Here is an 85,768-nt window from a genome sequence, read left to right as displayed (position 1 = left end):
GCGCCGGCGGCGGCGCACGGTGCGCCGGGCCGCCGCGGCGCCCGGCACCCGGATCTCGTGAGCGGCGGACTCGCGCAGGTCCGCGAGCAGTTCCTCCAGCTTGTCGGTCACAGCGAGCCTCCCAACTCCGCGGCCAGGGCGGTACGCCCACGCGACAACCAGGACCGGACCGTGCCCTCGGCGACCCGTTCCCGTTCGGCGATCTGGGCCACCGGCAGGTCGGCCAGGTAATGCAGCACGATGGCGCGGCGCTGCGCGGCCGGCAGCGTGCCGAGCGCCTTGAGCAGTGCCACCCGCTCCGGGCCGGGCCCGTCGGTGTGCGGCTCGGCCGGCCGCTGCCGGCGCAGGAAGTTCAGCGCGGTACGGGCCCGGCGCCACCGGCTGACGGCCAGGTTCCAGGCGACCCGGCGGATCCAGGCGAGCGGGTCGTCGTAACCGGCGATGCTGTTCCACCGGGCCAGCGCCCGGCAGAACGCCTCCTGCGCGACGTCCTGCGCCTCCTGCCGGTCCCCGAAGTACGCGTAGAGCTGCACGGCCAGGTCCGTGTAGTGGGCGGCGTACACCTCGTCGAAGGAGGGCGGCGGATCGTCACGGGCGATGATGGGTTTCTCCGGATCGGCGATGGCGGTCACGGGGACTACACGTCCGTGCCCGGCGGAACGTTGCGTACGAGCAACGGACCCTAGGATGACCACCATGACGCCCGAAGAGGTCGGTGACCGGCTGGTCGCCCTGCTGGCGACGGAAGACCCCGACACGGGCGCCGTCACCGCTGAGGTCTCCGGTGGCGGCCCGGGCCACGCCCGGGCCGTGGTCGACGTGCCGGTGGGCCGCTGGTGGTTCGCGGCCGAGGCGGCCCGCGACGCCGGTGCGCTGGGCTGCGACTTCTTCGACTGGCTCTCCGCCGTGGACGAACTCGACGGCGGGTTCGCGGTGGTCGCACACCTCTGGTCCACCCGCCGGCGGCACGGTCTGCTGCTGCGCACCCGGGTGCCGCGCACGGACCCGCTCGTGGAGTCCCTGGTGGACCTCTATCCGGGTGCCGCCTGGCACGAGCGGGAGACGCACGAGATGTTCGGCATCACCTTCTCGCGCCACCCCGACCTGCGCCCGCTGCTGCTGCCGCCGGAGTTCGAGGGCCATCCACTGCGCAAGGAGTTCGTGCTCGCCTCCCGGGTGGCCAAGCCGTGGCCCGGCGCGAAGGAGCCCGGCGAGTCGGAGGCCGGCACCGCCAAGCGCGCCCCGATGCGCCCGCCCGGCGTGCCCGACCCGAACGAGTGGGGTCCGCTCAAGGGCAAGGTGCCCCCGCCGGAGACCCCCGCCCGCCGGGAACGCCCGGCGCGCCCGGCTGGCGAGCGGCCGGCCCGCCCCGCGCGTGCCACTCCCGGCACGCCGGGCGACCCCAAAGCCGAGCCGCCCAAGACCGACGGGGAGACCGCCTGATGCCGCTCTGGCTGGATCTGCTGATCCGGGTCGCCGCCGTCATGGTCGGTTTCCTGGTGCTCCCGCTGGTCATCGGCCAGGCCGAGCACAAGGTGATGGCGCACATGCAGGGCCGGGTCGGCCCGATGTACGCGGGCGCCTTCCACGGCTGGGCGCAGCTGATCGCCGACGGGGTGAAGTTCGTCCAGAAGGAGGACATCACCCCGCGCGAAGCCGACCGGACGGTGTTCCGGCTGGCCCCGATCGTGGCGCTCTTCCCGTACCTCGTGGTGATCTTGACGATCCCGCTCGGGCCGAACCTGGTCGCTCAGCCCTTGGACATCGGGTTGTTCCTGGTCCTGGCCGTGCTGGGGATCGGCGTGGTGGCCGTGCTGATGTCCGCCTGGGCCTCGGCCAACAAGTACAGCCTGCTCGGCGGCGTCCGCGGCGCCGCCCAGCTGCTCGGTTACGAGCTGCCGCTGGTGCTGGCCGCGGCCAGCGTCGCGATGGCCGCCGGCACACTCAGCCTGCCCGGCATCGTCGAGGCCTGGCAGCCCTGGTGGCTGATCTGGCAGGCGCCGGCCGCGATCGTCTTCTTCATCGCCGGCCTCGCCGAGATCCGCCGCCCGCCGTTCGACATGCCGATCGCCGACTCCGAGCTGGTCTTCGGCTACATGACGGAGTACACGGGCCTGCGTTTCGCCTTCTTCCTGCTCGCCGAGTATGTCGGCATCGTGGTGATCGCCGCCCTGACCACGGTGCTGTTCCTCGGCGGCTGGCACGGCCCGTTCGAGGAGCAGCTGGGCTGGCTCTGGACCCTGCTGAAGATCTTCGCCCTGTCCTTCGTGATCATCTGGTTCCGGGTGAGCTACCCGCGGCTGCGCGAGGACCAGCTCCAGCGCCTCTGCTGGCTGATCCTGGTCCCGGTGGCCCTCGCCCAGCTGGTCCTCACCACCGCCGTGAAGGCCGCGCTCTAGAGCAGGCGGCGGGGCGAGGTCGCGCAGCGCGGCCCGACCGGGCAGGATATGCGCTTGTGAGTGAGAACGGCGACCGCATCGCGCCCGGCAAGGGCCTGCTCGACGGGCTCGCGGTCACCTTCAAGACGATGACCCGGCGCTCCACCACCCAGCAGTACCCGGATGTCGAGCCCGACCTCCCACCGCGCTCCCGCGGCGTGATCGCGCTGCTCGAGGAGAACTGCACGGTCTGCATGCTGTGCGCCCGTGAGTGCCCCGACTGGTGCATCTACATCGACTCGCACAAGGAGGAGGTCGTCGTCCCGGGCGCCGCGCGCCCCCGGCAGCGCAACGTGCTGGACCGGTTCGACATCGACTTCTCCCTCTGCATGTACTGCGGGATCTGCATCGAGGTCTGTCCCTTCGACGCGCTGCACTGGACGCCCGAGTTCGAATACGCGGAGACCGACGTCCTCTCGCTGCTGCACGACAAGGACCGGCTGGGCGACTGGATGCGCACGGTGCCTCCGCCGCCGGCGCACGACGTGCTCGGCGAGCCCGCCAAGGAGGAGGCCACGGCGGCACGCAAGGCCGCCGGCCCGGGCGCGGCCACAGCCGCGAAAACCGCAAGACCCGCAGCCGTACGACCGAAGCCCGCCCCCACGGAGCCGGAGAAGCCCGCCCCCACCGAGCCGGAGAAGCCCGCCCCCACGGAGCCGGAGCAGTGACCGTCGCGGACGTGCTGCTGCTCGCCCTCGGCGCGGTGGCGGTCGGCTCCGGGGCACTGGTCGTCACCAGCACGCACCTGGTCCGCTCCGGCCTCTACCTGGTGGTCAGCCTGGGCGCGATCGCCGGCCTCTACCTGGTGCTCGGCGCCGAGCTGGTGGCGTGGGTGCAGGTGCTGGTCTATGTCGGCGCGGTGGTGGTGCTGCTGCTCTTCGCGGTGATGCTGACCCGCGCCCCGATCGGCCCCTCCGCCGATCTGGACCGCCCGGCCCTCCCGGCGGCCGTGATCGGCGCCGGCGTCGGGGTCGGCCTGACCGCCCTCTTCGTCGACGCCTTCCGCTGGGTGCGCTACCCGAGCCCCGAGCCGGGCACCGCCGAACGGCTCGGCGAGCAGATCTTCGGCGCCTGGGTGCTGCCCTTCGAGGTGCTCTCCATCCTGCTGCTCTCCGCGCTGGTGGGTGCGATCGTCCTGTCCCGCCCCGACATCGGCGCACGGAAGGCGGAGGGCGCCTGATGCACGTCGTCATTCCGTACGTGGTGGGCGCGCTGCTGTTCGCCCTGGGCGTCTACGGCGTGCTGCGCCGGCGCAACGCGATCCTGGTGCTGATGGCGGTCGAGCTGATGCTCAACGCGGTCAACCTGATCCTGGTCACCGCCGACGTCTCGGTCCGGGCGCTGCTGCCCGGCACCGGTGGTGTCTTCACGCTGTTCGTGATCGTGCTGGCCGCCGCCGAGGTGGGCGTCGGGCTGGCGATCATCCTGCAGTACTACCGGATGCGCCGGGCCGTCGTGGTCGACGAGGTGCGGCTGGACGTCGACGAGGAGCGGGTGGCCGGGTGAGCGTCGACGTTCTCGGGCCGCTGCTTCCGCTCGTACCTCTGCTGGCGGGTCTGCTCGGTCTCCTGCTGCCGCCCGGTGACGGAAACGGCGCCCGCCGGCGGCTTGCCGCCGGCATCGGCGTCGGCGGTGCCGCACTGGCGCTGCTGTTCTCGCTGCGCCTGCTCTTCGCCGGCACCGAGCCGTTCCAGACCGGTGTCGACCTGGTCACCTTCGGCGACCTCACGGTGAGCTTCGGCGTCGCGATCGGCCCGGCCGTGGTCTATGTGGCGCTCGCGGTGAGCGTCGTCGCGCTGCTGGTGCAGATCTACTCGATCACCTACCTGCACGACGACCCGCGCTACGCGTCCTACGCCGCCCAGGTCAGCCTCTTCACCGGCGCGATGCTGCTGGTGGTGACCGCGAACGATCTGATCGTGATGCTGGTCGGCTGGGAGGTGATGGGCGCCTGCTCGTACCTGTTGATCGGCCACGACCGGCGGCTGCCGGAGGCGCCCGCCGCCGCGGTGAAGGCCTTCCTGGTCACCCGGGTGGGTGACGTCGGCTTCCTGCTCGGCATCGCGCTGCTGATCGTCGAGGCCGGTTCGCCCAGCCTCGAGACCGTGCTGCTGCACGACTACCCGGCCGGCACGCTGACCGCCGCGCTGCTGCTGCTCCTGGCCGGGGTGGCCGGCAAGAGCGCGCAGTTCCCGCTGCACACCTGGCTGCCGGACGCGATGGCCGGTCCCACCCCGATCTCGGCGCTGATCCACGCGGCGACCATGGTCGCGGCCGGCGTCTACGTGGTGTTCCGCACCTACCCGCTCTTCGAGCAGTCCCCGGTCGCGCTCGCCGTGCTCGGGGTGATGGCCGCGGTCACCATCCTGCTCGGCGCCCTGTCCGCGACCGCCCAGGACGACCTGAAACGGGTGCTGGCCTGGTCGACGGTCTCCCAGATCGGCTACATGACCGGCGCGCTGGCCGTGGGCTCGCCGGCCGCGGCGCTGTTCCACCTGCTCACCCATGCCGCGTTCAAGGCGCTGCTGTTCCTCGCCGCGGGCGCGGTGATCCACGCGGTGGGCACCAACCACCTGTCCCGGATGGGTGGCCTGCGCGTGCACATGCCGGTCACCTTCTGGTCGTTCGTGATCGGCCTGGGCGCGCTCGCCGGGCTGCCGCCGCTGGCCGGGTTCTGGTCCAAGGAGACCGTGCTGACCGCGGCCGCGCACGCCACCGAGGGCGGCGAGCCGGTTCCGGTCTGGGCCGGCTGGGTGGTCTGGCTGGCCGCCCTGTTCGCCGTCGGCATCACCGCGTGGTACGCGATGCGCCTGCTCCTGCGGACGTTCTTCGGGGTCTCCCGCGCGCACGGCCCGGACGGACCGGACTGGGAGATCGGCTTCGACGACGCCCGCTTCCAGCGCCCGCCCGCGCCGCACGACCCGCCGGCCGCGATGCTCGTGCCGCTGCTGGTGCTCTGCATCCCGTCGGCGCTGCTCGGGCTGGCCGCCTACGCGCCCGGCTTCCGGACCGCGCTGGAGCTCGAGGACCCGCACCTGGGCGTGGCTGTCGCGCTGCCGATGGTGCTGCTCGTCCTCGGCGCCGGCAGCGCGTGGTGGATCTGGTGGGCGGTTCCGGGCATCGATCCGGCGATGGCACTCGGCCGGGCCCGGCCGCTGCTGGCCGCCGGGTTCCGCCTCGACGACGTGCAGCACCGGCTCGTGGTGGTCCCGGTCCGCGCGCTGGCCCGGCTGGTCACCGCCGCGGACGTCCGGGTCGTCGACGGCGCCGTGATGGGCGCCGGGACGACCACCAGCCATCTCGGGCGGCTGCTCGCCGCCGGGCACCGGGTCGCGTTGCCGGTCGCCGCGGTCGCCGTCTGTGCCGGGGCGCTCCTGCTCGGCCTCGTCGCGTGGTGGGGAGCCGCAGCGTGACCTACACCTATACCTCCGTCGACGGCTGGTCGCTGCTGCTGGTCGCCCTGCTCCTGGTGCCGGCCGTGGGCGCGGGCGTGGTCGCTCTCCTGCCGGCCGGCCGCGACCGCGCGGGCCGGGTCGTCGCGACCGTCGCCGCCGCCGTGACCTTCCTGCTGACGCTGGTCATCCCGTTCACCCGCCCGACGGAGTACGGCTGGTTCGACTACGGCCCCGAGGCGCCCGCCGTCGTACCCTGGCTCGACCTGCACGTCGACTGGGTGCCGTCCCTCGGGCTCGCCTTCCACCTGGGTGTGGACGGGATCTCGTACCCGCTGGTGGTCCTGACCGGGCTGCTCACCCTGCTCTGCTGCGCGTACACGATCAAGAAGGTGCCGGACGGCGGTTCCGGCCGCGCCCTGGCCGCGCTGCTGCTGGTCCTGGAGGTCGGGGTGCTCGGCACCTTCCTCGCGCTGGACCTGATCCTCTTCTTCGTCTTCTTCGAGATCGTCCTACTGCCGATGTACGCGGTGATCGCCGGCTGGGGCGGCCCCGACCGGCGCGCCGCGGCCCGCAAGTTCGTCCTCTACACGCTGGCCGGCTCGGTGCTGCTGCTGCTCGGCGTGGTCACCGTCGTCGCCGAGGCGGGCACCGGCGACCTGGTCGAGCTCACCGCCGGCAACCTGCTCGGCCGGACCGTGCAGGCGATCGCGTTCACCCTGCTGCTGCTGGCGTTCGCGGTGAAGGCCCCGCTCTGGCCACTGCACACCTGGCTGCCCGACGCGCACACCGAGGCGCCGACGGTCGGGTCGGTGATCCTGGCCGGCGTGCTGCTGAAGATGGGCACCTACGGCCTGATCCGGGTCGGGATCGGGGTGGCGCCCGACGCGGCGGAGGCGGCCGGCCCGGTGCTCGGGCTCTTCGCCGTCCTGGCGATCCTCTTCGGCTCGCTGATCTGCCTGCGCCAGGTCGAGCTGAAACGCCTGATCGCCTACTCCAGCGTCGGCCACATGGGTTTCGTGCTGCTCGGCATCGCCACCTTCACCGAGATGGGCATCCAGGCGGCGCTGATCGGCAACATCGCGCACGGCCTGATCACCGGCCTGCTGTTCTTCCTGGTCGGCACGATCAAGGACCGGGCCGGCACCGGCTCGCTCAACCAGCTGAGCGGCCTGCGGGAGAGCGCGCCGCGGCTGGCCGGCCTGCTCGGGTTCGCCGCCATCGCCTCGCTCGGGCTGCCCGGTCTGGCCGGCTTCTGGGGTGAGGCGTTCGCCGTGGTCGCCGCGGTCCGGGCCGGCGGGGCGTACTGGCTGACCCTGGCGGCCGCCGCGGCCGTCGGCGGGGCGCTCACCGCGGCCTACTTCCTGCGCCTGCTCCGGCGGGTCACGCACGGCCCGGCCACCCCCGAGGTACGCGCGCTGCGCCCGGGCATCACCGGCGCCGAGTGGTTCGCCTGGGCGCCGCTGGTCCTGCTGACCCTCGCCGTCGGGGTGATGCCGCTGCTGGTGCTGGCGGACACCGCGGAACCCATCACCGGACTCCTGGTAGGCGCACCGTGAGCAGCCAGCTGATCGACCACTTCGCGCTGCTCCCGCTCTATCTGGCGGCCGGCACCGCGGTCCTCGCCCTGCTGACCGACCTGTTCGTCGCCCGGCGGGCCGCCGTGCTCGCGGTAACCGTGCTGGGCACGTTCGCCACCGCGGCCGGCGCGCTCAGCGTCGGCGCGGAGACCGGGACGTTCTGCACCCCGCACAACGTCTGCTCCTGGGTGCCGACCTGGCCGGCGGCGGTGGCGGCGGTCCTCTTCGCCGGCCTCACCGCCGGGGTGCTCGCGTTCTCGGCGCCCGCGCTGCGCCGCGGCATCGCCCCGGCCGGCGAGTTCTGTTTCCTGCTGGCCTGCTCGATGACCGGTGGCGTGGTGGTCGGCTACTCCGGCGACCTGATCACCCTGATCGTCGGCCTGGAGACGCTCACCCTCCCGCTGTACGTGCTGGTCGGCCTGCGCCGGTTCGCGCCCGGTGAGCCGGTCCGCACCGAGTCGGCCTCCGCCGCGGTCACGTTCTTCCTGATCAGCGTCGTCTCCACGGCGATCGCGCTGCTCGGCGCGGCGCTCACCTACGCGGCGACCGGCGCGGTGCACCTGGACCTGCTCGGTGCCCCGGCGCCTGCTGCCTTCGAGCCGCTCGCCGGTGTGGGCGCGGCCCTGCTGGTGATCGGGCTGGCGTTCAAGGTCGCCGCGGTGCCCCTGCACGCCTGGGCCCCGGCCACGTACGACGGCGCACCCGTACCGGTGGCCGCGTACCTCTCGACCGCCTCGAAGCTCGGTGGCGTCCTCGCGCTGGCCGCCGTGGTGTCCCGTCTGGACACCGCGGCCGTGGTGGCCGTCCTCGCCGTGCTGACCATGACCGTCGGCAACCTGGTGGCGCTGCGCCAGTCCCGCATGGTGCGCCTGCTCGCCTGGTCCTCGGTGGCCCAGGCCGGTTACATCCTGGCCGCGCTCGCTCTGGGCGCCGACGGTGTCGTGGCCGCTCTCGCCTACGCCGCCTTCTTCGTCGTCCTGGAACTCATCGCGTTCGGCGTGGTGGTCGCCCTGCGCCCGACCGGCGCGGACGGTGGCGAGATCGCCGACTACCGCGGTGCCGGCCGGCGCCATCCCTGGCTCGGTGCCGCGCTGGTGCTCGCCCTGGCCGGCCTGGCCGGTCTCCCGCCCGGCCTGGCCGGGCTCTTCGCCAAGCTGTCCGTGGTGGAGGCCCTGGTGCGGGAGAACTGGACCTGGCTGGCCGGGGTGGTCCTGCTCAACGCGGTGATCGCCCTCGCCTACTACGTCCGGGTCGGCGCCGCGTTCTACGTCGTGCCGGTGCCGGCCGGTCCGGCGCCGCGGTCGGTGGCGAGGCCGGTGGCGCTCGCGCTGATCGGTGCCGTGGCGGTGGCTGTGCTGCTCGGTTTCGCCCCTCAGCTGCTGTTCAGCGGCCTCAGCTAGATCGACCGGGTTCAGCGAACTCACAGCGCGTTCCCGGATGAACACGCAGGTGATCGACGTTCCTTGGGATGCGGGCCACGAGCCCGTAAGCCGAAGGAGTGAATGTGCACAGCCATCACAACGGCATCAAGACCGCCGCTCTGCTGGGTCTGCTCACCGGCCTCATCCTGGCCGTGGGTTACTGGCTGGGTGGCAGCGGCGGCCTGGTCCTCGCCGTGGTCATCTCGCTGGCGACGAACGCCGTCAGTTACTTCTTCTCCGACAAGCTCGCGCTGCGGTCGATGGGCGCCCGGCCGGTCAGCGAGGCGGAGTTCCCCGAGCTCTACCAGATCGTCCGTGAGCTGGCGACCGACGCCGGGCAGCCGATGCCGCGGCTCTACGTCTCCCCGTCGATGCAGCCCAACGCCTTCGCCACCGGGCGCAACCCGCGGCACGCCGCGGTCGCGGTGACCGTCGGCATCACCCGCATCCTCAACCTGCGTGAGCTGCGCGGCGTGATCGGCCACGAGCTGTCCCACGTCTACAACCGCGACATCCTGATCTCCAGCGTCGCCGCCGGGCTGGCCGGGATCGTCACGCTCTTCGCCCAGCTGGCGATCTTTCTGCCGTTCGGCGGGTCGGACGACGAGGACAGCCCGAACCCGGCCGCCGCCCTGCTGATGCTGATCCTCGGCCCGCTGGCCGCCTCGATCATCCAGCTGGCGATCAGCCGGAACCGGGAGTTCCAGGCGGACGCCTCCGGCGCCACTCTCACCCGGGACCCGCTGGCGCTGGCCAGCGCCCTCGAAAAGATCCATTACGGTACGCAGCGCGCACCGTTGCCGGCCGACGGGCAGTTGACCAGCACCGCCCACCTAATGATCGCCAACCCGTTCCGCGGCGGCGGGCTCTCCGCGCTCTTCTCGACGCACCCGCCGATGGGCGAGCGGATCCGCCGCCTGCACCAGCAGGCCTCGCTGACCGCCCCGCGCCTGGGCTGACCCTTTCTCGCCGGTGTCATGTGGTGAGCCGCATGACACCGGCTCCTATTTCCGTCGTGTTAACCGACCGCCGGCGTTAGTGTCGAAACTCGTTTCACTCGTTACCGCTCGCCCCGGAGGTTGGTCCCGTGACCGCATTGCGTCAGTACCTTGGCGTGTGGCAGATGCCGGGCGGCCGGGTCCTCCTCGTGGTCGGGATCCTGGCCCGCCTCGGCATCGGCATGACCCCGCTCGCCCTGCTCCTGCTCGTCGAGCAGACCACCGGCCGATACGCGGCCGCCGGCCTCGCCGGTGGTGTCTACGCGCTCGCCGGCGCGGCGGTGAGCCCGATCGCCGGCCGTCTCGCCGACCGGATCGGTGCGGCGCCCATCCTGCTCGCCACGGCCGTGCTGCACCCGCTGGCGCTCGGCGCCCTGCTGCTGGCCAGCCGGGGCGGAGTGGACGCACTGGAGTGGATCTTCGTGGCCACGGCGGTGGCCGGCGCGACGTACCCTCCGCTCACCGCCGCGATCCGCCGTGCCTGGACCGACATGACCTCGGTCAGCAGCGGGCGGCACGACCTGCGCCCGGCCGCGCTGGCCGCCGAGACCTCCCTGTTCGAGCTGGTCTTCGTGCTCGGCCCGATGCTCGTCTCGGCGTTCCTGGTGATCACCGGCAACCCCGGTTCGGCGCTGATCAGCGCGGCGGTCGCCACCCTGGCCGGCACCGCCTGGATCGCCCGCCTCCCGGTGATGCGCCGCCACGGTGGGCACTCGGCCGAGCACGCGGCCAAGGGGCTCGGCCCGCTGCGGGTGAGCGGCTTCCCGGCCCTGCTGGTGTGCGTCGCCGCCCTCGGCGTCGCGTTCGGCGCGGCCGGCGTGATCGTCCCGGCGTATGCGTCGCAGCACGGCGAAGGCGAGGCGCTCGGCGGCATCCTGCTCGGTGTCTGGGGTGTGGGCAGCGCGATCGGCGGTATCTGGTTCGGCACGCGGCGGCCCACGATGGCCCTGACCCGGCAGTTCGCCTGGCTGCTCGCCGCGGTCTCGGTGAGCTTCCTGGTGCCCGCGTTCATGGCCAGCCCGCTGCACCTCGGCCTGGCGCTGGTTCTCGGCGGGGCCACCATCGCACCCGCGTTGACCGTGGAGAACAGCCTCGTCGGCCGGATCGCCCCGGCGGGCATGCTGAACGAGGCGTACACCTGGATGGTCACCGTCTCGGTCTCCGGCAGCGCCGCCGGCGGCGCGGTGGCCGGCCTGATCGTGGACCAGCCCGGCGGCGTGCCGTGGGCGTTCGCCTTCGCCTCCGCGGTGCTCCTGGTCGCGGCCGCGGTCGCCGCCATCCCGAACGGATCGATGGCTCGGGCCGACCGGCACGCCGCCGAGCGCCTCGACCTCGCCCTCGCCGCCGACCCGGTGTGACAGCTGCCACACCGGTCAGGCGGCATCGGTAGCGGCGACCCGGACTTGTACCGAATGCAGCCTCCAGAACGGATTCTCCGCATGACCGCTCCGAACCGCGTCCCGCTCTCCGTCCTCGACCTGGCCACCGTCCGCGAGGGCCACGGCAGCGCCGACGCGCTGCGCGGCACGATCGAGATCGCGAGAACCGCCGACGAACTGGGGTACTCGCGGTTCTGGGTCGCCGAGCACCACAACATGCCGGCTGTCGCGTCGACGTCGCCGCCCGTCCTGATCGGCGCCGTCGCCGCGAACACCCGCCGGATCCGGGTCGGTTCCGGCGGCGTGATGCTCCCGAACCACATGCCGTTCGTGGTCGCCGAGCAGTTCGCCCTGCTGGAAGCCCTCTACCCGGAGCGGATCGACCTCGGCATCGGCCGGGCGCCCGGCACCGACCAGGCGACCGCGGCGGCGTTGCGGGGCGTCTCGCCGTACCTGACGGTCGAGCAGTTCCCGGACCACCTGCAGACCGTGATGGGCCTGCTCGGCGACGACCGGATGCCGGACCAGCCCCGCCTGCGGGCGACCCCGGTGCAGGAGACCCACCCGGAGATCTGGATCCTCGGCTCGTCCACCTACGGGGCCCAGCTCGCGGCCGCCCTGGGCCTGCCGTTCTGCTACGCGTACCACTTCGCGATGAGCTCCGACGTCGACGGCGCGCTGCGGCTCTACCGGGACGGCTTCCAGCCCTCGCCGCGCTACCCCCGGCCCTGGGCCATGGTCTCCGCCTCGGTGATCGCCGCGGAGACCACCGAGGAGGCGCAGTACCTGGCCGGCCCCAGCCGGATCATGGCGCTGAGCCTGCGGACCGGCCGGCTCGGCCCGATGGTCTCGCCGGAGACCGCCGCCCGCAGCGAACTCTCCGACCTGGACCGCGCGATGCTCGAAAGCCTGCCCGGCACCCAGTACGCGGGAACTGCCGAGGAGGTCGTCGCCGGCCTCGACGCCCTGGTCGAACGCACCCGCGCCGACGAGCTGATCCTGGCCGGCGCGGTCTACGACCCGCAGACCCGCCAGGACAGCCTGGCCCGGATCGCCAAGGCCTGGGGCCTTTAATCGAATGCGGCCATTGCCGCCGGCCGCGAGGATGAGGCGATGGCCTGGCAATTGACCACCGAGGTGGAGCGGTTCACCGACGTCGCGGGCGACTTCCTGCGATCGGAACCGGTCCGGCACACCACGTTTCTCACGGTCCTCGATGGGTTGCGGCGGCATGGCCCGCATGCGTACGGGGTGCAGGACCCGACCCTCGGATGGTGGAGCACCTCGGCCGGCGAGGTCGGGGGAGTGCTGTTGTGCACCCCGCCGTATCCGGTGATGCTGAGCGCGGTGCCGCCCGCCGCTGTCCCCGCCGCGGTCGAAGCGCTCGCCGGCCACCCGCTGACCGGGGCGAATCTGCTGGCCGCCGACGTCGACACCTTCGTGGCCGGCTGGCAGTCGCAGACCGGCGCCACGGCGGTCCCCGGCATGCGCACCCGACTTTTCGAGCTGGACCGGCTGATCCCGCCCGCCCCCATGCCGCCCGGTTCCCCGCGGGTCGCCTCAACCGCCGACCGCCCGCTGCTGATCGACTGGTTCCGTGCCTTCCACGCCGACATCGGTGAGGATCTGCCGGCTGCTGAGCAGCACGTCGACGACCGCCTGTCCTTCGGCGGAGTCACCCTCTGGGAGGAAAACGGCTCGCCCGTCGCGATGGCGGTCCGCACCCGCACACAGGCCGCGATGGCCCGGATCCAATCCGTCTACACGCCCGCCACCCACCGCAGGCGTGGCTTCGGCGGCGCCGCGACCACCGTCGCCACCCAGGCGGCCCTCGACGACGGCGCCGCCCACGTCGTGCTCTTCACCGACTTGGCGAACCCGACCAGCAACGCCCTCTACCAGCGGCTGGGTTACCGGCCGATCGAAGACCGAGCGGTGGTGAAATTTCCGTAATGATCAGCGGAATCGTCCTGTCCCTCAACGTTGGCGCAGCCGAGCACAACCCGGCCAAGCCGGTCGGTAAGACCGGCATCGGCAAGCAGCCGGTCGACCATCCCGTCACCGTGCGCCCGCCCGGCCCGAAAACCACCGGCCTGCACTCCGGCGTGGTCGGCGACTACATCGGCGACGTCAAGCACCACGGCGGCGACGACCAGGCGGTGTACGCGTACGCCACCGAGGACTACGCCTGGTGGGCCGCCGAGCTGGGCCGCGACCTGCCACCCGGCCTGTTCGGCGAAAACCTGACCACCGAGGGCCTGGACCTGCTCAACGCCGTGATCGGCGAACGCTGGCAGGTCGGCGAAACCGTCATCCTGCAGCCCACCTTCGGCCGCATCCCGTGCTCCACCTTCCAGCACCGGATGGGCGAGCCCCGCTGGATCAAACGCTTCACCCAGGCCAACCGCACCGGCGTCTACCTGCGCATCCTGACCCCCGGCGACATCCACCCCGGCGCCCGCATCCGGGTGACCGACCGCCCGTCCCACGGCTTGACGGTCGCCGAGGCCTTCGACATCTACATGCACAACCCCGGCCGCCTGGCCCGCCTCCTGGACGCCGACGAACTCCCCGCCGGCATGCACGCCGAAATCGAGAAGCGCCTGGCCCCGGCGCGCTGACCCGCGCCGTTCACCTGCCCTCTGGTGCCGGCGCGCCGCCGAGTCCTACCGGCGGCGCGTCGCCAGGAAGATCACGGCGAGGCCCAGGAGGCCGAACGCCAGGGCCACGACAGCGGTTCGCAGCAGGTCGGACTCGTCAAGCCCCTGCACGAGACTGGCGAGGCCGGTAACGATGCCGAGGGCGACGGCAATCTGGTTGCGCATATCGGTGCGTTCCGGCGCTGGCCCCGCTTCCGGCGCTGGCCCTGCTTCCGGCGCTGGTGCCGCTTCCGGCGCTGGTGCCGCTTCCGGCACTAGCGCGGCTTTGGGCGCTGGCGCGGCTTTGGGCGCTGGTGCCGCTTCGGGCGCTGGTGCCGCTTCGGGCGCGTCCGTAGCCGGCCTTTCGTCGCCGTGCTGCTTTTCGGATGGCCGCAAATTTCCCAGGACACGATGGCAAATGGCCACGCCGACAGTGATCACCGAGGACAAGAGCAGGTAGATCCCGACGACCGCAACAGCATTGTCCGCCAAGGTCGATTGCTCGGTGTTTGCCGGGCTGGCAAAATTCGCCAGGACAACCAGCGCCATGATGAGTCCGGCGGCAAGATGAGCCCAGTAAACGGCGCGACGCGAGCGACACCGCAACAGGTATCCCTCCGCGAGAGCACCAGGCAGGCGCAGCATCACCGCAACCAATAAGCCGCCGAGGACGCCGTAGGCGAAGGACCGGTTCTCCTGCTCCGCGTAACTGGGCGCAATGATCAACGAAGTGGCGATCACCAGGATGGCGTTCAGCCGGAACGAGTAGCCCCACTCGAGAAGCGACCGCACGGTGAACGGCCTGGTCTCTGCCCTTCCATTCCCTTTCCGGCGAAGCCCGCGCCACAGCACTGCCGGAGCTGCCAGCCCGAGGCATATGAGGGACGCCAAGAAGTAGGTGCCGACCGCCACCGAAATGCCGCCCTCCAGAACCGCTGAATCGGAGCCGGAGCTATTCGTGGTCGACGACTCCGCCGTCCAGGCAACGGAGACCGCAAAATAGAGCGAAACGAGATGGGTGATCAGCATGGCGCGGACCGCTCCCCGGCTGACCATGTACCACTCCAGGAAAGCCGCCGGAGTCCGCAGAAGCACCGCGGCGCAGCCTATGCCCATCGCGTAGTTGACGGCCGGGCGGATGCCGTCGGCAAGAGCGGAAATCCCGGAAATCGCAGCCGCCGAGATGATGATGGCAAGGTTCAAGAGGATCGCAGCTTCGACCCTGCGGCGCCGCTGCGGGACAGAGTCGCCGGCCGAGCTCTGCCAGGAACGCCCCACTCCTGTACTCATAGTGAAATTCTGGCCTATATGCCGGTTATATGCTGCCGTTGATTCTTTGGTGTCACGTACCCCGTAGGAGTACGCCGGCATAAGGAGAAATGCCTCGGCGGCAAACAACTCAGCGCGGCTCAGCATCCCTGCCCTCCACCTGCTCGCGGATGCGGGCGGCGTCCGTTGTCCGCCCACCCTGGCTGTCGCTGAGTGCTCGTTCGGCCGCCCGAAGGCGACACTCAGGGCCAGCCCGCTGAAGCGGCTGTCCTCCAGCGCTCGTTCTAGCGGACGCAGACAGCACTGGTGCTCAGCCGAACATGATCAAGCAGGCCGGCGGCGGCCCCGTCGGCCCGGGCGACACGTTGAACACCGTGGATAGCTTGTTCTCGTGACAGAAGAGGATCGAGCCCGTCTGCGCGCCACCCCGGCGTACCGTCGCGCGGTCTGGGCCCTGCGAATGATCTCACTGTCCGTGCTACTTGGGCTCCTCCTCTTCCTACTGGCCCTTCTGGGCTTCCCCGAAGCAGTAGCGGCGCCGATGTTCGCGGTGGCCTTTCTCGCCATGACCGCAGGCGTAGCGCTCTTGTGGACTTCCGCACTGCCATTGGAGAAGGCCAAGCGCGCAATCCTGCCGAAGCCTCAGCCGGACCCCCTCGGCGCAGCGGCATCCATCAACGGGATGCTGATGCGAGACGTCGTCCAGCGGCGCAGCCACCCCACCGACAGGTAGCGGACAAGCCGTGCCCACAGCACCCGTGCCTTGTCTCTATGGAGTGACGTGCCGCCCCACGGCAAGGCGCAGAAACCAAGAACGACCCCGGTCAGCGTTTCCGCTGGCACCGGGGCCGTTCTGTTTGCCTGTGGCGGGTAGAGGATTCGAACCTCTGTAGCTTTCGCGACGGATTTACAGTCCGCCGAACGCCTGGCCTCGACCAGGGAGAACACTTCCTGCGCACGTCTCGCCGACAGGGATGCGACAGGCCCCCTGGGTATGGCGGCACAGGACGGCAGGCGAGGAAGCGCCGCTTCTGAGGTGGCCGCCCGTGGCTTGCGTGAGCGTGCCGTCTCGCCGAAGGTCGAAGTTGGATACCTTGTGTGGTCAGCTAGTACCGGATCGCAGTGGCTTCGATAACACACGGTATCCGAACTTGCCCGTTTCGGGACCTAAAGTGAACTTCTGCGCCTCTGCGGTCCACAATCCGTAGTTTTGTCATACCCCCCTCGTAGCCTGTCGTTATGCCTTCGGAGGCCGCAGTGGCGAAGCAACCAGCCCCCACACCGTTCCGTGCCGTGACCACGCTCAAATTCGTCCTCACCGCTGCCATCGTGATCGGTCTCGGGATCTTCTGCCTGTATCTGGGTGGGGAGGAGACCCGGTTTTGGCGCGAACACTCGGCGTTGAGAACGCTGATGGAGCAGCTCGGGGGGCTGTTGATCGTTTCGGGGCTGCTGTCCGTGTTGTGGGAGCTGGTTGGCAAGCGGGCATTTGCGCGAGAAGTACTCGACGACACGCGCTTGGCCACCGAGCTTGAGGCTTCGGGGATCAAGCGCGTCGGAGTGCAGTTTTTCGAAGAGGCGGTTTGGGAAGAGTGCTTCAAAGGTGTTGAAAAACTTGACATCTTCGTTGCCTATGCGCAGACCTGGCGGAATATCAACTTGACGAGGCTTAGAGTTGTTGCGCAGAAGCCGAGTGGACGCATCAGGATTTACCTACCGGATCCTGACGACGCGCAGACCATACAGACGCTTTCGGCAAGGTTCGGCTTCAAGCCAGAGGAACTTCGCCAGCGAATCGAGGCCACTAAGCAGGACTTCGAAGCGTTGAAGGTTCCTAACGGTGCTTCGGTCGAGGTCTTTTATTGGCGAGGTGACCGACTATTCACTTTCTACCGCTTTGACAACAAAGTGATACTCAGCATGTATAGGCACACGGGGCGGAGTCCGGTCCTTCCGACCTTCGTCTGCGAGTCCGGTGGTTCACTGTTCCAATTCGTGTACGACGAGCTTCGCGTCATTCGTGAGGCGAGTAGATCGGCGACGGCGGCTGGGGTCACCGGCACTGTTACTCCCATAACGAAAGGCACGGGTTGATGAACGTGATCGCGAACATTGTCAGGGGCGACATCGACGATGCGCTATTCAATGCTTTCTGCTCATCAGGCGACGTGGCGTGCGACATCGAGACGTCAGGGCTGGATCCACGTCGTGACTCCATTGGCACCGTGCAACTATATTCTCCCACTGTTGGCGATGTCATTGTTCAGATAGGCGATCGTCGTCCAGAAAGGCTGTGTCGTCTGATTGAGCATGCGGGTGTACGCAAGATTTTCCATCACGCAATGTTCGATTTGCGATTCATGGCGTTCCACTGGCGGGTGGTGCCGGTGAATATCGCGTGCACGAAGATCGCGTCTAAACTAGCAATACGGCAGGTTGATAATAGGCGGCATTCGCTGCAGGCGCTTTTGATGGACCGGTTAGGAATCGCTATCAGCAAGGATCAGCGCCTTAGTGATTGGACAGCGGCAGAGTTGACTCCCGAGCAAGTGAGATACGCCGCTGCCGACGTTGAGCACCTAATACCGTTGCTGGCTAATCTAGAAGAAGACCTGCTGGCTGCCGGACTGATAGACCTGTTCCAGGCATGCCTTCGCTTCATTCCATCACGGGTGAAGTTGGACCTTGGAGACTGGCCGGACGTCTTCGCGTACTAACACGGCTTCAGGCCTGGAAGGGCGCGGCCCGGGCGGCACGCCCTTCCAGGGAATTCATTGGAGTCGCGACGGGCATTTTCCGCGCGAGCCCGGCGCCAACCAGGCCGGGTGGCGTCGGCCCCGTTCATGACCCGTACTCGCGTGCTACGGCGTCTCACACGCAGGATCGTGTCAGGTCCCTGCCCAATGGAGACGGTCGTTCTGCGTACGCGCGTCGACGAAACTCGCGTGTGATACCGGTCGCTCGGTTGGGAGCCCTTCACATGTCGCGTACCGTCGACTACGGCGGCCGGGTTTGCGGCCGGTCGCCTGCCCTGACCGCAAGCAGGGAGCGACGATGCCGCGCCGAGCTATTCCGATCGACCCGTCAATCGGCGAGCGCATCCAGGCCCGCCGTGAGTTGCGCGGCTGGAGTATTCGCCACGCTGCCAGCCGGGCCGGGGTCGCTCACACCACCTGGTCCCGGATCGAGCGCGGAGAGCTGCGCAGCGATCGCTACATGGTCGCGGATATCGCCGCCGCGCTGGGGTGCTCGATCACCGACCTCACCGGGCAGCCATACACACCGGCTGACCGACAGCTTGAGGCCGCGCACATCGCCGCCGAACGGCTCTGGCAGACGATGATGGCGTTGCCGCTTGACGAGCCGCCTTCCGCCGGTCGACCGGCCGCCGGTGACCTGGTGCGGGAGTCCGAGCTAGTCCGCGATCTCTACGCCCGCACCGACTATGCGGGCGCGCTGGCACGACTCGTCGACCTGATCCCGATGCTGCACACCAGTGCCTACGGCCCTGACGCGGCTGAGGCGCTGACCGCCGCTGTGCAGGTGTACGGCGTCGGCATGGGTGCGCTGCTCAACCTCGGCCATCCCGCATATGCGCTGCTGGCCGCTCAGCGGTGTACAGAGGCCGCCCAGCGCTTGAACGACCCCGCCGCGCTCGCCGTGGCTGCCGTGAACCGGGGCCGGGTGTCGGCGCACACTGGTGCGTACGGGCCTGCCCGATCCGCAGTGCAGCGGGCCGCCGACGAGTTGGAACGGCACCCGGATGCCCCGGCTGCGCTGGACGTGCTCGGCTTCACTCACCTGGCTCGCGCCCATCACGCGACGGGCCTGCGTGACGAGGCCGGCGCGGCCGAGCATCTGGCCGAGGCCGCCCGGCTGGCCGACCGGACGGGCGAGACGGAGGCGTGGGATCTGCAATGGGGTCCGCGCAACGTAGCGCTCTGGACCATTGCCCACCAGATCGACACTGGCCGTTCCGGCGAGGCTGTCGAGACTGCCGCCGGTTTCGACGCGGCCATGCTGCCAGCCGTACGCACGGTGTATCTCTACACCGACCTTGCTCGCGCCCTGGCCGACGTGCACCGCGACGACGAGGCTGTTCGGATGCTGCTGACTGCCGAGCGAGTGGCGCCGCAGCACACCCGGTCGTCGGCTGCTGCGCGAGAAACGGCACGCGCGCTGCTGCACAAGGCCCGCCGCGCCTCGCCGATGCAGGGCCTATGCGAACGTATGGGCGTGGCTGACTGACCACCCCCCTTGGTGCGTAACCGCACCACGCATGACGCCGCCGTTCGTAGCGTCTGTGACTGGCGGCGGCGAGCAGGTCCAGCGTCATGAACTGACTGGCTAGCCGCCGTCCCACGTGGCGGCCCGCGCACCCCGTTGGGCATCTGTTCAGGTCGCCACCCCGCAGGGGGAGGGCCGGAGTTGTTCATTGACGTCTTGCGCTGCCTGCTCTACCGCCGCCGTGTCGACGTAGCCCGTGCCTGGCGGGACGCCGAACGTCGCCAGGCCGCCGAGCGGGACGAGGCCGTCCGACGCATCATCGCCCAGGAAGTGCCCGATCCCTCGGGAAAGCGGTCAGGCCAGTGAACACCCAGCGTCTCAGCCAGTCGGGGACACCCGTCGCCTACAGTGTCCCCGGGGTTTTAGCAGGTCATTCTGCCTCAGGGGACATGGGGGACACGGGGGACGCCAGGGGCAGTCAGATGCCGGTAGCGGTCAACGTCCACTGAGCAATCGTGGCGTCGTCATGACGCTTTGTCCGGGGATAGCGATCACCATCCGGGTCTTCCGACTCGATGGACCGCACGTGCGCGATCAAGCCATCAGGGGACAGCTTGTCGAGGAGGTCGAGGTACTCCGGCCATCCGTAGAGGCCCATCTGGTCGGCTGGCCGCGTCGCGCCGTCTGAGAAGACGCTGGCGCGCCGTAGGGCATCCCGGGGGTACGTAGCTGTCTGCGCGTGCTCTGCTGCGGCAGGGTCGGCCGCAGCCACCCACCATCCATCAACCTGGTTTCGCGTCTGGGTTTGGCGGGCGACGAGTGCGGCAAGTGCTGCCATGTGCTCGGGCGTACCAAACCTCATTCCGACCACCGCATCTGGTTCTGTGCCGCTGATCTCTTCGATGGAGAGGTCGCAGGTAACCGACGGTTCAGGCGCACCGAGATCGACCACGACACTCACATCGGAGAGCGCCAGTGTGTCGACAGTCGTAGCGCCGATCCTGAGGATTCCGACGGCCGCGCAGGGCGTTCCAGGATTGCTCAGGTCGCAGGTGTCACGATGCGATGCCGCCACGGCAGCGATGCCGGCCGCGAGGCCCTCGGTCAACGGCAGGCCCGGACTGGCGACAAGGGACGCGATCGTTTGGGTTCCGAGCTGCTGCGCGTACCAGGCCACGCCGTGATGACACCCGCCGTACGGAACGCCAGCACCGTCCACCACGACGGCGATATCCGTCGTTGCGATCACGAAGTCTTCGTTGGGGCGACCCGGTGCGGCGTCAGTGGTGAGGGCGAACAACGGACTGAACCTCCGTCACGCGAGGGAAGCGAGTTGCGCACTGAAGTGGGCAACCGCCGGATGAGTGGGCCAGCGGCGTAGCAGGTCCCGGTGGAGGGTCTGTAGCTCGCCGATCGTACGAGATGATCCGGTCGCTACCGCAATGGGCAATGCCTCGGAAGCTTGGCTGCATGCCTCGTCCGGGGATTCGGCCAGTACGTAAGCCTGCGCCAGCCTTGCGAGGTACTGTCCACGATCGCGGTGATAGCTCCGAGGGAGAGTTTCCAGGACCGTCTGAAATGAACTGACAGCCTCTGTCGCCCGGCGTAGCTCTAGATGGCATTTTGCCCTGGTGATATCGAGATAGAGCCGCATGTCGCAATAGCGTCCATCGGACGGATCGCCATCGAGCGGTACCCCACCACTCTCGGCCAGAATGCGTTCGGCTTGGTCGAGGGCCTGATCGCAGTCGCCAGCCAGCCCGTGAACGGCATAACCGAGAGCCTCAGTCTGCGCGGCGAGGGTGCGTACGCGCGCCGTCTCGGGAGCGAAATTTCGTTGTGCTGCCCGGGCAAGCTTTGCTGCCTGTGCGCCGCTCCGGGTGGAAATCGCTTGAACGGCCCTGCGGGTAAGAACAAATGCTGCCATCCGTTCGTCACCTCCCGCCTCCGACCATTCGAGCGCTTGTAGATACCACTCTCTTGCCTTACTCGCGTCGCCTGAATCCTGGAACAGCCAACCAGCGAATTCCGCGTATCCCGCCCCTACCTTGAGTAGTTCGTCCAAGACGGTTCCGCTGGCCTGCCTGGCGAGTCGCTCAATGGCATTGGCGTGAGCGGTGATGGTGGGCAAAAGGGCGCGCGGGCCGAGCAGGTTGTCGGACGTGTAGTGGTGATGGAGTCCGGCTTGTAGCGAGGCGAGTATTTCGGGGGTCGGAGCCGGAAGGTCGAGGCCCCGATCGGCCGGCACGACTACGGATGTTGTTGTCGGTTCGGCATCCGCCGCCTCGGTTGTCTCCAGGTCCGTGACCATCTGCACGTACCGGGCTCGCACCTCGTCGTCGACCTCCCTCAGGACATGGTCGAGCAACTGGTGAGACTGGAGCGAGAGAGCGGCGTCGGGCTTCGCTGCCCACTTCGCCACGCCACGCGGAGAGACGCCGAGGCGATTGGCGAAATCGTCGCAGCTCAATCGGAGGGCGAGCCGAAGCGCTTCGGCATTTCGCCCCTTCCAGGTCGTGACGACGATCATCGCGTGTCCTCCCCGTGTGGTCGGGAACGCTTCGAATCCTAACGACGGACGACGATCTGATGGTGCCCCTGACTGCTTCCCCAGTGCAGGTTCGGTTCAGTGTCGGTTCATGGTCGATCACGGCTGCCTGGAGTTGACTTGTGAGTACGGAAAGACGCAGGTCGGGAGGTGGTGAGGGGCGTATGCGGCGGTCAGGATTTCTTCGGTCCCGGCGCTGCTGGGGGGATGCCGTTCTCCCTTGCGACTCTGCGGATGTAGGCCCCGGTGAACGGCGACAGCCGCTCGACTTCCACGGGCGTTACTCCGGCGCGCAGTGCTGCGAGAACGGCCTGGAGTACCTCATCACGTGCCGTCTCGTGATCGGCGGCCGTCTTTCGATATTGCCTGGTAGCGGCCTCTAGATCCGCCCGCGCATCAGTCACACGAAGAGGGTAGCGCAACTCTGTTGCGCTCCGTTGATTCGTTGCGATACCTTGTTGCGCAACACAGTTTCGCTTCACGGAGGTGTTCAAGTGATCCCCGTATCGATCGACTTCGGCGAGCCGACGGCGGCCGACCTGTCCGCGATCGAGGCCGAGTGGCCGCTGATCGAGGCAGAACTCTCCCTGCTCGACGCCGAGATTGCCTGGATGAACGCCGCCGACCACGGCCGCCCGTCGTCGCTGGACTGGCGTCGCCTGCGCCGGGCCGAGGCTCGCGTGACCCGTGTCGCCGCTGAGCTGGCCGGACGTCCCGCCAGCCGGAAGGCGGTCGCGTGATGGGCCAGGACCTCAAACGCCTCAAGCGCATCGGGTGGGGTGTTCGGGCCGTGTTCGCCCTTGGCATTGCCGCCTCGCTGGCGGGCAACGTGCTGCACGCTGCCGACAACGTGATCAGCCAGGCGATTTCCGCGTGGTCGCCGGTGGCACTGCTGCTCGCGGTCGAGCTGATCTCCCGGATTCCGTCTCGGCGCGGTGCCCTGTCGGCCGTCCGGCTGGGTGCCACCGCCGTCATCGCGGGTATCGCCGCATGGGTTTCGTATTGGCACATGGTCGGCGTCGCCACCCGCTACGGCGAGGCCGACTCATCGGCCTACCTGCTGCCGTTCAGCGTTGACGGCCTCATCGTGGTCGCCTCGATCAGCCTGGTCGAGATCGGCGGTCGGATTCGCACCCGAACCGATGCCGCCGAGCCTGCGCCGGTCGTCGAATCCGCCCCGGCCGCCGCCGAGGTGACCGCTTCCGAGGCACCCGCCGCGCCGGTTGCGGTTGCCGATTCCACCCCTGTACCGGCGGTCAAGAAGATGCCCGCGAAGCGCGTCACGCCGCGTCCTGCGTCGGCCGAGAAGGTTGCCAAGGCCGCCGCCAAGCTGCCCGGCGCGACGGTCGCCGAGATCGCCGCCAAGGCCGGTGTGTCCGTCTCCACTGCGCGGCGTCACTTGCCCGCTCGGCGCGTCACTGATGCGTCACCGTCTGCCCCGGTTCCTGCGGAAACGCCCGCTCTGATCGCCGCCTGATCGACCACTCGAAGGAGTACGTCATGACCACCGACCGGATCTACCCGATGCCCGCCCCGGACGACGATGCCCGGTTCACCTACGGCCTGTTGTTCGACGTCGTGAAGGTGCTGGAGCGGCACGGCTACGACCGCCCGGAGACCGGCGGCGACCTGGTCGCGCTACAGCAGTCGCTGTTCGGCTTCCTCTACGCCCTGCCCGGCGACACCGTCCCGCAGTGATTCCGCCCGGCGGCGCGGCCCTCCGGCTACCAACCTCGCGCCGCGCCGCCGGTCTTCTACCCATCAGTCCCGAAGGACCTCCGAGGGAGATCTTCATGCTCTCGCACTCCATGCCTCGCGTCATCCTCGCCGCCCGTTGGGTCCTGCTCTCGTGCGGCTGCCAGGTCACCTTGCACGGCAACGCCCCGGTCCCGGCCTGGTGCCCGGACTGCAAGACGCCCAACACTCGCGCCGCCTGAGACCGGAGGACACGTCGTGAACACGCCCAACCCGAACCCCGAGAACTTCGACTGGACCGCCGCCGAGGCCGACGTCGCCAACGTGGTCGACCTGGACGCCGAGCGCACCCGCCGGGCCGAGGCGGGCACGCACTTCGAGGTCAACCTTGACGAGGCTCCGCAGCGCGGCGGGATGCCGGTCGAAGCGCCGCCGGTCGACGCCTCGGGCAAGCGGCCCATCGTGCCGGCCAACTGGTCGACGTGGCCGAACATCCGGCACAGCCTCGCGCAGGCCGCCGCCCTGACCGCCTACCGCGCCGGGTTCCACGCCCTGCGTACCCCCTGGTACACGCTGCTGGCTTCGTTTTGGGCCGTGATCGGTGTGTTCCGGCTGATCGGCCGTCAGCTCAAGTGGTGGTGGGTGTCGGAGCAGTACGGCCTGCGGCAGAAGGCTGCCGACGACAACGACCCCGGCATGTGGCTCAAGCTGCACCGCGAGGTCAAGGCCACCCGCATGTGGCGCGGTCTGGTCCTCGGCGGCGAGCTGCTCGCCCTCGGCATCGGCGGCCCGATCGCTTACGCCACCGCCCCAACATGGGCGCTGGTGCTCGCCGTCGCCCTGGTCGTGGCGTTCCTGGCGCACATCGGCCGCCCCGAGGACCGGCGCATCATCACCCCGGCCACCGTCTCGGGCCGCTTCCGCCGGGTGAACCCGGACATCATCTTGCGCGCCTACTACGCCGCCGGTCTCGGCCACCCGGACAAGCCGCACCAGCAGATCAGCTTCGGCTCGACGATGGCCCGCGACGCGTCCGGTACCGGCTCTCAGGTGTCGATCGATCTGCCGTACGGCAAGACGTTCGACGACGCGGTCAAGGCACGCGGCGCGATCGCCTCGGGCCTGGACGTGGCGATGTCGCAGGTGTTCATCACCCGCGACCCCAGCAGCCACCGGCGGCATGTCCTGTGGGTCGCCGACCGGGATCCGCTCGCGCAGGGTGCCGGACGTACGCCGCTGCTGCGGTGCAAGCCCACCGACATTTGGAAGCCCGCTCCGTTCGGGTTGGACGAGCGCGGCAACAAGGTCGCCGTCGATCTGATGTGGAACAGCATCCTGATCGGCGCGCAGCCCCGGCAGGGCAAGACGTTCGCGGCCCGGCTGCTCGGCCTGTACGCCGCGCTGGATCCGTACGTGAAGCTGACCGTGTTCGACGGCGGCGGCAAGCCGGACTGGCGCAGGTTCGCCCTGGTCGCCGACCGGTGCGCGTTCGGCCTGGCGATGACCCGCGACGGCGACCCCGCCGAGATCGTGGTCGAGGCCCTGCGCGAGATCAAGGCCGATGTGCAGGACCGCTACGAGCGGCTGTCCAAGCTGCCGGTCGACGTCTGCCCCGAGGGCAAGCTGACCCGTGAGATCGCCCGGGACCCGAAGTACCGGATGCCGGTGCGGATTGTGCTGATGGACGAGTTCCAGGAGTACTTCGACCTCGGCGACGTGTCCAAGGAGATCGCGTCCCTGCTGGTCTACCTGGTCAAGGTTGCCCCGGCCGCCGGGGTCATCTTCGTCGACGCCACCCAGCGACCCAGCGGGGTCGGCGGCGGGCAGGTGGCCTCGCAGTTCATCAGCTTCCGCGACAACCACCAGGTCCGGTTCTCCCTGCGTACCGGCTCGTGGAACGTCTCCGACCTGGTCCTCGGCGCGGGCGCGAACTCCGAGGGCTACGACTCGTCGACACTGCTGCCCAGCTACAAGGGCGTCGGCATCCTGCGCGGCGCATCGGACGCCACTCCGACCGTGCGCACGTACTTCGCCGATATCGACGACGCCGAGAAGATCCTGATCGAGGCCCGCAAGCTGCGCGAAGCGGCCGGCACGCTGTCCGGCATGGCCGCAGGCGAGGACATCGCCCGCGAGATCCGCGACGTGCTCGCCGACGTCCGCTCCGTGATCGAGCGCGGCGAGACCGGCGCGCAGTGGGAAGAGATCGCCGCCCGCCTCGCCGACCGTCTCCCCGAGGCGTACGCGGACATCACCGCCGAATCGATCTCAGCTCAGGTCCGGTCGTTCGGTGTACGCAGCGTAGACGTCAAGCGGTCCGGCAAGGCCCTCAAGGGAGCCAAGGCCGACGACATCGACGCCGCGATCGCCCGCCGCAAGGCCGCCTAGCCGGTCGCGGCTCGCCCGCGACCGGTCGCGTCACCGCGACTCAACCCGCGACCGGCCTGGTCAGCGCAGACATTGACCGGTCGCGGGTTGCGCCGCCAACCCTTCACACCCAAAAACCGCCCCTGGAGGCTTGCTGTGCCTGCCCTCGCCGCGACCGCAACCCCCGAGACCACGATGATCGGCGTCCTGATCCTCGCCGCCTTGATCGCCACCCTCTGTTACGGCCTCGGCTGCTGGCTCTGGCCGTTCGGAGCCTGCCGCAAGTGCTCCGGCACCGGCAAGCGCCGCTCCCCGTTCGGCCGCGCGTTCGGCCTTTGCCGTCGCTGCCACGGCGACGGCCGCCGTCTGCGCATCGGCCGCCGCATCATCAACACCCTGCGCGAGCTGCACGACAAGGGCACCCGGTGAAGGCCCGCACGATGGCCCGCCTCCAACGGGCCGAGACGCCGCACACGACGTGGTGCACCCGCGATCACCGATGCGGGATCGAGGAGCACCGCAGCCCGGACATCACCGCCGACGAGATCGGCGGCCGGGCCTGGATCACCCGCGTGCGCGCAGGCAACCGCGAGTACGCCGAAATCCGCGCCCGGATCCCGCTACACCCCAACGACCAGGTGGCCCGCGCGCAGCTCGTCCTCTGCCTGGAAATCATGCGCGAACTGCTGATCGAGGTCGCCGCCCGGCTGATCAGGCTGCCCGGCCGCAATCGGCAGCGCGCGATCGGCCGGAAGGCCGCCTGACATGAGCGGCGAGCACTGGATCGGCGCGAGCAAGGCCCTCGGTCACCTCGTGCCGACCAGCGGCACCTACCCGCACATCTGCGACCGCACCGTCGCCGCCGAGGACACCTTGTCCGGCCAGCCGTTGCACGTCGCCCGGTGGGAGAAGCCCCGGTACTGCGCCGCCTGCGCCCACGACAAGCACCGCAAGGCCCACCCGTCCACACCCGACAACAGGAGGCCGAACACCATGCCCGACATCGCAACCCTGCGCGAGACGGCCCTCGCCGCCGCCGCGCGCGGCTGGCACGTCTTCCCCCTGCGCCCCGACGATAAGCGGCCCGCCTTCCCCGACCACCCCGCCGACGCCTGCACCGGCACCGATCCGCGCTGCCACAACGGGCACACCGGCTGGGAAGCCCGCGCCACCACCGACCCCGACCGGATCTGCCGAGGCTGGGCCAGCACGCCATACGGCGTCGGCATCGCCTGCGGCCCGTCCCGGCTGGTCGTCGTCGACCTGGACGCCCTCAAGCCCTGGCAGGACATCCCGGCAGCATGGCTCGGCAAGGGCGTCGACCACGGCGGCCAGGTCCTCGACGACCTATGCCGCACGGTAGGACAGCCGTTCCCGTTCGAGACCTACACCGTGCGCACCGGCCGGGGCGGACTTCACCTCTACTTCCGGCACCCGGCGATCGGCCCGGGCTTGCGCAACACCTCCGGCGACCGGGGCAACGGCCTCGGCTGGCTGATCGACACCCGCGCCCACGGCGGCTACGTCGTCGCCGCCGGATCCACTGTCGTTGGACTCGCCTATACCACCGCCTGTGACCTGCCGGTCGCCGACCTGCCCGGCTGGCTCGCCGACCGGCTTACCCCCGCCCCTCTGCCGCCGCAACGCCCGGTCGTCGTCGACCTGCCCGGCGGCCGGGCCGGTGCCTACCTGGACGCCGCGATCAACCGCCAGCTCGACCACCTCCGGCACGCTGCTGAGGGCGAGCGCAACCACACGCTCTACGTCTCCGCGGTTGCCCTCGGCCAGCTCGCCGCCGGGGGAGCGCTGCCCGCCGGCCAGGCCGAGACGCTGCTGACCGAGGTCGCACTGTCCATCGGCCTCACGCGCTTCGAGACGGCCCGCACCATCCGGTCCGGCCTCGCCGCCGGTGCCCGCCGCCCTCGGACGGTGGCCGCGTGAGCCGCGTGCCGGCCGACCAGCCCGACCGGCCGAACCTGCACATCGCCGGGCCGGACGACGCCGCCGAGGTCCTGTCGGGAGAGCAGGAGCGGCCTACCCGGATCCGGACCTCGTGGACTGCCGCCGACATCATGGCGATGGAGTTCGCCCCGCCCAAGTGGGCCGTGCCCGGTGTGCTGTCTGAGGGTGTCAACCTCCTGTGCGGTCCCCCCAAGGTCGGCAAGTCGTGGATGTCGCTCGGCCTCGGCGTCGACGTCTCGCTCGGCGGCAAGGCGTTCGGCTCGATCCCGGTCGAGCGCGGCCCGGTGCTGTATCTCGCCCTGGAGGACACCGCCCGGCGGTTGCAGTCGCGGCTGTCCAAGGTCCTCGGCACCCGCAAGGCCCCGGCCGGGCTCACCCTGGCGACCGAGTGCCCGCCGCTGCCGCAGGGCGGCGATCAGGCCATCGCTGCGTGGCTCGACCGCCACGCTGACGCCCGCATGGTCATCATCGACGTGTTCGCCAAGCTGCGCGGCAACTCCGCTCCCGGCGCATCGGCCTACGACGCGGACTACGCCGCCGTCGGCCGGGCGAAGAAGGTCGCCGACGACTACGGCGTCGCGTTCGTCCTGGTCCACCACGTCCGCAAGGCCGGATCCGACGACTTCCTTACCGAGGTCTCCGGAACCAACGGGCTCGCCGGTGCCGCCGACGCCACCCTCGTGCTCAAGCGGGCACGCAACCAGGGTGACGGCGTGCTGCATGTGACCGGCCGCGACGTCGATGAAAACGAGTACGCGCTGAGCTTCGATCCGGCCGCCGGTGCCTGGCAGATGCTCGACGGCCCGGCCGAGGACCACCAGGTCGGCGAGACTCGCGCGACGATCCTGCGCTTCCTGCGGACCATGCCGGGCAGCACGCCGAAGGTCATCGCCGCCGGGGTCGGCCTCGCCTACGACAACGTCAAGCGCACTTGTCAGCGGATGCTCGCCGACGGGCAACTCGCCGCCGACACCGGCGGCCGGTACCGCGTCCCTGGTGTCCCCGCTGTCCCCGGTGTCCCGCAAAGCGCGCTGAGTAGGGCAAACGAGGGGGACAGCGCGAGGACACCCGGACTGTGGCCATGATGCGGCCGAACATGCTGAAACAGGGAGCTATACGCCTGTTTCAGCCCAGACGCATACGAAGGTACCGGGACACGGCAGATCTTGGATCAGCGTGGCTCTCAGCGGGCCGCCCTACGGCTTTCTCCCGACGCGGGCCGCCGCACCTGAGTCGAAACGCATCCGCACCCGAATGCCCCTCTCCGCATGACTCAGCGCCCCGCCCCGCACCTCGCCAAGGGAGGCCGGACCCCGATGGCTCGCAACTTCCTGACCCTTGCTGACTTCCTCGCCGAACTGGACGTGCCCAAGTCGACCTTCTTCCGCTGGAAAGCCCTCGGCGAGGCACCTCGCACCTACAAGCTGCCGAACGGGCAGCTCCGCATCCGTCGCACTGACTTCGACGCTTGGCTGTCGAGCCGTGAGGAGCCGCAAGCCGCATGAGCACCTTCGATGTCCGCGTCCACAGCGTGCTGGTCAACAAGCTCGCCAAGGGCGCTTCCTACACCGTCCGGTGGGTCGTTGCTGGGAAGCCGTTCCGGGACACGTTCGCCACTCGGGCGCTGGCCGACAGCTTCCGGTCGAAGCTGGTCGTCGCCCAGCGGGAAGGCGTCGCGTTCGACGAGGCGTGCGGCCTGCCCGAGCCGATGGCTCGCGCCCGCAACGCCCGTTCGTGGTACGACCACGCGATCGCCTACGTCGACGTCAAGTGGCCGCGCGCCTCGGCCAAGCACCGCAAGGGCATCGCCGAGGCACTGGCCACTGTCACGCCCGCGCTCCTGTCGACCAACAGGGGAGTGCCGAGCGACAAGGCCATTCGCGCCGCCCTCTACGGCTGGTCGTTCAACAAGGCCCGCCGTGATGCCGGGGATCCGCCGGCCGAATTGGCGACCACCGTCCGGTGGCTGGAGTCCAACACCGTCGACCTGTCTGCCCTCACCGACGCCGCCCTCATCAGGAAGGCTCTCGACACCATCGCGCTCCGCATGAAGGACGGCGGCGCGGCATCCCCGAGCACCATCGCCCGCAAGCGCGCGGTCTTCTCCGGCGCGCTCAAATACGCGGTCGAGCTGCGGCTACTGGAGGTCCACCCGCTGTCGCTCGTGAGCTGGATCGCCCCGAAGCATGACGACGAGGTCGACCGCAAGGCGGTGGTCAACCCGGCGCAAGCTCGCGCGCTGCTCGCCGCCGTCCGCGAACGCGCGCCCGAACTGGTCGCCTTCTTCGGGTGCATGTACTACGCCGCATTGCGCCCCGAGGAGGTACTGAACCTCCGGGCGGACGAGTACGAACGACCCAAGGTCGAGGGCGGGTGGGGTGTTCTCCACCTCACCGGCTCTACCGTCGCGGTCGGGCACGGATGGGGCGACGAAGACGGCACGATCGAGCGACGCGGACTCAAACACCGCGCGAAGAGCGCGACACGGCCGGTGCCTGCGCCGCCGCCGCTCTGCGTCCTGCTCGACCACCACATCGCCGAGTACAAGCCTGCGTCCGATGGCAGGCTGTTCGTCACCCGGCGCGGCCCCGGCGGTCGCTACGTGCCGACGCTCGGCCAGCCCATCCCGAGCAACTCCTACGGCAAGGCGTGGCGCGACGCGCGGGAGGCCGCACTCACGCCCGCGCAACTCCGGTCCCCGCTGGCGAAGCGTCCCTACGACCTGCGGCACGCTGCCGTATCGCTCTGGCTAAACGCAGGCGTTCCCGCGACGCAGGTCGCAGAGTGGGCAGGTCACAGCGTGCATGTACTCATGCGGGTGTACGCGAAGTGCATCTATGGTCAAGATGAGGCTTCGCGTGCGCGAGTAGAGGCAGCCTTGGGATCGTGAGTTGCGAAGCTGGTCCGCGACGCCGTTGCCGCCGGTTGCCATCTCTTGCCGCCTGTTGCCATTTGTCGCCACCCTTCGCGCGTGTTCGCGTGCAGTCGATAGGCCCTAACGGCTATCGTCTGCGTCATGGCTGACGCAGACGCGGTACTAAGTCGGGGTAACTCGGTGATGTACTGCGGAGCCGAGGCTGGCTAAGTAGCAGTGAGGGGCCGTGGCAGCCACCACGACCCCTCCGACGACCAGCCGCTAGCGTTTGGGACGCAACACCTGAATCACTAGAGCGAGGGCCTGCGCTGAGTGCGCTGCGCCCTCGTTCCCCTTATGGGAGAAGTAGAGGGCGCCGAGTTCGGCTACGCCAAGAGCGATCTGCCAAAGTTCATCCGGCAGGCGCTGCTTGGTCGCCTCGTTCTGGTCTTCCTGATGGCGCGGTTGGTCGTCCTGCGCATCACTGCCCACGCTGCACTCCTTTGGAGTTTCCGGACGGGCCGGATCCCCGGAACACACGGATCGGTGAACCGCGCGGAGTACACCGAGACCCTGCGGAGGGCGCGGCATATACAGCGATGCAGGAGGCACGTTAACCCGCAGTGCAATCTGCGGTCGCGAGGCGCGCCGAGGTTGAGCAGGCAATTCGGACGATCATGATGCGACGTGCCCCGATGGCTGGCGGGTCGCCGACACGTATACGACACGACCAGCGAGATCGAGCGGTCCCGGGTGAGACCCAGTGGGACCAACGAGAGAAGCCCCTCCCCGCTGTTTCAGCAGGTGAGGGGCTTCTTTGTGCCTGTGGTGGCGGGTAGAGGATTCGAACCTCTGTAGCTTTCGCGACGGATTTACAGTCCGCTCCCATTGGCCGCTCGGGCAACCCGCCTGGGCAACCACCGCAGTCTCCCGCGGCAGCGGACATCAGAATAGCCGTACCGCGAACCGCCTCCGCAACCGGGTACGGTCGGCATGTCGCGGGGCTTGACCGTCCCGCAGTAAACATCGATTCGAGCCCAGCCGCAGGAGTCTGATCATGGCAGCCAACCCGTCGTTCGACATCGTGAGCAAGGTCGACCGGCAGGAGGTCGACAACGCTTTCCACCAGGCGGAGAAGGAGCTGAGCACCCGGTTCGACTTCCGGGGCACGGGCACCGCTCTCGCCAAGTCGGGGGAGGCGTTCACCATCACTTCGGAGACCGAGGAGCGCGCCACCGCCGCGCTCGACGTCTTCAAGGAGAAGCTGGTCAAGCGCAACATCTCGCTGAAGTCCCTGGACGCGGGGGAGCCGCGCCAGTCCGGCAAGACCTACAAGATCGACCTGAAGGTCGTCGAGGGCATCGAGACCGACAAGGCGAAGGCGATCAGCAAGAAGATCCGCGACGAGGGCCCGAAGGGCGTGCAGGCGCAGATCCAGGGTGACCAGCTGCGGGTCACCGGCAAGAAGCGTGACGATCTGCAGGCGGTCATCGCCCTGCTCAAGCAGGAGGACTTCGGCGTCGCCCTGCAGTTCACGAACTACCGCTGATCGCCGATTGCCGCTCGCCCCGGTCGTGCGCACCGCAGACTGGGGCGATGGGTACCGCGGTGCTGGGCGGCTTGCTGGGGCTGGCGCTGGTGGCGTTCGGTGCGCGGATCCTGCTCCGGCGCCGCGCACCCGCTCTGATCGAGCGCTCGTTCCGTTCGGCCCGGGAGGCCGGCTGCTATCACCTGCTGTTCGGGCTGGCTGTGCTGCTTTTCGTGGCGGGCGCCCGGCTGCCCGGCGCGCGTTCCGGGCAGGCCACCGCCGTTCTTGCTGTCGCGCTGGTCGGGGTCGCCGTGGTGCGGTTCCGGCCGCGCGGCCGCCGGCGCGACGACGAGTGATCCGGCGTACCGTCGGGGCGGAACCTGCGCGAGGGAGCTTCGATGATCGATCCGGTGGTGGACGAGCAGTGGGTGCGCGCTCACGGTGACGCGGTCCTGGCCGACGTCCGGTGGTACCTCGACGATCGTTCGGGCCGCGCCGCGTACCAGGAGGGTCATCTGCCCGGCGCCGTCTTCATCGACCTGGACACCGCGCTGGCCCGCCCGGCGTCGCCGGCCGAGGGCCGGCATCCGCTGCCGGCTCCGGAGGTTTTCGCGGCCGCGATGGCCGCGGCCGGCATCGACGATCAAACCCCGGTGATTGCGTACGACGACGCGGGCGGAGTGGTCGCCGCGAGGCTGGTGTGGATGCTCCGGGCGATCGGACACGACGCCGCCCTGCTGGACGGTGGCCTGACCGCTTTCGCCGGGGAGTTGACCACCGAGGTGCCGGTGCGCCCACCGGTCTCGTTCACCGCCCGCGACTGGCCCGCCGACCGGCTGGCCTCGCTGGAGGAGGCGGCGAACGGCCCCGCGGTGGTGCTGGACGCCCGTGATCCTGCCCGGTTCCGGGGTGATGCCGAGCCGGTCGACCCGCGTCCCGGTCACATTCCGGGTGCCCGCAATCTGCCCTGCCGGGAGAACGTGGACGCCGACGGCCGTTTCCTGCCGGTCGAGCAGTTGCGCGAGCGGTTCGCCGCGGTCGGCGCCGACGGTACGACGGAGGTCATCTCCTACTGCGGTTCCGGGGTGACCGCCTGCCACAACCTGATCGCCCTGGAGCACGCCGGTCTGGGTGCCGGCCGGCTCTACGCCGGTTCCTGGTCGCAGTACAGCCACACCGACCGCCCGGCCGCCACCGGCGACTGATTCTCAGCCGTTCTCGCGCGCCTGGTCGTCGATCCAGCGCTGGTGTGCCTCCCAGGCTGCCTGTTTGCTGCTGCCGAGGGCTGCCCCGATCTGCGTCCAGGAGGCGCCGGCGAGCCGTGCCGAGCGCACCATGGCCTGCCGGCCGTAACCGACCTTGCGGATCATCACCTCGCCGAGCGCCAGCATCTCCAGGATCTCCGCGAGGTTCAGCTGGGGCGTGCCGGTGTCGGGGCTGACGTTCGTGACGGCATCCCGCATGCGCAGTTCGTTGTATCGGGCGGTGGCGGTGGCGAGGGTGTGCCGTCGCTCCAGTTCCTCCGGGATCGTCATGCAGGCACTGTGTCGTCAGGTTGGCTTGACGTCAAGCTCGCATGACAGCTTGAGCGTGAATTGCCCTCACTTCTCCGGCTAAATCAGGCAGAAAGCTCTCAATTCTTGGGCGTGGAGATGGCCCCGGGACTCAGCCGTTCGGCCATTGTTTGACGAAGCCGCGGTTCGACCCGCCGTCGGACATCCCCAGTCGCACAACAGGTGTGGCAACATCAGGGGACCGATCCGGACATCCACTCGCACACTGGAGCGCATCATGTCTGCAGGAAAGCTGGGCCGCTTCGTCGGTTTGGTTTTTGTGGTCGCCGCTGTGTTCAGTGGGTTCGGTGCGGTCGGGCATGCCGACGCCTCGCGCCCGTCCGCGGCTGTCTACGCCACCCTCGACTTCACCTGGAACTGATTGCCAGACGGCAGGAGGCCGTTCCTACGCCGGCGGACAAGGAGCGCTATGGCCGGCCGTCCACCCGCGCGGCGGCGTTCCGCTGACTATGCCTGGCTGATCACCGGCCCGCTGGCTCTTCTGGCCGTGGTCTGCACGGTCGCCCTGTGGCGCGTCGAGCCGGACTGGTATGAGTCCTGGCCGCTCGGCATCCTCATCCTCGCGCTCTACGTCGTCGCGCAGCTGGCGACGTTCAACATCGTCATCCGGCGCAGCGCGTTCGAGGTCAGCGTCACCGAGGTGCCACTGGTCCTGGCGATCTTCTATCTGCCGCCGGTGATGACCATGCTGGTGGTCACCGGCGCGCTGCTGGCCCGGCAGCTCTCCTCGTCGATCCCGCCGGTCAAGCTCTGGTTCAACGTCGCCGAGGTGGCCGCCTCGATCGGCGTCTCGCTGCTGGTCGTCGAGGCGCTTCCGGACATCCACGGCACCGGCCCGGGCACGTGGGGCGTCATCTTCGTGGCCGTCGCGGTCAACGTGCTGATGCAGGTGGCCTGCCTGGCCAGCGTGATCGGCGTGGTCAACGGCCGGCGCGCCGGGGCCGACGTGCTGCGGGCGAGCGTGTCGAACCAGGTCATCGCCGGGATCAACGTGGCGGTCGGCCTGCTGTTCGTGATCGCGCTCGAGGAGACCAAGTGGTCCGCGGCGCTGCTGGCGGTCCTGGTCGTCTCGTTGATACTGGTTCTGCGCTCCTTCGCCGGCTTCTTCCGGCAGCACCGCACGCTCGCCGACGTCTACGAGCTGACCCAGGCGGTCCGCGACGTCGGGTCGAACAACGCGCTGCCCGACGTCCTGCTCGATCGGGTCCGCTCCCTCATGCGCTCGGAGTACGCGACGCTCTGGCTGGCCCCGCAGGGGCGGTACCCGGAGGTGCTGCTCACCGCCCAGGTGGACAACAAGGGCCTGCTCGACGTCTCGCCGGTGCCCGGCCCGATCCGGGAGTTCACGGTCAAGCAGCAGTCCCCGGTCGCGGTCGGCGCCCACTTCTCCGACACCGAGCACCTGCGCGAGCATCTGCGGACCGCGCGGGTCAAAGACGTGCTGCTGGTCCCGCTGCGCTCCGGGCAGACGACGATCGGCACCCTCGAAGTGATCAACCGGGTGGGGGAGAACCGCACCTTCCGCGACAGTGACGTGCAGGTCCTGGAGACGATCGCGGCCCACGTCGCGGTGGCGGTGGAGAACTCCCGCCTGGTCGACCGGCTGCGCCACGACGCGTACCACGACCGCCTCACCGGCATGCCGAACCGGCGGCGGATCATCGACGCGCTCGCCGAGTCGATGACCGTCCGGGCCGAGGGCGAGGTCGTCGCGGTGATGCTGTTCGACGTCGACGGCCAGCGGAACGTGAACGAGTCGATGGGGCACGCGGCGGGCGACAAGCTGCTCGCCGAGGTGTCCGCCCGGCTGCGCGCGATCGCCGGTTCGGGCGCCCTGGTCGGCCGGATCGGTGGCGACGAGTTCGTGGTCACCCTGCGCGCCGCGAGCATCGAGACGACGATCGAGATCGCCACCCGGATGCGCGAGCGCCTGCGCGGCCCGATGGCGGTGGGCTCACTCACCCTCGACGTGGACACCGCGGTCGGCGTCTCGGTCTATCCCGACCACGGCAGCGACCCGGAAACCCTGCTGCAGCGGGCCGAGCTGGCCGCCAACGCGGCCAAGGTCCTGCCGTACGGTGTGCAGCCCTTCCACCCCGCCCTGGAGTCCCGGGCGGTGCGCCGTCTCGGCATCGCCGCGGACCTGCGACGGGCCCTCGACAACGGGCAGCTGGAGGTCTACTTCCAGCCCAAGGTCACACTGGCCGACCGGCACGTGCTGGGCGTCGAGTGCCTGGCCCGCTGGGTGCACCCGGCGCACGGCGAGGTGGCGCCGGAGGACTTCGTGGCGGTCGCCGAGCACACCGGCCAGCTCGCCCGGCTCACCGAGGTGGTGCTCACCGCCGGCCTGCGCCGGTGCCGGGAGTGGGCGGCCGCCGACCGGCCGCTCTCGGTCGCGGTCAACCTGTCCGCGCGGACCCTGCTCGACTCCCGCTTCCCGGACCTGGTCGAGGAGTTGCTGACCGAGCATCAGGTCGGCCCCGGCCAGCTCACCTTCGAGATCTCCGAGCCGGGCATGCTCAGCGACATCGAGCGCGTGCTGCCCACCCTCTACCGGCTGCGGGACCTGGGCGTGCGGCTCAGCGTCGACGATTTCGGTACGGGCGCGTCCTCCCTGGCCTATCTGCGGCAGTGGCCGGTGCACGAGGTGAAGATCGACGACAGCTTCGTGCAGGGCATGGCGACCGACTCGGGTGATCTCGCCATCGTCCGGGCGGTGATTGGCCTGTCCCGTGAGTTCGGCCTCACCGTGGTCGCCGAGGGTGTGGAGAGCGAGCTCACTCTCGACCTGCTCGAGGAGATGGGCTGCGAGATCGGCCAGGGCTACCTCTTCAGCCGCCCCCTGCCGTACGAGCGGTTGGAGGCCTGGCTGAGCGCTCAAACCGAGCCGGAGTCCACTCCCACCGGCGAGGTCCGCAGGCTCCGGGCGGTCATCTGACCTGCGCTTTCACGGGAAAGGGGGTACTGATTTCACGCCCGCGAACCGGCCGTGTAGTCTTACTTCTGCACGAGCGAGAGATCGCAAGCGCAAGCCCCCTTAGCTCAGTCGGCAGAGCGTCTCCATGGTAAGGAGAAGGTCTACGGTTCGATTCCGTAAGGGGGCTCTACCGGGTTCGTTCCCGCCCTGCCTGGCGTCGGACTTGAGCCTGGCTCGGCGGTGTAGCTCAGATGGCAGAGCAAGCGGCTCATAATCGCTGTGTCGCCGGTTCAAGTCCGGCCACCGCTACTTTCCGTGGACCCCACCCGGGGTGCCACTTTGCAGAACGACCCACCAAGCGTCTACGCTGGTTCGTCGTCAGTTAGAACCCCGTTAGCAGGAAGGCACCCCGCCGTGGCCAAGGCGACCGACGTCCGTCCGAAGATCACCCTGGCGTGCACGGAGTGCAAGGACCGGAACTACATCACCAAGAAGAACCGGCGTAACGACCCGGACCGGATTGAGCTGAAGAAGTTCTGCCCCCGCGACGGGAAGCACACCCTGCACCGCGAGACGCGCTGAGCGTTCGCAACAAAAGATCTTCCCTGCGCCGTCCGGATGGATTCCGGGCGGCGCAGAGTAGTTTGTGGGCATGCCTCTGGACCAATCGTTTGTGGGCCGCAGCTGGCCGCCCACCGAGCCCTATCTCGTCGGCCGCGAGAAGATCCGTGAGTTCGCCCGGGCGATCGGCGCCACCGACGCGGAGTACCACGATCCGGAGGCGGCCCGGGCCCTCGGTTACGCCGATGTGGTGGCCCCGCCCACCTTCCCGGTGGCGATCACCATGGCGGCCAGCCGGCAGATCGTGAACGATCCCGCGCTCGGCCTGGACTACAGCCGGGTCGTGCACGGCGACCAGAGGTTCGCCTACGCCCGGCCGGTCGTCGCCGGTGACGCCCTGGTCTGTGTGAACACGGTGGACGAGATCACCAGCCGGGGCGGGCACGACTTCCTCACCACCCGGACGGACGTGACGACCGAGGCCGGCGAGCCGGTCGTCACTGTGTGGTCGAAGCTGGTCCAGCGCGGCGAGGAGGCGTAAATGGGCGACGTTCTGGAGCCGCAGACCTTCCGGGTGACCCGGGCCGATCTGGTCCGCTACGCGGGCGCCTCGGGTGACTTCAACCCGATCCACTGGAGCGACCGGATCGCCACCAGCGTCGGTCTGCCCGGTGTCATCGCGCACGGCATGTTCACGATGGCTCTGGTCGGCCGTGCGGTGACGACGTGGGCCGGCGCCGCGGACGCGGTTGTCGAGTTCAGCGTGCGGTTCAGCCGCCCGGTTCCGGTGCCGGACACGGACGAGGGCACCGAGGTCGTCGTCACCGCGACGGTGAAGGAAGTCACCGAGGACGGACACACTCGGCTGAGCCTCACTGCGACGTGCAACGGCGACAAGGTACTGTCCATGGCACAGGCGCTTGTCAGGAAGCGGTAGCCCGGGTTGGGAGAACGCCGGGCGTACCCGTACACTGGTGCGCCGTGGGGCTCTGAGTCGTCATAGGCGCAGGTCCCGCAAAGGGGTGTAGCTCAATTGGCAGAGCAGCGGTCTCCAAAACCGCAGGCTGCAGGTTCAAGTCCTGTCACCCCTGCGCAATCCTCCTCGACGTGCCCGCCCGGTGCGCGGTTCGCACAACTTCCGCGTCCGGTCGAGCCCTGACGGGACCATCAACACCACCGACGACGGAAGTAGGGCGAAGTGGCCGAGAAGGACCGGCCCGGTGACGACGTCCCGGGCGACGACGAGGTGCTCGCCGACGCCGCCGCCGGCGGTGACGTGCCTGATGACGAGACCGACGACGCGCTGGTGAGCCGTGGCGGCGGGACCGCCGTCGCCGAGCGCACCACGGACGAGAGCCCGAAGGCCAGGAAGTCGGGCCGTCGTGGCGGTCCCTTCGGCCGGATCGGCGGCTTCTTCCGCGAGGTCGTCAGCGAGCTCCGCAAGGTCATCTGGCCGACGCGCCGTGAGCTGCTGACCTACACCAGCGTCGTGATCGTGTTCGTCGTGGTGGTGACGACTCTCGTGGTGTCGCTGGACTACGGGTTCGGCAAGGCCATCCTCTGGGCGCTCGGCGACTAGTCCGGCCCCGGGCCACCTGAAGAGACTTATCTGGAAGTGAGCGAGCGTGCCTGAGTACGACGACGAGACCGCGCAGTCTGCTGACGAGCAGTCGTCGCCGGACATCGACGAGTCGGTGGAGACGGTCGACGTCCCGGCCGTGGCCCAGGCGCCCGAGGCTGACGAGGACTACGACCCGGTCAAGGAGCTCCGCCAGAAGCTGCGCTACGCGCCCGGCGACTGGTACGTGGTGCACTCCTACGCCGGTTACGAGAACAAGGTCAAGACCAACCTCGAGACCCGGATCACCAGCCTCGACATGGAGGACTTCATCTTCCAGGTCGAGGTGCCGACCCGCGAAGAGGTCGAGGTCAAGAACGGCAAGCGCAACCAGGTGCAGGCCAAGGTCTTCCCCGGCTACATCCTGGTCCGCATGGACCTGACCCCGGAGTCCTACTCCTGCGTGCGCAACACGCCCGGTGTGACCGGCTTCGTGGGCGCCACCGACCGGGTCGACCGGCCGGCCCCGCTCTCGCTCGACGAGGTGCTGAAGTGGCTGGCCCCGGCCGTCCAGGCCGAGGAGAAGAAGCCGAAGGCCGAGGTCAAGGTTCTGGACTTCGAGGTGGGCGACTCGGTCACGGTCACCGACGGCGCGTTCGCCTCGCTGCCGGCCTCGATCAGCGAGATCAACGCCGACCAGCAGAAGCTCAAGGTCCTGGTTTCGATCTTCGGTCGGGAGACCCCGGTCGAGCTGAACTTCAACCAGGTCACCAAGATCTGATCGCCGGATCGCCGGCGATTCACGTGGGAGGGGCCGCGCTCGGCGGCCCCGCCAACTACCACAGGAGTAATTGAGAAATGGCACAGCGCAGCAAGGGCTACCGCAAGGCGGCCGAGCAGATCGACGCGTCGAAGCTCTACGAGCCGGCCGAGGCGATCAAGCTCGTCAAGGAGACCAACCCGGTCAAGTTCGACGCCACCGTCGAGGTCGCGATGCGTCTCGGTGTCGACCCGCGTAAGGCCGACCAGATGGTCCGCGGCACCGTCAACCTGCCGCACGGCACCGGTAAGACCGCCCGCGTGATCGTCTTCGCCCAGGGCGCGAAGGCTGAGGAGGCCGTCGCGGCCGGCGCCGACGAGGTCGGCACCGACGAGCTCGTCGCCCGCATCCAGGGTGGCTGGCTGGACTTCGACGCCGCGATCGCGACGCCGGACCAGATGGCCAAGATCGGCCGGATCGCCCGGATCCTCGGCCCGCGTGGCCTCATGCCGAACCCGAAGACCGGCACCGTCACCATGGACGTGACCAAGGCCGTCAACGAGATCAAGGGCGGCAAGATCACCTTCCGGGTGGACAAGCACTCCAACCTGCACCTGATCATCGGCAAGGCGTCCTTCTCGCCGGAGCAGCTGGTCGACAACTACGCCGCGGTGCTCGACGAGGTCCTGCGGGCCAAGCCGTCCGCCGCCAAGGGCAAGTACCTGAAGAAGGTCACCGTCGCCACCACGATGGGCCCCGGCGTTCCGGTCGACCCGAACGTCCAGAAGAACCTGCACGGCACCGAGGCCTGACGGTCCGGTAAGTAACGTCGAAGGCCCCCGGGGACAACCCCGGGGGCCTTCTCTGTGGGAGGCTTCCGGCCGTGCGTCTCGATGCGATCTGGTTCCGGTACGCCCGCCGCGCCGGCTGGACCCTGCGCGACGTCGACGCCCGTGTCGATCCCGGGCAGACCGTCGTGGTGCTGGGCCCCAACGGCGCCGGCAAGTCGACACTGCTCCAGCTGGCCGCCGGTGTGCTGCGGCCGAGCCGCGGCGCGGTCCGCGACCGGCCGCCCGTCGTCGGCTGGGTGCCCGAGCGTTTCCCGGCCGCGCAGCCCTTCACCACCGCCGGCTACCTGCGGGACATGGCCGCTCTGCGGGACCTGCCGGCGACCACCGCGGACCACTGGATCGAGCGCCTCGGCCTGGCCGCCCACGCCGGCACCCCGCTGGCCGACCTCTCCAAGGGCACCGCGCAGAAGGTCGGCCTCGCCCAGGCGCTGCTCGCTCCGCCCGGCCTGCTCGTTCTGGACGAGCCCTGGGAGGGCCTGGACGCCGCCTCCCGCGGACTGATCCCGGAGATCGTCTCCGAGGTCACCGCAGCCGGGGGAGCGGTCCTGGTGAGCGACCACCGCGGCGAGATCGCCAACCTGCCCGGCGCGGTGCACTGGACGGTCACCGGCGGCACGCTGCAGCTCACCCCGGTTCCCGTCCCGGTCGCCGCGCACGCCGCTGCCGCGCCGCAGCCGCACGCCGCCGAGACCCCCGTACCCCGGCGCGCCCTCGACCCAACCGCCGACGAGGTCATCGTCGAGGTCGTCGTGCGGCGGCACGAGGCCGCCGACGCGGTGGTCCGGCTGCGTGCCTCCGGTCACCGTGTCTGCGGGGTACGCGAGAAGGACCCCACCCCAGAGGTACGGGCCGAGCGCACCGAATCGGAGGAGCGATGACCGCCCTGGTCCGGATGCGCGTGGCCGGCTTCGTGCGCAGTGGCCGCGTGCTGGCGCCCCTGATCACCGTCCTGGCGATCCTGTCGGTCCTCTACGGCGGCGGCCCCTCCTCCGCCGCGGCCGCCTACGGCTACTCCGCCGTCATGCTCTTCCCGGTTCTGGCCTGGCTCACCAAGCTGGTGCTGGACGCCGAGCCCGACGTCCAGCGCCAGCTCGCCCGGCTGACGGTGGGCCCGGTCCGGGAGGCCACGGCCGGGCTGCTGGCCGCCGGAATCCTCGGCGCCGGCGTCTGCCTGCTCGCGATGCTGGCCCCGGTGCCGTTCGGCGCCATCACGGGCCCGCGCATCGGGATCGGCGTGCTGCTGGGTGTTCTCGCTCACGTGCTGGCCCTGCTCGCCGCGCTGGCGCTGGGCGCGCTCGCCGGCCGCCCGGTGACCCGGCGGGTGCTCCCCGGGGTGGCCGTCCTGGTCACCGGTTCGGTGCTGGTGATCGTGCTCGGCCTGCGCGGTTCGATCGCTCCGTGGCTGGTCCCGCCGGTGATGGCGACCGCCCGGGCGCTGAGCGACGGCACCGCGCCGCCGCCCGGCACCCTGGCCGGGCTGGTCACCTGGACCCTCGCCTGGTGTGCCGCCACGCTCGCCGGTTACGCCGTTCTGCGCCGGGCTCGCGCGTAGCGGACAACCGCACCCGGGGGACAGGACGACCCCGATTTGGTTTTCGCCCGCTGCCCCGCGTACTCTGGCTTCTCGAAGTTCCACCCATAGACCGCTGGTCGCCGCAGCGACCGTCGTCAGACGGACGTCGCGGCCGAAGGTCCCGCAGAGAGCGGGCGACCTGCGCAGGGAGAACGGTTCGTGATTTCGGCCCGCCTTCGCGCGTGCCTGAGTTCGCCCCGTGCCCTGCGCCGGGGCGTTTTGCTTTGTGCGGACCCTCATCGCCAGTGGCTGAGCACTGAGAGAGGAGGGACATGGCGGACAAGCCGGTCCGGGCCGACAAGGCTTCGGCTGTTGACGAGCTCACGGAGCACTTCCGTGGCTCTGCGGCCACCGTGTTGACCGAATACCGCGGCCTCACCGTGAAGGAGCTCACTGAGCTCCGGCGCTCGCTGGGTAGCGAGGCCAAGTACACGGTCGCCAAGAACACGCTCGCGAAGCGTGCGGCGACCGACGCGGGTATCGAGGGCCTCGACACGCTGTTCACCGGTCCTACCGCGCTCGCCTTCGTGAAGGGTGATGTGGTCGAGGCGGCCAAGGGCCTTCGTGCCTTCGCCAAGGCCCACCCCGTTCTCGTCATCAAGGGCGGTGTCTTCGAGGGCAAGGCTCTCACGGCGGACGAGGTCAACAAGCTTGCTGACCTCGAGTCCCGTGAGGTGCTGCTGGCCAAGCTGGCCGGCGCCATGAAGGGCAACCTGACCAAGGCGGCCGGCCTGTTCCAGGCCCCGCTCGCTCAGGTGGCTCGCCTCGGGGCGGCCCTGCAGGAGAAGCGCGAAAAGGAAGGTTCCGCCGAGGCCTGATCGGCCGCGGAACCATCACGCACGTTCTAGTTCAAAAGCTACGAAAGGTTGCCAGACATGGCGAAGCTCAGCACCGAAGAGCTGCTCGGCGCGTTCAAGGAGATGACGCTGATCGAGCTCTCCGAGTTCGTGAAGCAGTTCGAGGAGACCTTCGAGGTCACCGCCGCTGCCCCGGTTGCGATCGCGGCCGGCCCGGCTGCCGGTGGCGCTGCCGCCGAGGCCGCGGTTGAGCAGGACTCGTTCGACGTCGTTCTGGAGAGCGACGGCGGCAAGAAGATCCAGGTCATCAAGGTCGTGCGTGAGCTGACCGGCCTGGGCCTCAAGGAGGCCAAGGACGCCGTTGAGGGTGCCCCGAAGGCCATCCTCGAGGGTGTCAACAAGGAGAAGGCCGAGGCTGCCAAGGCCAAGCTCGAGGGCGAGGGCGCCAAGGTCACCCTCAAGTGATCTAACGCTCTACAGCGTTTCTCGTCGATGGCGGGGATCCGGAACGGATCCCCGCCATCGGTGTTCCCGCAGGTCATGCGCCCACAACTCTAAGGGTGGCAAAGCCTGCCAAAGCTCATGATTCATGCGTTAAGGTCCCTTTGGTGCGCCGGCCGGATGACCGCGGCAGTCCGACCCGCGGCACAGCCCTTGACTGAGTGTCCGCTGACAGGCACGCTGACATCAGCAAGTTTCCGCGCTTGCGACAGCCGCGCTGTGGGTAATCGGTGTTGAGCCGATCCTGCGGACCGGCACCCGAGAGAGAGTTGCCGCGTTTCTGAGCGGCCCCGCCACCGGCGTTGACCATGAATGCGCAGGTCAACAACGGCGGGGACACGTTCCGCGAGCCATCTCAGGGTGTGGGCTGGACAGCGGTTAGCCGAGCGGCTACACTGCTAGTTTGCGCTGCCTTCTGTCTTGATGCCTGTCGGGATATCCATGTGGATAACTTCCCGGGGGCTCATTGGAGTGCACGCAGACCAGTTGCATCAGCAACTCAGCCGCATAGCAGCACCGGTCCTCGGAAGGACGCATCTTGGCAGCTTCCCGCCCTGCGAAGACCAGCCGTACGTCGAGCGCTTACGCACCCCGCCGGGTCTCTTTCGGCAGGATCACCGAGCAGCTAGAGGTCCCCAACCTTCTCGCCCTCCAGACGGAGTCCTTCGACTGGCTGGTCGGCAATGAGGCTTGGCAGGCCCGGACGACGGACGACCCGCACGCCCACTCGGGCCTCGCAGAGATCCTCGAAGAGATCAGTCCCATTGAGGACTTCTCCGGCACTATGTCGCTGTCCTTCTCGTCTCCGCGATTCGACGAGGTCAAGGCCTCGATCGAGGAGTGCAAGGAGAAGGACCTGACTTACTGCGCTCCGCTGTTCGTGACCGCGGAATTCACCAACAACACGACTGGCGAGATCAAGAGCCAGACCGTGTTCATGGGTGACTTCCCGATGATGACCCCCAAGGGGACGTTCGTCATCAACGGCACCGAGCGCGTCGTGGTGAGCCAGCTCGTCCGGTCGCCGGGCGTGTACTTCACCAAGGAGCCGGACAAGACCTCCGACCGCGACCTCACCAGCGTCAAGGTCATCCCGAGCCGGGGTGCCTGGCTGGAGTTCGACATCGACAAGCGCGACACGGTCGGTGTCCGCATCGACCGCAAGCGCCGGCAGGCCGTCACCGTCCTGCTCAAGGCGATCGGCTGGTCGGCGGACCAGATCCGTGAGCGGTTCGGCTGGTCCGAGCTGCTCATGACGACGCTGGAGAAGGACCACATCGCCGGGCAGGACGAAGCCCTGCTCGACATCTACCGCAAGCTGCGCCCGGGCGAGCCCCCCACCCGGGAGAACGCGCAGACCCTGCTCGACAACCTCTTCTTCAACCCGAAGCGGTATGACGTCGCCAAGGTCGGCCGGTACAAGTTCAACAAGAAGCTCGAGATCGACGTCCCGATCGTTCGGGGCACGCTGACCGAGGAAGACGTCGTCAAGACCGTGGAGTACCTCTGCCGGCTGCACGCCGGTGAGGAGGGCTACGAGGCCGACGACATCGACCACTTCGGCAACCGCCGTCTGCGGACGGTCGGCGAGCTCATCCAGAACCAGGTCCGCGTTGGCCTGTCCCGGATGGAGCGCGTCGTCCGTGAGCGCATGACGACGCAGGACGTCGAGGCGATCACGCCGCAGACCCTGATCAACATCCGCCCGGTGGTGGCGGCGATCAAGGAGTTCTTCGGTACGTCGCAGCTGTCGCAGTTCATGGACCAGACCAACCCGCTGGCGGGCCTGACCCACCGGCGGCGGCTGAGCGCGCTCGGCCCCGGTGGTCTGAGCCGTGAGCGGGCCGGCTTCGAGGTCCGTGACGTGCACCCGTCCCACTACGGCCGGATGTGCCCGATCGAGACCCCCGAGGGTCCGAACATCGGTCTGATCGGTGCTCTCTCGACGTTCGCGCGGGTCAACCCGTTCGGCTTCATCGAGACGCCGTACCGGAAGGTCGAGAACGGTGTCGTCACCGACGAGGTGCACTACCTCACGGCCGACGAGGAAGACCGCTTCATCAAGGCCCAGGCGAACGCCGTGCTCTCCAGCGACGGCACCTTCGCCGAGGACCGCGTCCTGGTCCGCCGGAAGGGCGGTGAGGTCGACTACGTGCCCGGTGGCGAGGTCGACTACATGGACGTGTCGCCGCGGCAGATGACCTCGGTCGCGACCGCGATGATCCCCTTCCTCGAGCACGACGACGCCAACCGTGCCCTCATGGGCGCGAACATGCAGCGTCAGGCCGTGCCGCTGGTCAAGGCGGAGGCCCCGCTGGTCGGTACCGGCATGGAGTACCGCGCTGCCGTCGACGCCGGTGACGTGGTCGTCGCCGAGGTCGCGGGTGTGGTCGAGGACCTGTGCGCCGACTACGTGACGGTGCACCAGGACGACGGCCACCGCCGGACCTACCTGCTGCACAAGTTCCGCCGCAGCAACGCCGGCTCCTGCGTCAACCAGAAGCCCGTCGTCTTCGAGGGCGACCGGGTCGAGGCCGGCCAGGTCATCGCCGACGGTCCCTGCACCGACGAGGGCGAGATGGCTCTCGGGCGCAACCTGCTGGTGGCGTTCATGTGCTGGGAGGGTCACAACTACGAGGACGCGATCATCCTGTCGCAGCGCCTCGTCCAGCAGGACGTCCTCACCTCGATCCACATCGAGGAGCACGAGGTCGACGCCCGTGACACCAAGCTCGGCCCGGAAGAGATCACCCGCGACATCCCCAACGTCAGCGAGGAAATGCTCGCCGACCTGGACGAGCGCGGCATCATCCGGATCGGCGCCGAGGTCGTCCCCGGCGACATCCTGGTCGGCAAGGTCACCCCGAAGGGCGAGACCGAGCTGACCCCGGAGGAGCGCCTGCTGCGCGCCATCTTCGGTGAGAAGGCCCGGGAGGTCCGGGACACCTCGCTGAAGGTTCCGCACGGCGAGACCGGCACCGTCATCGGCGTCCGGACGTTCTCCCGCGAGGACGGCGACGAGCTGCCCCCGGGTGTGAACGAGCTGGTCCGGGTCTACGTGGCCCAGAAGCGGAAGATCCAGGACGGCGACAAGCTCGCCGGCCGGCACGGCAACAAGGGCGTCATCTCCAAGATCCTGCCGGTCGAGGACATGCCGTTCCTCGAGGACGGCACCCCGGTCGACATCGTGCTCAACCCGCTCGGTGTGCCGTCGCGTATGAACATCGGCCAGGTTCTGGAGACCCACCTCGGGTGGATCGCCAAGACCGGCTGGTCGGTGGACGGCGACGACGAGGACTGGAAGCGTCAGCTGCGGGCGATCGAGGCTCACGAGTCTCCCGCCGACAGCAACGTCGCGACCCCGGTCTTCGACGGCGCTCAGGAAGAAGAGATCAAGGGCCTGCTCGAGTCGACGCTGGTCAACCGCGACGGTAAGCGGCTGGTCAACGGCGACGGCAAGGCGCAGCTCTTCGACGGTCGCTCCGGTGAGCCTCTGCCGGACCCGATCTCGGTCGGCTACGTCTACATCCTCAAGCTGAACCACCTGGTCGACGACAAGATCCACGCTCGGTCGACCGGCCCGTACTCGATGATCACCCAGCAGCCGCTCGGTGGTAAGGCGCAGTTCGGTGGCCAGCGGTTCGGCGAGATGGAGTGCTGGGCCATGCAGGCCTACGGGGCGGCGTACGCCCTGCAGGAGCTGCTCACCATCAAGTCCGATGACGTCTTGGGCCGAGTGAAGGTCTACGAGGCCATCGTCAAGGGCGAGAACATCCCGGAGCCGGGAATCCCGGAGTCCTTCAAGGTGCTCCTCAAGGAGCTGCAGTCGCTGTGCCTGAACGTCGAGGTGCTCTCCAGCGACGGTGTGGCCCTGGAGATGCGCGAGACGGACGACGAGGTCTTCCGGGCCGCGGAGGAACTCGGCATCGACCTGTCCCGGCGCCCGAACGAGGGCGTCAGCAGCGTCGAAGAGATCTGACGGAAAGCGTCCCCGGTCCGTGTTCAGGCGACTGAGCACGGCCGGGGACGCTCCCGCCGGCCTTGAATTCACCCGAGCAACGAAACACGAGGGATAGACCAAGTGCTCGACGTCAACTTCTTCGACGAGTTGCGTATCGGCCTTGCTACCGCTGACGACATCCGGCAGTGGTCGCACGGCGAGGTCAAGAAGCCCGAGACGATCAACTACCGCACCCTCAAGCCCGAGAAGGACGGACTCTTCTGCGAGAAGATCTTCGGTCCGCAGCGGGACTGGGAGTGCTACTGCGGCAAGTACAAGCGGGTCCGGTTCAAGGGCATCATCTGTGAGCGCTGCGGCGTCGAGGTGACCCGGTCCAAGGTCCGCCGTGAGCGGATGGGTCACATCGAGCTGGCCGCGTCGGTCACGCACATCTGGTACTTCAAGGGTGTGCCGAGCCGCCTCGGTTACCTGCTCGACCTTGCCCCCAAGGACCTCGAGAAGATCATCTACTTCGCCTCGTACGTGGTGACGAGCGTGGACGCCGAGGCGCGTCACCGCGACATGTCCACCATCGAGAACGAGATCTTCGCCGAGAAGCGCCAGGCCGAGAACGGCCGGGACTCCGAGATCGAGAAGCGCGCCGCCAAGCTGGAGCAGGACCTGGCCGAGCTTGAGGCCGAGGGTGCCAAGGCCGACGTGCGCCGCAAGGTCAAGGAAGCCGGCGAGCGCGAGATGCGCCAGATCCGGGACAAGGCCCAGCGCGAGATCGACCGCCTCGACGAGGTGCTCGACACCTTCCGCAAGCTCGACAGCAAGCAGCTGGTCACCGACGAGCTGCTCTACCGCGAGCTGCGCGACCGCTTCGGTGAGTACTTCACCGGCGGCATGGGTGCCGAGGCCATCAAGGCGCTGCTCGAGAACATGGACCTGGACGCCGAGGCGGAGAACCTTCGGGAGATCATCCGCACCGGTAAGGGCCAGCGGAAGATCCGGGCGCTCAAGCGGCTCAAGGTCGTCGCGGCGTTCCTGAACACCCGCAACTCGCCGCTCGGCATGGTCCTGGACTGCGTCCCGGTCATCCCGCCGGACCTGCGCCCGATGGTGCAGCTCGACGGTGGCCGCTTCGCCACCTCCGACCTGAACGACCTGTACCGCCGGGTCATCAACCGGAACAACCGGTTGAAGCGACTGATCGACCTGGGCGCGCCCGAGATCATCGTGAACAACGAGAAGCGGATGCTGCAGGAGGCCGTCGACGCGCTGTTCGACAACGGCCGCCGCGGCCGGCCGGTCACCGGCCCGGGTAACCGCCCGCTGAAGTCGCTGTCCGACATGCTCAAGGGCAAGCAGGGCCGGTTCCGTCAGAACCTGCTCGGCAAGCGGGTCGACTACTCCGGTCGTTCCGTCATCGTCGTCGGCCCCCGGCTCAAGCTGCACCAGTGCGGCCTGCCGAAGCAGATGGCGCTGGAGCTGTTCAAGCCGTTCGTGATGAAGCGCCTGGTCGACCTGAACCACGCGCAGAACATCAAGTCCGCCAAGCGGATGGTCGAGCGGCAGCGTCCGGTCGTGTGGGACGTCCTCGAAGAGGTCATCTCCGAGCACCCGGTTCTGCTGAACCGTGCTCCGACCCTGCACCGTCTGGGTATCCAGGCCTTCGAGCCGCAGCTGGTCGAGGGCAAGGCGATCCAGATCCACCCGCTCGTCTGCACCGCGTTCAACGCGGACTTCGACGGTGACCAGATGGCGGTCCACGTGCCGCTGTCGGCCGAGGCGCAGGCCGAGGCCCGGATCCTGATGCTGTCGTCGAACAACATCCTCAAGCCGGCCGACGGCAAGCCGGTCACCATGCCCACCCAGGACATGGTCATCGGTCTGTACCACCTGACCCACCTCACGCCCGGTGCCAAGGGCGAGGGCCGGGTGTTCAGCTCGGACGCCGAGGCGCGGATGGCGTACGACAACGGTGAGCTGCACCTGCAGGCTCCGATCAAGGTCCGGCTCCGCGAGGTCGTCGGGGTGGACAACGGCGCCAAGGGCGAGCCGTGGATCGCGCCGGAGGACTGGACCGAGGGCGACCCGGTCTCGGTCGAGACCACCCTGGGCCGCGTCATCTTCAACGAGACGCTGCCCCCGGGCTACCGGTACGTGAACTACGAGATCCGCAAGGGTCAGCTGTCGGCGATCGTCAACGACCTCGCCGAGCGCTTCCCGAAGGTCGCCCTGGCCGCGACCCTGGACGCGCTCAAGGAGGCCGGCTTCCACTGGGCCACCTGGTCCGGTGTGACGATCGGCATGGGCGACGTCATCGGCCCGCCGCGCAAGCCCGAGATCCTGGCTCGCTACCAGGTCGAGGCGGACCGCATCGACAAGCAGTACCAGCGTGGTCTGATGACCGCCGAGGAGCGTCGCGGCGAGCTCATCGAGATCTGGACCAAGGCGACCAACGAGATCTCCAAGGAGATGGAGACCGCGCTGCCGCAGGAGAACCCGCTCTGGGTGATGATCAACTCCGGCGCTCGCGGTAACCTCCTCCAGCTCCGGCAGATCGCCGCGATCCGTGGTCTGGTGGCCAACCCCAAGGGTGAGATCATCCCGCGGCCGATCACCTCGTCGTACCGCGAGGGTCTGACCGTGCTGGAGTACTTCATCTCCACGCACGGTGCTCGTAAGGGTCTGGCCGACACCGCGCTGCGTACCGCCGACTCGGGTTACCTGACCCGGCGTCTGGTGGACGTCTCGCAGGACGTCATCATCCGCGAGGAGGACTGCGGCACCGAGCGCGCGATCCCGATGGCGGTCGGCGAGCGCGAGCCGGACGGCACCCTGGTCGTGCACACGCACGCCGAGACCGGTGTGCACGCCCGTACGCTGGCCGACGACATCACCGACAGCGCCGGCAACCTGGTCGTCGCCCGCGGTTCGGACCTCAACTCGATCCTGGTCGACAAGCTCGTCGCCGCCGGTGTCGAGAACGTCCGGGTGCGCAGCGTCCTGACCTGTGAGTCGAAGCTGGGTGTCTGCGCGGCCTGCTACGGCCGTTCGCTGCCGACCGGCAAGTCGGTCGACATCGGCGAGGCCGTCGGCATCATCGCGGCCCAGTCCATCGGTGAGCCCGGTACGCAGCTGACGATGCGTACCTTCCACACCGGTGGTGTCGCGGGTGAGGACATCACCCAGGGTCTCCCGCGTGTTCAGGAGATCTTCGAGGCCCGGGTGCCGAAGGGTAAGGCGCCCATCGCCGACACCCCCGGCCGCATCCGGATCGAGGACGGCGAGCGTTCGCGCAAGATCGTCGTCATCCCGGACGACGGCAGCGACGAGATCGTGTACGACAAGATCTCGAAGCGGGTCAAGCTCCGCGCCCACGACGGCGACCACGTCAACGTCGGCGAGAAGCTCACCGAGGGCACCATCGACCCGCACGAGCTGCTGCGCATCATGGGCCCGCGCGCGGTCCAGGTCCACCTGACCAGTGAGGTCCAGGAGGTCTACCGCTCGCAGGGTGTGCTCATCCACGACAAGCACATCGAGATCATCATCCGCCAGATGCTCAAGCGGGTGACGGTCATCGACTCCGGCGCGACCGAGTTCCTGCCGGGTGTGCTGGTCGACCGGGCGCTCTTCGAGTCGGAGAACCGCCGGCTCGTGGGCGAGGGTGGCGAGCCCGCCGCCGGTCGTCCGGTGCTGATGGGTATCACCAAGGCCTCGCTGGCGACGGACTCCTGGCTCTCGGCGGCCTCCTTCCAGGAGACCACCCGGGTGCTCACCGACGCTGCGATCAACTCGCGCAGCGACTCGCTGGTGGGCCTCAAGGAGAACGTCATCATCGGTAAGCTCATCCCGGCCGGTACCGGTATCTCCAAGTACCGCAACATCCGGGTCGAGCCGACCGAGGAGGCCAAGGCGAAGGTGTACTCGATGACCGGGTACCCGGAGACCGACTACGGCTTCGGGCCGGCCAGCGGGCAGGCTGTGCCGCTGGACGACTTCGACTTCGGGTCGTACCGCTAAGGGTTTGTTTCTGATGGGGCGGTCGCGCATGGCGCGGCCGCCCCGTCGGCGTCTCCAGGCGCGCCGGGCCGCGCTCCTAGAATGGTCGGGTGACGCTACCTGCGGTGCCCACCCGCCATCCGATGGATCCGGAGCCGGTGCCGGCCACGAAGGCCCGTGCGGTCTTCGCGCTCGGCCTCGTGGGGTTGCTCACGGGTGTCTTCCTGGGCGGCGTGATTCCCGCCACGCTGGCGCTCGTGCTGGCCCGGCAGAGCCACCGCGAGGCCTACGCCGCGGGCGGCTATCTGACCGGATCCGTCTGGCTGCGCCGCGGCCGCCGGCTCGCCTGGACCGGGCTGGTGGTGGCGCTGACTTCGCTGGTGGTGGCGGTGATCGCCGGTCTGCTGCACCTGGCGACCGTTCCCGGCGGTCAGGACTTCGCACCCGGCACGGACTGATCGGGCCCGGTCCAGGCCGCCACAGCCGGGCTGCGCGCCGGCTCGTACGGGTGACATGCTTTCCGTATGACCCAGTACCCGGGGACCGCCTACCCGCCGCCTCCGCACCAGCCGGGCGGTCATCCCGGTCAGGTGCCCCCGCCGCCCCCGCACTTCGGCCCCCCGTCGCCGTACGCGGCTCCTCAGCACTTCGTGCCCCCACCCACCACCAGCTGGGAGCTGGAGCGGGTGGACGCGGTCGGCGGCACCGAGTTCGGCCTGGCGCAGCTGCGCGTGCCGCCGATCACGTCCGGGCTGGCGATCGGCTCGCTGGTGGCCGGCATCGGCACCATCCTGGTGTCCTTCCTGGCCGGTTGTTTCGGCACGATCGGCGCCGGTGAGGACTGGGGCGCCGTGGTCACCGGGGCCTTCACCCTGCTGTGCGTGCTCGCCGGCGGGGGCGCGATCACGGCCGGTGTGATCGCGTTGCGGCAGATCCGCCGCTCCGGCCAGACCGGCCGGGTGCGTTTCACCGGCCGGGGTCTGGGCATCGCTGGAATCGTGTGTGGCGGCATCGGTGCGGGAATCGGTGTGCTGGCGTTGTTGTTGGGATTGTTGTTGCAGCCGTCCTGATCGGCCTCGGTCGCGGGCGCCTCGGCAGTGGGATCCGGCACCGCGGCGATGCCGCGCCGGACCACCCGGTACACTGGTATACGGAGATGTCCATCGTGGGAGCCTGGGCTCATTTTGACCTGGGTGCTTAGGGTGGGTACTCTTTCCCCTCGTGCCCGGGCTCGCCCGGGCAACTCGTGCGTGCACCCGAATCGGACGGTACGACGGGTATCGCGGCACGACGGGTTCAGGGTCAGGCCCTGACACAGATACAAGACCCGAAGCGCGTGATCATCACGCGCGGCGGGACCGTGAGCCGGACGACACGCCCGACCGCGGGTGCGGGAGCCTCCCTCCGGGGAGGGGACAGCACACAGAGGCAGAAATACTCGGTGCGGCCGTAAAACTAGGAAGCGGCCGAAGGGAGCGGAGAAACCCGGTGCCCACGATCCAGCAGCTGGTCCGTAAGGGCCGCCAGGCGAAGACGAGCAAGACGAAGACGCCGGCGCTGAAGGGAAGCCCTCAGCGGCGCGGCGTGTGCACGCGCGTGTACACCACTACCCCCAAGAAGCCGAACTCTGCGCTGCGCAAGGTCGCTCGTGTGAAGCTGAGCAGCCAGATCGAGGTCACGGCGTACATCCCCGGCGTTGGTCACAACCTCCAGGAGCACTCGATCGTGCTCGTGCGTGGCGGTCGTGTGAAGGACCTCCCGGGCGTTCGCTACAAGATCGTCCGCGGCTCGCTGGACACCCAGGGTGTCCGGAACCGCAAGCAGGCCCGCAGCCGTTACGGCGCGAAGAAGGAGAAGAGCTGACATGCCGCGTAAGGGACCCGCTCCGCGCCACCCTGTGGTCGCAGACCCGGTGTACAACTCCCCGCTGGTAACGCAGCTGGTCAACAAGATCCTCATCGGCGGAAAGCGTCAGCTCGCCGAGCGCATCGTGTACGGCGCCCTCGAGGGCTGCCGCGAGAAGAGCGGCACCGACCCGGTGGTCATCCTCAAGCGCGCGATGGACAACGTGAAGCCGACCCTCGAGGTCCGCAGCCGCCGTGTCGGTGGCGCGACCTACCAGGTGCCGGTCGAGGTCCGTACCCCGCGGCAGACCACTCTCGGCCTCCGCTGGCTGGTCCAGTACTCCAAGGCCCGCCGCGAGAAGACCATGATCGAGCGCCTCCAGAACGAGCTGCTCGACGCCAGCAACGGCCTCGGTGCCGCCGTCAAGCGGCGCGAGGACACCCACAAGATGGCGGAGTCCAACAAGGCCTTCGCGCACTACCGCTGGTAAGACCCTGCTGAGGCCCGGCATCTGCCGGGCCTGTGGCAGTCGTACCGGTCCACGAGACGACGACGAAGAAAAGTAGGGATGGAAGTGGCCGCCGCAGACGCGCTCGCCAAGGTACGCAACATCGGCATCATGGCGCACATCGACGCTGGTAAGACCACGACGACCGAGCGAATCCTGTTCTACACCGGCATCACGTACAAGATCGGTGAGGTCCACGAGGGCGGCGCCGTCATGGACTGGATGGAGCAGGAGCAGGAACGCGGTATCACCATCACTTCCGCCGCCACCAAGTGCGAGTGGAAGGGTCACACGATCCAGATCATCGACACGCCCGGCCACGTCGACTTCACGGTCGAGGTCGAGCGGTCGCTGCGGGTGCTCGACGGCGCGGTGGCGGTCTACGACGGCGTTGCCGGCGTGGAGCCGCAGACCGAGAACGTCTGGCGGCAGGCGGACAAGTACAACGTCCCCCGGATGTGCTTCGTCAACAAGCTGGACCGGACCGGCGCGGACTTCTTCCGCTGCGTGCAGATGATGATCGACCGGCTGAACGCGACCCCGCTCGTCCTGCAGATCCCGATCGGGCTCGAGGGCGACCACATCGGTGTCGTCGACCTGATCGAGATGCGTGCCCTCACCTGGCGTGGTGAGACCCAGAAGGGTGAGGACTACGCCATCGAGGAGATTCCGGCCGACCTGGCCGACTCCGCCGCCGAGTGGCGCGAGAAGCTGATCGAAACCCTCGCTGACGTCGACGACGCGGTGATGGAGAAGTACCTCGAGGGCGAGGAGCTTTCGGTCGAGGAGATCAAGGCCGCCATCCGGCGCGCCACGATCGCCAGCAAGGCCAACCCGGTCCTCTGTGGCTCGGCCTTCAAGAACAAGGGTGTTCAGCCGATGCTGGACGCCGTCGTCGAGTTCCTGCCGTCGCCGCTGGACATCCCGGCGATCGAGGGCACCGCGACCGACGGCGAGACCCCGATGCTGCGGAAGCCGTCGAACGACGAGCCCTTCTCGGCGCTGGCCTTCAAGATCCAGACCGACAAGCACCTCGGCAAGCTCACCTACGTCCGGATCTACTCCGGCACGCTCGAGTCCGGTTCTCAGGTGGTCAACTCCACCAAGGACCGCAAGGAGCGGATCGGCAAGATCTACCAGATGCACGCGAACAAGCGTGAGGAGCGCACCACCGCGCAGGCCGGCGACATCATCGCCGTCCAGGGTCTGAAGCAGACCACCACCGGTGACACGCTCTGCGACCCGGCCAACCCGGTCATCCTGGAGTCGATGACCTTCCCGGAGCCGGTCATCCAGGTCGCCATCGAGCCGAAGACCAAGTCGGACCAGGAGAAGCTGGGCACCGCGATCCAGCGTCTGGCCGAGGAGGACCCGACCTTCCGCGTCTTCAACGACGAGGAGACCGGGCAGACCATCATCGCCGGCATGGGCGAGCTCCACCTCGACATCCTCGTCGACCGCATGCGGCGCGAGTTCAACGTCGAGGCGAACATCGGTAAGCCGCAGGTCGCGTACCGCGAGACCATCCGCGGCACGGTGGACAAGATCGACTACGTCCACAAGAAGCAGACCGGTGGCTCGGGCCAGTACGCGAAGGTCATCGTCAAGGTCGAGCCGCTGTCGCTCGACGCCGACGGCCCGACCTACGAGTTCGTGAACGCCGTCACCGGTGGCCGTATCCCCAAGGAGTTCATCCCCTCGGTGGACGCGGGTGCGCAGGACTCGCTCCAGTACGGTGTGCTCGCCGGCTACCCGCTGGTGGGCGTCAAGTTCACCCTGCTGGACGGCCAGTACCACGAGGTCGACTCGTCTGAGATGGCGTTCAAGATCGCCGGCTCGATGGCGATGAAGGAGGCGGCCCGCAGGGCTGACCCCGCTCTCCTCGAGCCGATGATGGCCGTTGAGGTCACCACCCCTGAGGACAACATGGGTGACGTCATCGGCGACCTCAACTCCCGGCGTGGCATGATCCAGTCGATGGAGGAGCGCCACGGCGCTCGCGTCGTCAAGGCTCTCGTTCCGCTGTCGGAGATGTTCGGCTACGTCGGCGACCTTCGGTCGAAGACTGCGGGCCGGGCGAGCTACAGCATGCAGTTCGACTCCTACGCCGAGGTTCCCGCGAACGTGGCGAAGGAGATCATCGCTAAGGCCACTGGCGCCTGATGCGTTGAGGCACGTGCGGCCCGTCGAGGGCCGCACGTGCACGAGCAGTCGACAGAGTCCTGAGCGCCTTATCGGCGTGCCGGGCGAAAAGTAATGACACAGTCCACAGGAGGACACCAGTGGCGAAGGCGAAGTTCGAGCGGACTAAGCCGCACGTCAACATCGGCACCATTGGTCACATCGACCACGGTAAGACGACGCTGACTGCGGCCATCACGAAGGTCCTGCACGACGAGTTCCCCGAGCTGAACCCGTACACCCCGTTCGACGAGATCGACAAGGCGCCGGAGGAGAAGGCCCGCGGCATCACGATCTCGATCGCGCACGTCGAGTACCAGACCGCGGCGCGCCACTACGCGCACGTGGACTGCCCCGGCCACGCCGACTACATCAAGAACATGATCACCGGTGCCGCCCAGATGGACGGCGCGATCCTGGTCGTGGCCGCCACCGACGGCCCGATGCCGCAGACCAAGGAGCACGTCCTCCTGGCTCGCCAGGTCGGCGTTCCGTACATCGTCGTCGCCCTGAACAAGAGCGACATGGTCGAGGACGAGGAGCTCCTGGAGCTCGTCGAGCTCGAGGTCCGCGAGCTGCTCAGCACCTACGAGTTCCCGGGCGACGACCTGCCGGTCGTGCGCGTGTCGGCGCTCAAGGCGCTCGAGGGCGACCCGGAGTGGACCGGCAAGCTCATGGAGCTGATGAACGCGGTCGACACCGCGATCCCGCAGCCCGAGCGTGAGACCGAGAAGCCGTTCCTCATGCCGATCGAGGACGTCTTCACGATCACCGGTCGTGGCACCGTGGTGACCGGTCGCGCCGAGCGCGGCATCCTCAAGCCGAACGAGGAGGTCGAGATCGTCGGTATCCGCGAGAAGTCGACCAAGACCGTTTGCACCGGCATCGAGATGTTCCGCAAGCTGCTCGACGAGGCCCGCGCGGGTGAGAACGTCGGTCTGCTGCTCCGCGGCATCAAGCGCGAGGACGTCGAGCGCGGCATGGTCGTCGTGAAGCCGGGCACCACGACTCCGCACACGGAGTTCGAGGGCCAGGTCTACATCCTCTCGAAGGAGGAGGGTGGCCGGCACACCCCGTTCTTCCAGAACTACCGGCCGCAGTTCTACTTCCGCACCACGGACGTCACCGGCGTCGTCACGCTGCCCGAGGGCACCGAGATGGTCATGCCCGGCGACTCCACCTCCATGTCCGTGAAGCTGATCCAGCCGATCGCCATGGAGCAGGGCCTGAAGTTCGCGATCCGTGAGGGTGGCCGCACCGTCGGCGCCGGAACGGTCACGAAGATCAACAAGTAAATCGAGGCTTGTTCACGGTGGCCTCGGTCACCGTGACGCCTAACTGGTGACCCCGATTAGCGTTGCCGGATTCAATCCGGCATACTAGTCAGGTTGCGTCCGCGCGGGGTGGGCAGCTGCTCGAGGAAACACTGCTCGTTCAGTTGCCCACCCTCGCCGGGTGTCCGGGTGTGTTCCTTTGCCGCCCGACACCCTCAGATCCCCGCGATCGATTCGCTTCAGGTGACTGAAGTGAGATCAGAGTGCCCAGCATTCTGAGACAAGGCGCGACACGCCCGACCGCGGGGGTCGGACAACGCAGGATCAACGGTCCTGCGGGCATGCGGAGGCCACCCGCTTTCGCACGTAGCGGCATCGAGAGAAGGAAACAGAAGCCACCATGGCGGGACAGAAGATCCGCATCCGGCTCAAGGCCTATGACCACGAGGTCGTCGACTCCTCGGCGCGGAAGATCGTCGAGACGGTGACGCGTACCGGGGCGCAGGTCGCGGGCCCGGTGCCGCTGCCCACGGAGATCAACCGTTTCTGCGTGATCCGTTCGCCGCACAAGTACAAGGACTCGCGCGAGCACTTCGAGATGCGCACGCACAAGCGTCTGATCGACATCATCGACCCGACTCCGAAGACGGTCGACTCGCTCATGCGCCTCGACCTGCCGGCTGGCGTCGACATCGAGATCAAGCTGTAGGGATCCGGACAAATGGACAGGCAAGTAAAGGGGATCCTGGGCGCCAAGCTCGGCATGACCCAGGTCTGGGACAACAACAAGGTCGTCCCGGTAACCGTGGTGCAGGCCGGCCCGTGCGTCGTGACCCAGGTCCGCACCGATGAGAAGGACGGCTACTCCGCGGTCCAGCTGGCGTACGGCGCGATCGACCCGCGGAAGGTCAACAAGCCGGAGAGCGGCCACTTCGCGAAGGCGAACGTCTCGCCCCGGCGCCACGTCGTCGAGCTGCGCACCACCGACGCCGGTGAGTACGAGCTCGGCCAGGAGGTCACCGTCGAGGCGTTCGAGGCGGGTACGCCGATCGACGTCACCGGTAAGACCAAGGGCAAGGGCTACGCCGGTGTCATGAAGCGGCACGGCTTCCACGGTCTGCGCGCCAGCCACGGTGTCGAGCGCAAGCACCGCTCGCCCGGCTCGATCGGCGCCTGCGCCACCCCGGGTCGCGTCTTCAAGGGCGTCCGGATGGCCGGCCGGATGGGTGGCAAGCGCTTCACGGTGCAGAACCTGGTCATCCAGGCGGTTGACACCGAGCGCAACCTGATCCTGGTCAAGGGTGCGGTGCCCGGTCCCAAGGGCGCGCTGATCCTGGTCCGCACCGCGGCGAAGAAGGGTGGTGCCAAGTGAGCTCGGTTGACGTGATCAACGCCGAGGGCAACAAGGCCGGCTCGGTCGAGCTGCCCGCCAAGGTCTTCGACGTGCAGGCGAACATCCCGCTGATGCACCAGGTCGTCGTGGCCCAGCTGGCCGCGGCCCGGCAGGGTACGCACAAGGCGAAGAGCCGCGGTGAGGTCGCCGGCGGCGGCAAGAAGCCGTACAAGCAGAAGGGCACCGGTCGCGCCCGTCAGGGCTCGATCCGCGCGCCGCAGTTCACCGGTGGTGGCGTCGTGCACGGCCCCGTGCCGCGCGACTACAGCCAGCGGACCCCCAAGAAGATGAAGGCCGCCGCTCTGCGTGGCGCCCTCTCCGACCGGGCCCGGGACGGCCGCGTGTTCGTCGTCGAGTCCTTCGTCAGCGGCGAGAAGCCGTCGACCAAGGCCGCCGTCACCACGCTGCGCAAGGTCGCCCAGACCAACAAGGTCCTCGTGGTGCTGGACAGCCAGGACGAACTGAACTGGGTGTCGCTGCGCAACGAGCCGACCGTGCACCTCATCGAGGCCGGCCAGCTGAACACGTACGACGTGCTGGTCGCCGACGAGGTCGTCTTCACGAAGGTCGCGCTCGACGAGTTCCTGGGCGGGTCCGAGAAGTCCGAGGAGGGCGACAAGTGAGCACGATCGCCGACCCGCGCGACATCATCGTCGCCCCGGTGGTCTCCGAGAAGAGCTACAGCGTTCTCGACCAGAACTGGTACACGTTCGAGGTCCGCCCGGACGCGAACAAGACCCAGATCAAGATCGCGATCCAGCAGATCTTCAACGTCCGCGTGCTGACCGTGAACACGGCGAACCGTGAGGGCAAGCGCAAGCGCACCCGCTCCGGCTGGGGGCAGCGCAAGGCCACCAAGCGCGCGATGGTGAAGCTGGCTGACGGTGACCGTATCGAGGCCTTCGGCGGCCCGGTCAGCTAAGGGGTTTGTGAATCATGGCAATCCGTAAGTACAAGCCGACCACGCCGGGCCGCCGCGGCTCGAGCGTCTCGGACTTCGCCGAGATCACCCGGTCGACGCCGGAGAAGTCGCTGCTGGTCCCGCTGCCCAAGAAGGGTGGTCGCAACGTCCACGGCCGCATCACCACGCGGCACCAGGGCGGTGGCCACAAGCGGCAGTACCGGCTGATCGACTTCAAGCGGAACGACAAGGACGGCGTGCCGGCCAAGGTCGCTCACATCGAGTACGACCCCAACCGCACCTCCCGCATCGCGCTGCTGCACTACGCCGACGGCGAGAAGCGCTACATCCTCGCGCCGAAGGACCTGAAGCAGGGCGACCGCGTCGAGTCGGGCGTGGGCGCGGACATCAAGCCGGGGAACAACCTTCCCCTGCGCAACATCCCGGTCGGTACGACGGTCCACGGTGTGGAGCTTCGTCCCGGCGGTGGCGCCAAGCTGGCCCGTTCGGCCGGCGTCGGTATCCAGCTGCTCGGCCGTGAGGGCGCCTACGCCACGCTGCGTATGCCTTCCGGTGAGATCCGTCGTGTCGACATCCGCTGCCGCGCGACGGTCGGCGAGATCGGCAACGCCGAGCAGTCGAACATCAACTGGGGTAAGGCCGGCCGTATGCGGTGGAAGGGCAAGCGCCCCACCGTCCGTGGTGTCGCCATGAACCCGATCGACCACCCGCACGGTGGTGGTGAGGGTAAGACCTCCGGTGGCCGCCACCCGGTCAACCCGGCCGGTAAGCCGGAGGGCCGTACCCGCCGCAAGGGCCAGGAGAGCGACAAGCTGATCGTTCGCCGCCGCTACGCCACCCGCAAGCGCGGGTAACGGGAGTTAAAGATGCCTCGCAGCCTCAAGAAGGGCCCGTTCGTCGACGACCACCTGCTCAAGAAGGTGGAAGTCCAGAACGAGAAGAACTCGAAGAACGTCATCAAGACCTGGTCGCGGCGCTCGACGATCATCCCCGACATGCTCGGGCACACGATCGCCGTGCACGACGGGCGCAAGCACGTCCCGGTGTTCGTCACCGAGGCCATGGTCGGGCACAAGCTCGGCGAGTTCGCTCTGACCCGTACGTTCAAGGGTCACGAGAAGGACGACCGCAAGAGCCGTCGGCGCTAAGCAGATACACGGATTAGAGGAATTAGGAGCTACAGCGATGCCAGTTAAGGGCGACGCTCCGGTGCTTCCGGGCGCGCGGGCGGTTGCGCGGCACGTGCGCATCTCGCCGAACAAGGCGCGCCGGGTGGTCAACCTCGTCCGCGGTCTGCCCGCGAAGGAGGCGCTCACCGTCCTGCAGTTCGCGCCGCAGGCCGCCAGCGAGCAGGTCTACAAGGTCCTCGCCAGCGCCATCGCGAACGCGGAGAACAACGAGCGGCTCGACCCCGACGCTCTCCTCGTCAGCGAGGCGTTCGTCGACGAGGGGCCGACGCTGAAGCGGTTCCGTCCGCGGGCCCAGGGCCGTGCGTACCGGATCCGCAAGCGCACCTGTCACATCACCATCGCGGTCGAGGCGGTCCAGACGGCCCGCCCGGCGAAGAAGGCCGCGGCGAAGAAGGCCGACAAGCCGGCTGAGCCGCAGGCTGCCGAGTCCCAGAGCACGGAGGGTGCCGAGTAATGGGTCAGAAGGTTCACCCCACCGGGTTCCGCCTCGGCATCTCCACCGACTGGAAGAGCCGCTGGTTCGCGGACAAGCTCTACAAGGACTACATCGGCGAGGACGTCAAGATCCGCCGCATGATGTCCAAGGGCCTGGAGCGCGCCGGCATCTCCAAGGTGGACATCGAGCGGACCCGCGACCGGGTCCGGGTCGACATCCACACCGCCCGGCCGGGCATCGTCATCGGCCGTAAGGGTGCGGAGGCCGACCGGATCCGCGGCGAGCTCGAGAAGCTCACCGGCAAGCAGGTCCAGCTGAACATCCTCGAGGTGAAGAGCCCCGAGTCGGACGCGCAGCTCGTGGCGCAGGGCGTCGCCGAGCAGCTGTCCAGCCGGGTCAGCTTCCGCCGGGCGATGCGTAAGGCCATGCAGTCGGCCATGAAGAACCCGATCTGCAAGGGCATCCGGGTGCAGGTCTCCGGCCGTCTCGGCGGCGCGGAGATGAGCCGCACGGAGTTCTACCGTGAGGGTCGCGTTCCGCTGCACACGCTGCGGGCCAACATCGAGTACGGCTTCTTCGAGGCCCGTACCACGTTCGGCCGCATCGGCGTGAAGGTCTGGATCTACAAGGGCGACGCCGTTCCGGGCCGCGAGGTCGTCACCGAGGCCCCGTCGCGTCCGCGGCGTGACCGTGGTGACCGTCCCGAGCGTCCGCGTCGTGGCCGTTCCGGTTCGTCCGGCACGACCGCGGGCGGCACCGAGGCCGGCCGGGCTGCGGCCCAGTCCCGGTCCACCGGTGACGGCGACAACGTGAACGACGCCGCGGTCGCCGCGGCTCCGGCTCCGGCCGAGACGCAGCAGGAGGGCTGACACATGCTGATGCCGCGTAAGCCCCCAAAGGGCTTCCGTAAGCCGCACCACCCGGACCGCAGTGGCGCGTCCAAGGGTGGTAACCGGGTCGTCTTCGGCGAGTTCGGTATCCAGGCTCTGGAGCCGGCGTACGTGACGAACCGGCAGATCGAGTCGGCGCGTATCGCGATGACCCGTCACATCAAGCGTGGCGGCAAGGTCTGGATCTCGATCTTCCCGGACCAGGCTCTGACCAAGAAGCCGGCCGAGACCCGGATGGGTTCCGGTAAGGGTTCTCCCGAGTGGTGGGTGGCGAACGTCAAGCCGGGACGCATCCTCTTCGAGATGTCGTTCCCGAACGAGACGGTCGCGCGTGAGGCGATGCGCCGCGCGATCCACAAGCTCCCGATGAAGTGCCGCATCGTGACACGCGAAGTGGGTGAAAGCTGATGGCAGCGGGCGTTAAGGCAGCCGAGCTGCGCGAACTCTCCGAGGAGGAGCTGGTTTCGCGGCTGCGGGAGGCCAAGGCGGAGCTGTTCAACCTTCGTGTGCAGCGCGCGACCGGCCAGCTCGACAACCACCGTCGGCTGCAGGTCGTCCGCAAGGACATCGCGAAGATCTACACGATCATGCGTGAGCGCGAGCTGGGGCTCTCGGTTGCGCCGGATGAGGTGACAGCATGAGTGAGAACGCGACTGCACCCCGCGCCCAGCGCAAGGTGCGTGAAGGTCTCGTGGTCAGCGACAAGATGGACAAGACCGTCGTGGTCGAGGTCGAGGACCGGGTCAAGCACGCGCTGTACGGCAAGGTCATCCGTCGTACCCGCAAGCTGAAGGTGCACGACGAGCAGAACTCCGCCGGCATCGGCGACCGGGTTCTGCTGATGGAGACCCGCCCGCTGTCCGCCACCAAGCGGTGGCGGCTCGTGGAGATCCTCGAAAAGGCCAAGTGAGTGCGCTGGGGTCGGCCGAGGCCGGCCCCAGCGGACCATCGTTCCGCCAAGCTTCGGACCGCTTGTCCGGAGAACTGGCAGACATAGGAGACAGACGTGATCCAGCAGGAGTCGCGACTGCGCGTCGCCGACAACACGGGTGCCCGGGAGATCCTGTGCATCCGCGTACTCGGCGGCTCCGGTCGCCGTTACGCGAGCATCGGCGACGTCATCGTGGCCACGGTCAAGGACGCCATCCCCGGTGCCGGTGTGAAGAAGGGTGACGTCGTCAAGGCGGTCATCGTCCGCACCGCGAAGGAGAAGCGGCGCCCGGACGGCTCGTACATCCGTTTCGACGAGAACGCCGCCGTCATCATCAAGGACGGCGGGGACCCCCGCGGCACCCGCATCTTCGGCCCGGTCGGGCGCGAGCTGCGCGACAAGCGGTTCATGAAGATCATCAGCCTGGCGCCGGAGGTGCTCTGACCGTGAAGATCAAGAAGGGCGACACGGTCGTCGTCATCGCCGGCAAGGACAAGGGTGCCAAGGGCAAGGTCATCGCGGCCTTCCCGCGGCAGGACAAGGTCCTGGTCGAGGGCGTCAACCGCGTCAAGAAGCACGAACGCATCCGCACCACCCAGCGTGGTTCGAAGACCGGCGGCATCGTCACTCAGGAAGCCCCGATCCACATCTCGAACGTGCAGGTGCTGGACGGCGACGGCAAGCCGACTCGTATCGGCTACAAGATTGACGAGAACGGCAACAAGGTCCGGATCGCGCGTACGACCGGTAAGGAACTCTGATGACTGCCGCTACCGAGACCAAGACGCTGCCGCGCCTCAAGACCAAGTACCGCTCCGAGGTCGTGCCGGCCATCCAGGAGCAGTTCAACTACGCCAACCCGATGCAGATCCCCGGCCTGGTCAAGGTCGTGGTCAACATGGGTGTCGGCGAGGCTGCCCGGGACGCCAAGCTGATCGACGGCGCGGTCCGCGACCTGACCACCATCACCGGTCAGAAGCCGCTGGTTCGCCGGGCGACCAAGTCGATCGCGCAGTTCAAGCTGCGTGAGGGCATGCCGATCGGCGCGAAGGTCACCCTCCGCGGCGACCGGATGTGGGAGTTCCTGGACCGGCTGCTGTCGATCGCGCTGCCGCGTATCCGTGACTTCCGCGGCCTGGACGGCAAGAAGCTGGACGGCCACGGCAACTACACCTTCGGCCTGACCGAGCAGTCGGTGTTCCACGAGATCGATCAGGACAAGATCGATCGGCCGCGGGGCATGGACATCACCGTGGTCACGACCGCCACGACTGACGACGAGGGCCGGGCGCTGCTGAAGCTCCTGGGCTTCCCGTTCAAGGAGAACTGAGCATGGCGAAGAAGGCGCTGATCCTGAAGGCTGCCGCGAAGCCGAAGTTCGCTGTGCGCGCCTACACCCGCTGCCAGAAGTGCGGTCGCCCGCACTCGGTGTACCGCAAGTTCGGCCTCTGCCGCGTTTGCGTGCGGGACATGGCTCACCGTGGCGAGCTGCCCGGCGTGTCCAAGGCCTCCTGGTAACCATCCAACCGCCCCACCCGCCGCCCAAAAGCGGACTGAAGGCTGGTTTCAGAGAAATACCGCTTCGCCGTAGGCCTGGGGGTCAGAGCCCGGGAACCCCGGCGAGAAAGGTTGACGAATACCCATGACGATGACGGACCCGATCGCAGACATGCTCACGCGTCTGCGTAACGCCAACCAGGCGTACCACGACAAGGTGACGATGCCCTACTCGAAGATCAAGGCGAACATCGCCGAGGTCCTCAAGGCTGAGGGTTACATCGCCTCGTGGACGTCTGAGGAGCCCGAGGAGGGCGCGGTCGGCAAGCGTCTGGTCGTTGAGCTCAAGTACGGCCAGAACCGTGAGCGCAGCCTCGCCGGCATCAAGCGCGTCTCGAAGCCCGGCCTGCGGGTTTACGCCAAGTCCGACGAGCTGCCTCGCGTGCTCGGTGGTCTCGGTGTCGCGATCATTTCGACGTCCCAGGGACTGCTGACCGACAAGCAGGCCCGCAAGCGGAGCGTTGGCGGGGAAGTCCTCGCCTTCGTCTGGTAACTGGAGACTTTGACATGTCGCGAATCGGACGTAAGTCGATCCCGGTGCCGGCCGGTGTCGACGTCACCATCACGGGGCAGACCGTCAAGGTCAAGGGCCCCAAGGGCGAGCTCTCGCACACCGTCGCCGAGCCGATCACGGTCTCGCAGGAGGGTGGCGAGCTGGTCGTCAACCGCCCCAACGACGAGCGCAAGGCCAAGGAACTGCACGGCCTCTCGCGCACCCTGGTCGCCAACATGATCATCGGCGTCACCGAGGGCTACAAGAAGGTGCTCGAGATCAACGGCACCGGTTACCGGGTCACCGCCAAGGGCAAGGACCTGGAGTTCGCTCTCGGTTTCTCGCACCCGGTGCTGGTGCCCGCGCCGAACGGCATCACCTTCTCGGTCGAGAAGCCGACCCAGTTCACGGTCACCGGCATCGACAAGCAGCTGGTGGGCGAGGTCTCGGCGAACATCCGCAAGATCCGTCCGCCGGAGCCCTACAAGGGCAAGGGTGTGAAGTACCAGGGCGAGGTCATCCGCCGCAAGGCTGGAAAGGCAGGTAAGAAGTGACCGCCACGCTGCTCAAGCGCCGCAACGGCGGCGGCGTCGCCGCCAAGCGTGCCGTCGGCAAGGCGCGTCGGCACTTCCGGGTCCGCAAGAACGTTCGTGGTACGGCCGAGCGCCCGCGCCTGGTCGTCACCCGGTCCACGCGGCACATCACCGCGCAGATCATCGACGACCTCAAGGGTCACACGCTGGCTTCGGCCTCCACGCTCGACGCCTCGATCCGGGGTGCCGAGGGCGACAAGAGCGCTCTGGCCGGCAAGGTCGGTGCGCTGGTCGCCGAGCGGGCCAAGGCCGCGGGCATTTCCAAGGTCGTCTTCGACCGCGGTGGCAACAAGTACGCGGGCCGGATTGCCGCGCTTGCGGACGCCGCCCGCGAAGCCGGACTCGAGTTCTAGGAGGGATTGACCAATGCCTGGTCAGCAGCGCCGAGGCGGCGGGTCCGGCGGTAACACCGAGGGTGGCAACCGCCGGGACAACCGCCGCGAGGGCGGCCGCGGCAACGCGCCCGTCGAGAAGACCCCGCACCTGGAGCGGGTCGTCGCGATCAACCGTGTCGCGAAGGTCGTCAAGGGTGGTCGTCGCTTCAGCTTCACCGCCCTGGTGATCGTCGGCGACGGTGACGGCACCGTCGGCATCGGCTACGGAAAGGCCAAGGAGGTGCCCGCGGCGATCGCCAAGGGCGTCGAGGAGGCCAAGAAGCACTTCTTCAAGGTTCCGCGGATCGGCGCGACCATCCCGCACCCGATCACGGGTGAGGCGGCGGCCGGCGTCGTGCTGCTCAAGCCGGCGTCCGCCGGTACCGGTGTTATCGCCGGTGGCCCGGTGCGTGCCGTGCTCGAGTGCGCGGGTATCCACGACATCCTGTCGAAGAGCCTCGGCTCGTCGAACCCGATCAACATCGTGCACGCGACCGTGGCCGCTCTGAAGGGCCTCGAGTCGCCGGAGATGGTCGCGAAGCGTCGTGGCCTCCCGGTCGAGGACGTGGCGCCGGCGGCCATGCTGGCAGCGCGTGCGGAAGCGGCGGTGCACTGATGGCGCGCTTGAAGGTCACCCAGATCCGGTCCGGTATCGGCCGTAAGCAGAACCAGCGGGACTCCCTGCGGTCGCTCGGCCTGAAGCGGATCAACGATGTGGTGGTCAAGGAGGACCGTCCCGAGATCCGGGGCATGATCTTCGCCGTGAACCACCTCGTCACTGTCGAGGAGGTCGAGTAAATGGCGATCAAGGTCCACCACCTGCGTCCGGCGCCCGGCGCCAAGACCGCGAAGACCCGGGTGGGTCGCGGTGAGGGCTCCAAGGGCAAGACCGCCGGTCGCGGTACCAAGGGCACCGGCGCCCGTAAGAACGTCTCGGCGGCGTTCGAGGGTGGGCAGATGCCCATCCACATGCGCCTGCCGAAGATGAAGGGCCTGCGCAACAAGCCCCGCAACAAGGTCGTCTTCCAGGTGGTCAACCTGGACCGGCTCGCCGAGCTGTTCCCGAACGGCGGCGAGGTCGGCCCGGCGGAGCTGGTCGAGGCCGGCGCTGTCCGCAAGGGCCAGCCGGTCAAGGTGCTCGGCTCCGGCGAGCTGGGCGGCGTTTCGCTGACCATCTCGGCGCACGCGTTCAGCGAGTCCGCCAAGGAGAAGATCGCCGCTGCCGGTGGCTCCGCCACCCAGCTGTAAGGCGTAAGCGGTCGAGGGCCGCGGCACCGGGGAGACCCGGCGCCGCGGCCTTCGTCGTTGCGGGGTATTCGGGGCGGTGGTACGCAAACGGCCCTGTGTGGCGCGTGAGGCGGCGATTTGGCCCCGAGGGTCCACCACCACGCACCTCGCGGGTCGACCGGGCTCAGGGGCGCTCAGGCGGCCGACGTACGCCCGCTCGTCGATCGAATGACTTCGAGTGACCGGGTCCTGTCCGCGCGTACCGTATTGTGGGACCCGGCTCGGGCACGGGGTGACCGGGCTCAGTGGAACGCGGCTTGCCGATCGTGGCGTAAGCAGACGGTTCAACCACGAAGCCGGACAGTTGTGTTGTACTGGGGCATCGGCCCATGCGATGCCGGTGGTTGCGCTCTCGGCCTTGCTGATACAGTGCTCCGCTGGCGGCCTCTACGGCTGCTCAATGATGTGTGCCCGAAGTTCCGGGATACCGCAACCCAGAGTGTGGCGACCACGCAGGAGGATCAGTTGTTGTCCGCCTTCTCGAGCGCGCTTCGGACGCCTGACCTGCGGAAGAAGCTACTCTTCACGGTAGCGATTATTGCCATCTACCGGCTCGGCGCCACATTGCCCAGTCCCGGTGTGTCCTACTCCAACGTGCAGAACTGCCTGGAGCTCACCGAGTCCGCGGGCAACAGCGTGCTGAACCTGTTGAACCTGTTCTCCGGTGGCGCGCTCCTGCAGCTCTCCGTCTTCGCGCTGGGCATCATGCCGTACATCACGGCGTCGATCATCCTGCAGCTGCTGACGGTCGTGATCCCCCGGCTGGAGCAGCTCCGCAAGGAGGGCCAGTCCGGCCAGGCGAAGATCACCCAGTACACCCGGTACCTGACGCTCGGCCTCGCCGTGCTGCAGGCCTCCGCGTTCGTCGCGCTCGCCCGTACCGGGCAGCTCTTCGGCAACATGTGCGACCAGGACAACCCGGCCTACCAGATCATCCCGGAGAACACCGGGCTGCCGATGTGGCTGACCCTGACCGTCCTGGTGATGACGATGACCGCCGGCACCGGTGTGGTCATGTGGCTGGGCGAGCTGATCACCGACCGTGGCGTCGGCAACGGCATGTCCGTCCTGATCTTCACCTCGATCGCGGCCCGCCTTCCCGGTGAGGGCTGGAGCATCAAGGAGTCGAGCGGCACCGGCAAGTTCCTGCTGGTCATCGGCCTGGTCCTGATCATCATCGCGCTGGTCGTCTTCATCGAGCAGGCGCAGCGCCGGATCCCGGTGCAGTACGCGAAGCGGATGATCGGCCGGCGGATGTACGGCGGCACCTCCACCTACATCCCGCTGAAGGTGAACCAGGCGGGTGTCGTCCCGGTCATCTTCGGTTCCTCGCTGCTCTACCTGCCGCAGCTGTACCTGCAGTTCTTCGACCAGAACAACCTCAAGGGCTACCAGATCTGGATCCAGAACAACCTGGCGGATCCGACCAGCCCGATCTACATCGGCCTGTACTTCCTGCTGATCATCTTCTTCACGTACTTCTACGTGTCGATCACGTTCAACCCGACTGAGGTCGCGGAGAACATGAAGAAGTACGGTGGGTTCGTTCCGGGCATCCGCCCGGGCAAGCCGACCGCCGACTACCTGGACTTCATCCTCAGCCGGATCACCCTGCCGGGTGCGCTGTACCTGGCGCTGATCTCGGTTCTGCCGAACTTCTTCTTCATCTGGCTCGACCAGGACCAGTACATGAACTTCCCGTTCGGTGGTACCGCTGTACTGATCATGGTTGGCGTGGGTCTGGAGACGGTGAAGCAGATCGAGAGCCAGCTCATGCAGCGGAACTACGAAGGGTTCCTCCGCTAGTGGGTACGCGGGGCCGGTTGGCTCTGCCGTCGACGGTGGGCGTGGGTTCTCGTGACCGAAGCGAGGAGATGTAGGTGCGGCTGGTACTGGTGGGCCCTCCGGGGGCCGGCAAGGGGACCCAGGCTGAGTTCATCGCCGCCCATCTCGCCGTACCGAAGATCTCGACCGGTGACATCTTCCGGGCCAACGTCTCGCAGGGCACCCCGCTCGGTGTCGAGGCCAAGCGCTACATGGACGCCGGTCAGCTGGTTCCGGACGAGGTGACCATCAACATGGTCCGGGACCGGCTCGCCGAACCGGACGCCAGCGACGGCTTCCTGCTCGACGGTTTCCCGCGTACCGTGCCGCAGGCCTCGGCCCTGGACAAGCTCCTGGCCGACCTGGGCACCGCGCTGGACATCGTGATGGAGCTCGTGGTCGACGACGACGAGGTCATCCGGCGGCTCTCGGGCCGCCGGACCTGCCGTGGTTGCGGCAAGATCTGGCACGTCGAGTTCGACCCGACGAGCAAGGAGAACATCTGCGACCGCTGCGGCAGCGAGCTGTTCCAGCGGGACGACGACAAGGCCGAGACCATCGCCAACCGGCTGGTGGAGTACGCGGACAAGACCGCGCCGCTGGTCGACTTCTACGGTGCTCAGGGCAAGCTGGTGGGCATCGACGCGACCGGTCCGGTGGAGGACGTCACGGTGCGCGCGATCGACGCCCTGCGGTCGTACGGCGGCTGAGATGGCTCGTCAGCAAGACATCCAGATCAAGACGCCGGAACAGATCGGGAAGATGCGGGCCGCCGGCCTGGTGGTGGCGGCCGCCCTCGACGCGATGCGGGACGCGGTGGCGCCCGGGGTGTCGACTGCCGACCTCGACTCGGTCGCCGAGAAGGTGATCCGCGACGCAGGCGCCGTGCCGTCGTTCAAGGGCTACCACGGCTTCCCGGCCTCGATCTGCGCCTCGGTCAACGAGCAGGTCGTGCACGGCATCCCGAGCACGGAGCTGATCCTGCGCGAGGGCGACCTGATCTCGCTGGACTGCGGCGCGATCCTGGACGGCTGGCACGGCGACGCGGCGATCACCGTCGGCGTCGGCGAGACCGACCCGGCCCTGCTGCGCATGGCCGAGGTCGCCGAGGACGCCATGTGGGCGGGCATCGCCGCCGCGGCCCGCGGCGCGGCCAACGGCCGCGGGCGGCTCACCGACATCTCGTTCAACATCGAGAAGGTGATCCGCAAGGCGGGCCGTTACGGCATCGTCGACGGGTACGGCGGCCACGGCATCGGCACCGAGATGCACCAGGACCCGCACGTGCTGAACCACGGCAAGCCGGGGCGCGGCGTGCGGGTGGTTCCCGGCATGGCGCTCGCGATCGAGCCGATGATCACCATGGGCTCTCCGCGCACGGTCGAGCTCGACGACGGCTGGACCGTGGTGACCCGGGACAGGTCCCGGGCCGCGCACGTGGAGCACACCATGGCGCTGCTGGACGACGGCGTGTGGGTGACCACCGCGCCGGACGGTGGCCGGGCCCGGCTCGGTGACCTGGTGACGGCCCGCCAGCGGTAGCCCACGGTGGTGCGTGCCTGCCATGCTGTGACTCATGGGGCACGAGGCGATGCGGGCCGGCGACAGTGACCGGCAGAAGGTCGCGGATCAGCTGAAGAGCGCGCTCGACGAGGGCCGCCTGGACCTGAACGAGTACGACGAGCGGGTGCAGAAGGCGTACGCGGCGCGGACCTACGGTGATCTCGACGGCCTGCTCGACGACCTGCCCGGCGCGATTCCGGTGCAGCGGGCGAGGGTCGAGCCGTACAGCCCGCCGGCACCGGCGCCCTACCCGGTGGAGCCGGCTCACGGGACGCACAGCGGGAAGCCGCGAGTGGCCCCCGCGGTCGGCGCTTTCCTGATCTGCGTGGTGATCTGGACGATCACCAGTGTGTCGTCCGGCGAGCTTCTCTACTTCTGGCCGGCCTGGGTGCTGATCCCGGTGGTGGTCGCGCTCGCCGCCCACTTCAGCGACCGGAACAAACGACGCGACTGAGACGATATCGTCGGGTATGTCCGACGCAGACACGCCCGACCACGGGTTGCGGAACCCTCGGTTTGGCGTCGCTGTTGCGGGCGCGTAGACTGGCTTGCTGGCGCGCAGCGTCCACTCCTCCATGTCCTCACGCGCTTCGAGGAAGCGGGGGAGCCGCGGCTGGTCCGGGCTGTTTTCAGCTCGGGTAAGACGTTGCGCAAGCCTGCCCCACGAACCCGATGTCAGGTAGCGGAGGACATGCCTAAGAAAGACGGAGCCATCGAGATCGAAGGCCGAGTGATCGAGCCCCTGCCGAACGCCATGTTCCGCGTCGAGCTCGCCAATGGTCACAAGGTCCTGGCACACATCTCCGGGAAGATGCGCCAGCACTACATCCGCATCCTTCCCGAGGACAGGGTCGTCGTCGAACTCTCGCCGTACGACCTGACCCGTGGGCGAATCGTCTACCGCTACAAGTAAGCGGGTCGCGGGGTTTTCTATCCCGTCTGACTGAGAGTTAAGGCAAACCGTGAAGGTCAAGCCGAGCGTCAAGCGGATCTGCAACAACTGCCGGGTCATCCGGCGGCACGGCCGGGTCATGGTCATCTGCAGCACCGACCCGCGCCACAAGCAGCGCCAGGGCTGACAAGCCTCAGCGCAGGATCCGTACCACAGCACAAGCTCGTTCCAGCCGCGGTGCTCACCTGAGGGTGGCACGCGGCCGCACCCCCGGTCGGAGGCCGGGGCCCGCCCGGGCAGGCGGGGTGGAAGGGGCACAGACCTCCGTGAGACACCTGAGGAGTACGCCCACTTATGGCTCGACTCGTCGGCGTGGATCTTCCCCGCGAGAAGCGGATGGAGATCGCGCTCACCTACATCTTCGGCATCGGTCGCACCCGTGCCGTCGAGGCACTGACTGCTACCGCGATTGACCTGAACAAGCGCGCCAAGGACCTCACTGAGGACGAGCTGGTTCAGCTCCGTAACTACATCGAGGCCAACTTCAAGGTTGAGGGCGACCTGCGCCGCGAGGTCGCTGCGGACATCCGCCGCAAGGTTGAGATCGGTTGCTACGCCGGTATCCGCCACCGCAAGGGCCTGCCCGTGCGTGGACAGCGGACCCGGACCAACGCTCGTACCCGCAAGGGTCCGAAGCGCACGGTCGCCGGTAAGAAGAAGCCCGGTCGGAAGTAATAGGAGCGCACTGACTTATGCCACCGAAGGCACGCGCTGGGGCCGCCGTCAAGAAGGTCCGGCGCAAGGAACGCAAGAACGTCGCCCACGGGCAGGCGCACATCAAGAGCACCTTCAACAACACCATCGTGTCGATCACCGACCCGACCGGTGCTGTCATCTCCTGGGCCTCGTCCGGCCAGGTGGGCTTCAAGGGCTCCCGCAAGTCGACCCCGTTCGCCGCGCAGCTCGCTGCCGAGGCGGCCGCCCGTCGTGCCATGGAGCACGGCATGCGCAAGGTCGACGTGTTCGTGAAGGGTCCGGGCTCCGGCCGGGAGACCGCCATCCGTTCGCTGCAGGCCGCCGGCCTCGAGGTCGGGCAGATCTCCGACGTCACGCCGCAGCCGCACAACGGTTGCCGTCCGCCGAAGCGGCGCCGGGTCTGAGGGGGATTCAGAAATGGCTCGTTACACCGGTGCGGACTGCAAGCGCTGCCGCCGCGAGAAGATGAAGCTGTTCCTCAAGGGCAGCAAGTGCGATGGGCCGAAGTGCCCGTTCGAGTCGCGTCCCTTCCCGCCCGGCCAGCACGGCCGCGGTCGGACCAAGGAGACCGAGTACCTGCTCCAGCACCGCGAGAAGCAGAAGGCCCGCCGCGCGTACGGCGTGCTCGAGAAGCAGTTCCGCGGTTACTACGAGGAGGCTGTCACCAAGCCCGGCAAGACCGGTGAGGTGCTGCTGCAGATCCTCGAGACCCGTCTCGACAACGTCGTCTACCGGGCCGGCTACGCCGCTTCCCGGGACATGGCCCGGCAGCTGGTCAAGCACGGCCACTTCCTGGTCAACGGCGTGAAGGTCGACATCCCGTCGTACCGGGTCAAGGAGCACGACATCGTCACGGTCCGCGAGAAGTCGAAGGAGATGACTCCCTTCGTCGTCGCGCAGGCCCAGGCCGGCTCGCGGCCGGTTCCGGCTTGGCTGGAGCCGATCCCGAGCGAGATGAAGATCCTGATCCACTCGCTCCCGGCCCGCGCTGTCATCGACACGCAGGTCCAGGAGCAGCTGATCGTCGAGCTCTACTCCAAGTAGTGCTCTGACCGGGCGCCTCCGGACGGGGGCGCCCGGCGCATCACCTGAGGACGGCCATCAAATAGCGGGTGGCCTGACAGAAAGAAGAACAGCGTGCTCATCAGCCAGCGGCCGACCCTCTCGGAGGAGTCGCTCAGCGAGACCCGCTCCCGGTTCACCATCGAGCCCCTGGAGCCGGGTTTCGGCTACACCCTCGGTAACTCGCTGCGCCGGACCCTGCTCTCGTCCATCCCGGGCGCGGCGGTCACCAGCATCAAGATCGACGGCGTGCTGCACGAGTTCACCACGATCCCCGGTGTCAAGGAGGACGTGGTCGAGCTGGTCATGAACGTCAAGGAACTGACCGTCAGCTCCGAGCACGACGAGCCGGTCAGCATGTACCTGCGCAAGCAGGGCCCGGGCGACGTGACCGCCGGGGACATCCAGCCGCCGGCCGGTGTCTCCGTGCACAACCCCGATCTGAAGCTGGCGACGCTGAACAGCAAGGGCCGGCTCGACATGGAGCTGACCGTCGAGCGGGGCCGTGGCTACGTCACGGCGGCGCAGAACAAGAACGCGGGCGCGGAGATCGGCCGGATCCCGGTCGACTCGATCTACTCGCCGGTTCTCAAGGTCACCTACCGGGTCGAGGCGACCCGTGTCGAGCAGCGCACCGACTTCGACCGTCTGATCATCGACGTCGAGTCGAAGGCGTCCATCTCGCCGCGGACCGCGCTCGCGTCGGCCGGATCCACCCTGGTCGAGCTCTTCGGGCTCTGCCGGGAGCTGGACGAGACCGCCGAGGGCATCGACATCGGCCCGTCGCCGCAGGACGCGCAGCTCGCTGCCGACCTGGCGCTCCCGATCGAGGAGCTGGACCTCACCGTCCGGTCGTACAACTGCCTCAAGCGCGAGGGCATCAATAGCGTGGGCGAGTTGATAGGGCGTACGGAGGCCGACCTTCTGGACATCCGGAACTTCGGCCAGAAGTCCATCGACGAGGTCAAGATGAAGCTCGCCGGAATGGGCCTCGGTCTGAAGGACAGCGCGCCGTCCTTCGACCCGGCGCACGTGGTCGACTCGTTCGGCGACGTGGACTACGACACCGACGACTACCGCGAGACCGAGCAGCTGTAAAGCTCGGCTGCCGCGCCATAACTGCGCTGCCTGAGGCGGCTCCGCCGCACTGCGCGGAAACAAACTTACGAGGAGCATCGGAAATGCCCACGCCCACCAAGGGTGCCCGCCTCGGCGGCAGCCCGGCGCACGAGAAGCTCATCCTGGCCAACCTGGCCACCGAGCTGTTCCGGCACGGGAAGATCAAGACCACCGAGTCGAAGGCGAAGCGGCTGCGCCCGCTCGCTGAGCAGCTCGTCACGAAGGCCAAGCGCGGCGACCTGCACGCCCGCCGTCGCGTCCTGACCATCGTGAAGGACAAGGACGTCGTGTACGCCCTGTTCGAGCAGATCGCTCCGCGGTACACCAACCGCCCCGGCGGCTACACCCGGATCACCAAGATCGGCCCGCGCAAGGGTGACGCCGCTCCGATGGCCGTCATCGAGCTGGTCGAGGAGCTCGAGGTCGCGGCCTCCACCGGCCCGTCGAAGGAGGCCCGCAAGGCCGCCGCGCAGCAGGCCAAGGTTGAGGCGCTGGCGCCCGAGGACGAGGCGCCGAAGAGCGCCCCGGCCGCGGACACCGACGCGGACCAGGACGCCGAGGCGCCCGTGAACGCCTCCGGCGACAAGGGTGCCGAGGGCCCCGGCGACCAGGCCGAGGGTGACGACACCAAGGCCTGAGCCTGACATCGAAAGGCCCGGTACCCCCAGGGGTGCCGGGCCTTTCGCTTGGCGAAGCGAAGGAGCTCGCTGCAGTGACCGAATCGATCCGGCTGCGACTGGACGTGTCGTACGACGGCGCCGACTTCTCGGGATGGGCCGCCCAGCCCACCCGGCGCACGGTTGCCGGTGTCCTGACCGAGGCTCTCGGGCGGCTCGTCGGCGCGGAGACGCCGCTGGGCCTGACCGTGGCCGGGCGCACCGACGCCGGGGTCCACGCGACCGGCCAGGTGTGCCACATCGACCTGCCCGCCGAGCGGTACGCCGAGCTGGCCGGCTCGCTGCTGCGCCGGCTCGCCGCGCTGATGCCGCCGGACGCCCGGGTCCGGTCGGTGACCCCGGTGCCGCCCACCTTCGACGCGCGTTTCTCCGCCACCTTCCGCCGGTACGAGTACCGCGTCTCGGACGACCCGTGGGGTCCCGAACCGCTGCGCCGCCACGACACCCTCGGCTGGCTGCGCCCGCTCGACCTGGACCGGCTCAACGAGGCGGCGGCCGGGCTGGTGGGGGAGCACGACTTCGCCGCGTTCTGCAAGCGCAAGGAGCACGCCACCACGATCCGGGCGATCACCCGGCTGGACTGGCGGCGCGACCCGGACCGGATCTGCGTGGCGACCGTGCAGGCGGACGCCTTCTGCCAGGCCATGGTCCGCAGCCTGGTCGGCGCGATGCTGACGGTCGGTGACGGGCGCCGGCAGCCGGACTGGCCGGCGAAGCTGCTGACCCTGCGGGAACGGTCCAGCGAGGTGACGGTGGCCCCGGCGCACGGTCTGACGCTGGTCGCGGTCGGATATCCGGAGGAGACCGAGTACGCCGCGCGCGCTGACGCCACCCGCCGCCTGCGGGAGCTGCCGGCCGGCTGAGGGAGCTGGTCAGCGGCGTCCCGGGAGCACGGTGCTGCTGAAGTGGGTGTCCAGCAGGTCGGTGGCGATGCGCTGGACGCGCGGGTCGTCGCCGGGCACCAGCTCGCCGTTCGGGCCGGTGATGATGCAGTAGGTCAGGTAGTGGCCGTGGGTGCGCCAGACGACCGGGGTGCCCAGGCCGGTCTCCTCGCCGGCCATCCCGGCGAAGCCGCCGTCGCCCGACTCGACCAGGGAGCGGAGCAGGTCGGCGACGGTTGCGGCGGCGGTGGTGTCGGCGAGACTCAGGACGCCCGCGGTGATGCGCAGGTCGGCGTACGGCACGGTGAGAGCCGCCCGGACCGCCTGCGCGCACCCGTACCGTTGCAGGGTCGAGCGCAGGGTGCCGGTGACCGCGACCGTGCAGTCGGCCGAGAGGTCGGTGCGACCCACCTGGAACGCCGCGGAGCCGGCGGGAAAGACCTCGGCCGCGGTGAGTGGGGTGCCGCCGGCCGCGGCGGCCGGGGAGCGCCGCTCGTCGGCGACGATGAGGACGCCGAGCATCACGCAGATGCCGAGCACGATGAGGCCGGCCAGGCCGCGGGTGAGCAGATGGGCAGTCTCTCGGGGGTCTCGCCGGGCGTGCCGTTGCGGACGGGTTCGGACCCCTGGGTGGTAGCGGTGCTGACCGATGGGACCCGGATGCCTCACCAGCAGGGCGAGGCCGCCGGCCGGGGTGGCGCGGTGGGCGGAGCGCGTCGGGGTGGCGTACCGCATGCGCCCCAAGCTAGGCGCGCACGCTGATCTATTAACGCACAGCGTGTCCGCCACCCCGCCGGGTGACGCGTGATCCGGCGGCGGGAGACTTGCCGGGTGAGCGCCGACCATTACTTCACCGCCGAGCCGGACGCGCCGCTGCGACGGGGCGAGATCGAGTTCAGCGTCGCCGGCCGGGACTACCGGCTGGCCGTGGCGTCCGGGGTGTTCTCGGCCGGGCGCCTGGACCCGGGAACCGCCGTGCTGCTGCGCAAAGCCGGCCTGCCCGGCGCCGGCACCGAGGGCACCCTGCTCGACCTCGGCTGCGGTTACGGGCCGATCGCCTGCGTGCTGGCCAGTGAGGCGCCGCGGGCGACCGTCTACGCCATCGACGTCAACTCGCGGGCCCGGGACCTGACCGCCGAGAACGCCGGCACGCTCGGCCTGGCCGACCGGATCCGGGTCGCCGCGCCCGACGACGTGCCGGACGACGTGACCTTCGCCGCGATCTGGAGCAACCCGCCCACCCACGTCGGCAAGGCCGAGCTGCACGCGCTGATGGAGCGCTGGCTGCCCCGGCTGGCGCCGGCCGGCACCGCCTGGCTGGTCATCAACCGGAACCTGGGCGGGGACTCGCTGCACGCGTGGCTCGTCGCGGGCGGCTGGGCGGTGGAACGGGTGGCCAGCCAGAAAGGCTTCCGGGTGCTGCGGGTGACCCGAAAATCGGCTGACTGAAGCGGCGGCGGCGGGGAGGATGCCGGCATGGGTTACGTGGATGTCGCCGGTGCCGGCTTCGTGCTCCCGGACGGGCGGGAGCTCTTCGCCGACGTGTCGTTCCGGGTCGGCGAGGGCGCGAAGGTGGCGCTCGTCGGGCCGAACGGGGCCGGCAAGACCACGCTGATGCGGATGGTGGCCGGGGACATCGCCACCCAGACCGGCACCATCGCCCGCTCCGGCGGGCTCGGGGTGATGCGCCAGTTCATCGGCATGATCGGCGACGACCGTACCTTGGAAGATCTTGCGCTTTCCCTGGTCGCGCCCGCGCTGGGCGCGGCAGGCGAGCGACTGCGCGCCGCGGCCGCGGCTCTGGACGAGACCGAGAAGAGCCAGATCGCGTACGCGAACGCGCTCGCGCACTGGGGCGAGGCCGGTGGTTACGAGGCCGAGGTGCTCTTCGACACGGTCGCGGTGTCCATTCTGGGCAAGCCGTGGGACGAGACGAGAAGCCGGATCGTGCGGACGCTCTCCGGTGGCGAGCAGAAACGCTTCGCGCTCGACCTGCTGCTGCGCGGCAGCGACGAGGTGCTGCTGCTCGACGAGCCGGACAACTTCCTCGACGTGCCCGCCAAACGCTGGCTGGAGCAGCGGCTGCGCGAGTCGTCGAAATCGGTCCTCTACGTCTCGCACGACCGGGAGCTGCTGGCCCAGACCGCGGACCGGGTGGTCGCCGTCGAGGGCGGCAGCGCGTGGACGCATCCCGGCGGGTTCGCGTCCTGGCACGAGGCCCGGCTGCACCGGCACGACCGGATGGAGGAGAACCGGCGGCGGTGGGACGAGGAGCACGAGAAGCTCAAGGAGCTGGTCTTCACCCTGAAGAACAAGGCCGCCTACAACGACGGCCTGGCCTCGCGCTATCAGGCGGCGCAGACCCGGTTGCGCAAGTTCGAGGAGGCCGGGCCGCCGCCGCTGCCACCGAAGGAGCAGTCGCTGCGGATGAACCTGCGCGGCGGGCGGACCGGCAAGCGCGCGGTGATCTGCGAGGGCCTGGAGCTGGAGGATCTGACCTTCCCGTTCGACCTGGAGATCTGGTATGGCGACCGGGTCGCGGTGCTCGGGGCCAACGGCACCGGCAAGTCGCATTTCCTGCGCCTGCTGGCGGCCGGCGGCACCGAGCCGGATTTGGAGCACAAACCGGTCGACGGCGCCCCGCTGGCCCATGTGGCGCACGACGGCCGGGCACGGCTCGGGGCGCGGGTGCGGCCGGGGCACTTCTCGCAGACCCACGACCGGCCGGAGCTGCTGGAGAAGACGCTGGTCGAGATCCTCTGGCGGGGTGACGAGCACCGGTCCGGGATGGACCGCGCGGGTGCCATGAAGGCGCTCAACCGCTATGAGCTGGCGGCGCAGGGGGATCAGCGGTTCGGGACGCTCTCCGGTGGACAGCAGGCCCGGTTCCTGGTGCTGCTGCTGGAGCTGTCGGGGGCCACCGTGCTGCTGCTCGACGAGCCGACCGACAACCTGGATCTGGCGTCGGCGGAGGCGCTGGAGGAGGGGTTGAAGGCGTTCGACGGCACGGTGATTGCGGTCACCCACGACCGGTGGTTCACCAGGTCGTTCGATCGTTTCGTGCTGTTCAGGAGCGACGGCGAGGTGGTCGAGGTGCCCGAGCCGGTTTGGGACGTGCGCTAGTTTTCTTTTCACGGACCGGTTATGGTCCGGTTACAAGACAACCCCACGGGAGCCCGGGCAACGGGCTGAGAGGGGGGCTGATGCCGCCCCCGACCGTCGAACCTGATCCGGGTAATGCCGGCGCAGGGAGGAGTGCTTCATGCACAGGTTCTTTCCTCGCATCCACGTCATAACCGACTCCATCGACGTGGTTCGTGCGGTCGCCGGCTTGGCCGACGTCGCCGTGCAGATCCGGGTCAAGAGCACCGATGCCGAGGCGTACGCGCTGGCCGTCGAGGCCGTCGAGACATGCCGCCCGGCGGGCACGATGGTGCTGGTCAACGATCGGGTCGGGGTGGCGCTGGCGGCCGGGGCGGACGGGGTGCACGTGGGCGCCGACGATCTGCCGGTGCCGGCGGCCCGCCGGGTCCTGGGACCACACGCCGTCGTCGGCGCCACCTGCCGCAACCCGCAGGCGGCCCGCGCGGCCGTCGCCGACGGGGCGAGCTATCTCGGGGTCGGGCCGGCGTTCACCACATCCACGAAGGACGGGCTGCCACCACCGCTCGGGCCGGCCGCGATCGCGGCCGTCGCCGAGGCGGTTCCGGGTACGCCGGTCCTGGCGATCGGTGGCATCACCGCGGATCGGGTGCCGCTGCTCGCGGTGCACGGTGTCGCGGCGGTGGCCGCCTTCGCGGAGGACCCGAAGGGAGCGGCTGCGGCATTCCTGGCGGCTCTGCGATGAGCGGCCGGATGCGCGTCGCGGTCGTCGGTGGCGGGATCATCGGGCTGGCCGTCGCCGCCGAACTGGTGCGGCGCGGCGGCGACGTCACCGTTTACGACCCGGAACCGGACGGGGACGGCGGCGCCTGGCACGTGGCGGCCGGGATGCTCGCGCCCGGCGGCGAGTCGGCCTTCGAATATCCGCACCTCACCAGGCTGCTGGAGGCGTCCAACGAGCTGTGGCCGGAGTACGCGGCGAGTCTCGGCGACGTCGGCTACGACGACGCCGGAACGCTCGGAGTGGCCCTGACCGCCGACGACGTCGCGGACGCGGCCCGGGAGTGGAAGCACCAGAAACTCGCGCCGTTGACCGGATCGCAGCTGCGGGACCGGGAACCGGCGCTGTCGCCGCGGGTGCGGGCCGGCGTGTTCGCGCCGGCCGAGCGGCAGGTCGACCCGCGCAGGGTCGTCGCCGCGCTGCGGGCCGGGCTGGCCGGGCACATCGTGCCGAAACGGATCAGCGCGCTCTCCGATGTGGACGCCGACGTCACCGTGGTGGCCGCCGGATGCGGCACCGCCGAACTCACCGGCCTGCCGGTTCGCCCGGTGAAGGGCCAGGTGCTGCGGCTGCGCGGCGAGCCCGGACTGATCCGGCACGTGATCCACGGATCGGCCGACGGTCGGCCGGTCTACCTGGTGCCGCGCGCGGACGGCGAGGTGGTGGTCGGCGCCACCCAGGAGGAGCGGACCGACCGGGCGATCACCGTCGGTGGCGTGCACGACCTGCTGCGGGCCGCCCTCGACCTGGTGCCCGGCCTCGCCGAGCACGAGATCACCGAGGTCACCGTGGGACACCGGCCGGGGACCCCGGACAACGCGCCGATCCTCGGATACCTCGACGACTCCCGCCGCACCGTGGTGGCCGCCGGTCATCACCGCAACGGCGTCCTGCTCGCGCCGATCACCGCGCGACTCATCGCCGACCTGGTGCTCACCGGATCGGCCGACAGCCTGATCAACGACTTCGCCCCCGGGAGGTTCGGATGCGCCTGACGATCAACGGCCGGACGGAGAGCCGGTCCGACACATGCTCGGTGGCGACCCTGGTCGCCGAGCTCATCGCCGCCCAGCGCGGCGTGGCGGTCGCGGTCAACGGGACCGTGGTACCCCGCTCGACGTGGGCCGAGGTCGACCTGGCCGACGGCGACAAGGTCGAGGTTCTCACCGCCGCGCAGGGAGGATGACGATGTTTCTGCCGGAGAACGGCCTGATCCTCGGCACCGGCGGGGCGAACAGCCTGGCCGCGCTGGAGGAGGCCATCCGGGCGTCCGAGACCACGCTGGTCACGGTGGCGCTGCGGCGGGTCGAGGCGGCCGGGCCGGGGCTGCTGCCGATGCTGGACCGGCTCGGTGTGCGGGTGCTGCCGAACACCGCCGGGTGCTACACGGCCGGCGACGCGGTGAAGACCGCACAGATGGCCCGGGAGGCGTTCGAGACCGACCTGATCAAGCTTGAGGTGATCGGTGACGAACGGACCCTGCTGCCGGACGGCGTGGAACTGCTGCGGGCCGCGGAGATGCTGGTCGTGGACGGGTTCACGGTGTTGCCGTACACCACGGACGACCCGATTCTGGCTCGCCGGCTGGCCGACGTGGGCTGCGCCGCGGTGATGCCGGCCGGGTCGCCGATCGGTTCCGGTCTGGGCATCTCCAACCCACACCACATCGAGCTGATCCGGCAGAGCGTGGACGTGCCGGTGGTCCTGGACGCCGGCATCGGCACCGCCTCCGACGCGGCGCTCGCCATGGAGCTGGGCTGCGACGCGGTGCTGGTCGCCAGTGCGATCACCCGGGCCGACGACCCGGCCGCGATGGCGGCGGCGATGCGGCACGCGGTCGCGGCCGGCCGCCTGGCCCGCGCTGCGGGGCGCATCCCGCGCCGCACGCACGCGGTGGCGTCCACAGCGGACGACGGGATCCCGGTGTGGTGACGCCGACCGGGCTCGTTGTGCTCACCGACCGGCGGTCCGCCGCCGGGCCGCTGGAGACGGTGGTCCGGCAGGCGGTCCGCGGCGGCGCGGCATGGGTCGTTCTCCGGGAACGCGACCTTCCGTACGGGGAACGTGCGGCGCTCGCCGAGCGGCTGAGGATGATTCTTCCGCCCGGGCGGCTGATCGTGGCCGGGCCGGATCCGCTGGGCGGCTCGGCCGTGCACCTGTCCGGAAGTGATCCGGTGCCGGCGGGTGTCGCGCTGGTCGGCCGGTCGTGGCACGGGACCGAGAATCTGTCGGGTGTGGACTACGTGACCGTGTCGCCGGTCTACCCGACCGCGTCCAAGCCGGGGTACGGGCCGGCGCTCGGGGCGACGGGGGCCGCCGAGTTGCGCGCGCCCGTGCCCTGGCTGGCGCTCGGCGGGATCGAGTCGGCCGAACAGGCGGCGGCGTGCGTGGCCGCCGGCGCGGCCGGGGTAGCGGTGATGGGAGCCGTGATGCGCTCCTCCGATCCGGAACGCACAGCGCGCGACCTCGCCGAGGCAGCTCTGGCGGGCAGCCGAGGCTCGTCGGCTGACGGTGAGGGTGGGAATTGGGGCGGCGGGGCAGCGCTGGCGGGCAGCTGGGGTTTGTCGGCTGACGGTGAGGGTGGGGATTGGGGCGGCGGGGCAGCTCTGGCGGGCAGCCGAGGGAGTGGGGTGCGATGACGCCACCGGTGGTGTTGACGATTGCGGGCTCGGATTCCGGTGGGGGAGCGGGGATCCAGGCGGACCTGAAGACGTTCGCGGCGCTGGGTGCGTTCGGCGCCTCGGTGATCACCGCGATCACGGCGCAGAACACGCTCGGGGTGACCGCCATCCATCCGGTGCCGGCCGAGATCGTGGCGGCCCAGCTCGACGCGGTGCTGTCGGACCTTCCGGTCGCGGCCGTGAAGATCGGCATGATCTCGGACCCGGACGTGGCGAAGGTGATCGCCGAACGTGCCGACGAGCTGCCCAACCTGGTCATCGACCCGGTTCTCGTGGCAACGGCGGGGAGCCGCTTGGGAGAGGTGGGCACGGTCGGTGTGCTCAGCTCGTACCCCTGCGTTCTGACACCGAACCGGCACGAAGCCGGCGCCCTCCTGGGCCGGCCGGTCGAGACGACCGAGGAGATGGTCTCGGCGGCAGCCGAGCTGGCCGCGCGCGGACCGCGCGCCGTCGTGGTGACCGGCAGCGAGCTGGCGCTCGACGTGCTCTGCGTCGGCGGGGAGACGACGCTGCTGCCGGGCGAACCGGTGCCGACGGTGAACAACCACGGGTCGGGGTGCACCTTCTCGTCGGCGATCGCGGTGCGGCTGGCCGCGGGTGACTCGGTGCCGGTGGCCGTGGAGGCGGCGAAGCGGTACGTGCGGCGCGGGCTCGCCGGCGGTAGCACGTGGCAGCTCGGCGCCGGTCCGGGCCCGCTGGACCACTTCGGCTGGTCCGTCTGATCTGAGTTTCGGCGGTCTGTGGGTTCCGTGCTGCCGTCCGCCGCCGGTTTCATCCTAGTTTGGGGAGGTATCGTGAGGCGCAAGGTCTATGTGGAGGGTCCCCGCCCGGACATCCAGGTTCCGTTCACCGAGGTGGTGCTGACCGGCGATCACGCGCCGGTGCGGCTCTACGACACGTCGGGTCCGGGCAGTGATCCGACAGTCGGCCTACCGGAGATGCGGAAACCGTGGCGCACCGGGCGGACCCAGCTCGCCTCGGCGCGCGCCGGGATCATCACGCCCGAGATGGAGTACGTCGCGGTGCGCGAAGGCGTTCCCGCGGAGCTGGTCCGCGACGAGATCGCCGCCGGGCGCGCGGTGCTGCCGGCCAACGTGAACCACCCGGAGTCCGAGCCGATGATCATCGGGTCGAAGTTCCTGGTGAAGGTCAACGCCAACATCGGCACCTCGGCGGTCACCTCCTCGGTCGCCGAGGAGGTGGAGAAACTGACCTGGGCGACCCGGTGGGGCGCGGACACCGTGATGGACCTGTCCACCGGCCCGCGCATCCACGAGACCCGGGAGGCGATCGTCCGGAACTCGCCGGTGCCGATCGGAACGGTCCCGATCTACCAGGCTCTGGAGAAGGTCAAGGGTGACCCGCTCAAGCTGACCTGGGAACTGTTCCGGGAGACCGTCATCGAGCAGGCCGAGCAGGGCGTCGACTACATGACGATCCACGCCGGGGTGCTCCTGGCATATGTGCCGCTCGCCGCCGAGCGGGTGACCGGGATCGTCTCGCGCGGCGGGTCGATCATGGCGGCCTGGTGTCTCGCCGAGCACCGGGAGAACTTCCTCTACACCCACTTCCGGGAGCTGTGCGAGATCTTCCGGGAGTACGACATCACCTTCTCCCTCGGCGACGGGCTGCGGCCGGGATCGATCGCGGACGCCAACGACGAGGCGCAGTTCGCGGAGTTGCGGACGCTGGGCGAGCTGACCCACATCGCCTGGGAGTACGACGTGCAGGTCATGGTCGAGGGACCCGGCCACGTGCCGATGCACAAGATCAAGGAGAACGTCGATCTGCAGGTCGAGCTCTGCGGTGGTGCGCCGTTCTACACGCTCGGGCCGCTGGCCACGGACATTGCGCCGGCGTACGACCACATCACGTCGGCCATCGGGGCGGCGATGATCGGGTGGTTCGGCACCGCGATGCTCTGTTACGTCACGCCGAAGGAGCACCTGGGCCTGCCGAACAAGGAGGACGTGAAGGCGGGCATGATCGCGTACAAGATCGCGGCGCACGCGGCGGACATCGCCAAGGGGCACCCGGGAGCGCAGGAATGGGACGACGCGCTGTCCCGGGCGCGGTTCGACTTCCGGTGGGAGGACCAGTTCGAGCTGGCGCTGGACCCGGAGACGGCGCGGTCGTACCACGACGAGACGCTGCCGGCGGCGCCGGCCAAGACCGCGCACTTCTGCTCGATGTGCGGGCCGAAGTTCTGCTCGATGAAGATCAGCCACGAGCTGCGGGCGGCCGGGATGAAGGCCAAGTCGACCGAGTTCGTCGACGCGGGCGGGCGGGTCTACCTGCCGGTGACGCCGTCGTCCTGAACGCGCTTCTCATGAACGCGGCGGCCGTCGGGTGACGGCCGCCGCGTTTCGTCAGAGCTTGTAGAACGTCACGTAGTCGTCCGGGGTGAAGTAGGCGACGCGGGTGCTGCGGTTGACGACGATCCGGTAGGCGTCACGGGCGGCGCCGCGGTTGCGGGAGTAGACGTCGTACTCGCCGTAGGTGGCGGACGGCAGCTGGCCCTCGCGGTTGTAGAAGCGGCCGCCGGTGTAGTTGTAGTTGCCGTACGGCCAGGAGTACCAGCCGGCGGTGGTGGGCCAGCCGAGCGAGGCCCAGCCGTTGAACGCCGTACGGGCGGCCGAACAGCGGCTGATCGTGCAGCTGTTGTGGACCGCCGCCTGGGCCGCGTCGGTCTGGGTGGGCGCCACCACCGCGGGGGCGACCAGCGCGGTGCCGGAGAGGGCGAATACCAGGGCCAGGCCGGAGAGGAACCGGCCGATGCGGGACAGCATGATCGAACTCCGATGCCATCGAGGGGGGTAGACCCGGACATCGATCATCGTCACCGCGCGGAGCGTCGGGTGGTACCTCCCGGCCCGGTCATTCCATCCGCGTTCAGCGAGTCTTCAGTTGCTTCCCAGGCCGTTCACCCAGTTGACGTACTCCGAGTCGCGGCCGGTCTTCGGCGCGGCCGGCGGGTGGATGGAGTCCGGCACCAGGGGCGCGCGCTGCGGCTGGGTGACGATCCGCGGGTGTTCCGCGGTGTCGATGCCGGTGCGCGGGCCGGGCTGGGCGGCGGCGAAACCGTCGAAGGACGGCGCGGGAGCGGCCGGCGCGGGCTCGGGGGCGGTACGGCGGGTACGCCAGCCCCGGCGCATGCTCGCGGCCGCACCGCCGGCCGGGTTCTGCTGCCCGGAGAAACGCGGCTCGGCCTGCGGC

The 85,768-nt window shown here is 68.9% G+C and carries 102 protein-coding genes, 5 tRNA genes and 1 riboswitch; of the genes, 96 read left to right on the top strand and 11 right to left on the bottom strand.

What is annotated here, in order from left to right; genetic code table 11:
• Window positions 1-107: 107 nt before the first annotated feature.
• Window positions 108-632, bottom strand: coding sequence for a SigE family RNA polymerase sigma factor (locus AB0F81_RS11765; protein WP_360194848.1), 525 nt, complete (start codon window positions 630-632; stop codon window positions 108-110).
• 64 nt (window positions 633-696) lie between these two features.
• On the opposite strand from AB0F81_RS11765, the gene AB0F81_RS11760 reads away from it, so the two are divergent.
• From AB0F81_RS11760 to AB0F81_RS11700, 13 genes are all read left to right on the top strand, one after another.
• A complete protein-coding gene (locus tag AB0F81_RS11760; RefSeq protein ID WP_360194845.1) occupies window positions 697-1,443 on the top strand; it encodes an NADH-quinone oxidoreductase subunit C in 747 nt (248 codons plus the stop codon).
• Window positions 1,443-2,399, top strand: coding sequence for an NADH-quinone oxidoreductase subunit NuoH (nuoH, locus tag AB0F81_RS11755; protein WP_360194843.1), 957 nt, complete (start codon window positions 1,443-1,445; stop codon window positions 2,397-2,399). Before AB0F81_RS11760 ends, nuoH begins: the two co-directional genes overlap by 1 nt.
• A 56-nt stretch (window positions 2,400-2,455) precedes the next feature.
• Complete coding sequence (locus AB0F81_RS11750; protein ID WP_360194840.1) at window positions 2,456-3,106, top strand: 4Fe-4S binding protein; 651 nt, start codon at window positions 2,456-2,458, stop codon at window positions 3,104-3,106.
• Window positions 3,103-3,618: an NADH-quinone oxidoreductase subunit J gene (locus AB0F81_RS11745; RefSeq protein ID WP_360194837.1), complete on the top strand. Its 516-nt coding sequence runs from the start codon at window positions 3,103-3,105 to the stop codon at window positions 3,616-3,618. The genes AB0F81_RS11750 and AB0F81_RS11745 overlap by 4 nt, the downstream gene beginning before the upstream one ends.
• Window positions 3,618-3,944 carry an NADH-quinone oxidoreductase subunit NuoK gene (gene nuoK / locus AB0F81_RS11740; RefSeq protein WP_360194834.1) on the top strand — a complete coding sequence of 109 codons (327 nt, stop codon included), beginning with the start codon at window positions 3,618-3,620 and terminating at the stop codon, window positions 3,942-3,944. The genes AB0F81_RS11745 and nuoK overlap by 1 nt, the downstream gene beginning before the upstream one ends.
• A complete protein-coding gene (locus tag AB0F81_RS11735) occupies window positions 3,941-5,851 on the top strand; it encodes an NADH-quinone oxidoreductase subunit L (RefSeq protein WP_360194831.1) in 1,911 nt (636 codons plus the stop codon). The genes nuoK and AB0F81_RS11735 overlap by 4 nt, the downstream gene beginning before the upstream one ends.
• On the top strand, window positions 5,848-7,389 hold the full coding sequence (locus tag AB0F81_RS11730) for an NADH-quinone oxidoreductase subunit M (RefSeq protein WP_360194828.1): 1,542 nt from the start codon (window positions 5,848-5,850) through the stop codon (window positions 7,387-7,389). The genes AB0F81_RS11735 and AB0F81_RS11730 overlap by 4 nt, the downstream gene beginning before the upstream one ends.
• Complete coding sequence (locus AB0F81_RS11725; protein WP_360194825.1) at window positions 7,386-8,810, top strand: proton-conducting transporter membrane subunit; 1,425 nt, start codon at window positions 7,386-7,388, stop codon at window positions 8,808-8,810. The genes AB0F81_RS11730 and AB0F81_RS11725 overlap by 4 nt, the downstream gene beginning before the upstream one ends.
• Before the next feature lie 104 nt (window positions 8,811-8,914).
• Window positions 8,915-9,790, top strand: coding sequence for a zinc metalloprotease HtpX (gene htpX, locus AB0F81_RS11720; RefSeq protein WP_360194822.1), 876 nt, complete (start codon window positions 8,915-8,917; stop codon window positions 9,788-9,790).
• Window positions 9,791-9,918: 128 nt separating this feature from the next.
• Complete coding sequence (locus AB0F81_RS11715; RefSeq protein ID WP_360194819.1) at window positions 9,919-11,187, top strand: MFS transporter; 1,269 nt, start codon at window positions 9,919-9,921, stop codon at window positions 11,185-11,187.
• 81 nt (window positions 11,188-11,268) lie between these two features.
• Complete coding sequence (locus AB0F81_RS11710) at window positions 11,269-12,282, top strand: LLM class flavin-dependent oxidoreductase (RefSeq protein ID WP_360194816.1); 1,014 nt, start codon at window positions 11,269-11,271, stop codon at window positions 12,280-12,282.
• Between the two features lie 39 nt (window positions 12,283-12,321).
• Entirely contained in the window at window positions 12,322-13,161 is an 840-nt protein-coding gene (locus AB0F81_RS11705; RefSeq protein ID WP_360194813.1) for a GNAT family N-acetyltransferase, read from the top strand.
• A complete protein-coding gene (locus AB0F81_RS11700) occupies window positions 13,161-13,829 on the top strand; it encodes an MOSC domain-containing protein (RefSeq protein WP_360194806.1) in 669 nt (222 codons plus the stop codon). Before AB0F81_RS11705 ends, AB0F81_RS11700 begins: the two co-directional genes overlap by 1 nt.
• A 45-nt stretch (window positions 13,830-13,874) precedes the next feature.
• On the opposite strand, the gene AB0F81_RS11695 is transcribed toward AB0F81_RS11700, so the two are convergent.
• Complete coding sequence (locus AB0F81_RS11695; protein WP_360194803.1) at window positions 13,875-15,050, bottom strand: hypothetical protein; 1,176 nt, start codon at window positions 15,048-15,050, stop codon at window positions 13,875-13,877.
• Window positions 15,051-15,507: 457 nt separating this feature from the next.
• Between AB0F81_RS11695 and AB0F81_RS11690 the strand changes: the two genes are divergently transcribed.
• Window positions 15,508-15,849: a hypothetical protein gene (locus AB0F81_RS11690; protein ID WP_360194800.1), complete on the top strand. Its 342-nt coding sequence runs from the start codon at window positions 15,508-15,510 to the stop codon at window positions 15,847-15,849.
• A gap of 131 nt (window positions 15,850-15,980) precedes the next feature.
• Here AB0F81_RS11690 and AB0F81_RS11685 read toward each other — a convergent pair.
• Window positions 15,981-16,083, bottom strand: a tRNA-Tyr gene (locus AB0F81_RS11685).
• A gap of 326 nt (window positions 16,084-16,409) precedes the next feature.
• Between AB0F81_RS11685 and AB0F81_RS11680 the strand changes: the two genes are divergently transcribed.
• The 3 genes from AB0F81_RS11680 to AB0F81_RS11670 all read left to right on the top strand — a co-directional run bounded on the left by AB0F81_RS11680 (window position 16,410) and on the right by AB0F81_RS11670 (window position 19,364).
• Window positions 16,410-17,210: a hypothetical protein gene (locus AB0F81_RS11680; protein ID WP_360194797.1), complete on the top strand. Its 801-nt coding sequence runs from the start codon at window positions 16,410-16,412 to the stop codon at window positions 17,208-17,210.
• Window positions 17,210-17,833 (top strand): hypothetical protein, encoded by a 624-nt coding sequence (locus AB0F81_RS11675; RefSeq protein ID WP_360194794.1) that lies wholly within the window; start codon window positions 17,210-17,212, stop codon window positions 17,831-17,833. Before AB0F81_RS11680 ends, AB0F81_RS11675 begins: the two co-directional genes overlap by 1 nt.
• Before the next feature lie 370 nt (window positions 17,834-18,203).
• Window positions 18,204-19,364: a helix-turn-helix transcriptional regulator gene (locus AB0F81_RS11670; protein ID WP_360194868.1), complete on the top strand. Its 1,161-nt coding sequence runs from the start codon at window positions 18,204-18,206 to the stop codon at window positions 19,362-19,364.
• Window positions 19,365-19,821: 457 nt separating this feature from the next.
• Here the strand turns inward: AB0F81_RS11670 and AB0F81_RS11665 are convergent, their stop codons facing one another.
• Window positions 19,822-20,643, bottom strand: a complete 822-nt coding sequence (locus tag AB0F81_RS11665) for a hypothetical protein (RefSeq protein ID WP_360194791.1) — start codon at window positions 20,641-20,643, stop codon at window positions 19,822-19,824.
• Window positions 20,644-20,658: 15 nt separating this feature from the next.
• Window positions 20,659-21,873, bottom strand: a complete 1,215-nt coding sequence (locus AB0F81_RS11660) for a hypothetical protein (protein ID WP_360194789.1) — start codon at window positions 21,871-21,873, stop codon at window positions 20,659-20,661.
• A gap of 512 nt (window positions 21,874-22,385) precedes the next feature.
• Here AB0F81_RS11660 and AB0F81_RS11655 point away from each other — a divergent pair.
• The 11 genes from AB0F81_RS11655 (at window position 22,386) to AB0F81_RS11605 (ending at window position 30,805) form a co-directional block, all read left to right on the top strand.
• Window positions 22,386-22,631, top strand: a complete 246-nt coding sequence (locus tag AB0F81_RS11655) for a DUF6284 family protein (RefSeq protein WP_360194786.1) — start codon at window positions 22,386-22,388, stop codon at window positions 22,629-22,631.
• Window positions 22,631-23,368, top strand: a complete 738-nt coding sequence (locus AB0F81_RS11650; protein WP_360194865.1) for a DUF2637 domain-containing protein — start codon at window positions 22,631-22,633, stop codon at window positions 23,366-23,368. The genes AB0F81_RS11655 and AB0F81_RS11650 overlap by 1 nt, the downstream gene beginning before the upstream one ends.
• A gap of 23 nt (window positions 23,369-23,391) precedes the next feature.
• Window positions 23,392-23,589, top strand: coding sequence for a hypothetical protein (locus AB0F81_RS11645; protein WP_360194784.1), 198 nt, complete (start codon window positions 23,392-23,394; stop codon window positions 23,587-23,589).
• A gap of 95 nt (window positions 23,590-23,684) precedes the next feature.
• On the top strand, window positions 23,685-23,828 hold the full coding sequence (locus AB0F81_RS11640; protein ID WP_360194781.1) for a hypothetical protein: 144 nt from the start codon (window positions 23,685-23,687) through the stop codon (window positions 23,826-23,828).
• Window positions 23,829-23,844: 16 nt separating this feature from the next.
• Window positions 23,845-25,974, top strand: coding sequence for a cell division protein FtsK (locus AB0F81_RS11635; protein WP_360194778.1), 2,130 nt, complete (start codon window positions 23,845-23,847; stop codon window positions 25,972-25,974).
• Window positions 25,975-26,109: 135 nt separating this feature from the next.
• Complete coding sequence (locus tag AB0F81_RS11630) at window positions 26,110-26,382, top strand: hypothetical protein (RefSeq protein ID WP_360194775.1); 273 nt, start codon at window positions 26,110-26,112, stop codon at window positions 26,380-26,382.
• Window positions 26,383-26,393: 11 nt separating this feature from the next.
• Complete coding sequence (locus tag AB0F81_RS11625) at window positions 26,394-26,717, top strand: hypothetical protein (protein WP_360194772.1); 324 nt, start codon at window positions 26,394-26,396, stop codon at window positions 26,715-26,717.
• Between the two features lies 1 nt (window position 26,718).
• Complete coding sequence (locus AB0F81_RS11620; RefSeq protein ID WP_360194769.1) at window positions 26,719-27,894, top strand: bifunctional DNA primase/polymerase; 1,176 nt, start codon at window positions 26,719-26,721, stop codon at window positions 27,892-27,894.
• A 5-nt stretch (window positions 27,895-27,899) separates the two neighbouring features.
• A complete protein-coding gene (locus tag AB0F81_RS11615; protein WP_360194863.1) occupies window positions 27,900-29,000 on the top strand; it encodes an AAA family ATPase in 1,101 nt (366 codons plus the stop codon).
• Window positions 29,001-29,231: 231 nt separating this feature from the next.
• Window positions 29,232-29,420, top strand: a complete 189-nt coding sequence (locus tag AB0F81_RS11610) for an excisionase (RefSeq protein WP_097322800.1) — start codon at window positions 29,232-29,234, stop codon at window positions 29,418-29,420.
• The gene (locus AB0F81_RS11605; protein ID WP_360194766.1) at window positions 29,417-30,805 is read left to right on the top strand and encodes an integrase; all 1,389 of its coding nucleotides are present in this window, start codon (window positions 29,417-29,419) and stop codon (window positions 30,803-30,805) included. Before AB0F81_RS11610 ends, AB0F81_RS11605 begins: the two co-directional genes overlap by 4 nt.
• Window positions 30,806-31,051: 246 nt before the next feature.
• On the opposite strand, the gene AB0F81_RS11600 is transcribed toward AB0F81_RS11605, so the two are convergent.
• Complete coding sequence (locus AB0F81_RS11600) at window positions 31,052-31,261, bottom strand: hypothetical protein (protein WP_360194763.1); 210 nt, start codon at window positions 31,259-31,261, stop codon at window positions 31,052-31,054.
• 334 nt (window positions 31,262-31,595) lie between these two features.
• Window positions 31,596-31,679 (bottom strand) — tRNA-Tyr (locus AB0F81_RS11595).
• Between the two features lie 147 nt (window positions 31,680-31,826).
• Between AB0F81_RS11595 and AB0F81_RS11590 the strand changes: the two genes are divergently transcribed.
• The 3 genes from AB0F81_RS11590 to AB0F81_RS11580 are packed head-to-tail and all read left to right on the top strand — an operon-like array spanning window position 31,827 to window position 33,502.
• Window positions 31,827-32,318, top strand: coding sequence for a YajQ family cyclic di-GMP-binding protein (locus AB0F81_RS11590; RefSeq protein ID WP_360194760.1), 492 nt, complete (start codon window positions 31,827-31,829; stop codon window positions 32,316-32,318).
• Between the two features lie 47 nt (window positions 32,319-32,365).
• Complete coding sequence (locus AB0F81_RS11585; RefSeq protein ID WP_360194758.1) at window positions 32,366-32,653, top strand: hypothetical protein; 288 nt, start codon at window positions 32,366-32,368, stop codon at window positions 32,651-32,653.
• Window positions 32,654-32,695: 42 nt separating this feature from the next.
• Entirely contained in the window at window positions 32,696-33,502 is an 807-nt protein-coding gene (locus AB0F81_RS11580) for a sulfurtransferase (RefSeq protein WP_360194755.1), read from the top strand.
• Window positions 33,503-33,505: 3 nt separating this feature from the next.
• Here AB0F81_RS11580 and AB0F81_RS11575 read toward each other — a convergent pair whose 3' ends face one another.
• Window positions 33,506-33,832, bottom strand: coding sequence for a hypothetical protein (locus AB0F81_RS11575; protein WP_360194752.1), 327 nt, complete (start codon window positions 33,830-33,832; stop codon window positions 33,506-33,508).
• A gap of 256 nt (window positions 33,833-34,088) precedes the next feature.
• On the opposite strand from AB0F81_RS11575, the gene AB0F81_RS11570 reads away from it, so the two are divergent.
• The 56 genes from AB0F81_RS11570 to truA all read left to right on the top strand — a co-directional run bounded on the left by AB0F81_RS11570 (window position 34,089) and on the right by truA (window position 75,970).
• Complete coding sequence (locus AB0F81_RS11570; protein WP_360194749.1) at window positions 34,089-34,232, top strand: hypothetical protein; 144 nt, start codon at window positions 34,089-34,091, stop codon at window positions 34,230-34,232.
• 48 nt (window positions 34,233-34,280) lie between these two features.
• Window positions 34,281-36,809 (top strand): bifunctional diguanylate cyclase/phosphodiesterase, encoded by a 2,529-nt coding sequence (locus AB0F81_RS11565; RefSeq protein ID WP_360194746.1) that lies wholly within the window; start codon window positions 34,281-34,283, stop codon window positions 36,807-36,809.
• Between the two features lie 93 nt (window positions 36,810-36,902).
• Window positions 36,903-36,975: transfer RNA gene (locus AB0F81_RS11560), tRNA-Thr, on the top strand.
• Window positions 36,976-37,024: 49 nt separating this feature from the next.
• Window positions 37,025-37,097 (top strand) — tRNA-Met (locus AB0F81_RS11555).
• A 105-nt stretch (window positions 37,098-37,202) separates the two neighbouring features.
• Window positions 37,203-37,370, top strand: a complete 168-nt coding sequence (gene rpmG, locus AB0F81_RS11550) for a 50S ribosomal protein L33 (protein ID WP_014440704.1) — start codon at window positions 37,203-37,205, stop codon at window positions 37,368-37,370.
• 70 nt (window positions 37,371-37,440) lie between these two features.
• On the top strand, window positions 37,441-37,890 hold the full coding sequence (locus tag AB0F81_RS11545; RefSeq protein ID WP_360194742.1) for a MaoC family dehydratase N-terminal domain-containing protein: 450 nt from the start codon (window positions 37,441-37,443) through the stop codon (window positions 37,888-37,890).
• The gene (locus AB0F81_RS11540) at window positions 37,891-38,286 is read left to right on the top strand and encodes a MaoC family dehydratase (protein ID WP_360194739.1); all 396 of its coding nucleotides are present in this window, start codon (window positions 37,891-37,893) and stop codon (window positions 38,284-38,286) included.
• An 81-nt stretch (window positions 38,287-38,367) separates the two neighbouring features.
• Window positions 38,368-38,440, top strand: a tRNA-Trp gene (locus AB0F81_RS11535).
• A 107-nt stretch (window positions 38,441-38,547) separates the two neighbouring features.
• Entirely contained in the window at window positions 38,548-38,928 is a 381-nt protein-coding gene (secE, locus tag AB0F81_RS11530; protein WP_360194736.1) for a preprotein translocase subunit SecE, read from the top strand.
• A 46-nt stretch (window positions 38,929-38,974) separates the two neighbouring features.
• Window positions 38,975-39,688, top strand: a complete 714-nt coding sequence (nusG, locus tag AB0F81_RS11525; RefSeq protein ID WP_360194733.1) for a transcription termination/antitermination protein NusG — start codon at window positions 38,975-38,977, stop codon at window positions 39,686-39,688.
• A gap of 77 nt (window positions 39,689-39,765) precedes the next feature.
• The gene (rplA, locus tag AB0F81_RS11520) at window positions 39,766-40,479 is read left to right on the top strand and encodes a 50S ribosomal protein L1 (protein ID WP_360194730.1); all 714 of its coding nucleotides are present in this window, start codon (window positions 39,766-39,768) and stop codon (window positions 40,477-40,479) included.
• Window positions 40,480-40,550: 71 nt separating this feature from the next.
• Entirely contained in the window at window positions 40,551-41,396 is an 846-nt protein-coding gene (locus AB0F81_RS11515; RefSeq protein WP_360194727.1) for an ATP-binding cassette domain-containing protein, read from the top strand.
• Window positions 41,393-42,070, top strand: a complete 678-nt coding sequence (locus AB0F81_RS11510) for a hypothetical protein (protein ID WP_360194724.1) — start codon at window positions 41,393-41,395, stop codon at window positions 42,068-42,070. The genes AB0F81_RS11515 and AB0F81_RS11510 overlap by 4 nt, the downstream gene beginning before the upstream one ends.
• 293 nt (window positions 42,071-42,363) lie before the next feature.
• Window positions 42,364-42,909 (top strand): 50S ribosomal protein L10, encoded by a 546-nt coding sequence (gene rplJ / locus AB0F81_RS11505; RefSeq protein WP_360194721.1) that lies wholly within the window; start codon window positions 42,364-42,366, stop codon window positions 42,907-42,909.
• Window positions 42,910-42,966: 57 nt separating this feature from the next.
• Complete coding sequence (gene rplL / locus AB0F81_RS11500; RefSeq protein ID WP_360194718.1) at window positions 42,967-43,353, top strand: 50S ribosomal protein L7/L12; 387 nt, start codon at window positions 42,967-42,969, stop codon at window positions 43,351-43,353.
• A 574-nt stretch (window positions 43,354-43,927) separates the two neighbouring features.
• Window positions 43,928-47,368, top strand: a complete 3,441-nt coding sequence (locus tag AB0F81_RS11495; protein ID WP_360194715.1) for a DNA-directed RNA polymerase subunit beta — start codon at window positions 43,928-43,930, stop codon at window positions 47,366-47,368.
• Window positions 47,369-47,470: 102 nt separating this feature from the next.
• Window positions 47,471-51,361: a DNA-directed RNA polymerase subunit beta' gene (locus AB0F81_RS11490; protein ID WP_360194712.1), complete on the top strand. Its 3,891-nt coding sequence runs from the start codon at window positions 47,471-47,473 to the stop codon at window positions 51,359-51,361.
• Window positions 51,362-51,483: 122 nt separating this feature from the next.
• Window positions 51,484-51,798 carry a hypothetical protein gene (locus AB0F81_RS11485; protein ID WP_360194860.1) on the top strand — a complete coding sequence of 105 codons (315 nt, stop codon included), beginning with the start codon at window positions 51,484-51,486 and terminating at the stop codon, window positions 51,796-51,798.
• 66 nt (window positions 51,799-51,864) lie between these two features.
• Window positions 51,865-52,410, top strand: a complete 546-nt coding sequence (locus AB0F81_RS11480; protein ID WP_360194709.1) for a DUF4190 domain-containing protein — start codon at window positions 51,865-51,867, stop codon at window positions 52,408-52,410.
• A 418-nt stretch (window positions 52,411-52,828) separates the two neighbouring features.
• Window positions 52,829-53,203, top strand: coding sequence for a 30S ribosomal protein S12 (rpsL, locus tag AB0F81_RS11475; RefSeq protein WP_014440718.1), 375 nt, complete (start codon window positions 52,829-52,831; stop codon window positions 53,201-53,203).
• A 1-nt stretch (window position 53,204) separates the two neighbouring features.
• Window positions 53,205-53,675 (top strand): 30S ribosomal protein S7, encoded by a 471-nt coding sequence (gene rpsG, locus AB0F81_RS11470; protein WP_196415138.1) that lies wholly within the window; start codon window positions 53,205-53,207, stop codon window positions 53,673-53,675.
• Between the two features lie 84 nt (window positions 53,676-53,759).
• Window positions 53,760-55,856: an elongation factor G gene (gene fusA / locus AB0F81_RS11465; RefSeq protein WP_360194705.1), complete on the top strand. Its 2,097-nt coding sequence runs from the start codon at window positions 53,760-53,762 to the stop codon at window positions 55,854-55,856.
• A 119-nt stretch (window positions 55,857-55,975) separates the two neighbouring features.
• Window positions 55,976-57,169, top strand: a complete 1,194-nt coding sequence (tuf, locus tag AB0F81_RS11460) for an elongation factor Tu (RefSeq protein ID WP_328464953.1) — start codon at window positions 55,976-55,978, stop codon at window positions 57,167-57,169.
• 379 nt (window positions 57,170-57,548) lie between these two features.
• Window positions 57,549-57,857 carry a 30S ribosomal protein S10 gene (gene rpsJ / locus AB0F81_RS11455; RefSeq protein ID WP_007073037.1) on the top strand — a complete coding sequence of 103 codons (309 nt, stop codon included), beginning with the start codon at window positions 57,549-57,551 and terminating at the stop codon, window positions 57,855-57,857.
• A gap of 12 nt (window positions 57,858-57,869) precedes the next feature.
• Window positions 57,870-58,520, top strand: coding sequence for a 50S ribosomal protein L3 (gene rplC, locus AB0F81_RS11450; protein WP_360194701.1), 651 nt, complete (start codon window positions 57,870-57,872; stop codon window positions 58,518-58,520).
• Window positions 58,517-59,164, top strand: coding sequence for a 50S ribosomal protein L4 (gene rplD, locus AB0F81_RS11445; protein ID WP_360194698.1), 648 nt, complete (start codon window positions 58,517-58,519; stop codon window positions 59,162-59,164). The genes rplC and rplD overlap by 4 nt, the downstream gene beginning before the upstream one ends.
• Entirely contained in the window at window positions 59,161-59,463 is a 303-nt protein-coding gene (gene rplW, locus AB0F81_RS11440; RefSeq protein WP_106315557.1) for a 50S ribosomal protein L23, read from the top strand. The genes rplD and rplW overlap by 4 nt, the downstream gene beginning before the upstream one ends.
• 14 nt (window positions 59,464-59,477) lie before the next feature.
• A complete protein-coding gene (gene rplB, locus AB0F81_RS11435; protein ID WP_360194694.1) occupies window positions 59,478-60,317 on the top strand; it encodes a 50S ribosomal protein L2 in 840 nt (279 codons plus the stop codon).
• Window positions 60,318-60,329: 12 nt separating this feature from the next.
• Entirely contained in the window at window positions 60,330-60,611 is a 282-nt protein-coding gene (gene rpsS / locus AB0F81_RS11430; protein WP_014687760.1) for a 30S ribosomal protein S19, read from the top strand.
• Window positions 60,612-60,648: 37 nt separating this feature from the next.
• Entirely contained in the window at window positions 60,649-61,107 is a 459-nt protein-coding gene (gene rplV / locus AB0F81_RS11425; RefSeq protein WP_360194690.1) for a 50S ribosomal protein L22, read from the top strand.
• Window positions 61,107-61,958: a 30S ribosomal protein S3 gene (rpsC, locus tag AB0F81_RS11420; RefSeq protein WP_360194687.1), complete on the top strand. Its 852-nt coding sequence runs from the start codon at window positions 61,107-61,109 to the stop codon at window positions 61,956-61,958. Before rplV ends, rpsC begins: the two co-directional genes overlap by 1 nt.
• A gap of 3 nt (window positions 61,959-61,961) precedes the next feature.
• Window positions 61,962-62,387, top strand: a complete 426-nt coding sequence (gene rplP, locus AB0F81_RS11415; protein WP_014440729.1) for a 50S ribosomal protein L16 — start codon at window positions 61,962-61,964, stop codon at window positions 62,385-62,387.
• Window positions 62,387-62,620: a 50S ribosomal protein L29 gene (rpmC, locus tag AB0F81_RS11410; RefSeq protein WP_014440730.1), complete on the top strand. Its 234-nt coding sequence runs from the start codon at window positions 62,387-62,389 to the stop codon at window positions 62,618-62,620. The genes rplP and rpmC overlap by 1 nt, the downstream gene beginning before the upstream one ends.
• Window positions 62,617-62,889 (top strand): 30S ribosomal protein S17, encoded by a 273-nt coding sequence (rpsQ, locus tag AB0F81_RS11405; RefSeq protein ID WP_360194682.1) that lies wholly within the window; start codon window positions 62,617-62,619, stop codon window positions 62,887-62,889. Before rpmC ends, rpsQ begins: the two co-directional genes overlap by 4 nt.
• Window positions 62,890-62,985: 96 nt before the next feature.
• Window positions 62,986-63,354 (top strand): 50S ribosomal protein L14, encoded by a 369-nt coding sequence (rplN, locus tag AB0F81_RS11400; protein WP_015619002.1) that lies wholly within the window; start codon window positions 62,986-62,988, stop codon window positions 63,352-63,354.
• Window positions 63,351-63,671 (top strand): 50S ribosomal protein L24, encoded by a 321-nt coding sequence (rplX, locus tag AB0F81_RS11395; RefSeq protein WP_360194857.1) that lies wholly within the window; start codon window positions 63,351-63,353, stop codon window positions 63,669-63,671. The genes rplN and rplX overlap by 4 nt, the downstream gene beginning before the upstream one ends.
• Window positions 63,671-64,240 carry a 50S ribosomal protein L5 gene (gene rplE / locus AB0F81_RS11390; RefSeq protein ID WP_360194678.1) on the top strand — a complete coding sequence of 190 codons (570 nt, stop codon included), beginning with the start codon at window positions 63,671-63,673 and terminating at the stop codon, window positions 64,238-64,240. Before rplX ends, rplE begins: the two co-directional genes overlap by 1 nt.
• Before the next feature lie 2 nt (window positions 64,241-64,242).
• Window positions 64,243-64,428: a type Z 30S ribosomal protein S14 gene (locus tag AB0F81_RS11385; RefSeq protein ID WP_020513598.1), complete on the top strand. Its 186-nt coding sequence runs from the start codon at window positions 64,243-64,245 to the stop codon at window positions 64,426-64,428.
• 124 nt (window positions 64,429-64,552) lie between these two features.
• Window positions 64,553-64,960, top strand: a complete 408-nt coding sequence (rpsH, locus tag AB0F81_RS11380) for a 30S ribosomal protein S8 (RefSeq protein ID WP_014440735.1) — start codon at window positions 64,553-64,555, stop codon at window positions 64,958-64,960.
• A gap of 14 nt (window positions 64,961-64,974) precedes the next feature.
• Complete coding sequence (gene rplF, locus AB0F81_RS11375) at window positions 64,975-65,514, top strand: 50S ribosomal protein L6 (RefSeq protein ID WP_360194675.1); 540 nt, start codon at window positions 64,975-64,977, stop codon at window positions 65,512-65,514.
• An 8-nt stretch (window positions 65,515-65,522) separates the two neighbouring features.
• Window positions 65,523-65,906, top strand: coding sequence for a 50S ribosomal protein L18 (gene rplR / locus AB0F81_RS11370; RefSeq protein ID WP_360194854.1), 384 nt, complete (start codon window positions 65,523-65,525; stop codon window positions 65,904-65,906).
• A gap of 13 nt (window positions 65,907-65,919) precedes the next feature.
• Window positions 65,920-66,543, top strand: a complete 624-nt coding sequence (rpsE, locus tag AB0F81_RS11365; protein WP_106315548.1) for a 30S ribosomal protein S5 — start codon at window positions 65,920-65,922, stop codon at window positions 66,541-66,543.
• Complete coding sequence (gene rpmD, locus AB0F81_RS11360; RefSeq protein ID WP_043531070.1) at window positions 66,543-66,725, top strand: 50S ribosomal protein L30; 183 nt, start codon at window positions 66,543-66,545, stop codon at window positions 66,723-66,725. Before rpsE ends, rpmD begins: the two co-directional genes overlap by 1 nt.
• The gene (gene rplO / locus AB0F81_RS11355) at window positions 66,726-67,175 is read left to right on the top strand and encodes a 50S ribosomal protein L15 (protein WP_360194670.1); all 450 of its coding nucleotides are present in this window, start codon (window positions 66,726-66,728) and stop codon (window positions 67,173-67,175) included.
• A 504-nt stretch (window positions 67,176-67,679) separates the two neighbouring features.
• Window positions 67,680-69,020, top strand: coding sequence for a preprotein translocase subunit SecY (gene secY, locus AB0F81_RS11350; RefSeq protein WP_360194851.1), 1,341 nt, complete (start codon window positions 67,680-67,682; stop codon window positions 69,018-69,020).
• A gap of 74 nt (window positions 69,021-69,094) precedes the next feature.
• Window positions 69,095-69,748 (top strand): adenylate kinase, encoded by a 654-nt coding sequence (locus AB0F81_RS11345; protein WP_043531067.1) that lies wholly within the window; start codon window positions 69,095-69,097, stop codon window positions 69,746-69,748.
• A gap of 1 nt (window position 69,749) precedes the next feature.
• Entirely contained in the window at window positions 69,750-70,580 is an 831-nt protein-coding gene (gene map, locus AB0F81_RS11340) for a type I methionyl aminopeptidase (protein WP_360194666.1), read from the top strand.
• A gap of 34 nt (window positions 70,581-70,614) precedes the next feature.
• Window positions 70,615-71,055, top strand: coding sequence for a DUF1707 domain-containing protein (locus AB0F81_RS11335; protein ID WP_360194663.1), 441 nt, complete (start codon window positions 70,615-70,617; stop codon window positions 71,053-71,055).
• Window positions 71,056-71,292: 237 nt separating this feature from the next.
• Window positions 71,293-71,514 carry a translation initiation factor IF-1 gene (gene infA / locus AB0F81_RS11330; RefSeq protein ID WP_007073013.1) on the top strand — a complete coding sequence of 74 codons (222 nt, stop codon included), beginning with the start codon at window positions 71,293-71,295 and terminating at the stop codon, window positions 71,512-71,514.
• A 49-nt stretch (window positions 71,515-71,563) separates the two neighbouring features.
• Window positions 71,564-71,680 (top strand): 50S ribosomal protein L36, encoded by a 117-nt coding sequence (gene rpmJ, locus AB0F81_RS11325; RefSeq protein WP_014440745.1) that lies wholly within the window; start codon window positions 71,564-71,566, stop codon window positions 71,678-71,680.
• 167 nt (window positions 71,681-71,847) lie between these two features.
• Complete coding sequence (gene rpsM, locus AB0F81_RS11320) at window positions 71,848-72,228, top strand: 30S ribosomal protein S13 (RefSeq protein ID WP_360194661.1); 381 nt, start codon at window positions 71,848-71,850, stop codon at window positions 72,226-72,228.
• A 17-nt stretch (window positions 72,229-72,245) separates the two neighbouring features.
• Entirely contained in the window at window positions 72,246-72,653 is a 408-nt protein-coding gene (rpsK, locus tag AB0F81_RS11315; RefSeq protein ID WP_014440747.1) for a 30S ribosomal protein S11, read from the top strand.
• A gap of 13 nt (window positions 72,654-72,666) precedes the next feature.
• A complete protein-coding gene (rpsD, locus tag AB0F81_RS11310; RefSeq protein ID WP_360194657.1) occupies window positions 72,667-73,293 on the top strand; it encodes a 30S ribosomal protein S4 in 627 nt (208 codons plus the stop codon).
• A gap of 93 nt (window positions 73,294-73,386) precedes the next feature.
• Entirely contained in the window at window positions 73,387-74,409 is a 1,023-nt protein-coding gene (locus tag AB0F81_RS11305; RefSeq protein ID WP_093618743.1) for a DNA-directed RNA polymerase subunit alpha, read from the top strand.
• A gap of 83 nt (window positions 74,410-74,492) precedes the next feature.
• The gene (gene rplQ / locus AB0F81_RS11300; protein WP_360194653.1) at window positions 74,493-75,068 is read left to right on the top strand and encodes a 50S ribosomal protein L17; all 576 of its coding nucleotides are present in this window, start codon (window positions 74,493-74,495) and stop codon (window positions 75,066-75,068) included.
• 74 nt (window positions 75,069-75,142) lie between these two features.
• Window positions 75,143-75,970 (top strand): tRNA pseudouridine(38-40) synthase TruA, encoded by an 828-nt coding sequence (truA, locus tag AB0F81_RS11295; RefSeq protein WP_360194650.1) that lies wholly within the window; start codon window positions 75,143-75,145, stop codon window positions 75,968-75,970.
• A gap of 9 nt (window positions 75,971-75,979) precedes the next feature.
• On the opposite strand, the gene AB0F81_RS11290 is transcribed toward truA, so the two are convergent.
• Window positions 75,980-76,723, bottom strand: coding sequence for a hypothetical protein (locus AB0F81_RS11290; protein WP_360194647.1), 744 nt, complete (start codon window positions 76,721-76,723; stop codon window positions 75,980-75,982).
• A 96-nt stretch (window positions 76,724-76,819) separates the two neighbouring features.
• Here AB0F81_RS11290 and AB0F81_RS11285 point away from each other — a divergent pair, with 96 nt between their 5' ends.
• From AB0F81_RS11285 to thiC, 9 genes are all read left to right on the top strand, one after another.
• Window positions 76,820-77,437 (top strand): methyltransferase, encoded by a 618-nt coding sequence (locus tag AB0F81_RS11285; protein ID WP_360194644.1) that lies wholly within the window; start codon window positions 76,820-76,822, stop codon window positions 77,435-77,437.
• A 27-nt stretch (window positions 77,438-77,464) separates the two neighbouring features.
• A complete protein-coding gene (locus tag AB0F81_RS11280) occupies window positions 77,465-79,111 on the top strand; it encodes an ATP-binding cassette domain-containing protein (protein ID WP_360194641.1) in 1,647 nt (548 codons plus the stop codon).
• A gap of 35 nt (window positions 79,112-79,146) precedes the next feature.
• Window positions 79,147-79,257: riboswitch (TPP riboswitch) on the top strand.
• A complete protein-coding gene (locus AB0F81_RS11275; protein ID WP_360194638.1) occupies window positions 79,251-79,835 on the top strand; it encodes a thiamine phosphate synthase in 585 nt (194 codons plus the stop codon). It overlaps the preceding riboswitch by 7 nt.
• An 8-nt stretch (window positions 79,836-79,843) precedes the next feature.
• Entirely contained in the window at window positions 79,844-80,866 is a 1,023-nt protein-coding gene (thiO, locus tag AB0F81_RS11270) for a glycine oxidase ThiO (RefSeq protein WP_360194635.1), read from the top strand.
• Window positions 80,857-81,057 (top strand): sulfur carrier protein ThiS, encoded by a 201-nt coding sequence (thiS, locus tag AB0F81_RS11265; protein ID WP_360194632.1) that lies wholly within the window; start codon window positions 80,857-80,859, stop codon window positions 81,055-81,057. The genes thiO and thiS overlap by 10 nt, the downstream gene beginning before the upstream one ends.
• Window positions 81,054-81,803 (top strand): thiazole synthase, encoded by a 750-nt coding sequence (locus AB0F81_RS11260; protein WP_360194629.1) that lies wholly within the window; start codon window positions 81,054-81,056, stop codon window positions 81,801-81,803. The genes thiS and AB0F81_RS11260 overlap by 4 nt, the downstream gene beginning before the upstream one ends.
• Window positions 81,797-82,510, top strand: a complete 714-nt coding sequence (locus tag AB0F81_RS11255) for a thiamine phosphate synthase (RefSeq protein WP_360194626.1) — start codon at window positions 81,797-81,799, stop codon at window positions 82,508-82,510. The genes AB0F81_RS11260 and AB0F81_RS11255 overlap by 7 nt, the downstream gene beginning before the upstream one ends.
• Window positions 82,507-83,274 (top strand): bifunctional hydroxymethylpyrimidine kinase/phosphomethylpyrimidine kinase, encoded by a 768-nt coding sequence (gene thiD / locus AB0F81_RS11250; RefSeq protein ID WP_360194623.1) that lies wholly within the window; start codon window positions 82,507-82,509, stop codon window positions 83,272-83,274. Before AB0F81_RS11255 ends, thiD begins: the two co-directional genes overlap by 4 nt.
• A gap of 72 nt (window positions 83,275-83,346) precedes the next feature.
• Entirely contained in the window at window positions 83,347-84,870 is a 1,524-nt protein-coding gene (thiC, locus tag AB0F81_RS11245) for a phosphomethylpyrimidine synthase ThiC (RefSeq protein ID WP_360194620.1), read from the top strand.
• A 51-nt stretch (window positions 84,871-84,921) separates the two neighbouring features.
• Here thiC and AB0F81_RS11240 read toward each other — a convergent pair whose 3' ends face one another.
• Both AB0F81_RS11240 and AB0F81_RS11235 read right to left on the bottom strand, forming a co-directional pair.
• A complete protein-coding gene (locus AB0F81_RS11240; protein ID WP_360194617.1) occupies window positions 84,922-85,341 on the bottom strand; it encodes a ribonuclease domain-containing protein in 420 nt (139 codons plus the stop codon).
• 114 nt (window positions 85,342-85,455) lie between these two features.
• On the bottom strand, window positions 85,456-85,768 hold a 313-nt coding region (locus AB0F81_RS11235; protein WP_360194614.1), incomplete at its 5' end, for a hypothetical protein.

Source organism: Actinoplanes sp. NPDC024001 (assembly GCF_040638955.1).
Lineage (GTDB): Bacteria > Actinomycetota > Actinomycetes > Mycobacteriales > Micromonosporaceae > Actinoplanes.
The sequence above is the reverse complement of the archived record's forward strand: the minus strand, read 5'-3'. Positions and strand labels throughout refer to the sequence as shown.

What these genes read in the sequence shown, in the direction of transcription:
- AB0F81_RS11700 (WP_360194806.1), top strand. Translation starts at nt 13,161, where the DNA reads ATGATCAGCGGAATCGTCCTGTCCCTCAACGTTGGCGCAGCCGAGCAC.
- rplE (WP_360194678.1), top strand. Translation starts at nt 63,671, where the DNA reads ATGACTGCCGCTACCGAGACCAAGACGCTGCCGCGCCTCAAGACCAAG.
- AB0F81_RS11290 (WP_360194647.1), bottom strand. Translation starts at nt 76,723, where the DNA reads ATGCGGTACGCCACCCCGACGCGCTCCGCCCACCGCGCCACCCCGGCC.
- map (WP_360194666.1), top strand. Translation starts at nt 69,750, where the DNA reads ATGGCTCGTCAGCAAGACATCCAGATCAAGACGCCGGAACAGATCGGG.
- rplP (WP_014440729.1), top strand. Translation starts at nt 61,962, where the DNA reads ATGCTGATGCCGCGTAAGCCCCCAAAGGGCTTCCGTAAGCCGCACCAC.
- rpsJ (WP_007073037.1), top strand. Translation starts at nt 57,549, where the DNA reads ATGGCGGGACAGAAGATCCGCATCCGGCTCAAGGCCTATGACCACGAG.
- AB0F81_RS11620 (WP_360194769.1), top strand. Translation starts at nt 26,719, where the DNA reads ATGAGCGGCGAGCACTGGATCGGCGCGAGCAAGGCCCTCGGTCACCTC.
- AB0F81_RS11650 (WP_360194865.1), top strand. Translation starts at nt 22,631, where the DNA reads ATGGGCCAGGACCTCAAACGCCTCAAGCGCATCGGGTGGGGTGTTCGG.
- AB0F81_RS11280 (WP_360194641.1), top strand. Translation starts at nt 77,465, where the DNA reads ATGGGTTACGTGGATGTCGCCGGTGCCGGCTTCGTGCTCCCGGACGGG.
- nuoK (WP_360194834.1), top strand. Translation starts at nt 3,618, where the DNA reads ATGCACGTCGTCATTCCGTACGTGGTGGGCGCGCTGCTGTTCGCCCTG.
- rplF (WP_360194675.1), top strand. Translation starts at nt 64,975, where the DNA reads ATGTCGCGAATCGGACGTAAGTCGATCCCGGTGCCGGCCGGTGTCGAC.
- AB0F81_RS11275 (WP_360194638.1), top strand. Translation starts at nt 79,251, where the DNA reads ATGCACAGGTTCTTTCCTCGCATCCACGTCATAACCGACTCCATCGAC.
- AB0F81_RS11510 (WP_360194724.1), top strand. Translation starts at nt 41,393, where the DNA reads ATGACCGCCCTGGTCCGGATGCGCGTGGCCGGCTTCGTGCGCAGTGGC.
- rpsE (WP_106315548.1), top strand. Translation starts at nt 65,920, where the DNA reads ATGCCTGGTCAGCAGCGCCGAGGCGGCGGGTCCGGCGGTAACACCGAG.
- rplB (WP_360194694.1), top strand. Translation starts at nt 59,478, where the DNA reads ATGGCAATCCGTAAGTACAAGCCGACCACGCCGGGCCGCCGCGGCTCG.
- rplO (WP_360194670.1), top strand. Translation starts at nt 66,726, where the DNA reads ATGGCGATCAAGGTCCACCACCTGCGTCCGGCGCCCGGCGCCAAGACC.
- AB0F81_RS11675 (WP_360194794.1), top strand. Translation starts at nt 17,210, where the DNA reads ATGAACGTGATCGCGAACATTGTCAGGGGCGACATCGACGATGCGCTA.
- rplL (WP_360194718.1), top strand. Translation starts at nt 42,967, where the DNA reads ATGGCGAAGCTCAGCACCGAAGAGCTGCTCGGCGCGTTCAAGGAGATG.
- AB0F81_RS11625 (WP_360194772.1), top strand. Translation starts at nt 26,394, where the DNA reads ATGGCCCGCCTCCAACGGGCCGAGACGCCGCACACGACGTGGTGCACC.
- AB0F81_RS11705 (WP_360194813.1), top strand. Translation starts at nt 12,322, where the DNA reads ATGGCCTGGCAATTGACCACCGAGGTGGAGCGGTTCACCGACGTCGCG.
- AB0F81_RS11240 (WP_360194617.1), bottom strand. Translation starts at nt 85,341, where the DNA reads ATGCTGTCCCGCATCGGCCGGTTCCTCTCCGGCCTGGCCCTGGTATTC.
- rplC (WP_360194701.1), top strand. Translation starts at nt 57,870, where the DNA reads ATGGACAGGCAAGTAAAGGGGATCCTGGGCGCCAAGCTCGGCATGACC.
- AB0F81_RS11640 (WP_360194781.1), top strand. Translation starts at nt 23,685, where the DNA reads ATGCTCTCGCACTCCATGCCTCGCGTCATCCTCGCCGCCCGTTGGGTC.
- AB0F81_RS11480 (WP_360194709.1), top strand. Translation starts at nt 51,865, where the DNA reads ATGACCCAGTACCCGGGGACCGCCTACCCGCCGCCTCCGCACCAGCCG.
- AB0F81_RS11590 (WP_360194760.1), top strand. Translation starts at nt 31,827, where the DNA reads ATGGCAGCCAACCCGTCGTTCGACATCGTGAGCAAGGTCGACCGGCAG.
- rpmC (WP_014440730.1), top strand. Translation starts at nt 62,387, where the DNA reads ATGGCAGCGGGCGTTAAGGCAGCCGAGCTGCGCGAACTCTCCGAGGAG.
- rpsD (WP_360194657.1), top strand. Translation starts at nt 72,667, where the DNA reads ATGGCTCGTTACACCGGTGCGGACTGCAAGCGCTGCCGCCGCGAGAAG.
- AB0F81_RS11610 (WP_097322800.1), top strand. Translation starts at nt 29,232, where the DNA reads ATGGCTCGCAACTTCCTGACCCTTGCTGACTTCCTCGCCGAACTGGAC.
- rpsG (WP_196415138.1), top strand. Translation starts at nt 53,205, where the DNA reads ATGCCGCGTAAGGGACCCGCTCCGCGCCACCCTGTGGTCGCAGACCCG.
- rpmD (WP_043531070.1), top strand. Translation starts at nt 66,543, where the DNA reads ATGGCGCGCTTGAAGGTCACCCAGATCCGGTCCGGTATCGGCCGTAAG.
- AB0F81_RS11710 (WP_360194816.1), top strand. Translation starts at nt 11,269, where the DNA reads ATGACCGCTCCGAACCGCGTCCCGCTCTCCGTCCTCGACCTGGCCACC.
- AB0F81_RS11580 (WP_360194755.1), top strand. Translation starts at nt 32,696, where the DNA reads ATGATCGATCCGGTGGTGGACGAGCAGTGGGTGCGCGCTCACGGTGAC.
- AB0F81_RS11760 (WP_360194845.1), top strand. Translation starts at nt 697, where the DNA reads ATGACGCCCGAAGAGGTCGGTGACCGGCTGGTCGCCCTGCTGGCGACG.
- rplQ (WP_360194653.1), top strand. Translation starts at nt 74,493, where the DNA reads ATGCCCACGCCCACCAAGGGTGCCCGCCTCGGCGGCAGCCCGGCGCAC.
- rpsS (WP_014687760.1), top strand. Translation starts at nt 60,330, where the DNA reads ATGCCTCGCAGCCTCAAGAAGGGCCCGTTCGTCGACGACCACCTGCTC.
- rpsH (WP_014440735.1), top strand. Translation starts at nt 64,553, where the DNA reads ATGACGATGACGGACCCGATCGCAGACATGCTCACGCGTCTGCGTAAC.
- AB0F81_RS11585 (WP_360194758.1), top strand. Translation starts at nt 32,366, where the DNA reads ATGGGTACCGCGGTGCTGGGCGGCTTGCTGGGGCTGGCGCTGGTGGCG.
- AB0F81_RS11260 (WP_360194629.1), top strand. Translation starts at nt 81,054, where the DNA reads ATGACGATGTTTCTGCCGGAGAACGGCCTGATCCTCGGCACCGGCGGG.
- rplA (WP_360194730.1), top strand. Translation starts at nt 39,766, where the DNA reads ATGGCACAGCGCAGCAAGGGCTACCGCAAGGCGGCCGAGCAGATCGAC.
- AB0F81_RS11575 (WP_360194752.1), bottom strand. Translation starts at nt 33,832, where the DNA reads ATGACGATCCCGGAGGAACTGGAGCGACGGCACACCCTCGCCACCGCC.
- AB0F81_RS11660 (WP_360194789.1), bottom strand. Translation starts at nt 21,873, where the DNA reads ATGATCGTCGTCACGACCTGGAAGGGGCGAAATGCCGAAGCGCTTCGG.
- thiS (WP_360194632.1), top strand. Translation starts at nt 80,857, where the DNA reads ATGCGCCTGACGATCAACGGCCGGACGGAGAGCCGGTCCGACACATGC.
- rplJ (WP_360194721.1), top strand. Translation starts at nt 42,364, where the DNA reads ATGGCGGACAAGCCGGTCCGGGCCGACAAGGCTTCGGCTGTTGACGAG.
- rpsC (WP_360194687.1), top strand. Translation starts at nt 61,107, where the DNA reads ATGGGTCAGAAGGTTCACCCCACCGGGTTCCGCCTCGGCATCTCCACC.
- AB0F81_RS11605 (WP_360194766.1), top strand. Translation starts at nt 29,417, where the DNA reads ATGAGCACCTTCGATGTCCGCGTCCACAGCGTGCTGGTCAACAAGCTC.
- rpsM (WP_360194661.1), top strand. Translation starts at nt 71,848, where the DNA reads ATGGCTCGACTCGTCGGCGTGGATCTTCCCCGCGAGAAGCGGATGGAG.
- rpsK (WP_014440747.1), top strand. Translation starts at nt 72,246, where the DNA reads ATGCCACCGAAGGCACGCGCTGGGGCCGCCGTCAAGAAGGTCCGGCGC.
- infA (WP_007073013.1), top strand. Translation starts at nt 71,293, where the DNA reads ATGCCTAAGAAAGACGGAGCCATCGAGATCGAAGGCCGAGTGATCGAG.
- thiO (WP_360194635.1), top strand. Translation starts at nt 79,844, where the DNA reads ATGCGCGTCGCGGTCGTCGGTGGCGGGATCATCGGGCTGGCCGTCGCC.
- AB0F81_RS11385 (WP_020513598.1), top strand. Translation starts at nt 64,243, where the DNA reads ATGGCGAAGAAGGCGCTGATCCTGAAGGCTGCCGCGAAGCCGAAGTTC.
- AB0F81_RS11485 (WP_360194860.1), top strand. Translation starts at nt 51,484, where the DNA reads ATGGATCCGGAGCCGGTGCCGGCCACGAAGGCCCGTGCGGTCTTCGCG.
- AB0F81_RS11565 (WP_360194746.1), top strand. Translation starts at nt 34,281, where the DNA reads ATGGCCGGCCGTCCACCCGCGCGGCGGCGTTCCGCTGACTATGCCTGG.
- rplV (WP_360194690.1), top strand. Translation starts at nt 60,649, where the DNA reads ATGCCAGTTAAGGGCGACGCTCCGGTGCTTCCGGGCGCGCGGGCGGTT.
- rpsQ (WP_360194682.1), top strand. Translation starts at nt 62,617, where the DNA reads ATGAGTGAGAACGCGACTGCACCCCGCGCCCAGCGCAAGGTGCGTGAA.
- AB0F81_RS11570 (WP_360194749.1), top strand. Translation starts at nt 34,089, where the DNA reads ATGTCTGCAGGAAAGCTGGGCCGCTTCGTCGGTTTGGTTTTTGTGGTC.
- nuoH (WP_360194843.1), top strand. Translation starts at nt 1,443, where the DNA reads ATGCCGCTCTGGCTGGATCTGCTGATCCGGGTCGCCGCCGTCATGGTC.
- AB0F81_RS11335 (WP_360194663.1), top strand. Translation starts at nt 70,615, where the DNA reads ATGGGGCACGAGGCGATGCGGGCCGGCGACAGTGACCGGCAGAAGGTC.
- AB0F81_RS11645 (WP_360194784.1), top strand. Translation starts at nt 23,392, where the DNA reads ATGACCACCGACCGGATCTACCCGATGCCCGCCCCGGACGACGATGCC.
- thiD (WP_360194623.1), top strand. Translation starts at nt 82,507, where the DNA reads ATGACGCCACCGGTGGTGTTGACGATTGCGGGCTCGGATTCCGGTGGG.
- AB0F81_RS11545 (WP_360194742.1), top strand. Translation starts at nt 37,441, where the DNA reads ATGCCTCTGGACCAATCGTTTGTGGGCCGCAGCTGGCCGCCCACCGAG.
- AB0F81_RS11540 (WP_360194739.1), top strand. Translation starts at nt 37,891, where the DNA reads ATGGGCGACGTTCTGGAGCCGCAGACCTTCCGGGTGACCCGGGCCGAT.